The sequence below is a fragment of the Labrys sp. KB_33_2 genome (assembly GCF_052114505.1).
Classification (GTDB): domain Bacteria; phylum Pseudomonadota; class Alphaproteobacteria; order Rhizobiales; family Labraceae; genus Labrys.
In genome coordinates, this window is the sequence record NZ_JBFREW010000023.1 from 1 (window position 1) to 94,976 (window position 94,976).

At 61.3% G+C, this 94,976-nt stretch carries 83 protein-coding genes; 39 read left to right on the forward strand and 44 right to left on the reverse strand.

From position 1 onward, the window contains the following. From AB4037_RS30345 to AB4037_RS30355, 3 genes are all read right to left on the reverse strand, one after another. Positions 1–289: hypothetical protein (locus tag AB4037_RS30345; protein WP_441774039.1), on the reverse strand; the 289-nt coding region annotated here is incomplete at its 3' end. A gap of 173 nt (positions 290–462) precedes the next feature. Further along, positions 463–1,113 (reverse strand): hypothetical protein, encoded by a 651-nt coding sequence (locus AB4037_RS30350; protein WP_441774040.1) that lies wholly within the window; start codon positions 1,111–1,113, stop codon positions 463–465. A gap of 114 nt (positions 1,114–1,227) precedes the next feature. Continuing rightward, complete coding sequence (locus tag AB4037_RS30355; protein ID WP_441774041.1) at positions 1,228–2,190, reverse strand: UDP-glucuronic acid decarboxylase family protein; 963 nt, start codon at positions 2,188–2,190, stop codon at positions 1,228–1,230. A 286-nt stretch (positions 2,191–2,476) separates the two neighbouring features. On the opposite strand from AB4037_RS30355, the gene AB4037_RS30360 reads away from it, so the two are divergent. Beyond that, positions 2,477–3,232: an FkbM family methyltransferase gene (locus AB4037_RS30360; RefSeq protein WP_441774042.1), complete on the forward strand. Its 756-nt coding sequence runs from the start codon at positions 2,477–2,479 to the stop codon at positions 3,230–3,232. 258 nt (positions 3,233–3,490) lie between these two features. Further along, positions 3,491–5,878, forward strand: a complete 2,388-nt coding sequence (locus tag AB4037_RS30365) for a glucose/quinate/shikimate family membrane-bound PQQ-dependent dehydrogenase (RefSeq protein ID WP_441774043.1) — start codon at positions 3,491–3,493, stop codon at positions 5,876–5,878. 54 nt (positions 5,879–5,932) lie between these two features. Here the strand turns inward: AB4037_RS30365 and AB4037_RS30370 are convergent, their stop codons facing one another. From AB4037_RS30370 to AB4037_RS30380, 3 genes are all read right to left on the reverse strand, one after another. After that, complete coding sequence (locus AB4037_RS30370) at positions 5,933–7,489, reverse strand: FGGY-family carbohydrate kinase (RefSeq protein WP_441774044.1); 1,557 nt, start codon at positions 7,487–7,489, stop codon at positions 5,933–5,935. Positions 7,490–7,579: 90 nt separating this feature from the next. Beyond that, positions 7,580–9,256 (reverse strand): alcohol dehydrogenase catalytic domain-containing protein, encoded by a 1,677-nt coding sequence (locus AB4037_RS30375; RefSeq protein WP_441774045.1) that lies wholly within the window; start codon positions 9,254–9,256, stop codon positions 7,580–7,582. 11 nt (positions 9,257–9,267) lie between these two features. Next, positions 9,268–10,161 (reverse strand): MurR/RpiR family transcriptional regulator, encoded by an 894-nt coding sequence (locus tag AB4037_RS30380; RefSeq protein WP_434961071.1) that lies wholly within the window; start codon positions 10,159–10,161, stop codon positions 9,268–9,270. Positions 10,162–10,358: 197 nt separating this feature from the next. On the opposite strand from AB4037_RS30380, the gene AB4037_RS30385 reads away from it, so the two are divergent. From AB4037_RS30385 to AB4037_RS30400, 4 genes are all read left to right on the forward strand, one after another. After that, positions 10,359–11,363 carry a substrate-binding domain-containing protein gene (locus AB4037_RS30385; protein WP_441774046.1) on the forward strand — a complete coding sequence of 335 codons (1,005 nt, stop codon included), beginning with the start codon at positions 10,359–10,361 and terminating at the stop codon, positions 11,361–11,363. Positions 11,364–11,491: 128 nt separating this feature from the next. Further along, positions 11,492–12,988, forward strand: a complete 1,497-nt coding sequence (locus tag AB4037_RS30390) for a sugar ABC transporter ATP-binding protein (protein WP_441774047.1) — start codon at positions 11,492–11,494, stop codon at positions 12,986–12,988. Between the two features lie 8 nt (positions 12,989–12,996). Continuing rightward, complete coding sequence (locus AB4037_RS30395) at positions 12,997–13,983, forward strand: ABC transporter permease (RefSeq protein ID WP_441774048.1); 987 nt, start codon at positions 12,997–12,999, stop codon at positions 13,981–13,983. 11 nt (positions 13,984–13,994) lie between these two features. Then, positions 13,995–15,029, forward strand: coding sequence for an ABC transporter permease (locus tag AB4037_RS30400; protein ID WP_441774049.1), 1,035 nt, complete (start codon positions 13,995–13,997; stop codon positions 15,027–15,029). 138 nt (positions 15,030–15,167) lie between these two features. On the opposite strand, the gene AB4037_RS30405 is transcribed toward AB4037_RS30400, so the two are convergent. Continuing rightward, positions 15,168–15,329 carry a DUF1328 family protein gene (locus tag AB4037_RS30405; RefSeq protein WP_149250000.1) on the reverse strand — a complete coding sequence of 54 codons (162 nt, stop codon included), beginning with the start codon at positions 15,327–15,329 and terminating at the stop codon, positions 15,168–15,170. A 269-nt stretch (positions 15,330–15,598) separates the two neighbouring features. Here AB4037_RS30405 and AB4037_RS30410 point away from each other — a divergent pair, with 269 nt between their 5' ends. Both AB4037_RS30410 and AB4037_RS30415 read left to right on the forward strand, forming a co-directional pair. Then, a complete protein-coding gene (locus AB4037_RS30410) occupies positions 15,599–15,901 on the forward strand; it encodes a YMGG-like glycine zipper-containing protein (RefSeq protein ID WP_434961076.1) in 303 nt (100 codons plus the stop codon). A 345-nt stretch (positions 15,902–16,246) separates the two neighbouring features. Beyond that, complete coding sequence (locus tag AB4037_RS30415; RefSeq protein ID WP_441774050.1) at positions 16,247–17,173, forward strand: ABC transporter transmembrane domain-containing protein; 927 nt, start codon at positions 16,247–16,249, stop codon at positions 17,171–17,173. Between the two features lie 74 nt (positions 17,174–17,247). Here AB4037_RS30415 and AB4037_RS30420 read toward each other — a convergent pair whose 3' ends face one another. After that, positions 17,248–17,478 (reverse strand): DUF4167 domain-containing protein, encoded by a 231-nt coding sequence (locus AB4037_RS30420; protein ID WP_441774051.1) that lies wholly within the window; start codon positions 17,476–17,478, stop codon positions 17,248–17,250. Between the two features lie 53 nt (positions 17,479–17,531). Then, positions 17,532–17,696 (reverse strand): hypothetical protein, encoded by a 165-nt coding sequence (locus AB4037_RS30425; protein WP_441774052.1) that lies wholly within the window; start codon positions 17,694–17,696, stop codon positions 17,532–17,534. A gap of 292 nt (positions 17,697–17,988) precedes the next feature. On the opposite strand from AB4037_RS30425, the gene AB4037_RS30430 reads away from it, so the two are divergent. The 7 genes from AB4037_RS30430 (at position 17,989) to AB4037_RS30460 (ending at position 20,259) form a co-directional block, all read left to right on the forward strand. Next, complete coding sequence (locus tag AB4037_RS30430) at positions 17,989–18,138, forward strand: hypothetical protein (RefSeq protein WP_441774053.1); 150 nt, start codon at positions 17,989–17,991, stop codon at positions 18,136–18,138. A gap of 130 nt (positions 18,139–18,268) precedes the next feature. After that, on the forward strand, positions 18,269–18,496 hold the full coding sequence (locus AB4037_RS30435) for a DUF982 domain-containing protein (RefSeq protein ID WP_434961081.1): 228 nt from the start codon (positions 18,269–18,271) through the stop codon (positions 18,494–18,496). 60 nt (positions 18,497–18,556) lie between these two features. Beyond that, positions 18,557–18,802, forward strand: a complete 246-nt coding sequence (locus tag AB4037_RS30440) for a DUF982 domain-containing protein (RefSeq protein WP_434961082.1) — start codon at positions 18,557–18,559, stop codon at positions 18,800–18,802. A gap of 75 nt (positions 18,803–18,877) precedes the next feature. Further along, a complete protein-coding gene (locus AB4037_RS30445) occupies positions 18,878–19,123 on the forward strand; it encodes a DUF982 domain-containing protein (RefSeq protein WP_434961083.1) in 246 nt (81 codons plus the stop codon). 275 nt (positions 19,124–19,398) lie between these two features. Beyond that, positions 19,399–19,587 (forward strand): hypothetical protein, encoded by a 189-nt coding sequence (locus AB4037_RS30450; RefSeq protein WP_434961084.1) that lies wholly within the window; start codon positions 19,399–19,401, stop codon positions 19,585–19,587. A gap of 60 nt (positions 19,588–19,647) precedes the next feature. Continuing rightward, on the forward strand, positions 19,648–19,893 hold the full coding sequence (locus AB4037_RS30455) for a DUF982 domain-containing protein (protein WP_434961085.1): 246 nt from the start codon (positions 19,648–19,650) through the stop codon (positions 19,891–19,893). A gap of 216 nt (positions 19,894–20,109) precedes the next feature. After that, the gene (locus AB4037_RS30460; RefSeq protein WP_441774054.1) at positions 20,110–20,259 is read left to right on the forward strand and encodes a hypothetical protein; all 150 of its coding nucleotides are present in this window, start codon (positions 20,110–20,112) and stop codon (positions 20,257–20,259) included. Positions 20,260–20,760: 501 nt separating this feature from the next. Here AB4037_RS30460 and AB4037_RS30465 read toward each other — a convergent pair. Beyond that, positions 20,761–21,048 carry a hypothetical protein gene (locus AB4037_RS30465; RefSeq protein ID WP_441774055.1) on the reverse strand — a complete coding sequence of 96 codons (288 nt, stop codon included), beginning with the start codon at positions 21,046–21,048 and terminating at the stop codon, positions 20,761–20,763. A 76-nt stretch (positions 21,049–21,124) separates the two neighbouring features. Then, on the reverse strand, positions 21,125–21,346 hold the full coding sequence (locus AB4037_RS30470; protein ID WP_441774056.1) for a hypothetical protein: 222 nt from the start codon (positions 21,344–21,346) through the stop codon (positions 21,125–21,127). A gap of 219 nt (positions 21,347–21,565) precedes the next feature. On the opposite strand from AB4037_RS30470, the gene treY reads away from it, so the two are divergent. Both treY and treZ read left to right on the forward strand, forming a co-directional pair. Beyond that, entirely contained in the window at positions 21,566–24,277 is a 2,712-nt protein-coding gene (treY, locus tag AB4037_RS30475) for a malto-oligosyltrehalose synthase (protein WP_441774057.1), read from the forward strand. After that, positions 24,274–26,079: a malto-oligosyltrehalose trehalohydrolase gene (treZ, locus tag AB4037_RS30480; RefSeq protein WP_441774058.1), complete on the forward strand. Its 1,806-nt coding sequence runs from the start codon at positions 24,274–24,276 to the stop codon at positions 26,077–26,079. Before treY ends, treZ begins: the two co-directional genes overlap by 4 nt. A 147-nt stretch (positions 26,080–26,226) precedes the next feature. Here treZ and AB4037_RS30485 read toward each other — a convergent pair whose 3' ends face one another. Both AB4037_RS30485 and AB4037_RS30490 read right to left on the reverse strand, forming a co-directional pair. Continuing rightward, a complete protein-coding gene (locus AB4037_RS30485; RefSeq protein ID WP_441774059.1) occupies positions 26,227–29,214 on the reverse strand; it encodes an NAD(P)-dependent oxidoreductase in 2,988 nt (995 codons plus the stop codon). A 328-nt stretch (positions 29,215–29,542) separates the two neighbouring features. Further along, positions 29,543–30,580: a GlxA family transcriptional regulator gene (locus AB4037_RS30490; RefSeq protein WP_441774060.1), complete on the reverse strand. Its 1,038-nt coding sequence runs from the start codon at positions 30,578–30,580 to the stop codon at positions 29,543–29,545. A 110-nt stretch (positions 30,581–30,690) separates the two neighbouring features. Between AB4037_RS30490 and AB4037_RS30495 the strand changes: the two genes are divergently transcribed. From AB4037_RS30495 to AB4037_RS30530, 8 genes are all read left to right on the forward strand, one after another. Beyond that, positions 30,691–31,314, forward strand: a complete 624-nt coding sequence (locus AB4037_RS30495; RefSeq protein ID WP_434961093.1) for a LysE family translocator — start codon at positions 30,691–30,693, stop codon at positions 31,312–31,314. Positions 31,315–31,354: 40 nt separating this feature from the next. Then, on the forward strand, positions 31,355–31,708 hold the full coding sequence (locus AB4037_RS30500; protein WP_441774061.1) for a cupin domain-containing protein: 354 nt from the start codon (positions 31,355–31,357) through the stop codon (positions 31,706–31,708). A 4-nt stretch (positions 31,709–31,712) separates the two neighbouring features. Next, positions 31,713–33,356 (forward strand): class I tRNA ligase family protein, encoded by a 1,644-nt coding sequence (locus AB4037_RS30505; protein ID WP_441774062.1) that lies wholly within the window; start codon positions 31,713–31,715, stop codon positions 33,354–33,356. Continuing rightward, the gene (locus AB4037_RS30510) at positions 33,353–34,675 is read left to right on the forward strand and encodes a SidA/IucD/PvdA family monooxygenase (RefSeq protein ID WP_441774063.1); all 1,323 of its coding nucleotides are present in this window, start codon (positions 33,353–33,355) and stop codon (positions 34,673–34,675) included. Before AB4037_RS30505 ends, AB4037_RS30510 begins: the two co-directional genes overlap by 4 nt. 204 nt (positions 34,676–34,879) lie before the next feature. Then, positions 34,880–36,250, forward strand: coding sequence for a SidA/IucD/PvdA family monooxygenase (locus AB4037_RS30515; protein ID WP_441774064.1), 1,371 nt, complete (start codon positions 34,880–34,882; stop codon positions 36,248–36,250). A 155-nt stretch (positions 36,251–36,405) separates the two neighbouring features. Then, positions 36,406–37,686 (forward strand): diaminobutyrate--2-oxoglutarate transaminase, encoded by a 1,281-nt coding sequence (gene ectB / locus AB4037_RS30520; protein WP_441774065.1) that lies wholly within the window; start codon positions 36,406–36,408, stop codon positions 37,684–37,686. Positions 37,687–37,784: 98 nt separating this feature from the next. Then, a complete protein-coding gene (locus AB4037_RS30525; protein ID WP_434961099.1) occupies positions 37,785–38,750 on the forward strand; it encodes an ABC transporter substrate-binding protein in 966 nt (321 codons plus the stop codon). A gap of 662 nt (positions 38,751–39,412) precedes the next feature. After that, positions 39,413–39,853, forward strand: coding sequence for a hypothetical protein (locus AB4037_RS30530; RefSeq protein ID WP_441774066.1), 441 nt, complete (start codon positions 39,413–39,415; stop codon positions 39,851–39,853). 179 nt (positions 39,854–40,032) lie between these two features. On the opposite strand, the gene AB4037_RS30535 is transcribed toward AB4037_RS30530, so the two are convergent. The 4 genes from AB4037_RS30535 to AB4037_RS30550 all read right to left on the reverse strand — a co-directional run bounded on the left by AB4037_RS30535 (position 40,033) and on the right by AB4037_RS30550 (position 46,833). Then, the gene (locus AB4037_RS30535) at positions 40,033–41,475 is read right to left on the reverse strand and encodes an ATP-binding protein (protein ID WP_441774067.1); all 1,443 of its coding nucleotides are present in this window, start codon (positions 41,473–41,475) and stop codon (positions 40,033–40,035) included. Further along, a complete protein-coding gene (locus tag AB4037_RS30540) occupies positions 41,472–42,191 on the reverse strand; it encodes a response regulator (RefSeq protein WP_434961102.1) in 720 nt (239 codons plus the stop codon). Before AB4037_RS30540 ends, AB4037_RS30535 begins: the two co-directional genes overlap by 4 nt. A gap of 285 nt (positions 42,192–42,476) precedes the next feature. After that, complete coding sequence (locus tag AB4037_RS30545; RefSeq protein WP_441774068.1) at positions 42,477–45,647, reverse strand: efflux RND transporter permease subunit; 3,171 nt, start codon at positions 45,645–45,647, stop codon at positions 42,477–42,479. A 4-nt stretch (positions 45,648–45,651) separates the two neighbouring features. Continuing rightward, complete coding sequence (locus AB4037_RS30550; protein ID WP_441774069.1) at positions 45,652–46,833, reverse strand: efflux RND transporter periplasmic adaptor subunit; 1,182 nt, start codon at positions 46,831–46,833, stop codon at positions 45,652–45,654. Between the two features lie 822 nt (positions 46,834–47,655). Here AB4037_RS30550 and AB4037_RS30555 point away from each other — a divergent pair. From AB4037_RS30555 to AB4037_RS30575, 5 genes are all read left to right on the forward strand, one after another. Continuing rightward, positions 47,656–48,561, forward strand: coding sequence for a substrate-binding periplasmic protein (locus AB4037_RS30555; protein ID WP_441774070.1), 906 nt, complete (start codon positions 47,656–47,658; stop codon positions 48,559–48,561). A 4-nt stretch (positions 48,562–48,565) separates the two neighbouring features. Next, positions 48,566–49,942 (forward strand): dicarboxylate/amino acid:cation symporter, encoded by a 1,377-nt coding sequence (locus tag AB4037_RS30560; protein ID WP_441774071.1) that lies wholly within the window; start codon positions 48,566–48,568, stop codon positions 49,940–49,942. Continuing rightward, a complete protein-coding gene (locus AB4037_RS30565) occupies positions 49,939–50,673 on the forward strand; it encodes an aspartate/glutamate racemase family protein (RefSeq protein ID WP_441774072.1) in 735 nt (244 codons plus the stop codon). The genes AB4037_RS30560 and AB4037_RS30565 overlap by 4 nt, the downstream gene beginning before the upstream one ends. A gap of 231 nt (positions 50,674–50,904) precedes the next feature. Next, positions 50,905–51,411, forward strand: a complete 507-nt coding sequence (locus AB4037_RS30570) for a DUF2165 family protein (protein WP_434961108.1) — start codon at positions 50,905–50,907, stop codon at positions 51,409–51,411. A gap of 211 nt (positions 51,412–51,622) precedes the next feature. Continuing rightward, positions 51,623–52,420, forward strand: a complete 798-nt coding sequence (locus AB4037_RS30575; RefSeq protein ID WP_441774073.1) for a phosphodiesterase — start codon at positions 51,623–51,625, stop codon at positions 52,418–52,420. 144 nt (positions 52,421–52,564) lie between these two features. Here the strand turns inward: AB4037_RS30575 and AB4037_RS30580 are convergent, their stop codons facing one another. After that, entirely contained in the window at positions 52,565–54,643 is a 2,079-nt protein-coding gene (locus AB4037_RS30580) for a caspase family protein (RefSeq protein WP_441774074.1), read from the reverse strand. 388 nt (positions 54,644–55,031) lie between these two features. Further along, a complete protein-coding gene (locus tag AB4037_RS30585) occupies positions 55,032–55,508 on the reverse strand; it encodes an Lrp/AsnC ligand binding domain-containing protein (RefSeq protein ID WP_441774075.1) in 477 nt (158 codons plus the stop codon). A 138-nt stretch (positions 55,509–55,646) separates the two neighbouring features. On the opposite strand from AB4037_RS30585, the gene AB4037_RS30590 reads away from it, so the two are divergent. After that, positions 55,647–56,666: a 1-aminocyclopropane-1-carboxylate deaminase gene (locus AB4037_RS30590; RefSeq protein ID WP_441774076.1), complete on the forward strand. Its 1,020-nt coding sequence runs from the start codon at positions 55,647–55,649 to the stop codon at positions 56,664–56,666. Between the two features lie 212 nt (positions 56,667–56,878). Here AB4037_RS30590 and AB4037_RS30595 read toward each other — a convergent pair whose 3' ends face one another. Continuing rightward, on the reverse strand, positions 56,879–57,793 hold the full coding sequence (locus tag AB4037_RS30595; protein ID WP_441774077.1) for a haloalkane dehalogenase: 915 nt from the start codon (positions 57,791–57,793) through the stop codon (positions 56,879–56,881). A 76-nt stretch (positions 57,794–57,869) separates the two neighbouring features. Between AB4037_RS30595 and AB4037_RS30600 the strand changes: the two genes are divergently transcribed. Next, complete coding sequence (locus tag AB4037_RS30600) at positions 57,870–58,460, forward strand: TetR family transcriptional regulator C-terminal domain-containing protein (protein ID WP_441774078.1); 591 nt, start codon at positions 57,870–57,872, stop codon at positions 58,458–58,460. Between the two features lie 247 nt (positions 58,461–58,707). On the opposite strand, the gene AB4037_RS30605 is transcribed toward AB4037_RS30600, so the two are convergent. Further along, entirely contained in the window at positions 58,708–59,211 is a 504-nt protein-coding gene (locus AB4037_RS30605) for a hypothetical protein (protein ID WP_441774079.1), read from the reverse strand. 523 nt (positions 59,212–59,734) lie between these two features. Between AB4037_RS30605 and wrbA the strand changes: the two genes are divergently transcribed. Continuing rightward, entirely contained in the window at positions 59,735–60,334 is a 600-nt protein-coding gene (wrbA, locus tag AB4037_RS30610; RefSeq protein WP_441774080.1) for an NAD(P)H:quinone oxidoreductase, read from the forward strand. A 516-nt stretch (positions 60,335–60,850) separates the two neighbouring features. Here the strand turns inward: wrbA and AB4037_RS30615 are convergent. From AB4037_RS30615 to AB4037_RS30645, 7 genes are all read right to left on the reverse strand, one after another. Continuing rightward, a complete protein-coding gene (locus tag AB4037_RS30615; protein WP_441774081.1) occupies positions 60,851–61,708 on the reverse strand; it encodes an alpha/beta hydrolase in 858 nt (285 codons plus the stop codon). Then, complete coding sequence (fhuB, locus tag AB4037_RS30620) at positions 61,705–63,651, reverse strand: Fe(3+)-hydroxamate ABC transporter permease FhuB (protein WP_441774082.1); 1,947 nt, start codon at positions 63,649–63,651, stop codon at positions 61,705–61,707. The genes AB4037_RS30615 and fhuB overlap by 4 nt, the downstream gene beginning before the upstream one ends. 34 nt (positions 63,652–63,685) lie before the next feature. After that, positions 63,686–64,504 (reverse strand): ABC transporter substrate-binding protein, encoded by an 819-nt coding sequence (locus AB4037_RS30625; RefSeq protein WP_441774083.1) that lies wholly within the window; start codon positions 64,502–64,504, stop codon positions 63,686–63,688. Between the two features lie 121 nt (positions 64,505–64,625). Next, positions 64,626–67,010, reverse strand: a complete 2,385-nt coding sequence (locus AB4037_RS30630) for a TonB-dependent siderophore receptor (protein WP_441774084.1) — start codon at positions 67,008–67,010, stop codon at positions 64,626–64,628. Positions 67,011–67,145: 135 nt separating this feature from the next. Then, positions 67,146–68,108, reverse strand: a complete 963-nt coding sequence (locus tag AB4037_RS30635; RefSeq protein ID WP_441774085.1) for a FecR family protein — start codon at positions 68,106–68,108, stop codon at positions 67,146–67,148. Positions 68,109–68,347: 239 nt separating this feature from the next. Next, positions 68,348–68,854 carry an RNA polymerase sigma factor gene (locus AB4037_RS30640; RefSeq protein ID WP_441774086.1) on the reverse strand — a complete coding sequence of 169 codons (507 nt, stop codon included), beginning with the start codon at positions 68,852–68,854 and terminating at the stop codon, positions 68,348–68,350. A 521-nt stretch (positions 68,855–69,375) separates the two neighbouring features. Further along, the gene (locus AB4037_RS30645; RefSeq protein ID WP_441774087.1) at positions 69,376–70,344 is read right to left on the reverse strand and encodes a GlxA family transcriptional regulator; all 969 of its coding nucleotides are present in this window, start codon (positions 70,342–70,344) and stop codon (positions 69,376–69,378) included. Between the two features lie 117 nt (positions 70,345–70,461). Here AB4037_RS30645 and AB4037_RS30650 point away from each other — a divergent pair, with 117 nt between their 5' ends. Then, positions 70,462–71,103: an HD domain-containing protein gene (locus tag AB4037_RS30650; protein ID WP_441774088.1), complete on the forward strand. Its 642-nt coding sequence runs from the start codon at positions 70,462–70,464 to the stop codon at positions 71,101–71,103. Positions 71,104–71,461: 358 nt separating this feature from the next. Here AB4037_RS30650 and AB4037_RS30655 read toward each other — a convergent pair whose 3' ends face one another. From AB4037_RS30655 to AB4037_RS30670, 4 genes are all read right to left on the reverse strand, one after another. After that, positions 71,462–73,441: a copper amine oxidase gene (locus AB4037_RS30655; protein WP_441774089.1), complete on the reverse strand. Its 1,980-nt coding sequence runs from the start codon at positions 73,439–73,441 to the stop codon at positions 71,462–71,464. Positions 73,442–73,472: 31 nt separating this feature from the next. Beyond that, positions 73,473–74,879, reverse strand: coding sequence for an aldehyde dehydrogenase family protein (locus tag AB4037_RS30660; RefSeq protein ID WP_441774090.1), 1,407 nt, complete (start codon positions 74,877–74,879; stop codon positions 73,473–73,475). Between the two features lie 110 nt (positions 74,880–74,989). After that, the gene (locus tag AB4037_RS30665) at positions 74,990–75,913 is read right to left on the reverse strand and encodes a helix-turn-helix domain-containing protein (RefSeq protein ID WP_441774091.1); all 924 of its coding nucleotides are present in this window, start codon (positions 75,911–75,913) and stop codon (positions 74,990–74,992) included. Positions 75,914–76,056: 143 nt separating this feature from the next. After that, on the reverse strand, positions 76,057–78,126 hold the full coding sequence (locus tag AB4037_RS30670) for a 3-hydroxyacyl-CoA dehydrogenase NAD-binding domain-containing protein (RefSeq protein ID WP_441774092.1): 2,070 nt from the start codon (positions 78,124–78,126) through the stop codon (positions 76,057–76,059). Between the two features lie 381 nt (positions 78,127–78,507). On the opposite strand from AB4037_RS30670, the gene paaG reads away from it, so the two are divergent. Genes paaG through paaK form a run of 3 tightly spaced genes read left to right on the forward strand, consistent with a single transcriptional unit; the run spans position 78,508 to position 81,092 of the window. Continuing rightward, on the forward strand, positions 78,508–79,302 hold the full coding sequence (gene paaG, locus AB4037_RS30675; RefSeq protein WP_441774093.1) for a 2-(1,2-epoxy-1,2-dihydrophenyl)acetyl-CoA isomerase PaaG: 795 nt from the start codon (positions 78,508–78,510) through the stop codon (positions 79,300–79,302). Then, on the forward strand, positions 79,299–79,748 hold the full coding sequence (gene paaI, locus AB4037_RS30680; RefSeq protein ID WP_441774094.1) for a hydroxyphenylacetyl-CoA thioesterase PaaI: 450 nt from the start codon (positions 79,299–79,301) through the stop codon (positions 79,746–79,748). The genes paaG and paaI overlap by 4 nt, the downstream gene beginning before the upstream one ends. Before the next feature lie 33 nt (positions 79,749–79,781). Next, positions 79,782–81,092 (forward strand): phenylacetate--CoA ligase PaaK, encoded by a 1,311-nt coding sequence (gene paaK, locus AB4037_RS30685; RefSeq protein WP_441774095.1) that lies wholly within the window; start codon positions 79,782–79,784, stop codon positions 81,090–81,092. Positions 81,093–81,107: 15 nt separating this feature from the next. Here the strand turns inward: paaK and AB4037_RS30690 are convergent, their stop codons facing one another. Further along, positions 81,108–81,359 carry a hypothetical protein gene (locus tag AB4037_RS30690; RefSeq protein ID WP_441774108.1) on the reverse strand — a complete coding sequence of 84 codons (252 nt, stop codon included), beginning with the start codon at positions 81,357–81,359 and terminating at the stop codon, positions 81,108–81,110. On the opposite strand from AB4037_RS30690, the gene AB4037_RS30695 reads away from it, so the two are divergent. Beyond that, complete coding sequence (locus AB4037_RS30695; RefSeq protein WP_441774096.1) at positions 81,274–81,873, forward strand: TetR/AcrR family transcriptional regulator; 600 nt, start codon at positions 81,274–81,276, stop codon at positions 81,871–81,873. The genes AB4037_RS30690 and AB4037_RS30695 overlap by 86 nt on opposite strands. Before the next feature lie 78 nt (positions 81,874–81,951). Here the strand turns inward: AB4037_RS30695 and paaZ are convergent, their stop codons facing one another. The 10 genes from paaZ to AB4037_RS30745 form a co-directional block, all read right to left on the reverse strand. After that, entirely contained in the window at positions 81,952–84,006 is a 2,055-nt protein-coding gene (gene paaZ / locus AB4037_RS30700) for a phenylacetic acid degradation bifunctional protein PaaZ (protein ID WP_441774097.1), read from the reverse strand. A gap of 52 nt (positions 84,007–84,058) precedes the next feature. Next, entirely contained in the window at positions 84,059–84,835 is a 777-nt protein-coding gene (locus AB4037_RS30705; RefSeq protein WP_441774098.1) for a Phenylacetic acid catabolic protein, read from the reverse strand. Then, on the reverse strand, positions 84,825–85,898 hold the full coding sequence (paaE, locus tag AB4037_RS30710; protein ID WP_441774099.1) for a 1,2-phenylacetyl-CoA epoxidase subunit PaaE: 1,074 nt from the start codon (positions 85,896–85,898) through the stop codon (positions 84,825–84,827). Before paaE ends, AB4037_RS30705 begins: the two co-directional genes overlap by 11 nt. A gap of 7 nt (positions 85,899–85,905) precedes the next feature. Beyond that, positions 85,906–86,445 carry a 1,2-phenylacetyl-CoA epoxidase subunit PaaD gene (paaD, locus tag AB4037_RS30715; protein WP_441774107.1) on the reverse strand — a complete coding sequence of 180 codons (540 nt, stop codon included), beginning with the start codon at positions 86,443–86,445 and terminating at the stop codon, positions 85,906–85,908. Between the two features lie 27 nt (positions 86,446–86,472). Then, entirely contained in the window at positions 86,473–87,222 is a 750-nt protein-coding gene (paaC, locus tag AB4037_RS30720) for a 1,2-phenylacetyl-CoA epoxidase subunit PaaC (RefSeq protein WP_441774100.1), read from the reverse strand. A gap of 20 nt (positions 87,223–87,242) precedes the next feature. Next, positions 87,243–87,527, reverse strand: coding sequence for a 1,2-phenylacetyl-CoA epoxidase subunit PaaB (gene paaB / locus AB4037_RS30725; protein WP_434961140.1), 285 nt, complete (start codon positions 87,525–87,527; stop codon positions 87,243–87,245). A gap of 41 nt (positions 87,528–87,568) precedes the next feature. Then, positions 87,569–88,573, reverse strand: a complete 1,005-nt coding sequence (paaA, locus tag AB4037_RS30730; protein WP_441774101.1) for a 1,2-phenylacetyl-CoA epoxidase subunit PaaA — start codon at positions 88,571–88,573, stop codon at positions 87,569–87,571. Between the two features lie 30 nt (positions 88,574–88,603). Further along, the gene (gene pcaF, locus AB4037_RS30735; RefSeq protein ID WP_441774102.1) at positions 88,604–89,809 is read right to left on the reverse strand and encodes a 3-oxoadipyl-CoA thiolase; all 1,206 of its coding nucleotides are present in this window, start codon (positions 89,807–89,809) and stop codon (positions 88,604–88,606) included. A gap of 527 nt (positions 89,810–90,336) precedes the next feature. Beyond that, positions 90,337–91,572 carry a dihydrolipoamide acetyltransferase family protein gene (locus AB4037_RS30740; RefSeq protein WP_441774103.1) on the reverse strand — a complete coding sequence of 412 codons (1,236 nt, stop codon included), beginning with the start codon at positions 91,570–91,572 and terminating at the stop codon, positions 90,337–90,339. Between the two features lie 2 nt (positions 91,573–91,574). Then, positions 91,575–93,653, reverse strand: coding sequence for an alpha-ketoacid dehydrogenase subunit alpha/beta (locus AB4037_RS30745; RefSeq protein WP_441774104.1), 2,079 nt, complete (start codon positions 93,651–93,653; stop codon positions 91,575–91,577). Between the two features lie 134 nt (positions 93,654–93,787). On the opposite strand from AB4037_RS30745, the gene AB4037_RS30750 reads away from it, so the two are divergent. Then, positions 93,788–94,255: an Lrp/AsnC family transcriptional regulator gene (locus tag AB4037_RS30750; protein ID WP_441774105.1), complete on the forward strand. Its 468-nt coding sequence runs from the start codon at positions 93,788–93,790 to the stop codon at positions 94,253–94,255. Positions 94,256–94,535: 280 nt separating this feature from the next. Here the strand turns inward: AB4037_RS30750 and AB4037_RS30755 are convergent. Continuing rightward, positions 94,536–94,976 (reverse strand): LysR substrate-binding domain-containing protein (locus tag AB4037_RS30755; protein WP_441774106.1); only part of this gene is annotated, 441 nt, incomplete at its 5' end.

The following is a 94,976-nucleotide window of genomic DNA, read 5'->3' on the forward strand; positions in this document are numbered from 1 at the left end:
GGGCGAGCAGATAGGTCGTCATGGCATGAAAAGCGACGAGCAGCCCGATCTGAACCAGCCCCGAAGGCCATGCCACCAGGAAAGATACCGGTGGCACCAACTCCTGAATGGCGAAAATCAACCAGGCGGCAAAGAACAGCCCCGGCTGGCGTATAATAGTCACGAATGCCTGTCGCCAGCTTTCGGCAAAGATATTGTAGGGCCGCGAGGAGGCAAAGAATCCGGCGATGCCGATACCCACCAGGATCACGAAAATGACCAGTGAAACCTCGATGGGCAGAGGAGGCATATGGGTTGCCCTAACGCAAGGCGCCGAAATGGAGCGCGGCTATCGGAATGAGATTACGCATCGGAACGACAATCCACAACCCGACTCTTGTTGGTTGAACGGGAACCGCGACGCGTATTGAAGGTCAATTGAACCTTCTTACGGCTAACCTCTCGACGCAGTCGTGACGAGGATTACGAGCTGCGCGTCGATAACAGGCCCTTGAGCCACCTCACCCCGTCTCTCATTTGCCTGCGTCCCAGCATCAGGGCCAGGAGGGCTACCACCAAATAGGAAATCGTGCTCGTACCCGGTACGGGACCAGGGATCTGCACCAGGGATACGTCGTCCAGACGCAAAGGCGATGTCAACAAGCCCGGCAAGTTCGTGAAGATCAGATTTGTTACACCAGCCGGCAAACTGACGGTAAGTGTATAAAGATTATAGCCGCCCAAACCAATGACCGTAATGCCATAGGTTAAATTGTAAGTCGCCCCCCCTATCTGGACACTGAAATTCAAAGTCCCAAGAGAAAGAGACAATTGCGGCGCCAGATAGAAGCTCAATTGATAAGTACCAGCGGTAGGAATATTGATGGATTGCGAAATCGTTCCGCCGCCGGTGGCAATCGTGCCATAGAAACTCCCGCTATGCGCGGGTGGGTTGGTAGGAAGTATTCCACCCTCTTGCGTTCTCGTGGACCCTCCAGCGTATGTCCACCCCGTCGTCGTCTCGAAGCCGCCATTCGTAATGAGCTGGGCTCGGGCCTGTGCAAGCAGGATTGGCGAAACAATCAGGGCGAACGCCAGAAGCAACGGCCCCCATGCCTTGAGCAGAAATTTCATGCCACTCTCCCGGCGCCAGTCCCCACGTCAGGTTGGGTGATAGGTTAAACCAAGCCCGGCCAATCAACAATCGCATTGAGATCGCGGCCCGTCCCAGGAGACGATCTCAAGACCTCATTGGGCGGGGCTGAGGCTACGTAGCACCCTGTGTTCGTCCGATCTCAGCAGATCCTCGAAATAGGCGATCGTCCTGGCCAGGCCCTCGCGAAGGCCGACAGAAGGAGCCCAGTCCAGAAGCGCGCGCGCCTTGGCAATATCGGGCTGGCGCTGGCGCGGATCGTCCGCCGGCAAAGGCCGAAAGTTGAGCCGGGACGCCGAACCCGTCAGTTCGATGATGAGTTCGGCGAGTTCCCGGACGGTCATCTCCACGGGATTGCCGATATTGACCGGTCCGTGAATATCGGCCGGCGTCGCCATCATGCGAATGAGCGCTTCGATCAGGTCGTCGACATAGCAGAACGATCGCGTCTGCCCGCCATCGCCATAGATGCTGATATCCTGGTTGCACAGGGCCTGGACGATGAAGTTCGACACCACCCGCCCGTCATCGGGCTGCATGCGCGGACCATAGGTGTTGAAGATCCTTACGACCTTGGCCGGGACGTCGTATTGTCGAATATAATCGAAGAACAAGGTCTCGGCGCAGCGCTTGCCCTCGTCATAGCAGGAACGCGCCCCGATCGGATTGACGTTCCCCCAATAATCTTCCGCTTGAGGATGGATGTGCGGATCGCCATAGACTTCGGAGGTGGAGGCCTGCAGAACCTTGATCTTCAGGCGCCGCGCCAGGTCCAGCACATTGATGGCGCCCAGCACATTCGTCTTGGTCGTCTGGACCGGATCGAACTGATAATGCTTCGGCGAAGCCGGGCAGGCCAGATTGTAGATCTCGTCGGTTTCGACATGGAGGGGTGTCGTAATGTCGTGTTGCAACAGCTTGAAAGAAGCCTTGCCGAGAAGTTGATCCACGTTGCGACGTGAGCCGGTGAAGAAGTTATCGACACAAATAACTTCTTTGTTTTCCTTCAGCAGGCGCTCGCATAGATGCGAGCCGAGAAAGCCGGCACCGCCTGTCACCAAGACGCTCCTCACAGGCGCATTCCTGTCCGTCTCGTGAGCGTGAAGCCGTGATTCAAGACCTTCATGACCAAGAAAACTATCGATTTTTGCGGAGTCGTCAAATCCCGTGGCGAACCTTGCCTGGTCGCTTGTCGGCGCCGCCCTCCCCTTTTGCTCGCCTGAACACCTCTTGCAATGGCTCAAACGGGGCTGTCATGCCGGGCGAAATGACTTAATAAGCCCCTCGTCGATCATCCTCGTTCAACAACGGCCAAAACAGACGAGCCTGGAGTACAATACGGCGATGGGCGTTCTTCGCGCACAGATCTCCAGGCTGGTGAAGCGGGTGCTGGCCCGGCACGGGCTGCTCCTGATCAGGGCCGGAGCCAAATTCGGTCACGACCCCTGGGCCGACATCCAGCATCTTGCCGAGGCTTGGCGCTATCCCATTGCCACCGTCTTCGATGTCGGGGCCAATGATGGCGAGACGGCGGTCCTCGCCCTCCGCAAATTCCCCGACGCGAAAATCGTCAGCCTCGAACCGCATCCGGACACGTTCGGCATCCTGATGCAGCGGCTCGGCAGGCAGGACCGGTTTACCGGCGTCAATACCGCGCTGGGAGTGCAGACCGGCACCGTCGACATGTTCGAATACCCCTCTTCGAAGATCAACAGTCTCAGCGACCGCGCGCAATATGCGCTGCGCTACCCGCAAGACGCCAAGCGGATCAGCGTGCGATCGACGACTCTCGACGCCTATTGCGAGCACAATGGCTTTGGTACGGTCGATATCCTCAAGCTCGACACCGAAGGTTTCGACCACACGGTTCTCCAAGGCGGCCGAGCCATGCTGGAACGGCGGGCCATCAAATTCATCTATGTGGAATTCAACGACCTGCAGCCCAAGGAGAATGCGGTGGGGGGCGATCTGATCTCCATCGATTCGCTCCTGCGGCCGCATGGCTACCGCTTCATTGCGTCCTACAACGATTATATCGTCACCGAAGGCGAGATGTTCTGCGTCTCCAACGCGCTTTTCGCTCTTCCTCCGGTCGCGTGACTTTCGCCAAGAATCGGCGCGTGACCGTCATCAGAACCGGATGACTGTCGATAGCGGCCCGTCCGGTCTCCGACGTATTTTCGAGCTTCCAAAGCAGCCACTACGCCAGAACCGAATATGCGAGGCGGTCGCGCTACGCCATACAAGCGAGCGGCTCTGAGGCAACCGATCCCGCCGCGGGCAGTTGCCACTTCCGCTCGGGCCATGCTAGTCCTGCCCTGAGGGGATACGGCATCTTTCACCGTACTGGATAGCGCAATGCACCAGAGTCGTGGCCTTCTGCTTACAATTACTTGGATTGTTTTTGCGATAATCGGCCTGGCCCTCGGCGGCGGAGGGATCTGGCTGCTGATCCTGGGTGGGTCCCCCTATTATGTCGTCGCCGGGCTGTTGATGCTGGTGACAGCCTTCCTGCTCGCCAGGCGGCACTCTTCGGCCCTCGTCGTCTATGCCCTTCTCTTGCTGGGCACGCTCATCTGGGCGGTGTGGGAATCCGGCTTCGATTTCTGGCTGCTGGCGCCAAGGGGCGATATTTTCGCGCCGCTTGGCCTGTGGCTGCTCCTGCCCTTCGTCTCGCGCCCCTTACGCTCACCCGCAACAGACAGGGTGAGCCTGGCGGCCCGCGCGCCCCTCATCGTCGCGCTTCTGGCCTGTGCCGGCGTTCTCGGCTATTCGCTCACGCAGGATCCCCAGAGCTTTGCAGGCAACCTGCCGCCGGCCGCTTCGCCAGCCCCCGTCGCCGCCGATGCCGCAAGCCTGCCCGACGGCGACTGGCCGGCCTATGGCCGGACCCAGTTCGGCAACCGTTATTCGCCACTCACCCAGATCACACCGCAAAACGTCTCGCAGCTGAAAGTGGCGTGGACCTTTCGCACCGGCGATCTCAAGGGCCCGAACGATCCAGGCGAACTGACCAACCAGGTCACGCCGATCAAGATCAAGGACACGCTCTATCTGTGTTCGCCCCATCAGATCCTGTTTGCGCTCGATGCAACCACGGGCAAGCAGAAATGGAAGTTCGATCCCAAGATCGCCTACGACAAGACCTATCAGCACATGACCTGCCGCGGCGTCTCCTATCTCGAGACCAAGGCCGACGCCCGCACTTCCGACGGCACTCCGCCACCGGCGGAATGTCCGACACGCATCTTCCTGCCGACCAATGACGGAAGGCTGTTCGCGGTCGACGCCCAGACGGGCGCGCCCTGCGCACAATTCGGCAAGAACGGCTCGATCGACCTGATGGAAGGCATGGGCGTCACCCAGCGCGGCTTCTATTACGTGACCTCCCCGCCCGTGGTGACCGACAAGATCGTGATGGTTACCGGTTCGGTGATCGACAATTATTCGGCCACCGTGCCCTCAGGCGTGTTCCGGGGCTTCGACGTCCATACCGGCAAGCTGGTCTGGGCTTTCGACGCAGGCAATGACGATCCCAACCAGATGCCGTCGGCGACGCATAAATTCATCGACGCCTCTCCCAATTCCTGGATCGTGTCGTCCTACGACCCCAAGCTGAACCTGGTCTATATCCCGACCGGCGTGCAGACCCCCGATATCTGGGGCGGCAACCGCACGCCGGCGAGCGAGCGCTACGCTTCGTCCATCGTCGCCCTCAACGCCGATACGGGCAAGCTCGCCTGGTCCTACCAGACCGTCCATCACGATTTGTGGGACATGGACGTCCCCTCCCAGCCGAGCATCGTCGACCTCGCCAGGCCTGATGGCAGCGTGGTGCCGGCCCTCTATGTCCCAACCAAGACGGGCAATATCTTCGTACTCGACAGGCGTGACGGCAAGCCGATCGTGCCGGTTGAGGAGCGGCCCGTACCGCAGGGTGCGGCGCCGGGTGACCGGGTATCGCCGACGCAGCCCTTCTCCGCACTGACCTTCCGCCCCGAACAGAAGCTGACCGATGCGGACATGTGGGGTGCCACCATGTTCGACCAGCTTGCCTGCCGGATCATGTTCAAGCGCCTGCGCTATGAAGGAACCTTCACGCCGCCTTCGCAGCAGGGAACGCTGGTTTTCCCGGGCAATCTCGGTGTCTTCGAATGGGGCGGCATCGCCGTCGATCCGGTGCGCCAGGTCGCGATCGCCAACCCGATCTACCTGCCTTTCGTATCCAAGCTGATCCCGCGGGGGCCGAACAACCCGGCAACCCCCGATGCCAGCCTGCCTTCAGGTACCGAGCAGGGCGTGCAGCCCCAGTTTGGGGTTCCCTTCGGCGTGACCATCAATCCGCTGCTGTCACCGGTCGGCTTTCCCTGCAAGCAACCCTCCTGGGGCTTCATCGCCGGTATCGACCTGAAGACCAACAAGATCATCTGGATGCACCGCAATGGCACCATTCGGGACGTATCGCCGATCCCCCTGCCCTTGAAGATCGGCATGCCGGGCCTTGGCGGTCCCATCGTCACGGCCGGCGGCGTGGCCTTCATGACCTATACGATGGACAATTTCATCCGCGCCTATGACGTGACCACCGGCAACCAGCTGTGGGAGGATCATTTGCCCGCCGGCGGACAGTCCACGCCGATGAGCTATGAGATCGGCGGCAAGCAATATGTCGTCACCATGGCCGGCGGCCATGGTTCGTTCGGCACCACGATGGGGGATTATCTGATCGCCTACAGCCTGCCGTAATGTCGATTGAAGGCTGATATTACCCAGCAGCCGATCCGACATTCCGACTTTGTTTCACGCCGGAGCAGGCTGGCCCAGGGCTGAGAGCTTTGCAAAAAAGCCTGCGGATTCCTCCAGCATGTCCGCATAATAGGCGGCATAATCGCGATAGAAGGCCGTGTTCGCGCTGTCGGCGCGGATGGGCTCGCCCACTGTCTTCACGAAGCCACGCGCCGTCGCCGCGATGTCGTCGAACAGGCCCACCGCCTTGCCGGCGACGATGGCGCTACCGAGCGTGCCGAACTCGTCACGGTCGAGCCTGCCATAGCTGAGCCCCAATATGTCGGCCTTGATCTGGCGGAAGGTCTGGCTGCGGGCCCCGCCACCGATGCCGGTGATGCGGGTCGGCACGAGATCGGGCGCGAGCGTCTTCACCGAGCGCAGATAGAGAAGATATTCATAGCCGATGGCCTCCATGACGGCCCGGACCATGTGGGATTTCTCGTGGCGCCAGGTCAGGCCGATGAAGGCACCGCGCATGTCGGTATTGTTGGGCGTGTTGCGCCCGCCCAGATGCGGCAGGAAGATCAGCTTGTCCGCGCCGGGCGGTGCGGCTTCGGCGAGGCGCCCAAGCTCGTCATAGGGATTGCGTCCATCGTTTTCCCAACCGGCCTTCTCGGCATGACAGATCGCATCGCGGAACCAGCGCAGGTTGAGACCGCCGCCGGCGACATAGGCCATGGCGTAGTAGAGGCCCGGCACCACATGCGGGCAGGTCATCAGGGCCTGATAGGTGGTATCGGTGGCGAAGGTGTCGAGCACGATCGAGAAGACCGAAGCCGTGCCGGCAGCGTCATAGATCATGCCGGGCTCGACAATACCGCCTCCCAGGACATTGGCTGCCTGGTCGCCGCAACCCGCGGCAATTGGCGTTCCCTGTCGGAGACCGGTCGCCTCTGCGGCCGCGTGCGTCAGCCTGCCGACAACGTCCCAAGGTTCGACGATGCGCGGGAGCTTGGTGGTATCGAGACCGAAATCGGCAAGCAGGCCTTCGTTCCAACGACAATTGGCCGTATCGGCAAAGGCCGAGAAGTTGAGATAGGTCCGGTCGATGAAGGCGTCATCGCCCTTGAGCCCTGCCAGGCGACCGGCAACATAGGCTGCCGGCTGGACGAAGGCGCGGACGCGCGACCAGATCTCGGGAAATTCATGTTTCCAGTAAAGGATCTTGGGCCCGTGATTATAGGATGGCGCGCAGCCGGAGGCCCGCAGGATCTCCATGCCGCGCTCCTTCAACCGAGGCAGATAGCCGGCACAGCGATTATCGAGCCAGGAATCGTAGTGCGTGGGGGCATTCCAGTCGGCATCGATCGTGCAGACGCCTCCCATCTGGCCGTCGAGGGCGATCGCCACGACATCCGAAGGGTTCACGCCGCCCGTTTCCATCGCCGCGCGAATGGTGCGATGGACCGAGCCTTCGATATCGTCGGGCCGTTGCTCGACCCAGCCGGGCCTGGGATAGATCAGCACCGATTCCTCGAAAGCCGAGCCCAACAGCTTCCCTGTTTCGTCATAGATGCCGGTCTTGGTGCCGGTCGTGCCGATATCGATGCCGATCACGGCCTTTGCCATGGCGTCTCTCCCTGATTTGGCGCGGGCAGGTTCGGCCCGCCATGTTTCGTATCTCTAGCCCGTTACGGGCCGGCGTATGGTCGCGTCCGATCAACCGCGCAAAGCGTGGGACGCAGCGCCGTTGAGAAGGCGCCGTTCATCCCCCAGTGACCAGCGGACCGGCTGACCCTCCTGACGCAGGTCACTCACCGGCGTCACCGGCAGGTCGAGCAGGGCGGGATAGATGGCGATCTTGCCCGAGACCTTGCCCGCATTGACCGCTTCGAGTGCATCCGGCAGGGCGCCAAGCCCCGCCACTGCTTCCAGATTGCCCGAGAGTTCGAGCGAGCCTTCGACCACGCGATCGAGAACGGCAAGCTGGTCGGCGACCGTGCACCCGGTGGAACCGGTGATGCGCGCATTGACGCTGGAGACCAGACCGAGTGGCAAGGCGCAAGGCTGGCCGAAGGGCATGCCGGCGAACAGCACGAGCATGCCGTCGGGCCGCATCAGCCTTGCGCCCCGCTCGATCACCGCGACCTCCGGCGCAACCACCACCACATCGTCACAGCCTTCAGGCGCCAGCCGGGCGACGCAGGCCTCAACCTCGCCGTCCTCGATCACCACCAGCGTCTTGCCATGCTGGCGGGCAAGCGGTGCGAAGTCATCCTCCAACGCCTTGAGGCGAGCGCCCTTGCGCGAGGTGGCGATGATCGTCGCCGGCCCATCCTTCAGCTCCAAGGCACGATGGGTGTGGATGCGGCCCATGGCGCCGCCCGCCCCCAGCACCAGGGCAGTACCGCCTGCGCGCAGTTCGAAGCGCGTGCGAGCGGGCACAAAGGCTTCGGATAGCGAGGGGCCGGGCGCGCCGAGAAAGGAGAGTTCGTGATAATGAATGCGTGCGGCATCGAGGATGACGCTCTCGCGCCCCAACCCTGCTCCGACCAGGACCATCAGGCCGCCCTTGGCAAGGCAGCCCGCCAGCCGGGCCGTCGCCTCCGCATCGATCGGGCCTGCGAGGATGATATCGTCATAGCTCGCCTGCCCGGCCTCCGAGGCCGCGAAGGCCTCCAGGCTGGCATGGCACACCACCGTCGCCGCGCCGCCCACCCAGGCATGCGCGGCCCCGCCGGCTCCGACCAGGACAATCTCGCCATCCGGCGCCGGCAGATCGAAGCGCGTCCCCGGCACGGTCTCCACCACCAATAGGCGGCCGCCCGGTTTCAGGCCTGTGCGGCAATTGGGGCGATAGGCCGCTTCCACACAGGCATAGGGCTCCAGCATGGCGATGGTCGCGGCGCTGATATCGGCGGGCACCGGAAAGACATAAGGCCCCTCGCCTGCCAGTACGCGCGCGTCGAGGCGGATAAATTCGGCGAAGGCACCCGGAAGATCCATGCCGACGGTGCGGCGCCTGCCCTCGACCATGATGGCCGGCTGCAGGCCGAGCCGGTCGCCGGGCCGGAACCGATCGCGCCAATTGGCCCCGGCGTCGACGATCGTCAGAGCCATCTCGTGCCCGAGCACGGCAGGGCTGTCGGCAAGGTCGCGATCGGCAAACAGGGGATGGGCCTTGCCCATGCGGATGATCTTGATGTCCGAAGAGCAGATGCAGACGGCGTCGATGCGGGCGACCACCTCGTCCGGCCCGGCCGGTGCCTGCGGTTCATCGACATAGCGCCCGCCCATGCCGATATCGCGGATGGCGCCACCGGCAAAGGGCCAGCTCCGGTTGAGGGCTGGCAGGCCGGAGAGCACGGCATTCTGGGAAAGGGCAGTACGGCGCATGGGATACTCGCTTATTTCAATCGGCTTCTGGCGATGACGCCATCGGTGTAATCGAGGCGCTCCAAGGCCTTGTCGTGATCCTGGAGGGCCACCAGCGCATAGAGCGCATCCATGGCGGTGAGCTGAGCCATCTTGGAGACCATCGATTCATACATGCCTTCGCCGCCCGTCGGTTCGGGTGCGGCGCCTGGCAGGGTCAGCACGGCGTCCGCATGCCTGGCGAGGGGCGAGCCGCCGGCGGATGTGATGGCGATGGTGGGCATGCCCAAAGCCTTCGCCTCGCGTAGCGCCTCGACCGTACTTTTGGTGCGGCCGCTGTCGCTGATGCCGATGGCGACGGCGCGCCCAGCCAGGCCCGCCACCGAGAACATCTGGATATTGGCATCGCGGTTGAAGATGCAGGCCTTGCCGATGCGCAGGAAACGCATGACGCCATTTTCGGCGGCAAGGAGCGAGGATCCGACCGCGAAGAACACGATGGTGTGGTGCTCTGAAACCAGGAGCGCCGCCTTCCACAATTCGGTGGGATCCAGCGTCATCGTGGCGCCGGTGATAATCTCGGCCTGGCGACGGGACACCTTGGCGATGATCGCCGCAGCATCGTCCCCTGGCGCAATGCCTTCATAAACCTCGTGCTCGGCCGCCCTGCCCCGGGCCGCTTTGCGCGTCAGCCCTTCGGCCAGCATGATGCGGAACTCTTGATAGGAGTCGGCGCCGACCAGGCGCACGAAACGGCTGACGGAGGACTGGGAGACGCCGGCTTCTTCAGCCAACTCCTTGATGCTCATGGCCTTGGCATCGGCCGTCCTGTCGAGCACGAAATCGGCGATGCGCCTCAGGGTTGGATTGAGCCCGCCACGCAGAGCGTTGATGCGTCGCGTAATCTCCGTTTGCGGTCCCTGCACAGGTCACTCCCAAAACCGTTCGTCGGGCGCTCTGCTTAGCATCATTCGGAGCCCTCGCCTCTGAAAGTAACTTTCTTTCTTTGTATCTTGCAAGGAAATTTCCTTCTAGACACCCAGGTCCGCGGATGCTAGCGTTTCAGCCCATCGAACTTCCCCACGAAGTGGGAAGCGGCAAGAAATTATGAGGGAGAAAGCTCGTGAAAAGACTATATTCCTGCCTGGCTGCGGCAGCCTTTGCCTTGTCGGCCGCCACTTTCAGTGGCCAGAGCGCGGCTCAGGAGCATAAGAGGACGTACTACTACGCCTCCCAATTACAGGGTCACCCCTATCTTCTCGATTCTCTACTTGGCATGGACTATGCCGCCAAGAAATTCGGCGTGAACATCGTCACGCTCGGTCCGCAGAGCTGGGATCCTGTGGCCCATGCGGAAGCTGTGGAGCAGGCCATCGCCAAGAAACCGGACGGCATCGTAACCACGCTGTGGGAGCCCGGCGCCGTCCCGGCGATCAAGCGCGCCATGAGCCAGGGCATCCCGGTGGTGGTGATCGAGGCCGTAACGCCCGACAGCGGCGCGCTGACCTTCGTTGGCCTCGACAATTACGAAGCAGGCGTCGACACCGCCAAGGAGTTGATCAAGCGGTCCGGCAAGACAGGCAAGCTGGTGGTTTCCGGCAATTGGGGCGCCTCCAACACGGACGCCAAGTTCAAGGGCCTGATGGACTACCTCAAGGCCAATTCGCAATGGGAGCTACTCGGCCGGGTCGACGACAAGGCGACCACCGAGACGGCAATCGACGCCGCCAAGACCATGTTCAACACCTATAAGGACATGACAGCCGTCATCGGGCTCGATTCCTCGTCCGGAACCGGCATCTGCCTGGCAGCCGAAGAGCTCGACAAGGACATCAAGCCGCTCACCGTCATCGTGCATGACCGCGAGGCGCCCGTCCTTGAATGCGTTCAGAGCGGCGACATCGATGCCACGATCGTCAACAAGACGGCGTTGCAGGCCTACATGGCGATCCAATTGCTCGAAGCCTACAACGACGAGAAGGTCGGCCTCGCCACCGTGCCGATCTCCAGCGACAACAAGGCAGCCGGCGTCATCCCCTTCCCGCAATACATCTACATGGGAACGCAGGTGATCGATAAGGACAACATCCAATACTTCCTGGCTGCCAACATGCCGAAGTTCAAATAGGGCAACGTCTGGCGGGTTCCCGTTCCATCATCCACGGAACCCGCTCCACCAGGCGAAAGCTCCCTGCCCTTCGCCCGCCCGCTTCTTCGCGAAGACCGCTTCGGATCATCAAGTCAGGAATACCAGCCATGGCGGACATCGTCCTCTCGCTGAAGGATGTCACCAAGTCGTTCGGTGCGGTGAAGGCGCTCGGCGGCATCAGCTTTTCCGTGCGACGCGGCGAGATCCACACCCTGCTTGGCGAAAACGGGGCCGGCAAGAGCACCACGCTTAAGATCATCAAGGGGGACGTCACCCCCAGTACCGGCACGGTGGTGATCGATGGCGAGACCGTCACCGAATTCCTGCCCTCGAATGCCGCCAGATACGGCATTGCCATGGTGCACCAGGAACTCGCCGTCTTCGAGAACATGACGGTGGCCGAGAATGTCTTCGTCGACAGTCCGCCGCTGTGCGGCGGGCTCGTGGACGTCACGGAGATGAACCGGCGCACGGCTGAACTCCTGGCGATGTTCGAACTCGACATCGACCCGCGCACCCGCGTGCTGGAACTCACCCCCAGCCAGCGCCAGATCATCGAGATCCTGAGGGCCGTGAACGTCGAGCGCAAGATCGTCATCCTCGACGAGCCGACCTCCGGCCTCAATGCACATGATTCAGGCATCCTCCTGAACCTCCTCGCCAGGCTCCGGGCCAAGGGGCAGACGATCCTGTTCGTCTCCCACCGCCTCGGCGACGTCATGCGCATCTCGGACCGCATCACTGTCCTGCGTGACGGCATGGTGGTGGAGACGCTCGTCAACCAGGGGCTGCAGGAAAGCGACCTCGTCAGCCGCATGGTGGGGCGCAAGCTGGCGGAAGTCCATCACCGCGACCGCCCGGCCAAGGCGAGCCAGGAGCCGGTCGTCTTCAAGGTCGAGGGCGCAATACGGCAGGACGGTTTCGAGGACGTCTCGCTGTCGCTGCGCCGCGGCGAGATCGTCGGCGTCTACGGTCTTGAAGGCTCCGGTACGGCCGAGCTTTCTCGCTCCCTCTTCGGCCTCGATCCGCTCGAAGGCGGGCGGATGGAAATTTCGGGCAAGGCGATTGCCTCGCCCGAGCCGCGCCGCATGATGGCGGCAGGCGTGTCCTATCTCAACGCCAACCGCAAGGATGCGGGGCTCTTCATGCAGCGCAGCGTTGCCGACAATGTTTCGGCGCCGGTGCTCCACCGCTTCGCGCGCTTCGGCTTTCTCAGTGAGAAGGGCCTGGTGGCGCAAGCCGCCGAAGCAATCAAGCGCTTCGCCATCCGGGTCGCCGGCACCAATGTGCCGCCGCGGGAACTTTCCGGTGGCAATCAGCAGAAGGTGATGCTGAGCGCCTGCCTTTCCTGCGACCCCGCGATCATGATCGTCAACGAGCCCACCCGCGGCGTCGATGTCGGCGCCAAAGTGGACGTGTATCGCGCGCTGACCGGCCTGGCCGACGAGGGGCGCAGCCTGCTGGTGTTCTCGTCCGAGCTACCGGAGATCCTGCTTCTCGCCGACCGCATCCTGGTAATGCGCGCCCGCAAGGTTGCGGGCTGGCTCACAGGCGCGGCGATGACGGAAGAGCAGGTCATGGCCCTGGCTGCCGGGAACAAGTGAGGATCGGGATGAGCCAGCAAGAGACAGCCCCGCTTGCCGCCGCCGCACCCGCGGCCCCTGCCCGGCGCCGCACCCGTCTGGGAACGATACCCTTCCTGGTGATCACCGTTGCGCTCTGCGCCTTTCTGGCCATCACGCGCGAGAACTTCCTGACGGCGAGCAATCTTTATTCGCTGGCCTTCGCCGTCTCGATCGAAGCGCTGGTCGTGCTCGCCTTCACCTATGTCATGGTGCTGCGCGAGATCGATCTTTCCGTCGGGGCTGTCTACGCCCTTTCCGGCGTCCTGTCGGGCTATCTCCTGCTGCAGGGCGCCCCGTTGCCGCTTGCCATTGCGCTGGCCCTCGGCGCCGCCGTCATTGTCGGCCTGGTCAACGGCTTCCTGGTCGTGCGCTTTCGCATCAATTCGCTGATGCTGACCATCGGCACCATGCTGATCGTGCGCGGCATCGTCGGCGTGATGACCACGACGCTGCGCGGCAACATCTTCCCGCGCGAATTTCGCAGCCTGGCCCGTCAGGCGTTTCTCGGCATCAACCTCACCATCATCGCCATGGCCGTCCTGGTCGTCGCCGCCCTGCTCTTCCAATGGCGCAGCGTGCTGTTCCGGCAGATGTGCTATATCGGCGAAAATCTGCAATCGGCAGCGATCTACGGCATACGCACGGGCCGTATCAAGATGCTTGCCTTCGCGGTGTCGAGCCTGATGGCCGGCATTGCGGGCATCTACACAGCCTCACGCATCACCCATGCCGATTCCAACATGGGCGTCGGGCTCGAATTCAGCATGATCACCGCCGCGGTGCTTGGTGGCGCCAGCCTCTATGGCGGACGCGGCAATGCCGCCGCATCGGTGCTCGGCCTCTTCCTGCTCGCCGTGATCATGAACGGCATGGCGATGTACGACATCGAACCCGTCTTCCAGCAATTCGTTGTGGGAGCCTTGCTGATCGCCACCGTCGCGGTCGACACGCTCCTCAATCGTCATCGCGTCTGAGGGAGACAGTCATGGCTGCCCGTTCCACCCCCCCCAAGACGATGCCCTTCCTGAAGCGCTGGCGACTGGAGCAGGAGGCGATCACGCTGGCCGTGGTCACCGCGCTCGTGCTGCTGCTGGTGCTGGGCACACCGGCCTTCCTCAACGCCAACAATCTCGACTCCCTGCAGACCAGCATGGCACCGAACATGATCATCGCCATCGGCATGATGGTGCTGTTCATCACCGGCCTGTTCGATCTGTCGGTCGGGGCGGTCATGGGCCTGTCCGGCATCGTCACGGCCTATGCGCTGTCGGCAGGTTACGGCATGGCTGGGGCCATTGTCTGCGGCCTCGCGGTCGGCGCTCTGATCGGCCTTGCCAACGGCGTTCTGGTCGCGGTTTTCAAGATCAACCACCTCATCGCCACGCTCGGCATGATGTACATGGTTCGCGGGCTGGTCGAGGTCGTGCTGATCGGCACCGGCCTCGGCGGTTTCACCGAATTTCCAGCGGCCTTCGCCTTGCTCGGCAACGGCCAGGTTTTCGGGATCTACGGCATGTTCATCTTCGCTTTGGCACTGGTGATCACGGGCGAGTTCATCTTGCGCCGTACCGTGCTCGGGCGCAGGCTCTATTTCCTCGGCGGCAATCCCGAAGCGGCCGGCATGATCGGCATCAACACCACGCGTCTGCGCATTGGCGCCTTTGTCTTCTCCGGCTTCATGGCGTCGCTGGCCGGCGTGCTGGTCACCGCCCGCATCGGCATGGCGAACCGCTATCTCGGCATCGGGCTGGAGATGAACATTATCATCGCGTGCCTCGTGGGCGGCGGCAGCATTGCGGGCGGCAAGGGCTCGTTGATCGGCGCCATGCTGGGCGTCGGCTTCATCAGCCTGATGACGAATGCCTTCAATCTCTTCGAGGTGCCCTCCGAATGGCAAAGCTCGGTGATCGGGCTCGTCCTCGTGATCGTCGTGGTGATCGATGCCATCATGCTGCTGCGCAAGCAGCGCCTGTCGTGGGCAACCCTATTTGGCCTGCGATCGCTCCACGCCGGGCGATAACCACCATGTCGCCAACATCGTCGATGGCGCGATGGATACATCCGGCGATCGCATATGGGGCCACAAGCCTCATCGACCGGCTCGGTTCCTGCCTGTTTGCGGCAAGGTTTTCCGCCCTGCATCGACACGCGGGCAAGCCTAGGCAACGGTGAGGACACCCAGGAGCACGAGCAGAAACAGGATCAACGCGATCCCGATCAAGACCCGGGCTCCCGTCGCGGCCGCTCCCGCAAGCGCAGGCATTCCCAGCAGGCTCGCCGCCGCCGCGACGATCAGTAAAATGAGGATCCAGTGGAGCATGATAGCACCTCCTTGACATGGCGCTATCGAACCTCATGAGCGGACTTTTGTTCCCCCGTGAAGGAAACCGCACTTGCTTCCATGGGATGGGACATCCGTGCATATCGGATAGATTGAGTTCTCCGGCTCCCGGAAGACGGCTCCGACTTGCCTGCATACCTCGGTAGCCACGTCGTTTACGTCCTGGACGCGTCGACCTCGCAAATTCGAAAGTGGAACGATCACCCCCGTGCGAGGTTCTTGCATTGTTGCAACCGGGGATATTGATCATGGCTGATTTGCTTAGAATTCTCGCGGCGGCCGGCATCGCTTTGTCCGTCACAGCCTGCGCGAGCGACAATCCGGGCGATCGCGCCGCTGGCGGAGCGGTCATCGGCGGTGTTGGTGGCGCTGCGGTGGGTGCTGCCGTCTCCAACCGTCATCCTGGACGCGGTGCGCTGATTGGTGGCGCCATCGGTGCCGTGGGAGGTGCCGCCGTGGGCGCCGCGACGACGCCACCCAGTGGCGAGCGCGGATGCGCCCGGGTCGGCTATGACGACTATGGCAACCGCGTGTGCACGGCCTATTACTGATGCAGCGATCCGGAGCTGCCCGCAGTTCCGGATCTCGATGCGCGCGGCCCTCTTCGACGGCGCGCTGTGCATTCCCGCCTGGCCAAAATCGAAAGGCCTCGATCGCGAGGCACCCTTGGCTTCGTGCCGGCAGGCCGCCAGCCCTTGCTGGCGATCATGGTCATGCTTCGACGCCGCCGCCTTGTCTCCGCCTTGTCTTGGAACAGCTCGCGTCCTGCTGACGTTGAAAGGCGCAACATTTTGGGTCGCAGTGCATTGCTTCGACGTTTCTTGGCATTGATTTACAGGCGAGCGACGGCGCAGGCGGGTCCGCATGAGAGCCCGCATACCTCCTCGCATGCCCAAATGCCCGCGACCTTGGTCGGGTTCATCATTTGGGTGTCGGGCCGACATCAGATCTGGATCGCCCTATGCGCCGTTTTGCTTTTTATCGCGGATACCGTGCCGCTCGAGATCCAGCGGCGCCTGGTCAATTCTGCCGTGAAGGGCGGCGATCTCTACGGCGTGCTGATGCTGGCGATCATCTTTGCTGCACTGACGTTTCTGCAGGGCCTGATCAAGATAGGCCTCAATCTCTATCGCAATTGGATCGGCGAGTCGGCGGTGCGGTGGCTCCGCAACGAGATCTCGCATGTTGCGCAACGCCCTGACTCGGTGCTGCCCTCAGGCAAGGCCGGAGGCGTCGAAATCGCCATGGTCGTGGCCGAAGTCGATCCGATCGGTGGCTTCGTCGGCGCGAGCCTATCCGACCCGATCCTCCAGATCGGCATCTTGTTGTCGGTGTTTGGCTACCTCATCTATCTCCAGCCGCTGATGGCGCTCGTCGGCATCCTCGTCTTTCTGCCGCAATGTTTCCTGGTGCCGCTGATGCAGGGCGCTATAAACCGGCGGGTGGGAGCGCGCATCTGGGTGTTACGCAAAATCAGCGTGATGCTGGTCGACACGGCCGAGCGCGACGAAACGACCAATCATTCCCAATCCAGGCGCGTGGACCAGGTATTCCGCCTGAACATGAGCATCTTCAGGCTCAAATTCGTGCTCAACTTCGCGATGAACTGGCTCAACTCCCTGGGAACGGCAATCATTCTGGGTATTGGCGGCTACCTCGTCGTCCAGGGCCGGACGGAGATCGGGACCGTCGTCGCCTTCGTCTCCGGGCTCGCCAAGATCAACGATCCCTGGAGCGATCTCGTGAACTGGTATCGCGACTATCGCGTCATCCAGGCCCGCTATCGCCTGGTGGCCAGTGCGATGCGCAATGCCGACACGTAGGCTGAAGCTCGCGAGCCCCCCGGCTCCCTTAGCCCAGGCTTCCTGTCACAACCGCAAGATTGACGAACTCCATACTACTGCGCGAGCTCGTGCATCAGTCTAAGATAGTGCTCTGCATGCTGGTAGTAGTTTTCGGCGGCGATAGCATCGCCGGCCATAGCCTCGGCCTGAGCCAGTGTCAGATAACGCTCATAGCGGCCATGCGCTGTTTGGAGCTTGTTCGAGCTTTTGCCGGCCGTCTTCGGTTCTGAGCGTCGCGGTTCAGCTAAGGATTTATGATTTATTTGCTGTTTACTTGTTTTCATCTGTGTGCCGAGCCATCATCGATGGCTCTTTCATATTGTTCTGGCGAGTGGGATCAGCCGAGTTGGTCGGCAATGATCTTGCGCAGTTCCTCACGGCTGAGGCCGCATGGTTCGGGTTGCCAGATCGAGCCGTGTGCCGAACGCGTTACCGGAACCGTGGTCGTGACGACGCGGGATTGCTCCCCCACTTTGGAGGGCTGGTTGACAGTGTTTTTCATGAGTTCCTCTGACGCAGCAACACGTCGTCGTGCGTCACTTGTGTAAAAATTGCTGGGTGCAGGTCACACGAAACGGCATACGGCAAAGGCCGCAGTCAAACCCGTCGTGATGTTTGAAAACTTCGGCGTCTCAAACGACACCGGATCCAAGCTGACCTTAACCAACGTTGTATCTATAGAGGGAAAATGTGGCTTTTTTTAAAGGCCCGCTCACCATGACGTAAAAGTAATAAACCACATCACGATAGAGGTCTATTATTTAGTATCCAAAGTACTCAAACACAATGATCCCATGAGCCAGAATCTGGATTTTTATATCTCCTCCAACATCGTGGCTTATAAATGCCTCACAGAAGCGAAGACCTACCTTAAAGAGAATGGCAGACATCATCTGGTTGCCGTCGCTGCCGAACGGGTGCCAAACCAGAGACGCTTGGGGTGAAATCGGGCGATTTGGCAACGCCCATCCATCGTTTACGGGGTGACGGCTTCCGAGACATCGGTGAGTTTGCTCATTCGCCCCTCGCCGGAACCATCATCCCCTCCTGGTGTTTCTCCCAAGGAGGTAACAGATGGCACCGACAATGTTCACCCGACCGATCGATATCGACGGCATTACCATCGGCGATGCCGATGCGGCCGCGGACTACCTGCTCAACAATTGGCCCGCTGACAGTGGCGAGCGCTATGACTTCGCCAAGCGCGTCTGCCTTGAAGCGATCGAGGGCAAGCGCGATCCCGAAGACGCCAGGGCGGCCTTCCTGCTCGCCGCGGAGGAAGCTGGGGTGATCCTCACATGACGAAGCCCGCCCGTCGGAACGAAATGCCCCCGCTGCAGTTCAGGTAGGCGGAGGATTGAAATGTACAACCGCGCTTGGCAGCGCCCGGTCGAACTCCAGACCTATATCGGAGACTACCGCATTGTCGGCTCGACAGACGAAGCCGTCATCTTCCTGCTGAAACACTGGCCCATCGACTCCGACGGGAAACCGGCGGCGGGACGTCAGGGCTTCCTGGATGCTCTTGAAGGAGCAGAATCCGTCGATGTTGCCCGAGCCGTGTTCATTGAGGCCTGTATTGAACTTGAAATGCATGTCGCCGGATGACGAGCGAACAGAAACCGAGTCCGCACCTGCAGGAACCAGATCGCCCCGCCGATGTTTGGTTCAAGGAGGTGCGCCATGAACATCGGTATCTGGAGTAGCCCTGTGAGGTTCGAGACCACTGTCGGACAGTTTCGGATCATTGCGTCGAGCGAAGAAGCTTCCGACTTCCTGCAGAACCATTGGCCGACCGAAGCCGGAGACAAGCATCTCCTTGCCAGGCGAGCCTGTCTCGATGCCCTGGCCGGATCAATCCCGGCCGATCTCGCCCGGAAGGCATTTATCGAAGCCTGTGACGAATCCGGCATGCAAGTCATGCACTGAAGGAGAGCACAATGCCTGATCCGAAGGAGCCGAAGCCAGCCACCCCATCCCCGACGGAGAGCCCGCCGCCCATGCCGGAGCCAAATCCGCCGCCCCCGAACGAGATACCGATTGTGCCACCGCCACCAGGGAATACACCGATCGCGCCGGACGTCCCGAACCCGCCCGAGATGCCCCCTCTGGTTGATCCAAAACAGGTGTGACCTGAAGGCGCTTTTGCCAGCGCCAGCCAAATAAGTTCGGACACGACCTACTTTCGTGCTAGGGTGCCGCCTATGGTACGACGCTATAATCTTCGTAAGGAAGACGACGGCAAGTGGACCGTGTTCGATATCTTCACGGGCTTGGCGGCAGTAATCGACGACTTCGAAGTGATAGGTTTCGAGGTAGACGAGGCTGGAGATCTTCTCGAAAAGCTCAACACAGCTGATGTGGAGCGTCGGCGGCAAGCCGGCATGCTGTAACTTCATGCAATATATCGTAACCATCAGCCTGTTTCCGGGCCGATGGGCGAGAGGAATATTATGGACACCCTGCCTTGGAGTCGACCGGTCCAATTTGAGATCGATGCCGGCCAATACCGCATTCTCGTCTCGACCGAAGAGGCATCGCATTTTCTGCTGAACGACTGGCCCACAATAAGGGGACCGCGGCTCATCGACGCTCGGCGCGTTTGCCTCGATGTCATGGCAGGCATGGACGAACCCGATAATGCCAGAACGGCTTTCGTCGCGGCCTGCAAGGAAGCCGACATGCGCGTGATGCCGTGAAGGAGATTGGGATGCCCGCTTCGAAGCGCCGAAAACCATTCGACGGCCCATTCCGCGGGGCCCGGAAGAAGGGGTCCGGCGTCGAGAAGACGCCACCGGACGAAACACCGCTCGTGCCACCGAAGGTCGACTACCCTGCACAGGCCGATGATAGACCTTTCCTGGAGCCTCACCCACGGTCTGCCAAGAGGAGGAAGGGTGGAGTTGACCGGATGCATGTCCTTTGACGGCAGCTTGGTGCGCTGGAGACAATCTGTCGTGCTCAACGCCATTTTCAGAAGGCTGCAGGCGGCTTTTGCGGAACCGCCCGGCACATTGAGGATGACCGGCAATGCAAGGCCCGATACATTCCTCGCCAAAGAGTGACGTCGCCTGGATAAAAACCTAGGACGGTGTCCTGAGCGGCCCGGCCGCCGAGGTCGCTGTGATCAACATTGGCCGGGCCGCCTCGACCGATCTCACCATCAGCCGAACGAAACGCCGAATGCTTTCGGGTGGATCGTTTCGCGCCCACCAAACATGTTTCCAGGTCCTTTGTTCCGCAATTCGTGCGGCGGCCCGGCATAGCTTTCTCTGGCAGGGAACGCTGGCCGGGCCGCCTCGTCAGCAACATCCCATTGCTGAAGCGCGAAGCACGCCGTGGTACTGTCGCGGGGAGAGAACAGCAAAACCCGCAGATAGGTTCCGTCTCGACCCGATTTCACCCAAGCACCTGAAATCGTGTTCCGAATGCAGGCGAGAAAATTGCCAGGGACTATTTCAACGAGCGATCCTCTCGCTCAATCGATCAAGTCCGTCTTTGGCTCCGAGCTCAAGGGCCGAACCGGCTTTCATCTTGCAGCATGATTGCTGCAGGAGCCGCAAGTCTCAGGCCAGGGGCATTATCGATCGAACGGCCCATGCCCCTTTGTAATCGAGACCTTCATTCTCATCCAAAGTCGCCGCAACGGGTGTCAGCACCAACTGAGTGTTGGCGATGGCAACCACCACGTCGTCGGAAGTATGAGCGAGAACACGGCCGATCAGCGGTTCTCCTACCCCCGGCACAAGGGTGATCGGAGCGCCTTCATAAAAATCCGGTTGGCTATGGCCGGGGGCGGCAGAGAACGTGACGAGACTTCCCACCGTAAGGGGGTCGGGAATTTCGGAGACCATGGGTGCGATCCTTCCGGGCGCCATGAACAATCTTCAAGCGATGTGACGAGCCTGCATGGCTACCGCTGCGTCGCGCTCAGTCTCCACTCTCAAATTCAGCACGCGCGGCTAGCGCGTCGAAGTGTTCGGCTTCGAAGATCTGAGGTATTTTGCCGGGATCCCGAATTGCCGAAAAATCCGTGAGCGGGTCTGGATGGGCCTTGGCCTGCCGATACCGCATCACGGCCTCCTTCAAGCTGATATCATGGCCTTCGAAACTGACGGTCTCTTCGGGATCGTAATCGAACATTGAGGTCATCGCCCCTACTCCCTCCAATCCTCCAACCCACGAACGGCTCGAAAGATCCGGCAGTGACCATAGCCAGTTCGTCGCGGCACCATTGCTCGATGACGGCTTCTTGATTTCGCGTGGGGTGAGACAGGGCTTCACCTCACCGCCGGCATGGGCGATCCTAAGCCGCGCGAAACTTTCGGCGTCGTCGCTGGTTCGACAAAACGACTCGATCGGGAATGTTCCATGTCAAAAACTGATTGTCCGCCACCGCGGGCGACCTACCGTTTACAGTTGAATTCCCGCTTCAATTTCGCGGCGGTCGAAGCAATAGCCCCCTATCTCGCCCAATTGGGAGTGAGCCACGTCTATGCCTCCCCTTTCTTGAAAGCGAGGCCGGGCAGCAGCCATGGCTATGATATCGTCGACCATTCCACCCTCAATCCCGAACTCGGTTCGAAAGAAGATTTCGACCACATGACGCAGGTGCTACGCGCCCAAGGGCTGGGTCTCATCCTCGATTTCGTCCCGAACCATATGGGTGTGAACGGCGCCGACAATCCGTACTGGCTCGATGTGCTCGAATGGGGGCAGGGCTCGGCCTACGCCGGCTGGTTCGACATCGACTGGCAGCCGGAGCCTTCGCATCTCAAGGGCAAGGTGCTGATCCCCGTCCTCGGCGACCAGTACGGCGCAGTGCTTGCCGGTGGCGGGCTGGAGCTACGCTTGGATGCCGCCGCCGGGGAGATCGCCGTTTGGGCTCATGGCGCCCACAAGCTTCCCATCCATCCGGGACATTATGGCCGCATCCTTGGGAGCGATCATGCCGAGCTCGATAAACTGAGCGATGCCTTCTCCCATCTCGAAGGGTTCCATCCGCATGAACTGCGCAGGGCCGCGCAACTCAAGGCCGATCTTGCCGGCCTGGTTGCGGGAGATTCCAAAGTGGCGGAGGCCGTGGCCGAGCGTCTGCGGCATTTCGCCGGCATCGCCGGAGAGCTGGAGAGCTGGCGGCCACTCGACCGACTGATTGCCGACCAGCATTGGCGCGTGGCCTATTTCCGGGTGGCGGCCGACGACATCAATTATCGCCGCTTCTTCAATATCAGCGATCTTGCCGGACTGCGCATCGAGCATGAGGAATTGTTCGACCACACCCATCGTCTGGTCTTCGAGTTGATCGCCAAGGGCGTGCTCGATGGGCTGCGCATCGACCACATCGACGGGTTGCTGGATCCCAAGACCTACTGCCGGCGCCTGCGCGAAAAAGCGCCGCGGCCAATCTATCTGGTGGTCGAGAAGATCCTCGGAGCGGGCGAGGAACTGCGCGAAGATTGGCATGCCGACGGCACCACCGGCTACGAATTCGCCAACCTTCTCACCAATCTATTGGTCGACCCGAACGGCCAGGCGCGGCTCGACGAACTCTATCACCGCTTCGGCGGTGAGAGGCGCAGCTTCAAAGCCATCAGCCGCGAGTGCAAGCTGGCCATCATGGAAGACGAGATGGCCGGCGAACTCGGCGGGCTTGCGCGCGAGGCAGCCCGCATCGCTCGCTCCAATCCACGCACCGCCGATTTCACCCGCAATGTCCTGCAGCGTGCGCTCAGAGAAATCGTCGCCGGGTTTCGGGTCTATCGGACCTATGTCGACATGGACGGCGCCAGCCCTGCCGACCTGCAGGAACTCGAAAGTGCCTTCACCCATGCACGGCGCTCCGGGGCTGGCATAGACCGCTCGGTATTCGACTTCCTGTTCTCGCTGCTCAGCACCCAGGCGGTTGCAAGGCCCGGAAGCGGTTTCAGCCGGCAGGACGTGATGCGTTTTGCCATGCGGTTCCAGCAATATACCGGGCCGATCATGGCCAAGGGTGTCGAGGACACCGCCTTCTATCGCTATAACCGGTTCATTGCCGCCAACGAAGTCGGGGGCCATCCCGATCATCTCGGCGCCAGCGTCAACGCCTTCCATGCCGCCAATCTCGCTCGCCGCCCGGGCGCCATGCTCGCGACTTCGACGCATGATACCAAGCGCGGCGAGGACTGCCGGGCTCGCCTTGCCGTTCTCAGTGAAATTGCCTCGGATTTCGCCGAAGCCAGTACCCGTTGGCGTGCCATGCTCGGCGGCGGCGAGGCCGAGCCTGATGGCAACGACATCTTCCTGTTCTTCCAATTGCTCGGCGGCGCCTGGCCTACAGGCCTGCTCCCTGAAGACATGAGCCAGCTCGAACGTTTCCAGGAGCGCATCCAAGCTGCCATGCTGAAATCGGTGCGCGAGGCCAAGGTTCACACGAATTGGGCCGCACCTGACGAAGCCTATGAAAAGGCCCTGCACGACTACATTGCCGCCGCTTTCGCAAACCAGGATTTTCTTGCCGACTTCATCGCCTTCGAAAAGCGCGTCATCGAGCTCGGTGCCTCCAATAGTTTCGTGCAAACCGTATTGAAGTTCACCGTGCCCGGCGTGCCCGATATCTACCAGGGTGCCGAAGCCTTCGATCTCAGCATGGTCGATCCTGATAATCGCCGTCCCGTCGACTGGGACTGGCTCACCAGGCGCCTGAAGGACATCGGGCCGATCGCACGGGACGATCTTCTCGACGGCAGTGCCAAATTGGCGACCACCGCCAACCTGCTTGACCTGCGCCGCCGACATGAAGCCTTGTTCACACAAGGTGACTATCGGCCCATCGCGATGGCAAACGATCGCTTCATTGCCTTCTCGCGGCAGCATGGCGATTGTGCCTTCGTCGTCGTGGCAGCCCGGTTCCCATGCCGCGGTCCCATCGATGGCTTTCTACCCCTCGCCCATCATTACCCCGTCTATGGCGAAATACTCTCCGGACGCCAGATCACACCTGGAAAGGAAGGCATCGACCTTGCGATGCTCCTGGCAGAGTTGCCCGCCGCCGTACTGGTAGCGCAGACGCCACCGGCAGTTCGGCAATCGCAGCCATGACCATGCCGTCGAACCGCTACGAACCACGCTTCGGCCCTGTCCTGCGCAACGGCAGGGTGTTGTTTCGCCTCTGGGCACCAAAGCAACGCCGGGTCGGCCTGCAATTGGAGCAGAGAGCCTATTCGATGCAAAGCCACGGCGGCTGGCATAGCCTGTCGGTGGCCGCCGACTTTGGTGCCCGATATCGCTTTGTGCTGGAGGACGGCGTGATGGTGCCGGATCCGGCGAGCCGCTTCCAACCCGAGGACATTCATGGCCCGAGCGAACTGATCGACCCCGCGGCCTATCGCTGGCGCAATTCGGGTTGGCGGGGACGTGCCTGGCATGAAACGGTGCTTTATGAACTTCATATCGGCACCTTCACGCCGGAAGGCACTTTTTCCAGCGCCGCCAAACGGTTGGGCTATCTCAAGGAACTGGGGGTGACCGCCATCCAGCTCATGCCGGTGGCCGATTTCCCGGGGCGACGCAACTGGGGCTATGACGGCGTCCTTCCCTTCGCGCCGGATGCGGCCTATGGCCGGCCGGAGCAACTGAAGGCCTTCATCGATGAGGCCCATGGCCTCGGCCTCTCTGTGCTGCTCGACGTCGTCTACAATCACTACGGCGCCGAGGGTAACTATCTGCCGCTCTATGCTCCCATCTTTACCGAGCGCCACCGGACGCCGTGGGGGCCGGCCATCAATTATGATGACGAAGGATCTACAGAGATCCGGGCCTTCACCATCGAGAACGTGCTCTATTGGCTGGAGGAGTTCCACCTGGACGGATTGCGTTTCGATGCCGTGCACGAAATACGCGATGCTGGGGCATTCCACCTCCTTGCCGAAATTCGTGCCGCGGTCGGCTCCGCCATAGGCAATCGGCCTGTTCATCTCGTGTTGGAAAACGAAGAGAACAGCGCCGAATGGCTCGATCGGCCAAGAGGCGGAACACCCGCTTTCACCGCGCAGTGGAACGATGATGTCCATCACGGCTTGCATGTGGCCGTGACCGGCGAGGATGCAGGCTATTATGCGGACTATGCCCGCCGGCCCGAACTGCTGGGCCGCGCATTGGCGCAGGGCTTTGCCTTCCAGGGCGAGACGATGGCCTATCGCGGCAGCAGCCGTGGGCAGCCATCGGCCCATTTGCCGCCGGACGCTTTCGTCTCTTTCCTGCAGAATCACGATCAGATCGGCAATCGCGCCTTTGGCGGTCGCATCCATCACCATCATCCGCTCGGGGCCGTCAAGGCTGCTGCGGCAGCCTATCTCCTGGCACCGCAGATCCCCATGCTGTTCCAGGGCGAGGAGTGGGCCGCGTCCACGCCGTTTACCTTCTTCTGCGATGTCGAGGGCGAACTGGCCGACGCCGTGCGCAAGGGACGGCGCGACGAATTCTCGCGATTTCCCGAATACGCCGACCCGCAGGTGCGCGAAACGATTCCCGATCCGGTCAGCGAGCAGACCTTCCGTTCCGCCAAATTGCTTTGGCCGGAACGCAAGGTTACCCCGCATGCCGACATGCTTGGCTGGTACCGGCGGATCTTGTCGGTTCGCGCCGCGAGGATCGTGCCACTCATACCGACCCTCCCGCAGGCCGGACGCTACCGCGTCGGGGAGAATGGGATCGTCGATGTTCTTTGGCAGAGCACGAACGAAACGATGCTCCGCGTCGTTCTTAATCTCGGCGACATGCCCAAACGGATGCAGGAGGCCATCAAAGGGCAACCCATCTGGATCGAGGGTCACTGGAAAGGCGCAACTCTCGGCGCCTGGACCACGATTTGGACGATTGAAACGCCGAATGAACCTGCCTGAACGTGATTGTACTGTGGGAAGGCTGGGCGCCTCCAAGACAACCGACTGCGCTCGACACCAGCGATTAGTGGGTGAAGGAGCAGAAATTCCTGCTCCTTTTCTCTTTGTACTGCGTAAGGCTGAGCTGAGGCTGGGCTCACCCTTCCATCATGTGCCCGCATAAGGGCCTTTGAGCCCCAGCCTATCCACAAGTGCGGCATAGCGGTTGGTGTGCTGCACGAGCGATGCGCCGTAGCGTTCGATCAGCGCCGCACGCCGTTGCGGGTCTGTCGTCGCACAAAGAGCTCCCCAGATAGCGGCAAGCGCCTCGGAGGCTGCCCTGGTCTGGGCAAGCACCTCCTCATCGCCGACAGCTCGCGCAATGTCGCCCGCACTCACCGCGCCAATGCCAGGCACTGTCCGAGCACCGGCATTGCTGTAGCCCGGTGGCAGATCACCTTTCAGATTGGTGACGACGCCATAATGAATGACGTCGAAGATCTGATCGATCGCCTGCCTGGCGCCCTCGACCCGCGAAGGATGGTCGGTGTCGGCGGCAGCATGCGGCAGGAGCTCAAGCTTGCCGGGGTGGCGCCTTTCCAGCTTGCGATAGGGCACCATCGGGCCGGACAGCGTACCATCAACCGCGTCGCGGAAAAGATCGGCGTCGATACAGGCATAGGAAACCTTGCCCTTTTCCAGCGCCGCGTCGAGGGCCTCGGCATCAATGACCTCACCGCGGTCGTAGTTGATGAGCACAGCGCCGTCGGCAAGGCGATCGAGAATATCAAAGCCGACCAGCGACTGGTTGGCGAAGCGCCCGCTCTCGGCATCGAGCGGGCCGAGGCCCGTATGCACGGTGAGAACATGGGCCCCCTCGGCCGCCGCCTCGGCGGTCGGAGCGTATTCGAAGCCTTCCGACTCGATCCACTCCTTGTGGCGCGCACGGGCGTGGATGGCGACCCGCATGCCGAAGGCGCTGGCGAGCTTGGCGAGCTCGCGGCCGATATTGCCATAGCCGATGACCGCAACACGGCGGCCTTCGAGTTTTTCGGTCGGGAAGTCGCGCAGATGCTTGCCGGTATCGAATTCGCCGGCAACGACGCGCCGGTGCAATTCGTCGACCTTCAGGTCGGGCGCAACCTTGAGCAGCGCCTTGAAAGCCATCTGGGCCGTCGCACGGCTGTTGAAGCTCGGCGTGTTCATCAGGGGCGCTTCGCCGCCGATGCCGCTGCCGCCACCCCAGGAGGCCGATCCCATATTGCCGGTGCCGGCGCCGATGCGCACGCCGCCAAGCGGGAAGACTGAACCCTTGGGCAGGAACGTCGCCGCGGCAATCACGGCGTCATACTGGCCCTTGTCGGTCTGCGGCAGGATCTCCGCCTCGGTGCTGAGGTCGGGCTGGTAGAAGAAGTGGATGCGTCCTTTCTCCAGCGCCCCCTCGTCTAGGATCGGTCCGAGATGAAAGACACCGCCCTTGGCTTCGATGTGGCGGCGGACTTCCTGGTGATCGGGTTCCCCCTTACCGTTGAAGCGCATGCCGACGAGATCGGCCACCAATACCTTGTAGGCGCGATTTGAATCGTCGCGACGCACGCGCTCGCCGCCGGCGCCGGCGCCGGCGCTCACCGGGAAGGTCTCGCCGAGCTTGGCGAGTTCCTCCTCCAGCACCAAGATCTTGGCGCGCAGATAGGCGTATTCGAGATTGTCGAGCAGGGCGTCGATGTCCTCCGGCGGCCTGATGCCGCCGATCCAGGCACGGTAATCGCCAGGCGTGCCCGGGAAGGCGTTGACATAGCGGGCGACGTCGAGGCCGCGCTCATGCTCACCATTGGGATGGGTGATGCCTTCATAGGCCAGAACCTGCTTGGAGCGCGCGATGATGCGGGCGTGGATGGCGGGGTCGGTGATGTCGGCATCCTTGATGCGCAGCAGCGTCACCGCCGCGCCGCGCCGCTCGGGCTCGGCGACGCCGAGTTCGAACAGGGGGTGTTTGGCCACCCAATCATTCACGGCGGCGCGGTTGCGCACCGAGCGCTTATAGAGATCCTGCACCGACCCGAGGCGCTTTTCTGAACGCAGCAGGCCGAAGGTGGTCTCGGCGAAGGCAAGGGTGGAATAGGTGTTGATTACGCCGCCCAGCATCTTGTCCTGCGCCGGATCGTAGATCGGCCCGACATTGACGGTCCGCTCGCCGGTGAGCGGGCGCTTGGGATCGACAGGCGCCACGATCTTGAGTTGGCGCGGGATCGCCCAGGATGGCGACTTCTGGTTCTTCTCGACGAGGTCCAGCGCCTGCGGCGTGAACGAGACGACAAAATAGCCGGAAATACCGCCGATCGCCTTCTGGAACGGCATGAACATGCAGCATTTATCGATGACGTTCTTCACCGCTTCCTCGCCCCAGGGCATGGCCCCGAGCATGGAGGTGGCGTCGAGCACGGCATGGTGTTCGGCCGGATTGCGGTTGAGCCATTCGATCAGGTTGGCGATGTCCTGGGCAGTATAGGTCGTGGCGCCCGTGGTCTCATGACCGACGCCGATGAAGAGCTTGGCGCCCATCTTCTCCAGGGCATCGGCACTGGGAATGGCGCCTTCCTGCTCGGCGAAATAAATGCGGCTTTCATCGCCATTGCGGGCATGGCGGTGCATCTCGATGAGCTGCGCCCCCCAGGACTGCCGGAAAAAGCCGCCTCCTTTGGCGGCTTCCGATTCCGGTCGGAGCGTGTCGACATAGACATGCTGGCTGGGATCGTTGGCGGTTACCAGATGAAGGGCACAGACCGTGAAACCACTATGGCCGCCGCCGAGCCCGACAGCCATCTTGTTGGCCTTGGGAAACTCGAAATAACGATGAATCTCCCGCATCATGTCAGTGAGGAATTTGTCGGCGGGATAGCCCCGATGCATGCTCCGTCCGACTTCGGCGGTGGTGAAGGGACCCAGATCCGCGCCGTGGTCATCGAGCTTGCGATAGTTCCTCTCGAGCCAGTTGTCGAATTCGAAGCGCAGGAGGCGCGCATCGACCTCGTCCAGCGTGCCGTCAGTGATCGGCCCGACGCCGAAGAAGGGATTGGAAGTACGCGCCGGCGGCCCGGAACGCGTCAGTTCGAGAGTCTTGTCGCGCTGTGCCTTCAACGTCTGGGCATTCGCCATCGGTCGGCGTCTCCTATTTGGGTGAAAGAGGCTCTTGTTGCCCGATAATAGCCGGCGCTTGCTGCCGCAAATATCGCGAGGCCGACTCAACATTCGCCTTGTTGCGCATTTCCGCGTGCATCTGGCGGCCAGGCCAATCCGACCGGATCGCCATGATGACAGTGAGGCAGACCGGGAGGCATTCAAGCCCTCCAGCCCGAAGCCCGATGCGAACCTTCTCCCCTCCCCCATAGGGCTTGCGCACGGCCCGGCGGATATCCTTGATCACCGCCTCGGCAGGTAGCTTTCCATTCCGGTTTTTTGTCTCATTGGTGTTGACGCCACACAGTCAGTCCGCCCGCGTTGGGACTACGAGCTGCTCCCTGTATTCGGCCGGCCCGACCTGAACGTCCTTCAGGAAAGCCCGCCGCATGTTCTCCACGTCCGAGAACCCACATTGAACGGCAATGGAGGAGATGCTGTTGCTCGTCTTTTCCAACAGGCTCCTTGCCACCTCGATGCGCATGCGGCGGATCGTCTTGGCGGGGGTGTCTCCAACGGCCTCCTTATATTGACGGGCAAATGTCCTCGGACTCATGCCCATCCAGTCGGCGAGCACCTCGATATCAAGCCGGCGCGATAGATTTGTCATGACCCATTCATGAAGGGCGCCGAAGCGGCTGCCGATGTCTCGGCTCTGTGCGGCCAGCGGAATGCTGATTTGCGCCTGGCCTCCCGGCCGGTGCATGAAGACCAGCAGGGTTCGGGCCACGTCCAGGGCAAGAGCCCTGCCATGATCCTCCTCGATCATTGCCAGAGCCATGTCGATCCCCGACGTCATGCCGGCGGAGGTCCAGACATTGCCGCGCCGCGCATATAGACAGTTCGATAATACCGTCATGGAAGAGAAACGCTTTGTCATCGACGCATGCCATCGCCAGTGCATCACGACGTCGGCACCATCTAAAAGGCCGGCCTCAGCCAATAGAAATGTACCCATAGACAAGGATCCGATACGTCTAATCCTCGTCTTTGTTTCTTTCAACCATCCTATCAGCGCAGCTTCACCCGTGTAATTCAAAAATTTATATGAACTAATAACCAAAAGTGTATCTATTTTTTCCGCACTTAAATCAAATATACAATTTGAATCCAACTTTATACCGCTATCGAGCGGAATTACTCCACCATATGGTGAAGCGACAGTAATTTGATATGCCCTATCCTTGTACCTCAAACCAACTTCGTGAAAAGCCTGTATCGGGCCAGCGGCATCAAGTGTAATCGCGTTCTCTGTGATCAGGATTACGACTTCTCTCGGAGAATTTGATGTGGTCGTGGCAGAAAATGAGGTCAATTTGTCCTCCACAAATCTGCGAGAGCACACCTAATCTCTATCTTGTCCCGATGATGTAAATGGACGCTCCCCCAGAAATAGTGGATATCACCCCTTAGGTATCTAAATCGTCTATGACCGTCATCCGGAGGGTATTTGCCATGAACGGAGAGGCACTGGTCGCGTTCGTCATTTTTCTGTTTCCACTCGCCTACAGCCCAGGACCGGGCAACACCTTCTTCGCAACGCTCGGAGCCACCGGCGGCTTTCGGGCAGCAGTGCCGGCCCTTGTGGGCTATCACGTCGCCACATTCATCGTGACGTTGCTGATCGGGCTCGGGGTGGGGCTGACCCTCCTGTCGGAGCCCCATGTGGCAAAAATCCTGAATATAGCCGGAGCACTCTATGTGTTGTGGCTGGGCATCAAGTTTGCTCAGGCAGCTTTCGCCACCCCTCAAAGCGAACTGGACGCGACGACGGAGGGGCGCGCAAGCTTTCTGGATGGAGCCGTAATACTTCTTCTAAATCCAAAGGCTTACTTAATAATAGGCCTCATATTTACTCAATTCATGGGAAATTATGACGACAAAGTAGGTCACGTTTTTAGCATAGCCACAATATTTACTGTCAACAATCTGATTGCCTTTGCCGTGTGGACTCTGGCTGGAGCCGCCATCGCACGCCTGTTTAGCGGAGGAACGTCGGGTCGAGGTGTCAACATCTTCTTCTCGGTCTGCTTGATCGGCGTAGCGATATGGATGTTCCTGCCCGTGCTCCACACCTAACTGGTGGCGCCAGCCACCGTCCCAAACAGAGGTGGGCACCATGCATATCAGGACGGAACGAGCTGACGGTTGGACTGACGAATATGGCGGCGCCTTTCGCCGGCTCTATCCCTGGAAGGGCGTGACGGTGCCGCCCTGGGGTGGAGCCGTCATGAAGGTCATGCCGGGTCAGCAATCGATTCCACATGATCACGATGAAGAAGAAACATTCATCTTCATTTCGGGAAGCGGCACGATAACGGTGGACGGCGAAACCAGCCCTGTAGCCAGCGGTGACGTCGTCTATCTGCCCCGCTTCTCACGGCACTTCGTCGACAATACCTCCCGGGACGAGGAGCTTGCATTTCTCTGCGTCTGGTGGGGCGCTCCGGAAGCAGATGCGAAGGGAGCCTGACCCGATGTCCCGCACCTTTATCGTAACGGCCACGCCCCCCACACCGAACGGTGACTTTCACGTCGGGCATCTTTCGGGGCCCTATCTCGGCGCCGACATCTTCTCGCGCTATCAGCGTATGCGCGGCAATCAAGTCCGCTATGTCTGCTCGGCCGATCGCAACCAGAGCTATGTCGTGACCACGGCCGAACGCCTGGGCAAGAATCCCGATCGCATGGCCACCACCTGCCATGGCGAAATGCGCCAGACGCTGGAAGCCGCCGACATCCGCATGGATGCGTTCAACATGGTGGACGATGACCACGTTGCCTTCGTCCAATCCTTCCTCGCAAAGGTGGAGGCCAATGGTCACGCCGTGCGCAAACCATGGCGTTTCCCCTATTCGGTGTCAGAGGATCGCTATCTGTTCGAATCCTTTGTTTCCGGCCATTGTCCGGTCTGCTGGTCGCCGACAGCGGGTGCTATCTGCGAGGCTTGCGGCCATCCCAACGATACGCGCACTCTCGAACTGGTTTCCTCCAGCCGCTCGGCCGGCGACATCGACTATCGCGAGGTCGAGATCGCCGTCCTGGAGCTCGAACGTTTCCGCAGCCAGTTCACGGCCTTCTACGAAAGCAAGCGCGGCATCTGGCGACCCCATGTCGTCGAATTTGCCTTCGAGATGCTGTCCAAGCCGCTACCGGACTACCCTCTCACCTATCCGTCCGACTGGGGCATCCCCGCCCCCTTCGCCGGCCTCGAAGGCCAGGTCCTGAATGTCTGGGCGGAAATGCTGCCAGGCCTGATCAATTCCACGCGGATCGCGGACGGCGAAAAGTCGACCGGCGACGGTGGAAGGACCGGCCTTTGGAGCCTTGGCCGGCAGGCCGAGCTCGTCGAGTTCCTCGGCTATGACAACAGCTTCTTCTTCACCTTCGTGCATCCGGCCCTGGCCTGGGCCCATGGTGATTGCAGGATCGTCGACACCATTCTCACCAATGAATTCTTCGAACTCGAGAACTTCAAGTTCTCGACATCGAAGGGACACCTGATCTGGGGACGCGATCTTCTGCGCGAACGGGACGTCAACGCCGTCCGGTTCTATCTTGCCCTGGCAAATCCCGAATATCAGAAGATGAACTTCACGCAAGGCGCCATGGACGAACTGGTCGAGGTTCGCCTGTCCCGGCCTTATAAGGAAGCGGCCAGCGGCATCCTCGAGGCGGCCGCGGCACTCGGGTTATCGGGCCAGCGCTGGCGTATCGACGAGCGGACCGCGGGGCGTCTTGGCGGCGTGCTTGCTCGCTTCGCCCGTTTCCACGAAATCGAAACCTTCAGCCCCCAGCGTATTGCCGAGCATCTGAGCCAACTGCTGGTGCGCATTGCTGCCGGCAGCCGGCATGCCCTTTCGCCCCGCCTCGCCAGGGCCGAGGCGATCGAGGAAGTTCGCTACCTGGCGGCGCTTTTCCAACTGGTCCTGCCGCTCATAACCCGCCCCTTGATGCCCGCCTTCAGCGATCGCCTCAGCCAGGCTTTCGCGAAAGGTGCCACCGACGCCTGGCCAGCCAGCCTGGCTGGCCAGGAGTGTCAGATCGAGGCTGCGACCTATGGCCAGGCGCTCGCTGCCGCCTGGTTCGACCGGGAACCCGCCCTGAGGAGAGCATCGTGAAGCCTCCCGTCATCGACATCATCGGCATTGGCTTCGGCCCGGCCAATCTCGCCCTCGCCGTTGCCCTCGACGACGCCGGCTTTTCCGGGTCCCTCCACTTCATCGAGGCCCGGCCCGCATTTGCCTGGCAGCCCACCATGCTGCTTCGCGGCAGCGACATCCAGCATAACCCGCTGCGAGACCTGATCACCCCCGTCAATCCCAGGAGCCGCTACGGCTTCGTGAATTACCTGCATCAGTCGGGGCGTTTCTTCGACTATCTCAATCTCGGCAGCGCCTATCCGCTACGCCGTGAATTTGCGCATTATGTCGAATGGGTGTCCGGGCACTTCTCGCATCTGGTTTCCTATGATCGGACCGCGAGCAGTCTACAGGTGGTTCACGGCTCCGGTGCGGACCGACTGCTCCAGGTCGATTGCGTTGACGGCAGCCGCTATCTGGCTCGCGCTGTCGTCGTAGGACCGGGGCGCAGTGCCAACATCCCGGAGGCTTTCGCCGGCCTCCTGGGCGAGAAGATCTTCCACCTGTCGGACTATCTGCCCAGGATCACGCAGTTGTCCCAGCCGGAGAAGATCGTCGTCGTCGGCGCCAGCCAGAGTGCCGTCGAGATCATGCTCGATCTCGATGGCCGCTTTCCGCAAGCCGAGATCTACGGCCTGATGCGTGGTTATGGCTACAGGCTCAAGGATACCAGCCCCTTCACCGGCGAGATCTACTTTCCGCAGTTTACGGATTACTTCCATGCCGCCTCCTGGGACGGGCGGATGGCGCTGTCCCGGGAACTGAGATCGACCAACTACTCGGCTGCCGATGCCGATGTGATCAATCAGCTCTATCTCCGGCGCTATGAATCGCATCTGGAGGGAAGGCCGAACCATCTCAACATCATCAACAACGCCGATATCCGGCGTTGCATCTCGGATGGCAGCAAAACCAGGCTCACAATCCAGGATCGCTATGCGCAGGCAGTGCGTGAACTGGCGGCGGACGCAGTGGTCCTCGCCACCGGGTTCCTCGACTTGGGAAGCGGCGGCCAGCGGGAGCTGATCCATCCTCTCCTGAGCGACCTTTGCGGCGACTATGAGTTCCACCCTGTCCAGGGCCTCGCAGTTGCGAGGGACTACAGCTTGGTGGGGTCGGATGCGCCGCCGGTCTATCTCAACGGCCTGTGCGAGAGTTCCCACGGCTTCGGCGATGCGGGCTCCTTCTCGCTTCTTTCGATCCGGGCACGGGACATTGCAATATCCGCCGCCCAGCGTCTCGACAGACGGGCGCCGATACGCCCCCCTCCGAAGCTGGCGACCGCCATGCGTGCTTAGAGCGTTTTTCAGGAAAGTCGATAGACGTTCCAATTAAGAAAACGCGTTAAAACAAAGAGTTAGAGAAAAATGATGTTTCGAAGACAAGTCATTTTTCTCTAGCGCGGCTTCCCAATGAGACAAGCCTGCCCCTGTTCGAGATGGTTCGGACCACGATCCGCCAACCATGTCGCACAACCTGTATCCAGTATGGAGAATGCCAAGATGACAGGTTCCATCGACAATACTCACGAACTGGTCTGCATCGGCTTCGGCCCAGCGGCGATTGCCGTGGCCGCCGCCATCGAGGACAATGTCCGCGCCGGCTCGTTGCCCCCCGACATGCGCAACAGGGTCGTCTTTCTGGAAAAGCAATCGAGCACGGCCTGGCAGGGCGGCCTCCTCCTGCCGGGGACCAACATCAACCACAACCATTATCGGGATCTGGCAACGCCGAGGGACCCTGGCAGCGCTTTCACCTTCGCGCGCTATCTCAAGGCCCAGGGCAGGCTGTTCGAGCACGGCGCCTGGAGCGGAGCCGTAAGCCGGATCGAATGGTCCGACTATGTCGGCTGGGCCGCCGGCCAGCTCGGCCAGTATGTGCGCTATGGCGAAGCCGTGGAATCGATCGGCCCCGCTTCGGACGGCGAGCGACGCACCCTGACAGTCACCTCCGGCAAGGGGCGTTATCGCGCCCGCCAGGTGATGCTGGCTTGCGGCATGGAACCCTTCCTGCCCGAACAGTTCGAGGCGGTTCCCCACCATCTCGCCCGTCACGCCGGCAACTATCTCTATTATCGCAAGGAACTCGACGAGCGCATTCATGCCTCGGCCGGCAAACCCCTGCACGTCGCCATTGTCGGCTCCGGCCTCAGCGCCGCGGAAATCATGCATGATCTGTTGACGCGACATGAGTCGGACCGCATCCATGTCACGTCGCTTCATCGGGGACTGCCGTTCCGGCAATATGACATGTCCCAGTTCTCGAACCAGATCTACATGCCGCCTGAGGCCGTTCGCTTTTCGGCGGCAACGCCGGCCGCCCGGCGCCGGATCTTCGAAAAATCCTGGGCGACCAATTTCTCGGGCGTCGACGCCGAATGCTCGGCGCAGGAATGGAACTTCCTCTACGAACGGCGCCTGATGGGCCTGTCGAACGCCACGATCATAGACCGGCACGAGATCGATACCGTCCAGGAAATCGGCGGGCGCATCAGCCTTCGACTACGCGACATCATGACGGAAGACCATGCTGCCCCGATCGAGGCGGATTTCGTCATCCTCGCCACCGGATATCGCGATACCGCGCCCGATCGCCTGCTTTCGGGCATCGAGAGCGAGGTCGAGCGCGAATATGACGGCCTGCTCGCCATCACGCCCGACTACAGGCTCAAGACCTCCGACCGGGTGAGTGTGCCCATCTGGATGAACGGCCATTGCGAGCATACGCATGGCATTGCCGATACGCAGTCCTTCAGCCTGATCGCCTACAAGGCGGACAGGATCTTCGAGGGCATTCGATCGCACCTGCAGGCCAGCCTGCCGCACCCGATCGATCAGCGCAGCGAGGAGAAAAAGCAGATGAGTGCCGCCTAAGGCATCTTGCGGCTTGAGGCAGCCGCCAGTCGCAAGGGGCGCTCTAGCCAATCCATCGGATTGGCTTGGAAACTAGGCGTTGGAGCAAACAAGCATCCCGCCATGAACGCGCTTGTTCCAGCGCGCTCGACAAACTGTTCTTCAGGGAGATTGAAATGTCCATTGAAGTCATCGAGCGACACGAGTCGCAGGTTCGCACCTATTGCCGCCATTTCCCCGCGCTCTTCAAGCGGGCGGAAGGAAGCCATGTCTTCGACTCCCAGGGCCGACGATATCTTGATTTCCTGGCGGGGGCCGGCTCGCTCAATTATGGACACAACAATCCATATCTGCGCGAGGCCCTGATCAACCATCTCAATGAGAATGGTATCTGCCAATCGCTTGACCTCTACACCACCGCCAAGGCCGAGTTCATGGAGGCCTTTTTCGATCATGTCCTGACGCCGCGAAACCTGGCGGACTATCGCGTTCAATTCGTCGGTCCCACCGGCACCAACGCCGTCGAGGCCGCCTTCAAGCTCGCCCGCAAAGTCACCGGCCGGGCCCAGATCGTCGCCTTCACCCGTGGCTTCCACGGCGTGTCGCTGGGTGCCCTGGCCGCCAGTGCCGAGAACGGCAAGCGCCGGGCCGCAGGCCAGCCCCTGAACAATGTCCTCAGGGCGCCGTTCGAAGGCTATTTCGGCCAGAAGGTCGATACGATCGCCATCCTCGAGAAATTTCTCGATGATCCCAATTCGGGATGGGAGGCTCCGGCAGCCTTCGTCGTCGAGGTGGTCCAAGGCGAGGGAGGTCTCGAATCCGCCTCGCCGAGCTGGCTGCAGCGATTGGCCGCCCTCGCCAGCCGGCTGGGATCGCTGCTGATCGTCGACGAAATCCAGACCGGCTGCGGGCGTACCGGCGACTTCTTCGCCTTCGAGGCCAGCGGCATCAAGCCGGACCTCATCTGCGTCTCCAAGTCGATCAGCGGTTTTGGATTGCCGATGTCGTTGCTGCTGATACGCAGCGAGCACGATCAATGGGCACCCGGCGAACACAATGGCACTTTCCGCGGTTCGAACCTGTCCTTCGTGACCGCGGCAGCCGCCATCCGTCATTACTGGCTCACCGACGATTTCATCGACGAGGTCCGCGCCAATGCCGTCATCGTGCGTTCGGGGCTCAATGAAATCGCCTCGCGCCATCGCGGCGTGACCGTGATGGGCCGAGGCATGATGCTCGGCCTGCGCTTTTCCGCAGAAGGCCGCGCCGACGCCGTGTCCAGGGCCTGTTTCGAGCAAGGCCTCATCGTCGAGACCTGCGGGCCGCATGGCAACACGCTCAAATTGCTGCCGCCCCTGACGACGCCCGAAGCCCTCCTGGAAGAAGGGATCGAGATCATTGCGCGCTGCACGGCCTTGAGCGAGCCCAGAACCGAGCTGCTTGCGGGTGCTGCGTGAGCGGATGACGACGGTGGCGGCACCGTGGATGCCCATCTCGGCCGCCGCCTCTTCGATGGCGCATGACGCCCGATCTCCTGCCACGGAGGACTTTGTTCTTGAACAAGCATCTGCGCATCGGACTGGCCGCCAATGACGGCGGTGCTCACACGCAAGAACTGCTCGATGCCTTCGTGGTGGCCAAGGCCTGGCTCGGCGTCGAGGCGTCCTACATCTGGGAGAACGACGAACGCGAGCCAAAGGCGGCGGCGCGGGCCGCCCAACGCATGGCCGATAGCGGCGTTCCCATCGTCGTCGGCCATCTCAGCGCGGCCGCGGCCGTCGCCGCCGTTCCCGTCTACGCAGCACGGAACATGGCTTTCATTGCCCCGGCCACCAGCCACCCGCGCCTCAATCCCCAGGGTTGGCCCGGGGTATTGCGGGCTTTCGGCACGGACGGCCAGACAGCGCAGTCGATGGTGGCGATCGCTCCCCCCGGGGAGAGCTCCGCAATCTGCTTTCAGCGCCAGACCTATAGCCAGGCGCTAGCATCGGAACTGCGGCAACGGCTCGAAGCGAAAGGTCACGCGCCCGCTTTGATCGAAATCACCGGCGACGCCGGCCTTGCAGCGTTACCTTCAGGGGTTTCTACGCTCTATATTGCAGGAATTCACGAATTCTGCGCCGACGTGGCGAGAGAAACAAGAAAACGGAAACTCGGTTGCACGATATCCGTTGGCGATGATTGCTATACGCCCAGTTTCGTCCAACGAGCATCCGGAGCGGCCGAGGGATGCCGCATCTCGACCCAGATCCTCTCCGCCCTGCTGGGCGAGAGTGACGATGCGCCGGCCCAGGGATATCTCCCAACTTCGGTCATAGCCTTGACGGTCGCCCTGCAGGCAACAGCTCTTTTTCCCGAGCTGAACGGAGCCGAGCTTGGGGAGGCCATTCGAGCCTGCAGCTGGAACACGCCCTATGGCGCGATAACGTTCGACGAACACGGCAATTTGCGCGACCTGAGCGCCGTATCCTTCGTGGTCGACAACGGAACTATTCGCCATTTCCGAGGGACCGCGTCCTAGGAACGCGCTCGGCCCGTATCATCGATACGGGCCGAGAAACCTCTTCTGCTCAAATCTACCAGAAGATGGAAATAATGCCTGAATCAATCCGTATAATAGCGATAGGTGATTAAAATCTGGATCGAGAGGAAAGAGATTACAGAAACAGGATAGATATATTTTGCAGCCGGGAGAATGACGGTGAGTATCTGATCACTCATTTTTGCCTCGCAAATTTGGTATCGCTCTTGCCATAAATATTTTGTGCGGCTGTGAAGAGCAGATTGGAAGATAACTCTGGAATACCGATGGTAGTCATCCTTATCGACAGATCGTAGAAAATCGTCGGCCCGATCCTTTAATCAACCATCACCGAACGAACTGCACATTCCCTATCGCCATTGTTGTGATAATAGCTGGCAACTGCCTCACAAGTTTGTCGGGAAGCCGGTTGTTTTGTAAGAAAGTGTCGCAGGGCCCTGTTAAAACCAGAGCGAGCGCAAGTGTCCTGGCTTTTGCGGCATTCGGAGAATGAGCCTCGTCGGAGACGAGCTCCGAGCCAGGCAATGCCGGGCCGTTAGCAGCGACGGGATCGTGACGGCCATACACTGGAAGTGTTGATGACATCGCGAATGGCACCTGCCCGATCGAGTATCCGTAGGGGCGGTCCCAACGGTATCCAAATGTCACAGGGAGCGCCGGCGCAAGCTTTTCGACAAATCTCCGGCCAGCCGGCGAAGTCACGCGACAAACGGTGCTTACGGTCATGCCATGCAACTGGAGGCTGGACCGTGACATCCTTTGCAGATTTTTCCACGCGATCAAAGATCGTCGACGATGAGGTGCCTTTTGTCGGCGACCCGGCCTATGAGCAACTGGATGGCCCTGCTGCCATCGCCTATCGCCGCGCCGGCGGCACGCTTTTCGATATCCTGGTCATCGCCTCGATTCCCATGATCATCGTCTTGAACCTGCTCGTCTCGCCGGATCCGCATGCAAAAGACCCGACCGGTCCTATTTCAGTCGCTACAATCACCGGCTCATCGCCGACGGCGACAACACCGCGCCAAATATACCTGTCGTCCATCAAATCGGCCAAGCTGCCCTGCGCCCTTGCGATTTGAAGCGCTCCCCTCAAATCACCAGACGCCACAGCAGCTACGGCGCACGCTTATCGTGCCGATTGAAGAGGTTGGCATACCGTCCCATGCTCTGAAAGCCACGACATGGGTCCATGCTAGGGTGATGGTAGTATCGACCGGAAGACGCACCGTAGCGCGACGGCATTGACGCCTGCGCGCAGTCACGCTCGGGCCCGGCGGGCAGTGACGAGCGGCAGACCGATCACTGCCCGCAATCCCTTGGTCTGGTTGAAGAGCCGGATATCACCGCCATGGTGGCGGGCGATAGCCCGGGCAATCGACAAGCCGAGGCCGACCCCGCCCGTTTCACGATTGCGCGAATGCTCGAGGCGGAAGAAGGGAGCGAACACCTGTTCGCCCGCATTCTCCGGGATGCCTGGCCCATCATCTTCGACGACGATGTCGATGCTCTCCGCCGAGCGCGCCAGTGTTACCCGAGCACGCTCGCCATAGCGCACGGCGTTCTCGACCAGATTGCGGATGGCACGCCGCAAGGCGTCGGGGCGACAACGATAGCTGATCTTCGGGCCGTCGAGAAAGGCAACGTTCTGGCCGATCTCGACCAGATCGTCACACAGGCTTTCCACCAAGGCGGAGAGATCGACGGTGCGGGTGGTCTCGGCGGTTGCCTGCTCGCGCGCAAAAGCCAGTGCCGATTCCGTCATGGTCTGGATCTCGGCAATGGTCTTGAGCATCTTTTCCTGGATCTCCGGGTCCGAAACAAATTCGGCTCGAAGGCGCAACGAGGTCAGCGGCGTGCGCAGATCGTGCCCGATGGCCGCGAGCATGCGGGTGCGGTCTTCGACGAAGCGCTGCAGCCGGGCCTGCATGCGGTTGAAGGCCTCGGCAGTCTGCCGGATGTCGTCGGGGCCCGACTCCGGCAAAGGCGGCACGGCCTCGCCTCGCCCCAGCAGTTCCGCTGCGCTCGCTAGGCGTCGCATCGGCCGGGCAATGCCCCGCGCCACCAATATGGCGATGACTGACAGCACCAGGGCGGTGATGCCGAGGGAGAGAGCCGATTGCGAGGTCCAGAAGGTGTTGTGATAGTTCTTGGCATAGGCGGCGTTGAGCCACATCCCCCGATCGAGCTCGACGGCCAGCCCCATGCCGATCGCGGTGTCGAGATATTGAAACTTCGCCGGGCGGGCCAGCAGCCAGGACTGGGGTGCGATCTCCATCCAGCGGGCCGGTTCGCTGGCAAAAGCAGCACCGGCTGGCGTGTCCGGCACGGCCGCGATCACCGGGCCGCGGTTCGATTTGGGATGGACGGGCATTTTGGCAGGAGGGAGTGGCTGGTGAAGGCGCACCCAGGCGTCCTTGGCCCAGGCCGTCGCATCGACAGGCTCCTGGTCTGACAACCAGAAGCGCGAATAGATCGTGCCGCTAACGGCAAGAATGTCGCCATGGACCGCGTCCGGCGTCGCATTCAGCGACAAAGCGAGCGAAGCCGCCCGGCTGAAGAACTCCCCCTTGGCCGCCGCCCGCATGGCCTGGCCGCGCTCATCCCAAGAGACGAGAAAGCCGATGCCCTGCGAGACCGCCAGGGCCAGCAGCATGAATGTGATGATCTGGGCAGCCAGGCTGCGCCGCCACAAGGTCATCATGCCTGTTCGACCTCCGCGGTAAAACTGTAGCCGCCGCCCCAATGAGTCTTGATGAGCATGGGATTTTTCGGATCGAACTCGATCTTCTTGCGCAGCCGGCTGACCTGGTTGTCGATGCTGCGGTCGAAGGTGTCGGCCGCCCGGCCGACCGTGAGATCGAGCAATTGATCACGGCTCAGCACCAGGCCGGCATGGTCGAGGAAGGCCGTCAGCAGCCGGAACTCGGCCGTGCTCAGGGGGATGGCGACACCGTCCGATCCAGCAAGCTCGCGCCGGCCGACATTGAGCTGCCAGCGATCGAAACGCAGGGTCTTGGCCTTCAACGCACCGCGCTGGGGCGGCAGGCTGTTGACCCGGCGCAGCACCGCCTTGATCCGCGCCAGCAATTCGCGCGGATTGAACGGCTTGGTGAGATAGTCATCAGCCCCCATTTCGAGGCCGATGATCCTGTCGGTGTCATCGACCATGGCCGTGAGGAAAATGATCGGCACCACCGTGGTGCTGCGCAGATGACGGCAGACGCTCAATCCGTCCTCGCCCGGCATCATCACGTCGAGGATGATGAGATCGGGCGCATTGCGTTCCAGCAGACGCCGCAACGCCGCCGCGTTCTCGGCCACGCTGACGCGATAGCCATGCTGTGTGAGATATTTGCCGACGAGGTCACGGATGTCACGATGATCGTCGACCACCGCAATATGGGGCACCGATTCCATGCATGACACTCCGACCTAAGGCGACCGGGACAAGGCAGGTTCTTCGTACCGCATCCATCGCTTCCTGTTCCACTCTCCATTGTAATGGCGTCGTAGCGGGCTGGGTAGACCGGCCGCGATGGCAAATCGACTTGAACTGTATCGAATTGTATCCGGCCGATATCGCGCCATAGCTTGTGACACTTTTCCTGCGCCTGCCAGAATTCTGCAGATCTCGCCGCTCGCGCGGCCCCCGGACTCGATGGCGAGAATTTCCTCGCCCTCGAGGAGACATCGACTTCTCGGCTAGGAAACCTCGATCGCGGTCGTGACAGGTTTTCGGCGGCTTCCTCCTTCGAGCATCCGGCACAGCACATAGAAGACCGGCGTGCAGACAAGGCCGAAGGCGGTCACGCCGATCATGCCGAAGAAGACGGCCGTGCCCAGTGACTGCCGCATCTCGGCACCGGCACCCGTCGCCAGGAACAGCGGCAGCACGCCGAGAATGAAGGCGAGCGAGGTCATCAGGATCGGCCGCAGACGTATGCGGGCACCCTGGACCACCGCCTCGACACGGTCGAGCCCCTCCGCTTCGGCCTGGCGGGCGAACTCGACGATGAGGATGGCATTCTTGGCCGCCAGGCCGATCAGGATGACAAAGCCGATCTGGGCCAGGATGTTCACGTCCATCGCGAAGATCAGCAAGCCGCTCACGGCCGACAGCAGGCACACGGGCACGATCAGCAAGACGGCGAGCGGTAGCGTCCAGCTTTCATATTGGGCCGCCAGCAACAGAAAAACGAAGACGACGGAAGCACCGAAGATCAGAAGGCCGGTATTACCGGCAAGCCGCTCCTGGAGAGCCACCTCGGTCCATTCAAAGCCGAAGCCTTCGGGCAGGTTGTCGCGCGCGATCTGTTCCATTCGGTCGAGCGCCGTGCCGGTCGACGTCCCCACCGCCGCGGCGCCCTGTATCTCCGCCGCCGGGTACTGGTTGAAGCGCGGAATGCGATAGGGCCCAGACTTCTCCTGGAAGGTCGCAACGGCGCTCAACGGGACCATGGCACCGCCATCGCCGCGCATCTTGAAATTGCCGATCGAGGTAAGATCCGTGCGGTAGCGCCCATCGGCCTGGGCCCGCACCTGGAAGGTTCGGCCGAGCATGTTGAAATCGTTGACATAGGCCGAACCCAGATAGACCTCGAGCGCTTCGAAGATGCTTCCGGCGGACACCCCCAGCATCTGCGCCTTGATGCGATCGACATCGGCATAGACCCGTGGGGTAGCCGTGTTGAACGGCGAGAAGGCGTTGGCAATCCCGGGCGCCTGCGATGCGGCGGCCAGCACCTGCTGCGCTGCTGCCTCCAGCGCCTGGGGCGACTGGCCATTGCGATCCTGCACCATCAGCTTGAAGCCGCCGGCATTGCCCATCCCACGCACGGAAGGAGGCTTGATCGGGATGATGCGTGCTTCATAGAGATCGGCGAAGCGCGCTTGCAGCGAGCCGATGATCCGATCGGTGGTCAGTCCCTGGCGCTCGCGCTCCGCATAGGGCTTCAGGATGGTGAAGGCGATGCCGCTGCTGGATGCATTGGTGAAGGTGGCACCGTCCAGCCCGGCGATGGCCACGACATTTGCGACGCCCTCCGTGGCAAGGAGCCGGCGCGAGACCTCCTTCATCACCGCATCTGTCCGGCTCAGGGCCGCACCCGGTGGCAGTTGCACCGCATTGATGATGTAGCCCTGGTCCATCACCGGGATGAAGCCGGTTGGGGCGCGCGCAAATTGCCAGCCGGAGAAACCGACGAGGCCGGCATAGGCGACGAGGACGAGAACACTGACACGCAGGAGCCGCCGGGTCATGCTGCCATAGGCAATGGAGAGGCGATCGAAGCCGCGGTTGAACAGGCCGAAGAAGCCGTGGAGCAGGCGCATCGGCAGGAAGCGGCGGTGCGTCTGGTCTTCGGCCGTATGCGGCTTCAGCAAGAGCGCGCACAGGGCCGGGCTCAGCGTCAGCGAAACGAAGGCGGAAATGGCGGTGGCCGCCGCCACGACGACGGCGAACTGCCGGAAGAATTGACCCGAAATACCCGACATCATGGCGGCGGGCACGAAGACGGCACACAAGACCAGCGTGATGGCGATTAGCGCGCCACCGATCTCGTCCATGGAGCGGTGGGCGGCCTCTCGCGCCGAATGCCCGGCGGCAAGATGGCGCTCGACATTCTCGACCACGACGATGGCGTCATCGACCACGATGCCGATCGCGAGCACCAGGCCCAGCAGGGAGATATTGTTGAGGGAATAGCCCAGCGCCGCCATGACAGCAAAGGTGCCGACCAGGGATATCGGGATCGCGAGGATGGGAATGATGGCGGCGCGCCAGGTTTGCAGGAAGAGGAGCACCACCAGGACGACCAGGCCGATGGCCTCGAAAATCGTCTTGTAGACTTCGCGAACCGACTCCGCGACGAATTCGGTGGGATTGAAGGGAATGGCGTAGCTCAGGCCGCCGGGCATCTCCGCGCCGAGACGCTTCATGGTCGCCGTCACGCGCTCGGCCGTCTCGATGGCGTTGGATCCGGGTTGCTGGAATATCTGGATCGGCTGGGCCGGTTGGCCGTTGAGATAGGCCGTGCCGCGGAAACTCTGTGCCGTCAGCTCGACGCGGGCGACATCCCGTATGCGGATGACGCGTCCCTCGGCATCGGTGCGCACGACGACGTTTTCGAATTGCTCCTTGTCGGTCAATCGCCCGAGCGTTTCCACATTCAGTTCGAAAGCCCCCTGGCGCGGCACCGGTGACAGGTTCATCACCCCTGCCGAGACCTGGACATTCTGTGCCCGAAGGGCCGCTACCACCTCGCCTGCCGAAAGATTGTGCGCCGAGACCTTGTCCGGATCGAGCCACACGACCATGGCGTAATCGCGGGACGCGGCGAGGCGGACATCGCCGACGCCGTCAAGGCGCAACAATGCATCGCGGATACGCAGCGTGGCATAGTTGGCCATATACAAGGGATCGCGCGAGCCGTCCGGGGAGAAGAGCTGCACAACCATCAGCAGATCCGGCGAGGTCTTGCGCACGGTCACGCCGAGGCGGCGGACCTCCTCCGGCAGGCGAGGCTCCGCCACGGCCACGCGGTTCTGCACCAGCACCTGGGCTTCGTTGAGATCGGTACCAAGCTGGAAGGTCACGGTGAGAGTGAGCTGGCCGTCACCGGTCGCCTGCGAGGACATATAGAGCATGTTCTCGACACCGTTGATCTCTTGCTCGAGCGGCACGGCGACCGTATCGCCCACCGTTTCGGCCGAAGCGCCGGGATATTGGGCCTGGACTACGACCGTCGGCGGGGCGATCTCCGGATATTGGGCCAAGGGGAGGGTAAAATAGGCGGCCACGCCGATGATCACGACGAGGACGGACATGACCGTCGCCAGGATCGGCCGATCGATCGAGAGATGGGCGATGCGCATCCGTCTACTCCGCGAGGCCGGCCGTCTGCACGGCGATGTTGCCCGGTTGGGGCGCGACCTTCTGGCCAGGCCGAGCCCGCAGCAGGCCGTTGACGACGATACGATCGTCGGGGCCGAGCCCGCTGGTCACCACCCGCAACCCATCCGGGCGGCTGAGACCCAGCCCGACGGTGGTGGCCAGCAGCGTGTTGTCGGCTCCCAGCTTGAGCACGATGCGAGTTGCCTGGTCGGTGAGGATGGCGGTCTCCGGGATCAGCAACGCCGCATAGTCCCCGGAAGCAGCCATGCGAACCCGGCCGAATTGGCCGGGTGTGATGGAAAGGCTCGGATTGGGAAGCGTGGCGCGGGCGCGGATGGTTCCGGCGCCCGGCTCCAATCGGTTGTCGACGAAACTGATGACGCCACCATGGGCCCAGGCTGCCTCGCCATCCGGCCGGGCCTGGACGGTAACGCCCTTGTCGCGCATGGACGGCATGGCTCCTGCCTTCATGACACGCTCATGGCGCAGGAAGTCCCGTTCGCTCATGTCGAAGATGAAGTCGATCGGATCGAGCGCCACGATAGTGGTGAGAACCGTGCCGCTATCGGAGACGAGACTGCCGACATCCAGCCGTCGGTTGGAGACCCGTCCGGCAATGGGGGCCCGAATGGTTGCGAATTCGAGATCCAGTTCAGCCCGGCGCAGGGTGGCCCGTGCCGTCTCGATCGCCGCGTCGGCCGCTGCCTTTTGTTGCAGGCGCTGGTCGAGCGTTGAGCGCGAGACGGCAGCCGTGCCGACCAGTTGACGGGCCCGGTCCAGTTCCTGGCCGGCCAGCTCCGCCTGCGCCCTGGCGCTCTTCAGCTGGGCGTTGGCCATGTCGAGCGAGGCCTGATAGGTGCGCTGGTCGATGACGAAGAGTACCCGGCCTTTTTCGACCAATTGTCCGTCTTCGAAATTGATGGCATCCAGATAGCCTGGCACCCGTGCCCTGATCTCGACCATCGCACTGGCCTGGAAGCGGCCGGCGAATTCCTGTGTGTCGGCGACACGCATTTGCAGGGGTTGGGAGACGACGACCGCGGGTGCGGGACGGATGGATGCCGGCGTCACGGCCGCCCGTGCCTGATAGAGGCTCCATCCGGCGGCGCTCATGCCCACCAGGATCGTCAGGCCGGCCAGCCCTGTGATTGCCTTGATATTCTTCAAGTCCGTGCTCCGCGCCATGCGTGCTGCCGACGTTCCGCCTGCTGCCGGAGCGCCTTTATCGGGGGCCAGATTGATTGAGGCCTGTCTTGAAAGTGTGCCGATCAAGGGGGCAGATTGTCGAAGGATGTACCCGGTTTGCTGCGTTGCACAATTTGCGACAAAGCCGGTATCTTTTGCCCGGGGGTACCTATGGCACCCGTCGAGCCAAGACAGCCACCATTTAGAGGGTGACTCAGGTCCGCCGGATCGGAGATTTGGTTTTTTCTTCGTCTCTGCGAAAAATAATCTTGTTTCTCGAAGTAAAAATTAAATCGTAACTACCAACATCATCTAAAATTGAACTTGTCCGTTTAGTAAATAATATATAAACAATTTAATATATATTTTGATTCAATTTTTATGAAATCAAATCTATTTTTATTTCGTATGGTATGAACAGAATATAACCCTAGGGCATGAAGCGCCGGCAGAAAGCATAAGAAGATGCGGCTAGCTCTTTCCTGAGGAAACTTTTGTCGTTGCGGTACCTTGTAAAAATCAGAACACCATCTAAGGTCATCCGCAGCTAGTCTGGGTATAATTCTGCATGATTTATTCAGTTACAGTGTTATGCGGGGCTTGAGAATTTCGTATTGAAAGGATGACGTCAACGTCCGGAAGATTGGGCAGACAATTCTCTCTCAACATGTATTCGACTGAGCCGAAAGCAATCTTTTGCTCAAGCCATATGGCGCGCGCCGTTTGTGGACTCAATATCGGGGTGGGAATGTAGTGTAGCTTGAGAAGGCGACGCACTGTTATGCGAGGAATTCCTGGATTTCGTTGCTTATTAAGATTGGATGTGAGTCTTTTTTCTTTTCGGGATTGCACAGCATCATGATCAGCAGGCGTGTTCTATTTCTGGCAGCACCCATTCTCGCCGTATCGCCGGTTGCCGCAGCAACGCAACCCGAGCAACCCGACATGCCTCCCGTAACAACGCCGTTGGCCGGAGACATCGACGAAATTCTGGCACGCAAGTCCCTCGTCGTTGCCATGCCGGGTTTCCAATCCTTGCCATTCTTCGGAGGAAGCAACGACAGGTCGCAGGGCATCGATGCCGACACCAGCCAGCAACTTGCTGACGCCCTCGGCGTGCAGCTGGTCCTCGACCGGAGTCCTTCCACTTTCGATGGCGCGGTTGCGCTTATCCAGCGGGGCCGCGCCGACATCGTCGTCGCCAAGCTGAGCCGCACCCTCAATCGGGCACGAAACATCAGTTATTCCCACCCCTATGCCCGACTGAGCCATGCCCTGATCATCAATCGGGTCCGCTTCGCGGTCCTCTCGAATGGGCGGCAGCCGGAGGAAGTCGTGCGCTCCTTCGATGGCGAGTTGGGCGTAATCGCCGGATCATCGTTCGAATATTACGCGCGAGCCAATTTCACCAAGGCGAAGGTGCGCACTTTCCTGGCCTGGCAGGAACTGGTCGCGGCAGTGCGAGACGGCCGCGTCGACGCGGCCTACCGCGACGATCTGGAAATCAAGCGGCTGCTGCACGAGGACCCGTCGCTCAGCATTGTGGCGCGATCCGTTACCTTGACCGATCTCACTGACACGATCGCGATCGGCGTGCGCCGAGGTTCCCCCTATCTCCTGGAATTCATCAATCTGTTCCTCGAGCTGTCCGGCCGCGACAAGCCCATGACGGCCGACGAACTGGTGGACCGCTACCTGCACAAGGCCTGACGTCATGAGTTCCGTGTCCGTTTCGAGCGAACATAAACCGTCGACCTGGAATGTCGGCCTGCGGCGCATCTCGCAATCGCCCTGGACGGTCATCGCATCGGTGATCCTCGGTGCCCTCTGCGGCGCGTATCTGCCGGATTTCGCCAAGTCCCTCGCCCCGATCAGCGACGCCTATCTCAATCTGTTGAAGATGGTCGTCTTGCCCTTGATCGTGTCGGCGACGGTCTTCGCGATCAAGTCGATGACCCGGGATCCGCAAACTGCCGCCTATCTTTCCAGGGTTGTATTGGCGATCGTCGTAATATCCGTGGCAACGGTCGCGATCACGGGCATGGTGACATTGCTGCTGAAGCCGGGCGTGATTACCGACGTGCAGGAACGCATCGAGCTCGGCACCGTGCTCAACAGCAGAGGGACCATCGGCACGGACCTGCAGATGACGCTGGCGCCGCCCAGCAAAACGCCCTCGAACGAAGGCGTTTTCTCCGGCCTGCTGGAATTGATACCCAGCAACATCTTCAATTCGCTGTCGGTGGGCAATACCATGCAGGTGCTTGTCTTCTGCATATTGTTCGGCATCGGCATCGGCCGCGTCCCCGCAGCCACCTCCGTCAGCTTCGCCAACGCACTCGAGACGATCTACCGGGCCTGCCTGATCATGACGGGCTGGTTCAACGTCCTGCTGCCCCTCGCCTCCTTCGTGATCATCGCCAGCCAGACCGCGTTGACCGGTGTCGAGCCGCTGATGCTGATGGTCGGCTTCATCGCCACCTTCGCCATTGCAACGGGCATCATCATGATGCTGTCGCTGCTCGTGGTCTGGTTTCGCAGCGGCGAGAGCCTGTGGGCGACCTTCAAGGCCCATCAGCCCCTGTTCATGATCGCCATCGCGACCCGTTCCAGCACGGCGAGCATCCCCTGGATCATCAGCCTTGTCGGCGAGCGCCTGCGCTTCAACCGCATCGTGGTGGAAATGCTGGTGCCGCTTCATGTCACCATGTTGCGCGCCGGGCCCATCATGCTGTTCGTCTGCGGTTCGTTGTTCATCGCCCAGCTCTATGGGCGTTCGCTCAACACGAGCGATTACGTCTACATCGCCGGTGCTTCGATCCTGGTCGGCCTGACCACTGCCGGAATGAGCGGTGCGGTAACGCTATCGCAGATGGCCATCCTGTGCGCCCATCTGAACCTGCCCTTCGAAGCCCCCTTCGTGCTGTTTCTCACCATCGACGCGCTGACCGACACCATGCGGACGCTGACGATCGTATCGACGATCGCCGCGGCGACGGCCGCGATCGCGCCCAAGGACCTGGCCCAGCATCCGGTCGATGATAGCGAGGAGTACGCGCTCAACCTACCCAAAGCAGAAGCTGCAGCATGACCGGCCGGCTCCTGCGACCCCGTCTCGGTGTCGTTGGCGGTCTCGGCCCTCTTGCCACCGCGGACTTCTATCGCAAGACGATCGACGCGGTTCCTGCTGAGAACGATGCCGACCATATCTCCATGGCAATCTTGAGCGTGCCACAGATACCGGACCGTTCAGGGGCGGTCCGCGAGGGCAATGACAAGCCGCTGCCCTGGCTGATCGAAGCGGTCGAGATGCTCAACAGCCTCGATGTCGAAATCATCGCCATCGCCTGCAATACCGCCCATCACTGGTACGACGCCCTGTCCGAAGGCTCCAAGGCCGAGATCATTCACATCGCCGACGCGGCAATCGACGCGTTGCATCGCCAGTACAGGGGGAACAAGGCGGCCGTCATGGCAACCCGAGGTACCCTGCATTCGGGGTTCTACCAGCAACGCCTGCAAGAGGCGGGCATCGCTTGCCGCAACCCCATCGGGCCGGCTTTCCAGGACGCCGTCGATGATGCGATCCGGCAGGTGAAATTGGGCAACCTCAAACAGGCAAAACTCGCCTGCGCGGCGGCCTTCGAGCGCTGCCGGGAAGATGGACTGGAGGCAGCCATTCTCGCCTGCACGGAACTTCCCATCGCGGCAGAGGACATGGTGCCGGAGGGCATGTTGGTGATCGACGCCTCGCGAGCCTTGGCCCTGACCTGTGTTCAACGACTTCGCAATCCAGATCGCAGGCGCAATGCCGCCATGTGAGGTGCCCGGATGTCTGAGGTTTTCGACGGAGACCCGAGGCCACTATGCCATTTTGGCGGGCGACAAAGGCTTATGCGTATGCGCTGCTGCCGGTCTCATCGGGTCCATGGCTCGCGGCGCATCGAAGGCCTTCGCACTGGCCGTGAGAACGACGCTGCCACCCCGAGGCCTGTTGGCTGGAGAATCATTCAAATCGAGGGCCCATCCGTCTCAACCGAGGAAGTACAGCATATGTCCACGCGCTACGCCAAGATCGTCATGTGCCTCTGCCTTGCCGCTTTCGCCTTTCTCGTTACGTTTGGCAATATTACCGACTATGGCTCGAACTACGAATTCGTAAAGCACGTCCTGTCGATGGACAGCACGTTCCCAGGCAACAGCTTGATGTACAGGTCGATCAGCACTCCGGTTTTATGGAATTCTTCCTATATTCTGATCATAGCCGGTGAAGGAATTACCTGTATTTTATACTTAGCTGCGACCGCTTCGCTCTGGAAAGCCCGTCACGCGCCGGCAAGAAGCTTCCATGCTGCCAAGAACTATGCCGTCATGGCGTCCACGATCGGTTTTCTCGTCTGGTTCTTCGGCTTCATGGTGATCGGCGGGGAGTGGTTTGCCATGTGGCAATCGTCAACCTGGAATGGCCAGAATCCCGCCTTCAGATTCTATGTCACCATTCTCCTCGTGCTGATCTTCATCATGCAATCCGACGAGGACGTCGAACGCCCGACGGCGTGAGAGGGACCTGACCTTTTGCGAGCCAACGGGCTGCCGTCCGGGACGTCACGACAGTGGAATGGTCATGCGCCGATAGATTGTCGGCCGCGGCGCCCCTAGTGCCCTGCCCATTATTTGCCTGGCGAGGGTGAAGACTGGGCATAGTTCGGGCTTGTTCCGGGGGCCGAAGTCTCTTTTGATGACCGGCTAAGAAACGTGATGAGGCAACAGAGTGCTGATCGCCCATTTATCCGATCCCCACTTGCGAGAAAAAGGCCATCTCTATCAGGGACTTGTGGACTCCAATGCGATGTTCGATCTGGCGATTGAAACGCTCAAAGCGTTCAGGCCGGAGCCAGACATTGTCATCATCGGTGGCGATCTGGTCGATGAAGGGGCCGAAGCAGAATATGAGACCGTCCGGCACGCGCTATCCAGATTGCGCCAGCCCGTCTATGCGATTCCAGGCAACCACGACGAGCGGGCGGCGTTCAGGGCCTGTTTCAGCGAAACAGGCCACCTGGTGGCGGCTGGCCCTCTCCATTTCGATACAGGTGGGCGATGGCCGGTCCGTGTGATCGGCTTCGACGTCACCGTTCCCGGCCAGCATTACGGAGAAATCGATGATGCAGCCCTCCTCTGGCTCGAGAAAGCGTTGACGGAACACCCGGATCGGCCGACCGCCATCCTGATGCATCAGCCACCGATCGATAGCGGCATCGATATCATCGATGCCTATAAATGCCTTCGTGGAGAGCGCCTTGCCGAGCTATTGCTCCGCCATGGCAATGTCGAGCGCGTCCTCTGCGGACATATTCATCGTTTCATGCAAGCACGGTTCGCAGGGACCACGCTCCTGACCGCACCGAGCACCGCAACTTCCATCGCGCTCCGCCTGACAGAGGGCGCCCCACCTGCCTCCTATGTCGAGCCACCGGCCTTCTTGTTGCACCATTGGCGGCCCCGACAAGGCCTGGTGACCCATTGGGTCCCGATCGGACGCTTTCCTGGGCCGATGCCCTTTTTCTGAACGACGACCTCGTTCTACATCCGGTATCCGCTTTTCGGTACGATGCAGCAAAACGTGTTTAGACGGAAACGCTATTTTTCTCTAACTCTTTGATTCGACGCGTCTTTGCGATTCTTGGCAATTCCGCCAAATCGAAAAAACACTCTAGTCATTTCCGATGTATGAGACCCGATCCTGGGCCACGCTCGCCTGCTGTTCCGGGGGCAGCATCGAAAAGGCCAAATCGACGAGCGCCCGCCCGTTGGGCAGATCCCAGGAGAACCAGGGACCTGTTGGCATCGCCACAGGCGACAGTCCCGTCGACGAGGCAATATAGCCGGGCATGGCCCGAAATCCGGATGGTATCGCCGCCAGACTGGTCTCCTTGCCGCTGTAAAGATCGTACACCGTCGACGACGTTCCAGCGCTCGCGAGCACGAAACGCCCCGTCGGATCGAAGGAGACGTCCATGATCAGGCCCTTGGCTGACAAGACCCTCTTCTTGGAACGAAGATCCCAGACCATGAAATCGGCCTGACCGCTGAAGCCATTATCGGGCATGACCGTAAGGGCGACGTAACGCCCTGCCGGGTCATAACCGAAATGTGTCACGGACCTTGCGGGAACATGGTCGATCAGCGTCAGCCGATGCTGCTTCAGATCATAGGTCGCAATCACGGGCCGTTCGGGTTGCTGGCCCGACGACAGCAGCAGGAGTAGCCTGTCTTCGTCTATATATCTTACCGTCGGGGCCTGGGTCGCATCCGGGACGGGGGCAAAACTGGTGCTGTCGAAGGCCTCGACGACACTCCCCGTGCGGGCGTCGAGGATCTGGAGAATTTTCTTGTCCGTTGCAGTTGCATAAAAGAAACGCCCATCCGGACTGAAGCCGATGTCGAAGATCCATGTGCGCGGGCCGAGCAGGCCACCGACAGCCTCATGAGCGATCACGGTCTCGAAGCGCTTGACGCCAGTGGCCACGTCCCATCCCGCGACGGTGCCGTTGCCATAGCTCAACAAGAGGGTGCCGTCGGGGCTGAATCTGGCGCCATGGGCCTCGTTTGCGGGGTATTCCGTCACCGGGCGCAACAGAACCTGGCGTGATCGAGACCAAAGCTCAAGGCTGGAAGCACCATTCTCGAGCAAGCGAAACACCGCGACCTGATCACCGTGGATATCGCCAAGGGGCAAGCCGTTCACGGGCAATTTCGACATGCTGGCATGCATGGCGGAGAAGACGGCGAGATAGGCATCCGGAAACGCTTTGAGCGTCGCCTCGCTCGGATCGGCCGGCAACCCCTTCAAGGCGGCAGCCAGCGCGGCTTGCCGGCCCTCGTGGGTCCACAACAGCTTCAGCGACAGGTTCGCCCAATTTTGCGAGACCGCCTGGGCCTCTTGCAAAGTCTGTTCACCATCGAGCTTGAGCTCGCTGGTGAGCGAGGATTTCATCCAGGGTGTTTGAGCCCATGTCGTCTGCTCGCCGACGGCGTTCGTCACCTCGCTCATCACCCGCTGGATCGAGTAGCCGGGTGAGAGGACCTTGTGAATGAAAGCATCTGTGAAGGGGCTGAGGTCGCCATCGCCGTCCACGGCGACCGAGTTGGGCGAGGTCGAATAGGCCACCATCAGGCCATGGGTCTGCGGCGAAGCGGATTTGGCGACAGGGACTCTGCTGGCCACGACCTGGATGCCGCGGCCGGTCGACACCGACAGGCCCTCACGGCCATGGCGCGCCAGCGGATTGTTCCGGCAGGCGTCGAGGAATACGAGTGTCGCGGCGGACCGGCGCTGGATCTCATCGACGATCGGCTGCACGGGCACAAAGCCCGTCTTGAGGTTTCCTGCGTGCGCATTGAGAGCAACGAGGTAGTTCTCATCATCGACCTGGATGCCATGGCCCGAATAATAGAACAGGCCGATGGCGGCGTGCGACATCCGCGCGCTGGCGCGCGTCAGGCAGGCCTGCAATTGCCGGCCCGAGGCATCCGTGATGAGGAAGACCTCGAATCCAAGCCTGCTCAATGTCCCGGCGACTGCGGCGGCATCGTTGGCAGGGTTTGCAAGCACCGGCAATCCATGCAGATAGGCCGCATTGCCCACGACCAGCGCCACGCGCCTGTCACTGCTGTCGCGGCCCGCCGGGATCTGGCGGCAAAAGCCAGCCTCGGGCGAGGCCGCCCTGACTCTCTCGACGATACCGAATTGAAGCAGGATCAATGCAAGCAGGCACAGGCGGGTGAGCAAGTTCGGCATTTCCTGCAGTCGATCGATTGCGCGAGCCCCGCCTCCTTCTATAGCCGCAATTGACTTGCCTCTTCCAGCAGCCAGTTGATTGAGCGGGAAGAACGGATTGCTGACGGCGGAAAAGACTGTGCCGAACCGTTGCAGGCCTGCCGCGGATCGGAAGGCCTGCATTCCCGTTCCCGCCTTCGCAGGGCATCAGCAAAAAGCCATATGCGCGAACAAGCCCGCAACGGTCATAAGCGCGACTGCTGAACCGAGATCGAACACGCCGCGCGGTTCCTATATTTGCAACGCCTGTCTTCGAAAAAATGGGCATCCCCCTTTCGGTACGATGCTCGAGAGACCAACAGGACGGGTCAGGTCTTTCGCCAATAAGGGCATCCTTCCGTCAGAACGGCAGGCGCGCATTGTCCTTGACCTCCCTCATGACGAAGAAGGTGCGCGTCTGCCTCACGCCTGGCAATGCGATCAGTTTCTGCCCATGCAACTTGTTGAAATCCGCCATGTCGCAGACGCGGATTTTCAGCAGGTAGTCGAAATCGCCCGCCACGAGATTGCAGTCCAAGACCTCCTTGAGCTTGAGTACCGCTCCCTCGAAGGCAGCAAAGCTTTCGGGTGTCGAACGGTCGAGCACCACACCGACCATCACGAGGGCACCGAGACCGACGGAGACGGGAGCGATCTCGGCACGAACACCGGTGATGAAGCCCTCGTCGAACAGGCGTTGCGTGCGCCTGTGGCAGGTGGCCGGGCTGACATTCACGCGTGCGGCAAGCTCGGCATTGCTCAGCCGGCCATCGGCATGGAGGGCGCGCAATATGTTGATATCGATGCGATCGAGATCGGAAATGGAAGGTTCTTTCATTTATACCCTATTGTTAGGAACAAATCGTATTTAAATATACGTTCGATCGAGATTTTTATAAAATATGAAGGTGAAATTCGAAAGCACCCTCCATGACTTTTCGACTAGGCTCGGTTCCTGTCTCATGGAGCCAGTCCGATGTCCCTTCTTGAAAAATTCGAGCGCTATCCGCTGACCTTCGGCCCGACGCCGATCGAGCACCTGCCGCGTCTCACCCAAGCCCTTGGCGGCAAGGTTCAGATCTATGCCAAGCGCGATGACTGCAACTCCGGCCTTGCCATGGGTGGCAACAAGCTCAGGAAGCTCGAATATATCGTGCCGGATGCCATCGCCTCGGGAGCGGACACGCTGGTGTCGATCGGCGGCGTTCAGTCCAACCACACGCGCATGGTGGCGGCGACCGCCGCCAAGATCGGCATGAAATGCGTGGTCATCCAGGAAAAATGGGTGCCGCACTACGACGCCGTCTACGACCGGGTCGGCAACATCCTGATGACACGGCTGATGGGCGCTGACTGCCGGCTCGTCGAGGACGGCTTCGATATCGGCATCCGCAAGAGCTGGCAGGATGCGATCCAATCCGTCGAGGCGGCCGGAGGCAAGCCTTATCCGATCCCGGCCGGCGCCTCGGTTCACAAGTTCGGCGCCCTCGGCTATGTCGGCTTTGCCGAGGAGGTCGCAAAACAGGAGGCGGAGCTTGGCTTCACGTTCGACTATGTCGTGGTTTGCGTCGTCACCGGCTCGACCCAGGGCGGCATGATCGTCGGTTTTGCCGCACAGGGGCGCGCCGATCGCGTGATCGGCATCGATGCTTCGGGTACTCTCGAGCAAACGCGGGCACAGGTACGCACCATCGTCGACAACACCGCGGCGTTGGTCGGGCTCGGCCGCAAGATCGGCGAGCACGAAATCATCATCAACCCGGACTATGCCTATCCGGCCTATGGCGTCCCGTCGGCTGAAACCAACGAGGCGATCCGGCTCGCCGCCCGCACCGAGGCGATGATGACGGACCCGGTTTACGAGGGCAAATCGATGCAAGGGCTGATCGATCTGACGCGCAAGGGCTTCTTCCCCGAGGGCTCACGCGTGCTTTACGCCCATCTCGGCGGCGCACCGGCCTTGAACGGCTACAGCTACTATTATCGCGAAGGCTGACATGGATTGCCCATTCCCGGGCTTGCCGGGAACGACACCGGCGCGAGGGCACGGACCCGGAAGAGACTGGCCTCCGGCTCTCGCGCAACAAGCTGTACGGGACCGTCTCAGCCGCTCGCGGCAAGAAATGGCCCATCGAGATCGCGCCGAAGAATTGCGGCACATGCGCTCCATGGTGGCCCCCGGGATCGGCGTTGCTTCCCGGGAAGCCTTCATAAGCATGTATCGATCGCAGGCGACACAGCAAACCCGTTCTCATGCAGTTCGATCAGGCGGCACACGCCTGAAGCGATCTCACTGGGATGATCCTCCTGAAGAAAATGCGCACCGCTGCCCAGGTGTACGACCTCGCAATTGTGGAGCTGCCTCGCAAAGCCTTCGGCGAATTCTGGAGAGACGAGTGCTCCCGGCTCACCAACGAACAGGATCTTAGGATAGGAACTCCTGCGCAAAGCGACATGAGCCCGTTCGAGCAAGGTCCAGACGTCGCTCGGCTCGCCTGCAATCGGCAATTCGTTCGGCAGCCGCCAAATCGGACGACGCGATTGCGGGGTTGGAAATGGCGCCCGATAGGCGTCCATTTCGTCGACGCTCAGCTCGCGCTTGATGGAACCGGGCAGGACATGTTCGATGAATACATTGTCGTCCAGAATCAGTTTCTCGCCGATCCCCGCCGTTCGAAACTTCTGGAACAGCGCCCTGGCCGCCTCGACCTGATGAAAGTCGTCCCAACTCGCCATCGGACGAATGAATTCCATGAAAGCAAGGCCGCGGACGAAACCGGGCCGCCGCGCCGCAAGTTCGAAGGCAAACGCCGTCCCCCAGTCTTGCGCGACGAGATAGGCCGAGGATATGCCGAGCCCGTCGATGAACGCTTCAAGATAGCGCACGTGGTCGACGAAGCGATAATCGATTTCGGGTTTTCCTGACTCTCCGAACCCGATCAGATCCGGGGCCACGCAGTGGGAACGCGACGCCACTGTTCCGATAATGTGGCGCCAAATGTAGGAAGACGTTGGGTTTCCATGCAGGAACAGCGTGACGGGGGCACTCTTCGAGCCCGCATGGCGATAGGCCATGTGCGAGCCGAGTACCGCCAGACTGGATGTTTCGATATTTGCGGACATGACAATCGCCTCCCTTATATACGCACGAGCGTATTGTAGGTTTGACTTATAATACGATCGTGCGTATTGTCAATGCATGCCGAAGCCATCGAACAAGAACGAATTCATCGCAGCCGGAATGCGGATAATGTTCCGCAAGGGCTACCATGCGACCGGAATACGCGACGTCGTCGCGGAAGGAGGCGTGCCGCAAGGCTCCTTCACCAACCATTTCGGATCGAAAGAGGCGTTCGCCCAGGAAGTCCTCGACCATTACTTCATGCAGACCCAGGCAATCGTCGAAGAGGCCTTGGGCGACCACTCGCTTTCCCCGCGCGGCCGGTTGCTGCGCTATCTCGACATCATTACCGACCGGCTGGCCGCCGATGGCTATTTGCGTGGGTGCCTCATCGGCGACTTCAGCATCGAGGTCTCTCAGGTCAGCGAGCCGCTTCGCGAGCGGCTTGTCGCCATCTACCGCGAATGGCTCCGCCCCTTCGAAGAATGCATCGCGGAAGGGCAAAAAGCGGGGGAGATCGAAGATCGATTCTCTCCCCAGGATCTGGCGGATTTCCTGCTGACGTCCTGGGAGGGGGCCATTCTCCGCATGAAAGTGGAACAGAGCGAAGAGCCGCTGGAGCGTTTCAAGAAGATTGCGTTCACCAGGATATTTGCAAAGGGATCGTAGGACGTGTCGGACAGGCGGGTCACGGTCCTTTGGACCCGCCGGAATGCTCCCTGTTTGATCCCACGTCGCTTTGTCGTTCTGGCCTTGCTCCGACAGGAAATCCAGGGTGCCGGCCCAACCTGCCGCCCTCTTCGGCGAGCCCTGACGGCCTGACGACCGCCCAGTTGCATGCCGGATTTGCGATCGTTGCGAATGTCGACCCCGCACCAGGGATCAGGCTACCGAACACTGCCCTGCGTCGGCGGGATCAAGCCGCCGCGTATCTTCCTGCAACCGCCGGACGGAACTTCACCGCCGCCGCAAGGCCCAGCACTACGAAGAACAGCAATGTCAGGCCCTGCGTGATCGTAAAGGGCGGCTCTGAAGCCGTCGGTGCGGCCTCGTGCAGCACACCAACCTTACCAAAGGCCTGGGCGATGGCGACGAAGACCAGAAGGTAGAGGCTGGCAACCATGCCGCCGGCATAGATCCAGCGCCAGAAGGCGGCGGCAAGGAGGCGGGTCCTGGCAATGAGTACGGCAGCCAGGATGACCAGCGCGATGATAGCGACGATCACGGCCGGCGTCAGGCCGGCCAGCGGCAGGATGAAGCCGGTGGCACTGGTGAGGATGGCGGTGATCAAAAAGAACCATGTCGAGCCCGAGTTCGCACGCGAGCGGAAAAGGTCCATCACGGCGGGCACGCCGGCAAGAATCGCGGCGATGCTGATCAAGGTGTGAATGACGATCAGAGTGACGTTAAGTGTGCTCATGGTGCCGCTCCTGGCTGGAGGAGCAACCCGCCCGAGCTATGCTGGTGCGAAGGAACGGTAGAGCGACGCAGCCATTGTCTTTCCAGAATTGACGCATCGAAACCCCCTCGCTGCGATGATCGCCCCGTATTATCACGATCCGTAGGTAGGCCATCGGTCCTCACCATCCCCGCCCTACATTGGGAAAATTTCAGGAATGGAATGGTACTATAGAGCCTCTTTCTGGAATTATTCAAACTAAAACGCAACCGCTTGCAATGCAGCCTGAGGCCTTCTTCGTTGAGAGTCAAAATCGCAGCGAATCTCTGTAATTCGCAATCATATCAACAGCTTATTGTAGAAATCGACGTCTGGCCTGCCGATCCAGTAGAATTTCGCTCCGTCATGGGGCGAAAGGATCGACTTCGCAGGGGACACCAGCTCAACCAGGGGATAGCATCAAGGACTGCGCCGAGCTACGAAAACGGCACAGATATCTCAACGAGCCAGCAGAAAGCCCCCTCACCGGAAGGAAGATCCCATCATGGCCAAGGTCCTCGTGCTTTATTACTCGTCCTACGGGCATATCGAGAGCATGGCCAATGCCATGGCAGACGGTGCTCGCGCCGCCGGCGCTACCGTCGACATCAAGCGTGTGCCGGAAACCGTTCCTGAGGACATTGCAAGGAACGCTCATTTCAAGCTCGACCAGGCGGCGCCGGTCGCCAGCATCGCGGACCTCGAACATTATGACGCGATCGTGGTCGGCACAGGCACGCGCTTTGGCCGGATGTCCAGCCAGATGGCGGCTTTTCTCGACCAGGCCGGCGGGCTGTGGGCACGCGGTGCCCTGACCGGCAAGGTGGGCGCGGCCTTCACATCGTCGGCAACCCAGCATGGCGGAAACGAAACCACCCTGTTCTCGATCATCACCAACCTGCTACATTTTGGCATGATCATCGTTGGCCTGCCTTACAGCCATGCGGGCCAGATGACTCTCAAGGAGATCGTCGGCGGCGCTCCTTATGGCGCAACCACGGTTGCTGGCAGTGATGGCTCGCGCCAGCCCTCCGAAATCGAACTCCAGGGCGCCCGCCATCAGGGCGAAATCGTTGCGCGAACAGCGGCCAAGCTTTTCGACTGATCCGAAAGGCCGGGCCGCATACCCCGCAATTCCAACCGATATTGCCGAGCCAATTCATGCGAAGGCTAAACCTTTGCAAAGGAGAAGCCATGCCCGAGGACTTCGAAGGCAAAGCCGTGCTTGAACCGATGCAGCCTCCCGTGAACCGCACCGGGTTTGCCGGAGGCTTCGACACAGAGAGATTGGAGCCAATATGGGCAAGACGACGAACAAGTTTTGACCTGAAGTCCGCGAGTGGGCCATTCGAACGGTTTTGGATCACAAGGCTGATCTCTCGTCGCGATCGGCAGCTGTTTCATCGATCGCAGCCAAGATAGGTTGCTTGCCGAAGACGCTGCACGGATGGGCAAAGAAGACCGAGGTCGTGCGGCAAGCGAACTGGTCAGCCGAGTGACGTCGTAGAGAAGATAAAGCTTCTTGAACGGGAGAATCGTGAGCTTCGTCAGGCCAATGAGATTTTACGCAAAGCGTCGGCCTCAAAGCCAACTTACCCAAGAAACCTATTTGATACAGATATCACGATGAACCGAACGCGAAGCGGACCGCCTGATTGATGGCGCCCGGCAGCACCGACATGTGGTTTTCGCCGTCCTGCAATTGAAAGGATGCCACAAGGCCCGGCACGCCGGCCAGGCGGTGCACCATGGCCCGGGCATTGTCGACGATCCGGCTGTCTTCATAGCCTCGGACGCGGTCGGCCGCGTCAATCGCCCCGACTTGAAAAGGAGCCAGCCGCTGTTCGTACTCGCCGGCCATCACCAGCAGCCGTCCCGAGGGTTTTGCCTGCGTTCGCGCCACGAAGTGTTCGGCCTCGTCCACGATACCAGCCCCTTCCCACCAGATCGCGGGGCTCGCAGCGATCCGGGCCGAGAAGGCTTCGGGCTTGCGAAATAAAGCATGCAGCACGAACAGACCACCGAAGGAATGGCCGAATATGGCCTGCTTCTTTCCGTCGATGGGGACTAGGGATGCGATCACGGGCTTGAGTTCGTCCTCGATGAACGCCAGGAACTGGTCGGCTCCCCCGGTGCGCACCTCGGGGCCATCCTGTGTGTGAGGCGGATAGGTCATGCCGGGTGGAGGACCCATGTCCCAGGATCGGCGGACGCTGTCATAGGCTTCCGGCGTGGGATAGCCGATACCGACCAGAACACCCGGCATGATACCGGTGCCAAGTGGATAGGCCGCCTGGACACGTACGATGTCGACCATCGTTCCAACGATGGCGTTGGCATCGAGGAAATAGAGGACGGGCCACCCCTGTGGCGGCGGTGCTTCCTTGGGAATGCGCAGGAAAATGCGATAGGGCGGCATCTTCGATGCTGGGGTCAGATCGAAATAGATCGTGTCGGCGATAGGGGCTGGTGTGCTCATGATGGTGACCTGCGTGATAAGAGCCAAATCAAGGATGGGCCTCCGATCAAGGATGCCGCCAATCCAGCCGGAATCTGCCGCGGGAAGGCAATGGTGCGGCCGAACCAGTCGGCTGCGACCATGACCAGCCCTCCTATGATGGCTGCCCCTGCCAGTTCCGCCAGGGCCTGACGCATGCCGAGGCGACGCGCCAGATGCGGTGCCATCAAGCCCACGAAACTCAGCGGCCCTACGATCAAAGTCGCCATGGCGGCAAGGAGGGCGCTCAAGCCCAGGGTGAGGACATGGCTGTGCGTAGGATTGAGGCCGAGAGCCAGCGACATGCCCCTGCCGAGCGGCAGGATGGTCAGCATGCGCACGGTCAGCAACAATCCGCCAAAGAGCACTGATGCCGCACCGATGCTCACAAGAGCTGCCGTGGCATCCACCGAATAGGTCGAGCCCATCATCCAGTTTAACAGCAGCATCGCACGCGGATCCCCGCCGGCCATCAATACGTTGATCATGGCGTCAAACATGGCGCCAAACGCTATTCCGACAATCAACGCTCTATCAGGGCTTGCCTTGCGGTCGAGAGCCAGGATGGCTGCCAGTGCGATGAAAGCGCCGATCGATGCTGCAAGCATTTGTGCGCCTTGCCCGACCGTGGACAGGGAAAACAACGCAACGGCAAGGCCGAAGGCTGCTCCTGCGCTGACACCCAAAACTTCCGGACCGGCCATGGGATTTCCCGTCAGCCGCTGAAGGAGACATCCGGCCAGGCCCAGCATCGTGCCTGCTGCCAGAGCCGCAATCGCGCGAGGCAGCCGCAAGGGCACCAACCTATCGAACTCATGGCCGAGGCTCAGATGCCACCCTCCGCCATCCCTTCCGACCGTGGTGGACAGCACGAGGACGATGACCAAGAGGATCATCAACCCGATGAGACGGTTACTGATTGCGGGAGCAAGGGGCGCTTTCTCCACGAAGGGAGGTGGAGGCACCAGCGGGACACTCCTTTGCCGCACGAGCAAGACGATGAGGAGAGGCGCGCCGAGCAGGGCCGTTACAGCGCCTGTCGGGAGGCTGAGGCCGGATAGCGCGTCTGCCGTCTGAACGCCTTGGTCCACGAGCCACAGAAGGCCGGCGCCCATTGTCGTCGACCAGACCAGTTGGTGGCCCGCACGCCGCGCTCCCAGGGAGCGGGCCAGCACGGGAGCTGCGAGGCTGACGAAGCCGATGACGCCGACCGCACTGACGACATTGACGCTGAGCCCGACGGCGAGCGCCAGCGCACACAGCCTTGCGGTAGCAACGGAAAGACCGAGACTTCGTGCTTTGGCGTCGTCAACCGTCAACAGCGTCAAGGGCCGTACCAGCAAAACAGCGGTCAGTGCGGCCGCCACGAGGACAGGCGCGAGTTTGGCCGCCACCGTCCAGCCCTGTTGGCTGAGCGAACCACTGCCCCAGATGAAGAGCCCGGCTAGATACTCGGTCTTGAAGAGGGTCAGCATGGCCGTAAGAGCCGCGCAGAAGAGGCCTGTGACAAGTCCCGCGAGAACGACTGAGATCGGGGCGAGGCCCTGTCGCCAAGACAAGGCCAGGACGGCCGTGGCTGCCAGCGATCCGCCTGCCAGAGCCGGCCAAACCCGCCCGAAGGCAAACAGCCATGGTGCCCATAGCATCGCCACGCTCAGGGCAAGGCTCGCTCCCGCCTCAATGCCCAGCGTGGTCGGAGAGGCTATAGGGTTGCGCAATGAAAGCTGGCACAGCGCGCCGGCCAGCCCCAGCGAGGCTCCGCACAGGAGACTAACGACGAGGCGCGGCAGGAAGCTGTAGGCGAACAGCATCTGGGCCGTGTCGGCGGTGTCCCCCCTCCACAGGGCCTCAAGCCAAATTCCGAAGGGCAGGCGCCCGGCGGCATGCGACCAGCTCAAGGCTCCCGCTGCTACAAGCAGGATCATGGTGAGAGCTGCGGGGCCCCCTCGGCGCGCGTCCTCAACCATTGGCATTTTCGGCAGCTGCAAGATGAGCGCCCAGCAAGGCACCAAAGCGCATCGCGGAAGGCAGCATACCGAAGGCCGACACGGCAGGCAGACGATGGATGCGCCCCGCGCGAACGAACGGCAGGCTATTCCACACCGGGTTGCTTTCGAGGCTTTGTAGAATATCGGGGGCGACCGGTTCCAGGTAGAGCAGCCGGCTTTCCGGATTTATGACCAGATCTTCCAGGCCGATCGTCGAAAAGCCCCAGTAATTGGTCGAGCCAGTCCAGCCATTGGCAAGACCGCATCGCTCGATCACATCCTGGAACAGACTGCGTTTGCCGTAAATGCGCAGATGCCCCTCATCGAGGAAATTGACAACCAGCAAGGGCCTGTCAGCGGCCCGACGAAGTAGGTCGCGCAGCTGCGCCATCGTCGCCGCACTCTTTGCGACCAAAGCCTGTGCCGGGCCATCGCGCCCGAGCAACGCGCCAAGCCGAAGCGTTTCCCTGACGCTCAGTTCATAGGGACGTCCCCCTGGGGGGGCGTAGATGGAGAAGGTCTGCGTCGGTGCAAGGCGTGCCATCACAGGCTCGATTGCGGCCAGATAGGGCGTGGTGATGATCAGATCCGGCGCAAGCTGCGTCAGGAGTTCGAGATTGGGCTCTCGGTCGGTTCCCAGATCGACGATGCCCGGCGGCAGGCGCGGTTCGACCACCCAGTCGTTCCAGGCTTCGACCTGCGGCATGGCGACCGGTGTCACGCCCAGACCGAGCAGGGTTTCGGTCAAGCCATCGTCGAGCGAGGCAATACGCGCGGGATACGCAGCCATTTGCAAGGCCGACGGCGCTGCCGATGCAACACCAAGCCCATACGCGAGCGCGGCCAGCCCTCCGGTCATGAAGCCCCGGCGGCTGCGCGAGAGACATGAAGGTTTGCCGAACTGCAAGACGTCACCAGCGATAGCGCAGGCTGGCGGTCATGACCCGACGCGCGCCCTGGTAGCAGAACCCGGCCTCGCAGGTGGTGTATTTCTTGTCGAACAGGTTACGGGCATTGGCTTGCACATCCCAGCCTTTCAACCCCTGCTTGATCTGCCCGAGATCATAGCTGAGTTTGGCATCCACCAGCGCAACCGCTTCGTTCTTGAAGGAGTTCGTGGCGTCGCCATAGCTTTCTCCGAGGTAACGCAAGCCGAGGCCGGCACCGAAACCTGCCAGGGCAATGTCGCCAGGCGCCTGATAATCGACCCAGGTCGAGAAACTGTTGCGCGGCGTCGCGGTCGGCACCTTGCCGATGGTTCCAACCTCCCCGGTGATCGTCTTCAGATCCAGGAAGGTATAGGCACCGCGCAGGCTGAAGCCGGCACCGAGATTGGCCACGGCCTCAAGCTCGAAGCCGCGTCCGCGGATCTTGCCTCGCTGCGACGAAACATTGTTGATGGAGACGATGCCGCCATCCTGCGTGATGTCGAAGATGGAGGCAGTGACCATGCCGTCGAACCAGGTGGGAGCATATTTGATACCACCCTCGATCTGCCTGCCGGTCGTGGGCTTGAATCCGATTCCGTTGGCTGAACCAAGGTTGGGATTGAAGGAGGTGGAATAGCTGACGTAGGGAGCAAGGCCATTGTCGAACAGATAGGTCAGGCCCACGCGCCCGGTGAAGGCACTGTCGGACTCGCTCTGCCGGGTGTTGCTCACCGGCTCGCGGGTTTGGATATGGGTCCGGGTTTCAACCCAGTCCTGCCGCCCGGTCAGTGTCAGGATCCATTTGTCGTATTTGGCCTGTTCCTGCACATAGAGACCGAGCTGGTTCTGCTTCTGCCTCGTGATGGTGTCGAAGGCTGGATCAATGAACGGCCCAAGCGAAGCGCCGGTCGCAAGATTCTGGTCCGGCCCATCGCCAAAGCCGATGCGGCTGTTGAGTGTCAGGTAGGAATAATCCAGGCCAGCCAGCAGCTTATGCTCGACGGGCCCAGTGGAAAAATCAGCCTGAAGCTGGTTATCGACGGCGAATGAGTCCATAACGTCATGGACATAGCCCAGCGAGCGTTTGGCGATCATCGTCTCTGTATCGACACTGCCGACGCCGGTATAGCGAACCTCGGTGTCGACGCTGCCGTAGCGAAGCTTCTGCCTGAAAGTGAAGGTATCGTCGAACTTGTGTTCGAACTGGTACCCAATGCGATATTGGGTCTGCTCGAGGCTGTTGTAGTCAGGATCGCTTTGCGAATACTGGTTCGAGGGTGAACCGGCCCACCCGTAATAGGGGAAGGCGGCCGGCGTCTTGGCCTCGAGATATTCGCCGAGCAAGGTCAGCGTCGTCTGGTCGTTCGGGCGCCAGGTGAAGGCCGGCGCCAGGCCGGCCAGCTTGTCATCGCCGCCGCCGAGGACGTTGGCGGCCTTCCCGTCCCTGAGGGTTCCGGTCAGGCGATAGAGCAGCGTTCCATCGGCGTCGAGCGGACCGCCAAGGTCGACATTGCCCTGAATGTGGTCCCTGTTGCCACCCTCCAGCGTCACTTCACCAAAGCGCGTATCGACAGGAAGCTTGGAAGTGATGTCGACCAGCCCGCCGGGCGATCCCAGTCCGTACAAGGCCGAACTCGGACCGCGCAGCACCGCAATGTTCTCGACATTGTAGGGATCGACCTTGAAGACCGCCATGTTGGCACCGGGAAGGCGCAGCCCATCGCGATAGATACCGTTATAGGTGACGTCGAAACCGCGGATGGAGAAGGAGTCGAAACGGGAGTCGAAACCCGCGGACTCCGTACGCACGCCGGGCGTGTAGGCGACGGCCTGCGTCAAGGATTGCACATTGCGATCGTTCAGCTCCTTGCGGGTGAGCACCGTCACCGATTGCGGGGTCTCGATCAGGGGCGTGTTGGTCTTCGTGCCAGTCGCGCTACGCGTGGCAACGTAACCGGTGCTGCCGTCGCCATTGCCCTGGACCACGACCGGATCGAGCTCGATGGCGCCGGAGATGCTGGCCGTTCCGTCCCGGACAATGGGCGCCGTGATCGCGACCGTGCTCGAATTCGTAAAAGTGTAGGACAGGCCCGTTCCACGCAGCAAACGCGAAAGCGCCTGCTGCGGCGTGACCGAGCTGGCGATACCGGGCGATGACTTGTCTCGCGCGATCGCGGGCAGATAGGTGATCTGCAGGCCGCTTTGACGTCCGAACGCCGCCAGGGCCTGGCTGAGCGGTCCCTTTGGGATGATGAATTGAACCCGCGCGACCTGTGCGCTTGCCGGGCTTGGGAGCAGTGTGTGGGCAATGGCGCTCGAAGCTGTCAGGGCAACCCACAACACCCGGCCGGATAGGCTCCCACGCAAGCACCGAGCCAATACCATCGATAACCCTCCTCGTCGACACCGGGGCCCAGCTCCACTCGACGATCGGATCGCGAGCGGGCCCCTTGAGTGAAGACGAATGGAGGGCGCGAAATTTCTCCCCTCTGCGAAGCTTTTTTAAGCGCGCGATATCACGGTGAGGTAAGGGCCGATCGAACGCACCCGGCCTCCCAGCGGGTGCACTACCGCTTCCAGGGCGCGCAGGGGATTGCTGGGATCGAAGACCCCGCTGATGCGGTTGGCGCCAAAACCGGCATCGGCAATCAAGACACGTCCCGGTTGCCAGCGCGCGATCCTTGCCACGACCGCCCGGATCGGCTCGTTCTCGACCAGGATCTGGCCGCTGCGCCAGGTGCCAATCTGCCGGATATCCCGGCTGCCCCGCGTGGCAAGGCGCGTGCGCTCGTCGAAAGTGGCCCATTGGCCGGGTGCCAGCCGGTTACCATCGACCAGACTTGGGCCGGGAAGGTCTATCTCGACCAATCCGTGTTCCACCGAAACCGAAATGAGCCCGGCGTCATTGCCGAGGTCGAAAGCCGTGCCGCGCGCGGTGGCGACCATCTCGGAGGCCGCGGCTCGGAAGGGGCGTGAGGGATCCTTGGCAACTTCAAAAAATGCCATGCCTGCCAACAAGGTGACGGTTCTTTGGCTACTGTCGTAATGCAGAGCGATAGCGCTATCGGGACCGAGCGTTGCCGCGCCACCGTCAGGAAGCGTGATGCGACGGATTTCCGCCGTGCCGGTCAGATGGTCCGCCTGGGCACGAAGGATCAGGCCCGGTAAAGCGAGATATCCGCCAGCCAGGGCCCCTGCCCCGATCATTCCTCCAGCCAAAAGACTACGACGCGTCAAACCCCTCGGGAAGCGCGGTTCAGCTTGATAACCGGGGGCAAGGACCCGACCGGCGATGCCGTATATTTCCGAAACCTCGAGCCATGCCTTCTCATAGGCCGGGCCTCTGGCGCGCCAGCGCCTCACCATCTCCCGGGACACCGGATTGGCCGGATCATTCTGGAGGCGGATCATGAGATCGGCTGCTTCCTCGAACAGCCGATCTTCCTGGGGGGAAGTTTCGTTCATTGATGGTCCTTGGGCTGACGATCGGGCGCCAGCCAGCCACTCCTGACTACATCAATAGAACGGATGAGCGGAAACGATTTTCCCAACACGGACAAGGCTTCACATAATGCCGGATTGGCTGACGCCTTTCACCGCACCTACGGCGTCGGCCCCGATTTCGGGTTGAGGCCCGACGCTGTAGGTTATTGTCGTCGCATCGTTTTTGCCGAAAATCGGCGCCCGCTCGTTGACGCGATGCTCTAGGCCTTCTCGCGCAGCCGAGCTCGAACATGAAGATAGGCTTCACGGATCAGCGTCCAGGTCCTGGTTGTCGACAGGTCGAGTTCTCCTGCGATTTGGCTGATCGTCTTCTCGCCCAGGCGGTGCATTTGGAAAGCCCGGCGCGTGCGATCCGGCAATTCCGCCAGCGCGGCTGCCACGATCGCAAGGTTCTGGCGGTCGATGACGATCGTCTCCGGCGACGGCTTGCCATCCGAGATCGCTGCGAAGTCCTGGTCTGCGAGGTCGTCCTTCAGCATCAGCCGGTCGCGGCGCTGCTGATCAATGCGCAGATTGCGTGCAATGCTATGAAGCAAGGCCCGGGGATTGGCATGATCCACATCGGTGTGCGATCCAACCGAAAGTAGCCTGAGAAACGCTTCCTGCGTCAAATCGGCGGCATTTTCAGCCGTGGCCCCCTTACGCCGCAGCGTGTTGGAAATCTCCTTGGCGTAGCGCTGAAACAATGTGCGGATGTCCAGACCCACTTATTGGTTTCTCCCGAGACCAGGGTGCCGACTTGCCATCAGGTCATGCGGCGAGGCTTGCGGAGACATTTCCTCATCAAGATCCACGCAGATACGGACGAGGGATGACGAAGGGAAGAGGCACGGAGCTTGAGTCACGACATCGGCCAGCTTGAGGGAGCATGCCTCCCTTTGCCATTCTCGGAATTCTCTTGCAATAACAATGTTTTATATAAGTTCTAGACTGGGCGTTGATGGCGAGAACCGCCATCGTCTCGGCAACGAAGGCATCGAGGGGCATAGCCACTTCTGCCTCGCGGCTGTTCATCAGGTCGGTACGCACCCAACGGGGCACGAACTCGAGCACGCCATGGGCACAAAGCCCGCGAATTTCATGAATCCAGTTCCTCGATTGAAGCTAAAGAATTCAATGCGGTCATGCGGGAAAGGCGTTGCCTAACGTCGGCAGCCCGCTGACGGATTGACCTTGGTCGCTTCCTCCTGAAGCATGTCCCAACGCTCGGCGAGCCGGCCGACACCGTTCAGGCTGCGATGAGGGCGAAGCGCTTGCGATATTCCGCCGGCGTTACGCCGACATGGCGCGTGAAGGCGCGTCGCAACGTGTTGGCATCGGCGAACCCGCAATGTACTGCGACCTGTTTGGGGGCTTCGTGCCCCTGTTCGAGCAGCCGCCGCGCCGCATGCACCCGTACCTCCTCGACCCATGTTGCCGGTGTGATGCCGACTTCGCTGCGAAACAGGCGAGCAAAGTGGCGCGGGCTGAGATCCATGCGCTTTGCAAGGCTCGCAACACTATGGCCGTGTCCGGGATTGGCTGCGACCCAACGCTGCAGCTCCTGAAGCGCAGCCCGCCCTGCCGGCACGGCTTCGCCCTTGCGGCTGAACTGCATCTGCCCGCCCGGGCGCTTGAAGAACATCACCAGCTGGCTTGCCACGCGCATGGCAATCTCGTGGCCGAGATCCTCCTCGACCAGGGAAAGGGCGAGGTCGAGGCCGGCCGTCACGCCCGCGGCGGTGCGTAGCGCTCCATCACTGACCTGTATGGCGTCCTCGTCCACCGTGACGCCCGGAAACTGCCTTGCCAGTTGCTCGGCCACAGCCCAATGCGTGGTCACGCGCCGGCCGTCGAGCAAACCCGCCGCCGCCAGGAAAAAGGCACCACTGCATACCGATCCGAATCGTCGGGCCATTGGTGCCCTCCGGCGTAGCCAGTCGACGACGACGCGATCCGCCGGCATCTCGGCTGCATTCGGGCACCCGGCCACGAGAAGCGTGTCGATCGCTTCCTCAGTATCGCCGTCGATGATGCGATCCGGCATCAGCCGCGCCCCGGAGGAGGCGCGGATCGGCCCCGGTTCGCTCGCCGCAATGAGCAGGCGATAGATCTCACGGCCGGCCTGGGCATTCGCCTCGGCGAAGACGTCCAGGGGACCGGAGACGTCGAGAAGCTGCACGCCCGGCAGTGCCACCATCACGATCGTTTTCGCCATGACCTGCATTCACGTCCGCTTCGATCTGAATTTGTCTGCTTTTGATACATTACATCGATTGCAGACAAACTATCCCAGTTCTAGCCTGCCTGCGAGTAGAAAATACAGGAGCAGGCAATGCCACTCATACCGAAAGAAGCGAAGATCCCCGACAGCACGTTGGCGCGGGCAATCACCGAGTTTATTCGCGATAGTGAGACAGAACTTCTCTTCAATCATTCCAGTCGCGTCTATCATTTCGGTGCGCTGGCGGGCATCCAGAAGGGGCTCAAATTTGATGGTGAGCTTCTCTATGCTAGCGCAATGTTTCATGATCTCGGCCTCATGCCCGGCCATAGCAGCAAGAACGAGCGTTTCGAGGTCGATGGCGCCCATGCCGCGCGCGACTTCCTGAGAAGCCACGGTCTTTCCGAAGAGGAGGCCTACACCGTCTGGACCGCGATCGCGCTCCACACCACGCCGGGCGTGCCGCAGCATATGCACCCCGTCGTCGGCCTCGTGACAGCCGGCGTCGAGATGGACGTGCTTGGGCTCACCTACAGTCACTATTCCGATGCCGAGCGTGAGGCCGTCGTCAGCGCCTTTCCGCGTACGCCGACATTCAAGGAAGACATCATCCAGGCCTTCTACGACGGCATCAAGCACAAGCCGCAGACTACTTTCGGCAACGTCAAGGCCGACGTCATCGCCGACAAGGAGCCCCATTTCCACCGCGGCAATTTCTGCAGCGTCATTCGCTGCTCGCACTGGCACGGTTGAAACGGCCGCCGCCATCAACACGCTGTGCGGCTAGAGCGTTTTACGATGAGACGGAAGCACCAAGAGTCGCAAATACGCTTCGAAACAAGGGGTTAGGGCAAACAAGCATTCAAACCTGAACGCGCTTTGGCCTTTGACTGGGAGACCAGCATACCCACAATTCATCGCCATCAGGCGACTGCCTTGACGCCAAGCAGTACATCTCGGGTCTACCCGATTTGGGACCTGCAGGCCGGAATTCATTTCGGGGGCTTGGCGTCGTGACCTCACTGTGCGAACTGGCGCGAAGTGGCTGATGAAGCTTTAAAGTCCCGATGGCCCACCCTTTTCCAGGCGAGCCATCGGCGTGCCGTCCATCTTACTTCGGCGCGCGGATCGTCAGCGCCGGATTGTGGGCGAAGAAATTATGCGGCTCGATATGGATGGTCTTCCATTCGGTCGACATCACGGGCCAGTCCTCCATGCGCGGGATGTGATGGAAACCGGCGGTGAACCAGGTCACGATATCCTTGGCCATCAGAGGTTTGTTGGCCTTGACCCATTGAGGCAGCGTATCGGCGCCGTCGCTCTGCATGGCAAACTTGCCGCCGGCATATTGCTGTTCGGGGTCATAGACCGTGTTCCAGACCGAATACTCGATATAGGCGTTGCGCTTCATCGGCGGATCGTTGGCGAAATCGAACGGGCCGTAGGCGACATCACCATGGTGGATCATCCATCCCGGCTCCTGGCCGAGATAGCCTTTGCGAGAGGGATCAGAGATCATGAAGTAGCGTGGTTTCAGTGCCGAAAGCTGGTAGCGCGCCTCCAACTCCGTTTTCGGCATGGTGTGCTGGACTGTCCACATCGATCGGCGCGGGCTCTTCGGGTCGAGCTTTGCGGGAACGATGTCCATCGTGCCGAAATGATTGATCGACTGGTCGATGTCGAAGTCGATCCGGAAGTTGAAATAATGGTCATGGTTTGCGGCCACCAGGTTCGGCGCGATCAGCGTGCCATGGGCGGTGTCGCTGGCCGCCGTCGGATCTTTCATCGAGGTCGATGCCACGCCCTTCACGGCGTCGAGGCCGGTCGCTCCGATCATGATCCTGATCTGGCCGTCCTGTTGCAGACGATAGTCGATCAGATAGTCGTAATTTCCAACCTCCGAGGCTGTGCGCACTACCAGTTCGGTGACCGGCCGGCCTTCCGCGGGAAGCGGTTTTTCCGGGCTCTGGGCGAAGACTTCGAAATGGCGCCATGCCGGGTCGCCGATGCTGCGTTCGAATATGCAGATGGCGTTGGGTATGGTCAGCGGATTGCCCTTGTCGTCGGCAATGGTTGCCGGCAGGAAGGTCGCATGGCTCGGGCAATCGACGCCCGCCCGCAATGGGCTGAGGAACAAGCCAAACCCATACTCGCCGCTGTCCATATAGGTGCGCCAGTACCAGCCTTCCGTCGGATCCATGTAAGGCACGAACACTTCCGACAGGTGCGACTGATAGATGACGGAACGCCATTGGTCCCCGTCCCTCACATCGAGGTTGGACACCACCAGGCCCGGCCGCTTGTCGACCCGGAAGTTGAAGCGCCACATGTCCCATTCGAGATGGCTGCCGGTGATCTTGTAGTTGGGCCCGCCCGGCTGCGAGAGGGTTGCCGGGCTCATTTCCGGACGGAGCGGCTCGCGCGCGGCCACCTCCTTCTCGGTATAGCCCCAATTGTCCTTGGGGCGCTCGAGCACGCCCGTATCGATGACACGAAGCACCTTCTTCTTGCCGACATCATAGACGGCGAAAAGACCTTCGATCGGCTTGGCGTAGTAGTTGGAGCCTTCCGGAACCCGATAGCACGGCACCTTCATCAGACGGGAGTCTCGATACTCCTCGGTGAAGAAATTGCCTGCCGTCAACGGCAGGCAGAACGCCTGTTCCGGCGCCAAGCCGCGCTTTTTCAGGCCGGCGATCATATCCGGATTGGCCAGGGCGCCCTGGAGAGCGCCCATGAACTCGGTGAACAGCACCATCGGCTGCCCCTTGATCGGCGTCGCGCTTTCGACCGTTCCCCTGGTGATGTTGACCACGGCTTCCTTGAAGCCTTGCGGACTGGTCAACTGCACATTGGCCTCGCGATCGAGCTGGTCCCCCTCCTCCCAGGAGAGCACCTTTTCCTTTGCAGGCTCCTTGAGCTCGATCAGGGGAAAGAGAGTGTTGTCGTCGACAACCTTGCCTTCGCGCAGGATCTTGTTGATCTTCTGATATTCTTCCGCGGTCAGTCCATCCAGCGGATGAGCCACTGCGGCAGAGGCGCTGAGCGCCATGATCACGCTGGCGGAGGCCAGATATTGTTTTAGGTTCATTGCATCCTCCCTGTCTCGACATTCTTGCTGCCTACGCGAATACCACCTGGATATCGGTGTATTCCTGCAGTCCCTCCTCGGCGAATTCGACGCCCAAGCCTGAAGCCTTGACGCCACCGAACGGCGCGTTCGGTTGAATGGCGCCGTGCTTGTTGATCCAGACGGAGCCGCATTGCATGCGGCTCGCCACCGCCTTGGCCGCCGCGATGTCGGATGACCAAACCGAGCCGCCGAGGCCGTTGGCACTGTCATTGGCAAGGTCCACGGCTTCGTCCACGGTCCTGTATTTGATGATAGGAAGCGCGGGCCCGAACTGCTCCTCATCGACCAGCGGGTCACCGTTGCGCAGGCCCGCCACGATCGTCGGCGGAAAGAAGAGCCCCTCGCCGGGCTCGCCGCCCAGCAGCACCCGGCCACGCTCCCTGGCGTCCTTGACCAGGCGCGAGAGCTTCTCGAACTGCATGCGGTTCTGCACGGGACCGAGCACGCTGCCCTCGTCCATGCCGTTGCCAACCGGAATGTTACGCGCATAGGCGACAAGCGCCTCGCAGACAGCGTCGTGGATGGATTCATGCACATAGAGGCGCTTCATCGCAGCGCAGGTCTGGCCGTTATTGATGAACGCGCCCCAGAACAATCCTTCGGCGATCGCCTGCGGATCGGCGTCCGACAGCACGATGCCGGCATCGTTGCCGCCCAGTTCAAGCGTCAAACGCTTCATCGTCTCGGCAGCCGCGCGCATGACCTTCTGGCCGGTCGCGCAGGAGCCGGTAAAGACGATCTTGCGGATATCGGGATGCGCGGACATGGCCGCGCCGATGTTGAACGCGCGGTCGTCACCCGTGACGACATTGAGCACGCCAGGTGGCAGTACTTCGTTCATGATCTCGACCAGGCGAAGCGTGGCGAGCGGCGTCAGGGGCGAGGGCTTGATGACGACGGTGTTGCCGGTGCGTAGCGCCGGCATGACATGCCAGATCGCAATCATCACCGGGAAATTCCAGGGCGTGATCGAACCGACGACACCGAGCGGCTTGCGGTGTAGTTCGACGCGCCCGTCACTATTATCCTGCAGGATTTTCGGCGATAGCGAAAGCCCCGTCGTGTATCCGGCCCAGGCGACGGTGCCGCCCAGTTCCCAGCGTGAGCCGAGGCCGTTCAGGGGTTTACCCTGCTCGAGCGTGAGGATATGCGCGAGTTCCTCGGCATGGGCCTCGATCTGCGCGGTCACGGCGGCACAGGCAGCCTGCAGTTCCTGATCGCTCCTGGCCGACCAGGCCGGAAAGGCCGCCTTGGCTGCCGCTATGGCAGCGTCGAGCTCGGCCGGCCCCATGTTCGGCGCCCGGCCGGCCTCCGTTCCCGTCGCGGGATTGAGCACACTGAAGCTGTGCTCGTAGCCGATCGGCTTGCCATGGATCGTCGCAGTCTGGACGGTCATTTCATTCCTCCCCGCGGAGCCCCGGAGCCGGGACTTGTTTGACGGAGAAGGTAAGGGAAAGCGGGTGCTTCAAGCTTGGGCGGTGCCGTCGCGGCGATTGGACAAACCCGTCAATGGCAACGTGCGACTGCTCCCGGCGTCACACCATATTTCTTCCGGAACTCCCGGTAGAAGTAGGATAGGTCGTTGAAGCCGACATCATAGGCAATGGCGGCGATGCCGCTCAGCTGCGCGTCCCGGGGCGTTGCCAGCCGCGTCTTGGCGAGATCCAGCCGCCGATTGAGAAGCCGGTGGCGCGGCGTTTCGCCGAGCGGTTGGAAATGGCGTTGCAGCATGCGTTCCGATACGTTCAACCGTCGCGCCAGTTCACTGGCACCGAAGTCGGGATCGGCGCAATGCCGGTCGATCATCGTCAACGCCCGCGACAGAAGGGTTTCCGCCGATCGGACATCGCCGTTCCTTTTGCTCCCCCTGAGGTAGGCGCCCAGCAGGCACAGGAAGGCCTCGCTGAGTTGCTGCGCGACGGATGGCTCTTCCAACAGCTTGGCGATCACCGCCCGCATGGCCAGCCACAGGGGATCATTCCGGCTGATGGCGACGCCACCCGTGCAGGCCTGGCCAAACCGATGCAGCATCTCCTCGCGCGGCATGTGAATGGAAATCTGGTTCGACCGTGCACCGTCATAGACGAAGGACGATGGCTTGACGGAATCGACAAGGAACATGTCACCGATTGCGAGATCTGTCGATCGTTCGCCCTGTTCGACGCGGCAATGGCCCTCGTCCTGGATCAGCAGGAACAGATGCTCGCCCGGGTCCTGCCGAATCGCGCGTGCCCCGCGTTGGACATGGCGTGCATCGAGCGCGACGATCGCCGTATCGAAGAAACCGACGCGGCGCGTGGCGACATCCCCGGCCACCAAGCCGGCACGCGTCATCGGTTCCAGATCGAAGGCGCCGCAGGTTTTCCGGATTTCGGCCTGCAAGAGTTCCACCGCCATTGGCCTGTGGGTCGGGGTCATCAACGGCTGCATCGTTCCCTCCCTAGAGCAAAGTGCGATTTCTTCTAATCGCACTTTCTCTCTATCTCTTTGTTTTGGCGCGTTTTCTTCATCTAAAAGTCCAGAAACTTTCTGGAAAACGCTTTAGTATTTGTGGAATGCTCTGTTCTTGTTTTTCAGCTTCGCTCTTCCATCGCCCCAGCCCAATTGCCGACAACGACCGCACGCCTGAGAAGGCCGCATGGTGGCTCTGCAAGACCTGCCGCCGCCAGGCGGTCGAGAGCCGCATCAACATCGGACAGGCCACGACGTTCGGCATAGTGCATCGGGCCGCCCCGCCACCGTGGAAAGCCGTAGCCATGGATCTCGACCAGATCGATGTCCGAAGCTCTGAGCGCGATCCCTTCCTCCAGGATCTTTGCCGCCTCATTCACCATCGGCAAGACGATGCAGTCGGCCACTTCGCCATCACTCCATCGTTGCTGGCGCCAACCCTTGGCCTCCTCTGCGACGACATCGTCAACCGTTCTCGACGGCTGAGGCGTGCGCGTACCCTCGGCATAATCATACCAGCCGCCGCCCGTCTTCTGGCCAAACCGCTCCATGGCACAAAGCCTGTCTGCGATGGGTGCGAAGGGGGCCTCCCCCCTGGCGCGAGCCGCGCGGCGCTGAAAGGCAGCGATGTCCAGGCCGCCAAGATCCTGCGCCTCGAAGGGGCCCATGGGCAGCCCGAAGACACGCATGGCGGCATCCACCATCTGGGGCGTCGCGCCGGACAGGAGAAGCCGCTCGGCTTGGGCGCGCATGACTTTCAAGATCCTGTTGCCGATGAAACCGTCGCAGATGCCGGCCCGCACGGGGATCTTGCCCAGCACGCGTGCCAGGGCAAAGCCGGTGGCCAACACAGCAGGCGCCGTCGCATTCGTCGGCACGATCTCCAGCAGCTTCATGACATGGGCCGGGCTGAAGAAGTGCAGCCCGAGGAACCGCTCCGGCCCGGCAATGCCGTCTGCTATTCTTTCGGGATCGAGATAGGAGGTGTTGGTTGCAAGCACGGCATCCGCGCGGCAGACGCGCGCGAGTTCGATGAAGACCCTGCGCTTGACGTCGAGATCTTCGAACACGGCCTCCACGACGAGGTCGACATCGGCAAGAGCGGCATAGCCCGTCGTGCCCGTCACCCCAGCAAGCCTTTCAGCCGCAGTTTCCGGGGTGATCCGGCCACGTTTGGCCGAGCTGTCGAAGATCGCGCGAAGATTGGCAAGGCCGCGTTCGACCGCCTGATTGTCACGTTCGACCAGCGTGACGGGATGACCGGCATCGCGAAACGCGGCTGCAATACCTGCCCCCATCGTCCCGCCCCCGATAACGGCCACGGAGCGGATCGTACGGGGCGAAATGCCGTTCAGTTGTGGAGGACGCGGGGCCGCTCGCTCGGCGAAGAAGACATGTCTGAGCGCAGCGGCCTGTGTCGAACCGCGAAGTTCGAGAAAGGTCTCCCGTTCGAACGCCATTGCCCGGTCGAAATCCACCTCCGTGGCCCTCCTCACGCAGGCGAGTGCGCGAAGCGGTGCATCTTCCCGTTTAGCGCGAGCACCGACGGCTCCTGCCGCCGTTTCCCAGAAGTCCTCGTCGACGGCCCGCACAGCTCGCTCGCGAAGTGGGAGCGGCAAGGATTGCTGTACTGCTGTTCGGGCAAAGTCGACGGCGCCGCTTTCGAGATCTCCGTCGATGATCGCATCGACCAGGCCCTGCTGGCATGCCTTCGGCGCAGCGACCGGGGTTCCGGTCGTGACCATATCGACAGCGAACGCCGGATCAATCACACGCGGAAGGCGGACTGTGCCGCCGGCGCCCGGCACGATGCCGAGCCGCACCTCGGGCAATCCCAGGCTCGCGGGAGCGGAAGCTACCCGAAAGCGGCAGCCGAGCGCGACCTCCAGCCCTCCTCCGAGTGCACTGCCGTGAATCGCCGCGACCCAAGGCTTGGATGCGGCTTCGATCCGCGCAACGAGGTCCGGGAGATGTGGCGGAAGCGGAGGCTTGCCGAATTCGCCGACGTCCGCACCGGCAATGAAGGTGCGCCCCGCACAGATCAGAACAACCGCCCGCACCGCACCGTCGGCGTCCAGCGCTTCGGCGGCCTGCCATAGATCCTGGCGCAGCCTCTGAGAGAGAGCATTCACTGGAGGATTGTCGACTGTGACGATGGCAATCTCGCCATCGCGCGTGATGGATACGGTCATCGGCTGGATCCAAGGTGAGTATAACGAATTCGCACATCGACGATCTGCCTACCGACTGATCCATCGGGCAACCAAGCATGGTACGGTCGTTGTCTGCGGTCGTGCACTTTTGCAAGAGCGCGGACAACGGTGTTCGATCCGCTGTTACGGACCGGCGGACCACCGCCTCTATCCGGACCGCGAAGGCCCCTGCCCTTCGAAATTTCGGGACCGCCGCGATCCTGCTCCGCGTCCAAGGCCCTGCCGCGCATAGGTCGGCAGCGGTCAAACCAGGCGTTCATCACATTGTCCTCCCGAGACGCAGCTTTATAATTGACCGGCCGGTCGGTATATGCAAGAGTTTTGTGAACCGCCGCTCGTTACGGTGGAACTGGAGGAAACATGGTTGCATCGGACACCGTCCTGGTGGCGTTTGGCGATGGCGTCCTGCGTCTGACGCTCAACCGGCCGGACAAGCTCAACGCCTTCAATGAGGAGATGCATCGGGCGCTGCGCGCCGGCTTCGAGCGGGCCCATGAGGATGCCTCGGTTCGCGCCGTGCTGCTCACCGGTGCCGGCCGTGGCTTCTGCGCCGGGCAGGATCTCGGCGACCGCGATCCACGCAAAGGCGGCGCGCCTCCTGATCTCGGACAAACCATCGAGGTCTACTACAACCCATTGGTCCGTCTCATTCGCAGCCTTGAGAAGCCGGTGATCTGCGCCGTCAATGGCGTGGCAGCCGGTGCGGGCGCAAATATCGCCTTCGCTTGCGACATTACGCTAGCCGCGCGTTCGGCGCGGTTCATCCAGGCCTTTGCGAAGATTGGTCTCATCCCGGACTCGGGCGGAACGTGGAGCCTGCCACGCCTGCTCGGAGAGGCTCGCGCCAAGGCACTGGCGCTGACAGCCGAACCGCTGGACGCGCAAACGGCAGCGAGTTGGGGCCTGATCTGGAGGGTGTGCGATGACGACGCATTGTTCGACGAGGCGGTCGCCCTCGCAAGCAGGCTGGCAGCAGGGCCGACGAAAGGCCTGGGCATGACCAAGCGCGCAATTCAGGCGGCGGCAACCAATTCGCTGCACCAACAATTGGAACTGGAACGCGACCTCCAGCGTGAGGCCGGGCATAGCACCGACTATGCCGAAGGCGTTGCCGCATTCTTGGAAAAACGCAAGCCGGAGTTCCAAGGACAATGACAACAGCGGATGTTTCGACGGCACAGGAACTCGCCAAAGCCTGTGCCGATGCCATGTGGGAAGAAGACGCCGCGACCCGTCACCTCGGCATTGCGATGGAACGCGTGGCACCGGGCATGGCGGTGCTGTCGATGACGGTTCGTCCTGAAATGACGAATGGCCACCGAACCTGCCACGGCGGCTATATTTTTGCGCTGGCCGACTCCACCTTTGCCTTTGCCTGCAACAGCTACGATCAGCGCACCGTCGCTCAACACTGTTCGATTACCTACATTGCGCCCGCCTTTGCCGGAGATTGCTTGACGGCAACGGCGCGCGAGGTTTCGCGCCGGGGACGCAGTGGCATCTACGACATCAACATCACCAACCAAAACGGCGACCATATCGCCGAATTTCGCGGCCATTCGCGCACCATCAAGGGCACCCTGTTGCCAGGGCAGGAATAGGCCTGCGGTCGACAATCTCGGAGGAAACGACAAATGGAAGACCTGGCCCCTCGTCCCGGCGATCTTGACGCCATCGAGACCGCCTCGCGTGACGAGATAACCGCCCTTCAGCTCAGACGCCTGAAGTCGACGCTCGACCATGCCTACCGGAATTCGCCTCACTACAAAGCCACCTTCGCCGCGGCTGGCGTTCATCCCGACGATCTGAAAACGCTGGCGGATCTGTCGAAGTTTCCCTTCACGGTCAAGAAGGATCTGCGCGACACCTATCCTTTCGGCATGTTCGCGGTCCCACGCGAGAGACTGGCACGCATTCATGGCTCCTCCGGTACGACCGGAAAACCAACGATTGTCGGCTACACCGCAAATGACATCGAGATGTGGGCCACCTGCGTGGCGCGATCGATCCGCGCGGGCGGCGGACGGGCCGGCGATATCTGCCATGTCGCCTATGGCTACGGCCTGTTCACCGGCGGCCTCGGCGCGCATTATGGCGCCGAGAGACTGGGCTGCACCGTCGTGCCGATTTCCGGCGGCATGACCGAACGCCAGGTCACCTTGATCCAGGACTTCAAGCCACGGATCATCATGGTGACGCCATCCTATATGTTGTCGATTCTCGAGGAGTTTCGGCGCCAGGGCCTCGACCCGCGCTCGTCCTCGCTCGCTGTCGGCATTTTCGGCGCGGAACCATGGACGAATGCCATGCGTAAGGAGATCGAACAGGACTTCGACATGCATGCCGTCGACATCTACGGTCTTTCAGAGGTGGTCGGCCCCGGTGTCGCCAGCGAATGTGTGGAAACCAAGGATGGCCTGCACGTCTGGGAAGATCATTTCTACCCGGAAATCATCGACCCGGAAACCGGCGAGGTATTGCCGGATGGCGAGATCGGAGAACTGGTCTTTACATCGCTCACCAAGGAAGCGCTGCCGATCATCCGCTATCGGACGCGTGACCTGACCCGGCTTCTGCCCGGCACGGCTCGATCGATGCGCCGCATCGAGAAGATCACCGGCCGCTGCGACGACATGATGATCCTGCGCGGCGTCAATGTCTTTCCGACCCAGATCGAGGAGCAATTGCTGAAATGTACGGGGTTGGCCCCGCAATTCCTGATCGAGCTGACACGCAAGGGCCGCATGGACGAAATGGTCATTCATGTAGAAGCGATGCCGCAGGCAGCCAATTCCGACGCCCGGCTGGCCGCGGCGAAGGATCTGGCACACCGTATCAAGAGCGTGGTCGGCGTCAGCACGAAAATCCTGGTTGGCGATCCAAACTCCCTCCAGCGTTCGGAAGGCAAGGCTAAACGCGTGATCGACAACAGGCCGAGGGAATAAGGCCGCTGGATTGGCTCATTCTTTGAAACGACTGAACGGCACCGGCGGGCTGGCCCGATAGCCAGACTTGCATCGCCCGACAAAAGCATGGTCGATGTTCACGAAGGAGGAGGAGCACATCGACGACATTGATTCGGCGGAATAGAACGTCGGCAGCGATTGCAGGTGAAGGATACGAGACATGGCGCGAACAAGGGCGGCCGATTTCGACGACAAGCGCCGCAGCATTCTTGAAAGCGCAGCTGCCGTCTTCGCCAAGCTCGGCATGGAGCGAGCGTCGATGGCGCAGATCGCCCAGGAAAACAATGTCTCCAAGGCGTTGCTCTACCATTACTATCCGAGCAAGGAGTTGCTGATCTTCGACATCGGTCGCACCCATCTCGTCGAACTCGAGGCCTCGATCAGCAAGACCGACGATCCGGCCTTGGAGCCGCGCCAGCGTCTTCGCAATCTGATCGGCAGCGTCCTGGAGAACTACCGGTCGGCTGCGGATTTTCATCAAGTGCTTCTCAATGCGACGGGATCGCTGCCCGAAAGGCAGCGTGCGGAACTCCAGCAGATGGAGCGCCGTATCGTGAAAGCCTTTTCGGACGTGCTGATCGAAATCAATCCGGCGTTGGCGAAGAGCAAAGCGGGCGTCACGCCGGTTACCATGTCCCTCTTCGGTATTTTGAATTGGGTCTATACCTGGTTCAAACCGAGTGGAGCGCTGAACCGCGACGGCTATGCCGACATGGTCACCACGCTCTTTCTGAACGGCGCAGAGTCGCTTGGCCGCTAAGGCATCGACGAGGCGAGAAGCGATTTCGAAGCCGCCTCTTCGCCCCTGCGCATTACACCTGCCTGCTCGAACTCGATCTCACAGGGTCTTGGCTACCATGGTCAGCACATCATATTGGGCGACCACCTCTGCATCCTGGTTCGATACCATGCAATCCCAGCGCACTTCGCCATAATCTTCGGTCTGGCGAGGATTGATCTGCTTGCAGGTCAAGGTCACCCGCAGCGTGTCCCCCGGATTGACCGGCTTGAGGAAACGCAGACTGTCGACGCCATAATTGGCGAGTACCGGTCCCGGCGCCGGATCGACGAAAAGGCCCGCCGCGAAGGACACGATCAGATAACCATGTGCCACGCGCCCGTCGAAGAAGGGATTGGCCTTGGCAGCGGCCTCATCCATATGGGCATAGAAGGTATCGCCGGTGAAACTGGCGAAATGCTCGATGTCCTCCAACGTTACGGTACGGGCAGCTGTGACCACCTGGTCGCCGATTTCCAGTTCAGCCAGCGATTTGCGGAACGGGTGAACACTGTCCTGCTTCACCTTGGCGCCCTGCATCCAGCGGCCGGTCACTTCGGAAAGCAGCCAGGGGGCCGCCTGCACGGCGGTACGCTGCATATAGTGCTTCACAGAACGCATGCCGCCGAGTTCCTCGCCGCCACCGGCGCGTCCGGGTCCGCCATGCACCAGCCCAGGCAATGGCGAACCGTGACCCGTCGAGGATTTGGCGCTGGCCCGATTGCCGATCAGCAGGCGGCCGTGCCACGGCCCCAGCGCCTGTACGGCCTCGCGCGCGAATACGGGATCGTTGGTGAATACCGAGGCAACCAGGCTGCCCTTGCCGCGCCGGGCCAGCGCGGCCGCATCCTCGATGGTCTCGTAGGGCATGATCGTGCTGACGGGGCCGAACGCTTCCACATCGTGAACCGCCTGCGCCGAGGCCGGCTTGTCACAATAGAGCAGCACCGGATTGAGGAAGGCGCCTGCCTCGGCGTCACCCGATATGATGGTCGGCCGGTCGGGATCGCCGATGACGATCTCGGCATCGCGCTGCAGGTCCTTGATGCGCTGGCGCACCTCGTCGCGCTGTGCCAAGCTCGCGAGGGGGCCCATCCTGGCCGTATCCTCGGCCGGATTACCAACGGCCGTCTTCGCTAGCCTGTCGCCCAGCGCCTTGACCAGTGCCTCGACACTGCGGTGCGGCGCGAACACGCGGCGGATTGCCGTGCATTTCTGGCCGGCTTTCACCGTCATTTCGCGTGCGACCTCCTTCACGAACAGGTCGAATTCCTCGGTGCCGGCCACGGCATCAGGGCCGAGGATCGCGGCATTGAGAGAATCCGCCTCCATGGTGAAGCGTACCGAATTTTCCACGATCGAAGGATGCGATCTCAGCTTTCGGCCGGTCGCTGCCGAGCCGGTAAACGTCACGACGTCCTGGCAGTCGACATGATCGAGGAGATCTCCAACCGAGCCGCTGATCAGTTGCAGCGCGCCTTCCGGCAGGATGTTCAGGGCGATGATACGGCGCACCATCAGTTCAGTCAGATAGGCGGTCTGGCTGGCTGGCTTGATGATCGCCGGCATGCCGGCGAGCAGGGTCGGTGCGAGCTTTTCGAGCATGCCCCAGCATGGGAAGTTGAAGGCATTGATGTGAATCGCCACGCCTTCCAGCGGCGTCAGGATGTGCTGGCCGGAGAAGCTATTGTCACGCGACAGGGCTTCCACCTCCCCATCAACGAGCGTGCGCGCATTCGGCAGCTCGCGCCGGCCCTTGGAGGCGTAGGATAGCAGCGTGCCGATGCCGCCCTCGATGTCGATCCAGCTATCGGTACGGGTCGCGCCGGTTGCGGTCGACAGTGCGTAGAATTCTTCCTTGGTTTCCATCAGCGCCTGCCCGAGCGCCTTCAGCATCAGGGCCCGTTCATGGAAGCTCATCTTGCGCAGGGCCGGCCCGCCGGTGCGGCGGCCGTGATCGAGCATGGCCTTCATGTCGAGGCCGCTGGCATCGATATGGGCAACCACGTTGCCGGTCGCTGCGTCGAGCAGCGCCACCGCCTTGCCGGCGCCGCGCACCCATTGCCCCGCAACATAGGACTCCAGTTGTCGGCTCGTGATCACGGGTGCGTTCATCGCAATTACTCTTCGGTTTGGGGGCGAATGCGAAAGGTCGATCGGAGGGCGCTCAGGCCAATCCGATGTCATGGAGCAGGACGCTCACCTGGCGCTCCCACTCGCTGGCGAGGTCGGGATTGCCCGTGCGGCGCAAGCCAAATTTCTTCTGCGTTTCGAAATGCGCGGAAGTCCCGCTGCCGAAGCTCGCCGCGACGCGCGGTCTCCAATAGGCGATCGAGGCCTCGACCGCCGGTCTGGCGGATCGGTCCTCCAGGATCTTGCGCAAGCCTTCCTCGCCAAGTTCCATGTGCCGGCGCTCTCGCGGCGCGACGGTGCGGAAGATCTCTGCCAGCGGCTGATAGGACAGTCTCGAAAACTCACCGAGCTGGATGACCACGGCGCGGCCCATCAGCACGTTCATCACCACCGCATCGGTCCAGCCTTGCAGCGGATAGTGCAACACGGCAAGCCGCATGTCCGAACCATGACGCGCGGCCCCCAGATCCCTGTCGCGCGCCACGCGCTCGGTCCAGGGATGGTGGTTGGCATAGCGCGAGACGTCGGCACCGAACTCGCCCATGATCTCCAGCACGCGCTCGGCATGATCGAGTTTCTCCAGCACAATGCGCGAGGCGGCAATGCGCTCCTTGATGCCTGGTCCTAGATTGACGACATCGGCGAAACCCGCGGCCCCGGCCAGTTCGCTGTCGACGAAGGTCGCCATCAATCTGAGCAACTCGCCACGATAACGCGGCGGCGCGTTTTCAGGCGTCGTCAGCATGCCGCCCTGCGCCAGATAACTCTCCAGCGGCATGGGGGCGGCGACGTCGGCTGGCTCATTGGTCATAGCTCACCACCACATTGTCGCTAAGGGGGAAGCATTGACAGGTGAGCACATAGCCGCGCCGCACTTCGTAGTCTTCGAGAGCATGATTGGTTTCCATTTCGACCTCACCCTCGAGCACCATCGCCCGGCACGTCGAGCAGACCCCTGCCTTGCAGGCATAGGGTGCGTCGAGATTGGCGCCCAGCGCCGCATCGAGAATGGTCTGGCCCTTCTTCGGCATCTCGATCACGCGGGTCGAGCCGTCGAGCGTGATCTTGGCCTTGCAGGTCTCCGCCCTGGCGCCATCGGCGGCGGCCTTGACGGTAGGCGCCGCCCGACGCGGAGCCGAGGCGAACAGTTCGAACTTGATCTGGTCATCGCGCAGCCCGTGCTCGCGCAGCGATGCGGCGATGGTCAGCATCATCGGCTCGGGTCCGCAGATGAAGGTCATGTCGACGCTGTCGATGTCGATCCAGCTCTTGAATAGCCTGGTACATTTGTCAGCGTCGATGCGGCCGGAAAAGAGGTCGATGTCCTGCGACTCGCTTTCCAGCACATGGATCACGTTGAACCGCCCGAGATGCATGCTTTTGATGTCCTCGAGTTCCTCTCGGAACATGATCGAATTGATCGAGCGGTTGCCATAGATCAGTGTGAAGCGAGACCTGGGTTCGCGCGCCAGCGTCGTCTTGATGAGCGACAGCACCGGCGTGATGCCGCTCCCGCCGGCAAAGCCGAGATAATGTCGCCCGCATTCGGGCTGCAGCGGCACGTGGAAGGCACCCATCGGCGGCATCGCCTCCAGCGTGTCGCCGGGCTTCAGCCCCTCATTGGCCCAGGTGGAGAAGGCGCCGCCGTCGACGCGCTTGATGCCGACCTTGAGCACACCCTCGTCCTTGCCAGCGCAGATGGAGTAGGAGCGGCGCAGTTCCTCACCGTCGAAAGAGCGGCGAAAGGTCAGATATTGGCCTTGGGTGAAATCGAACGCCGCCCGATGCTCTTCGGGAGGTACGAGTGTGACCACCACCGCATCACGTGTCTCGCGGCGGACGTCGGCGACTTTGAGTGACAGGAAGCGGGCCATCGGTCCCTCAAATGCTCTTGAAATAGTCGAAGGGTTCGAGACATTCGGTGCAGCGGAAATGCGCCTTGCACGGCGTCGAGCCGAATTGGCTGATACGTTCCGTCCGTGTGGAGCCACAGCGTGGGCACGAGACCTCGCGAGGCTGCAGGGATCCTGCACACGCCGCTGTTCCCTCGACGGGCGGCGCAATGCCGTAGGCCGACAGCTTGTCTCGGCCTTCGGTGCTGATCCAGGCCGTCGTCCAGGCTGGCGAAAGCTGGCGCTTGAGCCGGAGCTTGGCGATACCTCTCGCGCGCAGATGGCGGTCGATCTCGAAATTGATGACACTGGTCGCCGGGCAGCCGGAATAGGTTGGCGTCACGGTCACTTCCAGTGTGTCGCCAGCCCAGGCCACCTGGCGGATGATGCCGAGATCGGTCAGCGAGATCACCGGGATCTCGGGGTCGGGAATTTCGGAAAGCCACGACCAGACACGCGCCTCGGACGGGTGAACCGGTTCGCCCGTTCCGGACGCCGCGTCGTAACGGGCCGCGGGCACGACCGGCATGGGGTGTGGTTCAGGCATCGCCGCACCTCACCAATTCGCGCCGGGATAGGCGCGCTGCAGGAACTGCATTTCAGCCAGGATGTAGCCCAGATGCTCGGAGTGCACGCCGCGCTTGCCACCCTTCTGGGCGTATGACTTCTCTGGCGCCTTCAGCGTCGCGTCGGCGAGCGTGCGGCCCACATGCTGATCCCAGGCCGCGCGCAGCGATTCCGGCGCCGGTGCGACGCCGCTCGATGCCAGCTCTTCGTCAACCTCGTCACTCAGGAACATCTCGCCGGCATAGGGCCACAGGACATCGAGCGCGGACTGCATGCGCGCATGGCTTTCTTCGGTGCCATCCCCCAGACGCACCACCAGGTCGGCGCTGCGGTCGAGATGATAGGTGGCTTCCTTGGAGGCCTTTTCGGCGATCTCGGCGACCCGCCTGTCGCTCGACGTCATCAGCGCCTTCAGCATCGGCAAGTGCCAGGCATCGAACAGATATTGCCGCATGATGGTGCGGCCGAAATCGCCGTTCGGCTGCTCGACCAGCAGCAGGTTGCGGTAGGCCGACGCGTCGCGCAGATAGGCCAGAGTATCGGGCGTGCGGCCCTTGCCTTCGGCCTCTGCGGCCAAGCCCAGCCAGAGCTGCGTCTGGCCGATCAGATCGAGCGCCGTGTTGGCCAGCGCGATATCTTCCTCGAGCGCGGGCGAATGACCGCACCATTCGGAATTGCGGTGTCCGAGGATCAGGCAGGTGTCGCCCATCCTGAGCGCAAACTCGGCCAGCACCGGCAAGCCGGAGGAAACGTGCGCCATCACATATGCCCCACTTCATCCGGCACGTCGAAGAAGGTCGGGTGCCGATAGACTTTCGAATTGGCGGGATCGAATAGCGGACCTTTCTCGGAGGGCGCGCTGGCGACGACGTCGGAGGAACGCACCACCCAGATGCTGATGCCCTCGTTGCGGCGGGTATAGACGTCGCGCGCATTGTGGATCGCCATTTCGGCGTCGGGCGCGTGAAGGCTTCCGACGTGCCGGTGGTTCAGACCGTGCTGACCGCGGATGAAGACTTCCCACAAAGGCCATTCTTTGGACATTTGGGTCACTCCTATTGACGAGTTGCCGACGTCATTGGTGATCATTCCGCCGCGATCTTGGCGGCCTGCCGGCGTTGCGCCTGCTTGCCTGCATGGGCCGTCAATCCGTCGCGGAACCAGGCGCCGTCGTCCCAGGCCTTACGGCGCGCCTCCAGGCGCTCCCGGTTGCACGGGCCGTTGCCGGCGATGATTTCAAAGAATTCGTTCCAGTCCGGCTCGCCGAAATCGTAGCCACCCTTCTCCTCGTTCCATACGAGCTTGGGATCGGGGATGGTCAGGCCGAGGAACCTGGCCTGCGGCAAGGTCTGGTCGACGAATTTCTGGCGCAGTTCGTCATTGGAATCCTGCTTGATGTTCCAGGCCATCGACTGCGCCGAATGCACCGAATCCGTGTCGGAAGGACCAAACATCATCAACGATGGCCACCACCAACGGTTCAGCGCATCCTGCGCCATCGCCTTCTGCTCCGGCGTGCCCTTGCACAATACCGCAAGGATGTCGAAGCCTTGGCGCTGGTGGAAGCTCTCTTCCTTGCAGATGCGGACCATGGCGCGCGCGTAGGGCCCGTAGGAGCAGCGCTGCAGCGGCACCTGGTTCATGATCGCCGCGCCGTCCACGAGCCAGCCGACGGCGCCAATATCGGCCCAGGTCAGTGTCGGGTAGTTGAAGATCGAGGAGTATTTGGCCTTGCCGGAATGCAGTTGCTCATACATCTCGTCGCGGCTGACGCCGAGGGTCTCGGCGGCGCAGTAGAGATAGAGCCCGTGGCCGGCTTCATCCTGTACCTTGGCGAGCAGGATCGCCTTGCGCTCCAGTGTCGGCGCGCGGGTAATCCAATTTCCCTCCGGCAACTGGCCGACGATCTCCGAATGGGCGTGCTGGCTGATCTGGCGCACGAGCGTCTTGCGGTAACCCTCCGGCATCCACTCCTTCGGCTCGATCTTCTGGCCGGCATTGATGCGCTCCTGAAAGGCACGCTCGACCGGATCCATCTCGTCGAGGGCGAGGACTCGCGCGGCATCGGTCTTGACCATCTGTGCGTACATCGCGTCGTCTCCCTTTCTACGATCCGCGCGTCAGACGCGCTCGAGGATCAATGCAATGCCCTGGCCGACACCAACACACATCGTGCACAGCGCATAACGTCCGCCGGTGCGCTGCAACTGCCAAGACGCCGTGGTTGCCAACCGGGCACCACTGGCGCCCAGCGGATGGCCGATGGCGATGGCGCCGCCATTCGGGTTCACATGAGGGGCATCATCTGGCAAACCGAGTTCGCGCAGCACGGCCAATGACTGGGCGGCAAATGCTTCGTTGAGCTCGACCAGGTCGATCTGTCCGAGCGTCAGGCCAGCCGTTGCGAGCGCCTTGCGCACGGCTGGTACCGGACCGATGCCCATGATACGGGGAGGCACACCGGCGGCAGCCATCGCAACGACGCGGGCACGCGGCGTCAGGCCATTTGCCTTGGCGGCCGCTTCACTGGCGATGATCAGCGCCGCGGCACCATCATTGACGCCCGAAGCGTTACCGGCCGTTACCGAAAGATCGGGACCGTTGACGCCTCTCAGCTTGGCGAGCTGCTCGATTGTCCCATCGGGGCGTGGGTGTTCGTCGCGCTCGACCGCGATCGGGTCCCCCTTCTTCTGCGGCAGGCGAACCGGAACAAGCTCGTCGGCAAACCGACCCGCGATCTGCGCCGCGGCCCAGCGCTGCTGGCTGCGGAGCGCGAACATGTCCTGGTCCGCACGCGATACGCCGAAATCCGCGGCAACGTTGTCGGCGGTCTCAGGCATGGAATCGACGCCATGCACCTTCTTCATGTTCGGATTGATAAAACGCCAGCCGATCGTGGTGTCGTAGACCGCGTTGGCACGCGAAAAGGCCGTATCCGCTTTCGGCATGACGAAGGGCGCGCGCGACATGCTTTCGACACCGCCAGCAATCATCAGACTGCAGTCCCCGGCCCGGATGGAGCGTGCGGCCAGTCCCACTGCATCGAGCCCTGAGCCACAAAGCCGGTTGACGGTTGTGCCTGGAACATCGACGGGCATGCCGGAAAGAAGCGCTGCCATGCGCGCAACATTGCGATTGTCCTCGCCCGCCTGATTGGCGCAGCCCAGGATAACGTCGTCGACAGCGGACCAATCCACACCATCATTGCGCTGCATCAACGCAGTCAGCGGAATCGCGGCCAGGTCGTCGGCGCGCACACCCGCCAGCGCTCCGCCATATCGGCCAAACGGCGTACGAACGGCATCGCAGATGAAAGCGTCAGGCATCGATCCTCCGTGGCCCGGGGTATCTTAAATAATTTACCGACCGGCCGGTTATGTAATTACACCTTTTCCTGATCGAGTCAATCAGGACCGTCATCTCAGGGGTGGTCGCTGTAAGGCCGGGATGATGTCCATATCCCATGCGACGTCACCATCTCCCGCCCGCTTTTGCTCGACATACCGTTTGGCTGTTTCAGTGGCTCAGCTCGAACCATCGCAACATCGAAGAACGCATGGCGGAGCGCAGATGCGACACTTTCTGTGAAAACGTCTGTCGCCGGGTCACCGATTTCGGGCCGCAATGAAGTCGATCAAGTCGCACTCATTCGGAAAATGCCACCCGATATCGGAAGATGGCAGTCGGCGAGTGGCGGCTACTCTGGTGGCTTCCTTCGTTGAGGCAAGTGTCCCCATGGGTGGCGCGAAGCTCAACACAGGCAGCTCCCGGGTCGAACTGCGCTGCCCGGATCATGCAGACATATCCTTCCGGACCGCCGCCGATCACGAGAACGTCGTAGCCAAGACCGTGATCACAGCGGCCACTCCTGCAGCGTTTTTACGAAATGACTCAGCCATGCGTTCGTCTGGTGCCCGTCAAGCGAACGATGATCGATGGTCAGCGACACGTAGGCCATCGGCCGGATCACCAGCGCATCGCTGCCGTCGATCTCGCGTACTACGGCACGCTTTTGCAGCGCGCCGACGCCTAGGATGGCCGACTGTGGCTGATTGATTATGACGGGTGTCGCCACCAGGGAGCCAGAGACACCATGGTTCGAGATGGTGAATGTTCCGCCGCGCATATCGGCCGGGGACAATTTGCCGTCACGGGCACGGAGGGTCAGGTCCTGGAGCCCGCGGGCAATGCCCTCCAGGGCCAGATCCTGAACTTGATGGATCACCGGCACGACCAGCCCCTTGTCACCCAGTGCCGTGCCAATACCAATATTCACATCACCGAAGATTTCGAGCGCATCGTCGTGCCAATGGCTGTTGACCTCCGGCACCGCGCGCATGGCGGGGACGCAAGCGGCTGCGATATAGGCGGTATAGGACAGATTGATGCCGTCTTCGGCGAACCGCCGCTTGTGATGGTCGCGGTGGCGAATGATGGCGCTGAAATCAGCCTCGAACACAGCCGTCACATGAGGCGCGGCCGCAACCGAGCTCGCCATATGCTGAGCAATGGCAAGCCGCATCGGCGAATGTGGAACTCTACGGGACCCTGCCGGTGTGGACGCTTTCGCGCTCGCCGGTCGCGGCTGGGAAACTATCGGTGCAATAATGGTCTGTTGTGGCTCGGCCGCTCTCCTGTCTGCCGTGAGCCCTCGCTCCGCGACGGCGGTCTCCATATCGGCGCGTGTGACGCGCCCGCCCTTGCCCGTTCCGGGGATATTCGCCGGGTCGATGCCATATTGCTCAGCCGCGCGACGCACTGCCGGCGAATAGCGGATTGCCCCGTCCCCCGCTGCAGCCGGGACAGCCGTTTGGGTTGGACGGGGCTCGGCGGATGGGGAGGACGCCTCTCCGATAGTTACCCGGGCCAGCACCGCTCCCGGAATGGCTATCTCGCCCGTATCGAGTACGATTTCCGACAGCACGCCGGCGACAGGCGAAGGAATTTCCTGCGTGACCTTGTCTGTCTCCAATTCTACCAGCGGTTCGTCGATCGCGATCTCGTCGCCGCTTTTTTTCAACCAGTTGGCAACGATGGCCTTTGTGCCTTCGTGTTCCGGAGGAACGCAGATGTCGATGACCTCGGCCATGATCAGAACTCCAAAAGCTCGGTGATGCGCTCGCGGATGCGCGCTACCGACGGAACCGCCCATTCGAGCAGTTCGAGATTATGAGGGCTCGGGATGTCGGGCATGGTAAGACGCGAGACAGGTGCATCCAGATCCATGAAAGTCTCGTCCGCGACGACGGCCGCTATCTCGGCGCCGAAACCGCCGGTGGACAAGTCCTCATGAACGATCAGGCAGCGCCCCGTGCGTCGCACGGAATCCAGCACCGACTGACAATCCCAAGGCATTAGAGTGCGCAGATCGATCACGTCTGCGGAGATGCCCTCGGTAGCCTCCTGACAACGATTGACCATGGCGCCCCAGGTGACGATCGTGATGTCTTTGCCGCTCCGGACGAAATCTGCCTTGCCAAAGGGCAGGACAAAATCATCTCCGGGATAGGGCCGGCGCGCCCAGCTATGATCCAACATTTCCCGATGCTCGAAGAAGATGACAGGATCGTTGCCCCGCAACGCGGCACGCAACAATCCAACGGCATCGCGCGCGTTGGAGGGCACGGCCACCTTCCAGCCGGGCTGGTGGACGAAGGCCACCTCGTTTGTCTGGCTATGCCAGGGATCGCCGCATTTGAAGAAGCCGCCCGGCATGCGTACCACCATAGGAGCGGCGAAGCGGTTGTTGGTACGCCAGCGAATCGTACCGCAATCGTTGATCTGTTCGGTTGCCGGCTCTGCATATTTGCGGAACTGGATCTCCGGTACGGGTAATAATCCGGCAAGCGCCATGCCCACGGCCCGGCCGATTATGCCTTCCTCCGAGAGCGAGGTGTCGAAGACACGGCCAGTGCCGAATTTTTCCTGCAGACCAAGCGTTGCGGCATGAACGCCGCCCTTTGTGCCGATATCCTCGCCGAACAGGACCACACGCTCATTGATCGTCAGTTCGTGCTCGAGGGTGCGCCGGATGGCCGTGACCATGTTGATGCGCTGCCCCTTGTTGGCTGGTCTGTCGGTACTTGGGGGCACTCTATAGCCGGCACGATGCTGGCCTCCCATCGCCTGCATTTCGCCCTCGTAGAAGACGTTTCGCATTACGGTCTCGGGCTTCGTAGACGGGCGCGCTTCCGCCACCTCCAGCGCCGCTTCAACGGCGTTTTCGGCATCAGCGGACACGGTCTTCCATTCCTCTTCGCTCATGATGGCAGGCACGAGATATTCCTTCAGCCGCGGCAATGGATCGCGCCTCCATTCCGCTGCCACGATTTCCTCCGACTTGTACGTTTGGGTGTCCTGAAAGCTGTGGCCTTGGAGGCGAGGCACCGTCAGATGCAGCATCGCCGGGGTCCGGGTCTCGCGCACATGGGCTATGGCCTGGTGGGACAAACGTGCGGCCTCGGCCGGATCCGTGCCGTCGCCTGAAAAGATTGCCAACCCCTGCCAGGAGGACAGGTTCGCCGCGATGTCCCCCCCGGGCGTCTGGAACGTCGAGGGAACCGATATGCCATATCCGTTGTCCTCCACGTAGAACAACATCGGCAGACCTTCCGTCGTGGCAATCGTAAGCGCTGCCCAGAAGCCGTTGGAGGCAACCGACCCGTCACCTCCGAGAACCACGGCGATCGAACGTTCGTATTCAGGCCTGTGCAAGGTCTCGCTGTAATAGCGGATGGCTTGCGCCCATCCCGCCGTCGGCGTGTACTGTGTACCGACGCCGCCGCACATCGGCAGCGCGGAGGCTCCTGTCGGATTGGGATAGTTGAAGACGACTCCGATGTCGCGACCGTCGGAGTAGCCACCCGACCGCCCCATGGCGGATCCTAGCGCATCCGCAGGATCGACACCCAGTGTAAGCAGCAGGGGACGAGATCGGTAGTAACCGCAAGCCGCGTCGTGTCGATCGGACAATTGCAGCCCGAGGAGTATTTGGGCCATGTCATGTCCGCGTGCGGAGAACTGATAGAGCACCTCTTTGCTCGGGACCAGTTGGGTCTCCTCCAGACTGTCGAGTGTCCTCGACAGATGCAGCAGATAGACGACACGACGCCAGTCAATCTCGGGGGCGGGCAGGACTGGCAATGAGCTGCTGAGCTGCGCTTGCGCCATCTATTTCTCCCCTGGTTCCAAACCAGAACGCCTGGGAAAGCAATCGTATCTCGACAACTCAGGAAATACGTTTCATTCTCGACCGGATTTTAATGAAACTTGGTATGAATGTTTCGATAACGCGGAGAAAGTGAATGACAGCCGCCGAGCTCGATGCGCTTGACAGACGCATTATTTACGCCCTGCAACGCGAGGCGAACATAAGCCACGTCGTTTTGGCCGAGCAGATCGGAAGCTCCCCTGCATCATGCTGGCGCAGGATCAAGAAGCTTGAGGAAATTGGGGTTCTGGGGCCGACAGTGCGCCTTGTAAGCCCCGAATCTATCGGGCGGGGACAGACCGTCTTTTGCCAGATCCGGATGAAATCCCAGGATCCGGCGGCCCGCAAAAGTTTCGAGCTTTTCGTCGGAAGCTACGAAGAGGTATTGGAATGCTATGCGATGACGGGAGACTGGGATTATGTGCTGAGGCTGGCGGTCAAGGATATCAAGAACTACGAGCGCCTGCTCCTGGACGGAATCCTCGCCCACAGCTCGGTTGCGACCTCTTCGTCTCACTTCGCTCTAAAGGAGGTCAAATACACAACGATCCTGCCACCATGACGAGCATCACGCCCTCGCACAGTCGCGCCCCAGAATCGCCTGGCAGTAGAATTTGGCGACTGATCTGGCCAGATCGCAGTTTCGGCGGGCAAACACGTACCAGTAGTATTCAAATATAAGGACCGCCCGGGTTGATCAGACCGGGACGGTTAGCGATTTATGACCAAATTTGTTGCGGGGATCCGCTACCAGGTCTTACGCCGCAGCGCATCACAATGGCCGAAACCGCGATTTCCCTCGGCATATTACGATAGAGGCGATTGGCCGAACCGTTCGCGCCCTAGCCGTCAAGGCCCCAAAGATCCGTGTTGCGTTTGAAATACTCAATCAGCATCTCCGTGAGCACCCGCACTTTCCGCGTGGGATGCTGACCGGGCGGGCGGACGACATAGGCGCCCCCCGGAGGTACCGGATAGCGTGTCATGATCGGGACCAGTGCGCCGGAGGCCACATATTCATGTGTGATGCAGTCGGGGAGCCAGGCGATACCGAGACCTGCCGCCGCCGCCGCGGCAAGCGCCGTGGCACTGTCGGCCTTGAACCTGCCCTGCGGCTGAACCGTGAGGATCTCATCACCATCCATGAACTGCCAGGCTTCCGTTCCCTGCATGAGGGCCTGATGGGCGGCGAGTTCGCCCGGAGTCCCGGGTGACCCGTGCACCTCGATATAATCCGGGCTTGCGACAAGCTTTCCATGGATCGGCCCGACACGCTTCGCGAT

Bases quoted from the DNA above. Each gene is read 5' to 3' on its own strand.
- AB4037_RS30625 (WP_441774083.1), bottom strand. From the start codon at position 64,504: ATGGCTGCGTATCCCGCGCGTATTGCCTCGCTCGACGATGGCTTGACC.
- paaZ (WP_441774097.1), bottom strand. From the start codon at position 84,006: ATGAACGCACCCGTGATCACGAGCCGACAACTGGAGTCCTATGTTGCG.
- AB4037_RS30540 (WP_434961102.1), bottom strand. From the start codon at position 42,191: ATGGAATCGGTGCCCCATATTGCGGTGGTCGACGATCATCGTGACATC.
- AB4037_RS30500 (WP_441774061.1), top strand. From the start codon at position 31,355: ATGCATATCAGGACGGAACGAGCTGACGGTTGGACTGACGAATATGGC.
- AB4037_RS30395 (WP_441774048.1), top strand. From the start codon at position 12,997: ATGAGCCAGCAAGAGACAGCCCCGCTTGCCGCCGCCGCACCCGCGGCC.
- AB4037_RS30590 (WP_441774076.1), top strand. From the start codon at position 55,647: ATGTCCCTTCTTGAAAAATTCGAGCGCTATCCGCTGACCTTCGGCCCG.
- treY (WP_441774057.1), top strand. From the start codon at position 21,566: ATGTCAAAAACTGATTGTCCGCCACCGCGGGCGACCTACCGTTTACAG.
- AB4037_RS30745 (WP_441774104.1), bottom strand. From the start codon at position 93,653: ATGGCGCAAGCGCAGCTCAGCAGCTCATTGCCAGTCCTGCCCGCCCCC.
- treZ (WP_441774058.1), top strand. From the start codon at position 24,274: ATGACCATGCCGTCGAACCGCTACGAACCACGCTTCGGCCCTGTCCTG.
- AB4037_RS30645 (WP_441774087.1), bottom strand. From the start codon at position 70,344: ATGGCGAAAACGATCGTGATGGTGGCACTGCCGGGCGTGCAGCTTCTC.
- AB4037_RS30670 (WP_441774092.1), bottom strand. From the start codon at position 78,126: ATGACCGTATCCATCACGCGCGATGGCGAGATTGCCATCGTCACAGTC.
- AB4037_RS30530 (WP_441774066.1), top strand. From the start codon at position 39,413: ATGTCACAGGGAGCGCCGGCGCAAGCTTTTCGACAAATCTCCGGCCAG.
- AB4037_RS30560 (WP_441774071.1), top strand. From the start codon at position 48,566: ATGAGTTCCGTGTCCGTTTCGAGCGAACATAAACCGTCGACCTGGAAT.
- AB4037_RS30570 (WP_434961108.1), top strand. From the start codon at position 50,905: ATGTCCACGCGCTACGCCAAGATCGTCATGTGCCTCTGCCTTGCCGCT.
- AB4037_RS30545 (WP_441774068.1), bottom strand. From the start codon at position 45,647: ATGCGCATCGCCCATCTCTCGATCGATCGGCCGATCCTGGCGACGGTC.
- AB4037_RS30660 (WP_441774090.1), bottom strand. From the start codon at position 74,879: ATGACCGTCCAGACTGCGACGATCCATGGCAAGCCGATCGGCTACGAG.
- AB4037_RS30435 (WP_434961081.1), top strand. From the start codon at position 18,269: ATGGCACCGACAATGTTCACCCGACCGATCGATATCGACGGCATTACC.
- AB4037_RS30415 (WP_441774050.1), top strand. From the start codon at position 16,247: ATGCCCGCGACCTTGGTCGGGTTCATCATTTGGGTGTCGGGCCGACAT.
- AB4037_RS30400 (WP_441774049.1), top strand. From the start codon at position 13,995: ATGGCTGCCCGTTCCACCCCCCCCAAGACGATGCCCTTCCTGAAGCGC.
- AB4037_RS30505 (WP_441774062.1), top strand. From the start codon at position 31,713: ATGTCCCGCACCTTTATCGTAACGGCCACGCCCCCCACACCGAACGGT.
- AB4037_RS30465 (WP_441774055.1), bottom strand. From the start codon at position 21,048: ATGGTCTCCGAAATTCCCGACCCCCTTACGGTGGGAAGTCTCGTCACG.
- AB4037_RS30655 (WP_441774089.1), bottom strand. From the start codon at position 73,441: ATGAACCTAAAACAATATCTGGCCTCCGCCAGCGTGATCATGGCGCTC.
- AB4037_RS30495 (WP_434961093.1), top strand. From the start codon at position 30,691: ATGAACGGAGAGGCACTGGTCGCGTTCGTCATTTTTCTGTTTCCACTC.
- AB4037_RS30405 (WP_149250000.1), bottom strand. From the start codon at position 15,329: ATGCTCCACTGGATCCTCATTTTACTGATCGTCGCGGCGGCGGCGAGC.
- AB4037_RS30615 (WP_441774081.1), bottom strand. From the start codon at position 61,708: ATGAGCACACCAGCCCCTATCGCCGACACGATCTATTTCGATCTGACC.
- AB4037_RS30410 (WP_434961076.1), top strand. From the start codon at position 15,599: ATGGCTGATTTGCTTAGAATTCTCGCGGCGGCCGGCATCGCTTTGTCC.
- AB4037_RS30390 (WP_441774047.1), top strand. From the start codon at position 11,492: ATGGCGGACATCGTCCTCTCGCTGAAGGATGTCACCAAGTCGTTCGGT.
- AB4037_RS30485 (WP_441774059.1), bottom strand. From the start codon at position 29,214: ATGGCGAATGCCCAGACGTTGAAGGCACAGCGCGACAAGACTCTCGAA.
- paaB (WP_434961140.1), bottom strand. From the start codon at position 87,527: ATGTCCAAAGAATGGCCTTTGTGGGAAGTCTTCATCCGCGGTCAGCAC.
- ectB (WP_441774065.1), top strand. From the start codon at position 36,406: ATGTCCATTGAAGTCATCGAGCGACACGAGTCGCAGGTTCGCACCTAT.
- AB4037_RS30600 (WP_441774078.1), top strand. From the start codon at position 57,870: ATGCCGAAGCCATCGAACAAGAACGAATTCATCGCAGCCGGAATGCGG.
- AB4037_RS30460 (WP_441774054.1), top strand. From the start codon at position 20,110: ATGTCCTTTGACGGCAGCTTGGTGCGCTGGAGACAATCTGTCGTGCTC.
- AB4037_RS30445 (WP_434961083.1), top strand. From the start codon at position 18,878: ATGAACATCGGTATCTGGAGTAGCCCTGTGAGGTTCGAGACCACTGTC.
- paaK (WP_441774095.1), top strand. From the start codon at position 79,782: ATGGAAGACCTGGCCCCTCGTCCCGGCGATCTTGACGCCATCGAGACC.
- AB4037_RS30370 (WP_441774044.1), bottom strand. From the start codon at position 7,489: ATGGCAAAGGCCGTGATCGGCATCGATATCGGCACGACCGGCACCAAG.
- AB4037_RS30455 (WP_434961085.1), top strand. From the start codon at position 19,648: ATGGACACCCTGCCTTGGAGTCGACCGGTCCAATTTGAGATCGATGCC.
- AB4037_RS30595 (WP_441774077.1), bottom strand. From the start codon at position 57,793: ATGTCCGCAAATATCGAAACATCCAGTCTGGCGGTACTCGGCTCGCAC.
- AB4037_RS30350 (WP_441774040.1), bottom strand. From the start codon at position 1,113: ATGAAATTTCTGCTCAAGGCATGGGGGCCGTTGCTTCTGGCGTTCGCC.
- paaG (WP_441774093.1), top strand. From the start codon at position 78,508: ATGGTTGCATCGGACACCGTCCTGGTGGCGTTTGGCGATGGCGTCCTG.
- AB4037_RS30365 (WP_441774043.1), top strand. From the start codon at position 3,491: ATGCACCAGAGTCGTGGCCTTCTGCTTACAATTACTTGGATTGTTTTT.
- wrbA (WP_441774080.1), top strand. From the start codon at position 59,735: ATGGCCAAGGTCCTCGTGCTTTATTACTCGTCCTACGGGCATATCGAG.
- AB4037_RS30440 (WP_434961082.1), top strand. From the start codon at position 18,557: ATGTACAACCGCGCTTGGCAGCGCCCGGTCGAACTCCAGACCTATATC.
- AB4037_RS30565 (WP_441774072.1), top strand. From the start codon at position 49,939: ATGACCGGCCGGCTCCTGCGACCCCGTCTCGGTGTCGTTGGCGGTCTC.
- AB4037_RS30605 (WP_441774079.1), bottom strand. From the start codon at position 59,211: ATGAGCACACTTAACGTCACTCTGATCGTCATTCACACCTTGATCAGC.
- AB4037_RS30690 (WP_441774108.1), bottom strand. From the start codon at position 81,359: ATGCCGAGCTTGGCGAAGACGGCAGCTGCGCTTTCAAGAATGCTGCGG.
- AB4037_RS30425 (WP_441774052.1), bottom strand. From the start codon at position 17,696: ATGAAAAACACTGTCAACCAGCCCTCCAAAGTGGGGGAGCAATCCCGC.
- AB4037_RS30360 (WP_441774042.1), top strand. From the start codon at position 2,477: ATGGGCGTTCTTCGCGCACAGATCTCCAGGCTGGTGAAGCGGGTGCTG.
- AB4037_RS30695 (WP_441774096.1), top strand. From the start codon at position 81,274: ATGGCGCGAACAAGGGCGGCCGATTTCGACGACAAGCGCCGCAGCATT.
- paaA (WP_441774101.1), bottom strand. From the start codon at position 88,573: ATGTACGCACAGATGGTCAAGACCGATGCCGCGCGAGTCCTCGCCCTC.
- AB4037_RS30585 (WP_441774075.1), bottom strand. From the start codon at position 55,508: ATGAAAGAACCTTCCATTTCCGATCTCGATCGCATCGATATCAACATA.
- paaI (WP_441774094.1), top strand. From the start codon at position 79,299: ATGACAACAGCGGATGTTTCGACGGCACAGGAACTCGCCAAAGCCTGT.
- AB4037_RS30375 (WP_441774045.1), bottom strand. From the start codon at position 9,256: ATGCGCCGTACTGCCCTTTCCCAGAATGCCGTGCTCTCCGGCCTGCCA.
- AB4037_RS30450 (WP_434961084.1), top strand. From the start codon at position 19,399: ATGGTACGACGCTATAATCTTCGTAAGGAAGACGACGGCAAGTGGACC.
- AB4037_RS30635 (WP_441774085.1), bottom strand. From the start codon at position 68,108: ATGAACGAAACTTCCCCCCAGGAAGATCGGCTGTTCGAGGAAGCAGCC.
- paaD (WP_441774107.1), bottom strand. From the start codon at position 86,445: ATGCCGGTCGTGCCCGCGGCCCGTTACGACGCGGCGTCCGGAACGGGC.
- AB4037_RS30750 (WP_441774105.1), top strand. From the start codon at position 93,788: ATGACAGCCGCCGAGCTCGATGCGCTTGACAGACGCATTATTTACGCC.
- AB4037_RS30430 (WP_441774053.1), top strand. From the start codon at position 17,989: ATGAGCCAGAATCTGGATTTTTATATCTCCTCCAACATCGTGGCTTAT.
- AB4037_RS30535 (WP_441774067.1), bottom strand. From the start codon at position 41,475: ATGATGACCTTGTGGCGGCGCAGCCTGGCTGCCCAGATCATCACATTC.
- paaE (WP_441774099.1), bottom strand. From the start codon at position 85,898: ATGGCCCGCTTCCTGTCACTCAAAGTCGCCGACGTCCGCCGCGAGACA.
- AB4037_RS30665 (WP_441774091.1), bottom strand. From the start codon at position 75,913: ATGCAGCCGTTGATGACCCCGACCCACAGGCCAATGGCGGTGGAACTC.
- AB4037_RS30705 (WP_441774098.1), bottom strand. From the start codon at position 84,835: ATGACCAATGAGCCAGCCGACGTCGCCGCCCCCATGCCGCTGGAGAGT.
- AB4037_RS30420 (WP_441774051.1), bottom strand. From the start codon at position 17,478: ATGAAAACAAGTAAACAGCAAATAAATCATAAATCCTTAGCTGAACCG.
- AB4037_RS30650 (WP_441774088.1), top strand. From the start codon at position 70,462: ATGCCACTCATACCGAAAGAAGCGAAGATCCCCGACAGCACGTTGGCG.
- AB4037_RS30740 (WP_441774103.1), bottom strand. From the start codon at position 91,572: ATGGCCGAGGTCATCGACATCTGCGTTCCTCCGGAACACGAAGGCACA.
- AB4037_RS30515 (WP_441774064.1), top strand. From the start codon at position 34,880: ATGACAGGTTCCATCGACAATACTCACGAACTGGTCTGCATCGGCTTC.
- pcaF (WP_441774102.1), bottom strand. From the start codon at position 89,809: ATGCCTGACGCTTTCATCTGCGATGCCGTTCGTACGCCGTTTGGCCGA.
- fhuB (WP_441774082.1), bottom strand. From the start codon at position 63,651: ATGATCCTGCTTGTAGCAGCGGGAGCCTTGAGCTGGTCGCATGCCGCC.
- AB4037_RS30470 (WP_441774056.1), bottom strand. From the start codon at position 21,346: ATGACCTCAATGTTCGATTACGATCCCGAAGAGACCGTCAGTTTCGAA.